The following is a 115343-nucleotide window of genomic DNA, read 5'->3' as shown; positions in this document are numbered from 1 at the left end:
CAAGGCATCGCTCTCCACGGACTATGTCCGCTGTTGCGCCTTCTACAACCGCCTCTCCTTCCTCGACAAGGCCGGCGTCACGCAAATGGAACTCGCCGAAAGCATCGAAAGCACCGATGCCAAGGTCTGGACCGTCAAGTTGCGCAAGGGCGTGACCTTCCATAACGGCAAGAGCCTTTCCTCGGCCGACGTCGTCTATTCGCTGAACCGCCATCTCGACCCGGCCGTCGGCTCAAAGGTCAATGCGATCGCCAAGCAGATGACCGGCATCAAGGCCGTGGATCCGCTGACCGTGGAGATCACCCTTGCCAATCCAAATGCCGACCTTCCGACGATCCTTGCCATCCATCACTTCATGATCATCGCCGACGGCACGACGGATTTCAGCAAGGCCAACGGCACCGGCGCCTTCGTCTGCGAAGTCTTCGAACCAGGCGTTCGTTCCCTCGCCACCAAGAACAAGAACTACTGGAAGCAGGGCGGTCCGCACCTCGACTCCTTCGAGTTCTTCGCGATCGCGGACGATTCGGCGCGCGTCAATGCGTTGCTCTCCGGCGACATTCATCTCGCCGCTGCCGTCAACCCGCGTTCCATGCGACTTCTGGACGGCCAGCCGGGCGTGGCACTGTCGAAGACCACCTCCGGCAACTACACCGACCTTAACATGCGTCTCGACATGAACCCCGGCAGCAGCAAGGACTTCGTCACGGGCGTCAAATATCTGCTGAACCGCGAGATCATCCAGAAATCGGCATTGCGCGGCCTTGCAGAAATCGGCAACGACCAGCCTGTGCCGCCGGCCAGCATCTACCACAATGCCGATCTGAAGCCGAAACCTTTCGATCCGGAAAAGGCCAAGTTCCACTTCCAGAAGTCGGGTCTTCTCGGCCAGTCCATTCCGGTGGTGGCGTCGGAAGCGGCGGGCTCTTCCATCGACATGGCGATGGTGCTCCAGCAGGCCGGCGCAGACATCGGCATGAAGTTCGATGTCCAGCGCGTGCCGTCCGATGGCTACTGGTCGAACTACTGGCTGAAGGCGCCGATGCATTTCGGCAATATTAACCCGCGTCCGACACCGGATATCCTCTTCTCGCTGCTCTATTCTTCCGACGCGCCCTGGAACGAAAGCCAGTTCAAGTCCACGAAGTTCGACAGCATGATGCTGGAAGCCCGCGGTTCGCTCGACCAGGCCAAGCGCAAGGCAATCTACGGTGACATGCAGGTGATGATCGCCGAAGATGCCGGTACCGCCATCCCGGCCTATATCTCCAACGTCGACGCGATCTCCTCGAAACTGCACGGCTTGGAAGCCAACCCGCTCGGCGGCATGATGGGCTATGCCTTCGCGGAATATGTCTGGCTTGACGCTTGATCCCTGCCTTCGTGCCCGACCGGTGGTGTTTCGACGCCACTTGTCGGGTACATTGCCGTATGCTCGGCACATTCGTTCTCACGATGGGGATATGATATGAACCGCCACGTTCTTTCTCTCGTGCTCGGCCGTGTGATCGTGGCCTTGATCACGCTACTCATCGTGTCCTTCACGGTGTTTGCCGCAACCGAAATGCTGCCGGGAGACATCGCCCAGATCCTGCTGGGCCAGGCAGCAACCCCGGAGGCGGTCGCAGGCCTGCGCGCCGCAATGCATCTGAACGATCCGGCAATCCTGCGTTTCGTGCGCTGGCTCGCCGGCCTTGCCACCGGTGATCTCGGCATTTCCTACGCCAACAACATGCCGATCGCAGACCTGATCGGTTCCCGGCTCGGAAACTCGCTGAAGCTTGCTGCCGCCACTGCGCTGTTTTCGGTTCCGATTGCGCTCACGCTCGGCATTACCGCTGCCATGCTGCGCGGCTCGCTCTACGACCGCATCGTCACGGTGGTCTCGATCGGCGTCATTTCCGTGCCCGAATTCATGGTTGCCACATCGGCGGTGCTGATCTTTGCCGTCTATCTCAAATGGCTGCCGGCGCTTGCCTTCGCCAATGAAATCCATTCCTTCTCGCAGATGCTGCGCGTTTTCGCGATGCCGGTCATCACACTCAGCTTCGTGATCTCGGCGCAAATGATCCGCATGACCCGCGCGGCCGTGATCGAGACGCTGAACACGCCCTATGTGGAAATGGCCCTGCTCAAAGGCGCCTCGCGCCGGCGTATGGTGTTGAAGCATGCGCTTCCGAACGCGCTCGGCCCGATTGTCAACGCGGTGGCGCTTTCGCTTTCCTACCTGCTCGGCGGCGTGATCATCGTCGAAACCATCTTCAACTATCCGGGCATCGCCAAGCTGATGGTGGATGCCGTCGCCACCCGCGATCTGCCGCTGATCCAGACCTGCGCGATGATCTTCTGTCTGGTCTATCTGCTTCTGATCACCATCGCCGACATCATCGCCATCATGTCCAATCCGAGGTTGCGCTGACCATGGCCCTTACCGCGTTCACTCCCCGCAAGCTCGGCTTCCGCTTCAACATCGTCGGCATGATCGGCCTTGGCGTCATCCTCGCCTGGGCGCTGATCGCCATCTTCGCGCCGCTGCTGATCCCCTACCCGATCGGCGATATCGTCGACTTCGACTACTTCGGGCCGATCTCGGCGAAGTTCTGGCTGGGGACTGACTATCTCGGCCGTGATATCTTCTCCCGTATCCTGATGGGCGCACGCTATACCGTTGGCATCTCACTTGCCGCCGTCTGCATCTCCTGTTTCACCGGGGTTGCGCTCGGCATGATTGCGGCCGTGACAGGCGGCTGGTTCGACAGCGCACTCAGTCGCTTTCTCGATGCGCTGAACTCGATTCCCAGCAAGCTGTTCGGCCTCGTGGTCGTGGCCGGCGTCGGCTCCTCGATCCCGGTACTGATCATGACGCTTGCCGTCATCTATACGCCGGGGGCCTATCGCTTCTCGCGGGCGCTCGCGGTCAACATCAACACCATGGATTTCATCACGGTCGCCCGTGCTCGCGGCGAAGGCGGGCTATATCTCATCCGCTCCGAAATCCTGCCCAATATCCTCGGGCCGGTTATGGCGGACCTGGGCTTGCGCTTCGTCTTCATCGTGCTGCTTCTGTCGGGCCTCTCGTTCCTTGGTCTAGGCGTGCAACCGCCGAATGCGGACTGGGGCGCGCTGGTGCGTGAAAACATCGGCGGCCTGCCCTTTGGTGCGCCGGCGGTGATCTTCCCGAGCATAGCGATCGCCAGCCTGACGATCAGCGTCAACCTGCTGATCGACAACCTGCCCCAGAAAATCCGAGACCGGAGCAATTGATGGCCAAGCTCGTCGAAATTCGCGACCTGAAGGTCGAGGCCAAAACCGACTCCGGCCGCCTGGTCGAGATCATCCGTGGCGTGAGCTTCGATATCGAAGAGGGTGAGATCGTCGCCCTGATCGGCGAAAGCGGCTCGGGCAAGACGACGATCGCGCTCACCCTGATGGGTCACGCGCGGCCGGGATGCCGGATCAGCGGCGGCGAGGTTCTGCTTGCCGGCAAGGACATGGCAAGCCTGCCGGAAAAGGCGAGAGCCCGCATTCGCGGCACCGAAGTCGCCTATATCCCGCAGAGTGCCGCTGCCGCCTTCAACCCGGCGCAGACCATCATGGAGCAGGTGATCGAAATCACCCGCATTCATGATCTCATGCCGGCGGAAGAGGCAAAGGCCCGCGCCGTCGAACTCTTCAGGGCCTTGAGCCTGCCGAACCCGGAGACGATCGGTTCGCGCTATCCGCATCAGGTGTCCGGCGGCCAGTTGCAGCGTCTTTCGGCTGCGATGGCGCTGATCGGCGACCCGAAGCTCGTGATCTTCGACGAGCCGACGACCGCGCTCGACGTGACGACGCAGATCGAGGTTCTCCGGGCCTTCAAATCGGTGATGAAGAAGGGCGGGATCGCCGGCGTCTACGTCTCCCACGACCTCGCGGTCGTCGCCCAGGTCGCCGACCGGATCGTCGTGCTGAAGGGCGGAGAGGTCCAGGAAATCGGCAAGACCGAGCAGATCCTTTCTGCCCCCGCCCATCCCTATACGTGCCAGTTGCTCGGCGCTTTCGAACCCAAGCTCTACGCCTCCCCCGCGCCGACCGATCCACAAAAGACGCCGGCCCTGCTGGAGGTCACCGATATTGTCGCTGGCTATGGGCCGATCCTACCGAACGGCCTGCCGACGGCAACGGCGCTCAAATCAGTAAGCCTCAAGCTCGAAGCCGGCCACAATATCGGTGTCATCGGCGAATCCGGCTGCGGAAAATCGACCCTTGCCCGCGCCATAGCGGGGATCCTGCCGCCGGTTTCCGGCGATATCATCTTCGACGGCAAGCAGCTTGCTGCCGACGCCCGGCAGCGCCAGCGCGAAGAACTGCGCAAGCTGCAGATCGTCTTCCAGTTCGCCGATACGGCGCTCAATCCGGCCAAATCCATCGGCGATATCCTCGGCCGGCCGCTCTCCTTCTATAGCAATCTCGGCGGCAAGCAGCGCGAGGCGCGCATTGACCAACTCCTCGACATGGTTCACCTGCCGAGAGCCATCAAGCACCGGCGCCCCCCGGAACTATCCGGCGGCCAGAAGCAGCGCGTCAACCTTGCCCGCGCACTCGCAGCCGAGCCCAAGCTCATCCTCTGCGACGAAATCACCTCAGCCCTCGACACAGTCGTTGCCGCCGCCATCATCGACCTTCTCAAGGAGCTGCAGCGCGAGCTCAGCCTCTCCTACGTCTTCATCAGCCATGATCTGTCGACGGTGCAGGCTATCTGCGACGAGATCATCGTCATGTACGGCGGCGAGAAGATCGAGCAGCTTGCATCCGCCGATCTCGCCAACGGCGCCAAGCATCCCTATTCCAAGCTGCTCTTCTCCTCCGTGCCGAAGCTCGACATCGGTTGGCTGGACGGCCTGGAGCAAGATCCCGAACTGATGCGGGCTTTCGCGAAACGCTGACAGGCGTTTCGCACGCCGGAAAGACGTCAGACCGGAAACAGGCTGGTCAGCGGCATATGCGCCTTGACGATCGGCGATTTCAGCACGACGAAGCTGAAATACTTATCGATACCGATCTCCATGTCGATCAACCGTTCCATCGTCGTCTGGTACTCAGCAATGCCGGCGGTGACGAACTTCACCAGATAATCGTAGCCACCGGAAACGAGATGGCATTCGACAACTGAATCCACTTTTTCGACCGCCGCGAGGAAGCGGGCAAAATCGATCTGGCGGTGGTTCTTGAGCGTGACTTCGGTAAAGACGGTCAGCGTCTGCCCGAGCTTGGCGATGTTGATCTGCGCCGAGTAGCCGGCGATATAGCCTTCCGATTGCAGCTTCTTCACTCGCATCAGGCAAGGGCTAGGCGAAAGATTGACGAGTTCGGCCAGCTCGACATTGGTGATGCGGCCATTCTTCTGCAATTCGTAGAGAATCTTGATGTCGATCCGGTCGAGCTTCATCGGCGTGCTCCCCTCTTATCGGCAGCGGCACGCCGCCATACGGAATAATCTTCCGTCATTTTAGGCGGAAAGCCTCGGTTAGCAAGCGGAATCAACCCTGATCATGTCAATATAATCTCGTAAAATCCTGATCTTAGCACAAGCATTCGTGATAGAAGGGCGCTACCAAAGGAAATGCTGTCTGGCGGCGATCTGCAGCATTTGCGTGGCGAAAGCTCGGCTAGAATGCTTGCCTGAAACCCGGAGAAAGCCATGCCCGCCCCCCTTCTGCACATCGAAACTTCGCCCGTTCTGCCTGACGTGGCCGATGCGGTAGTGATCGGCGGCGGCATCGTCGGCGTCTTTACGGCCTATTATCTCGCACGGCACGGCCTGAAGGTCGCTCTTATCGAAAAAGGCCGGATCGGTGCCGAACAATCCAGTCGGAACTGGGGATGGTGCCGGCAGCAGAACAGGGATGCCCGCGAACTGCCGATCTCCACCAAGAGCCTGGCCCTTTGGGAGGATTTCGGCAAGGACAGCGGCGAGGATACCGGATTTCGTCGCTGCGGCCTGCTCTATCTGAGCAATGACGATGCCGAGCTCGCCGGCTGGGCGCGCTGGGGCGAATTTGCCCGCGGCGTCGGCGTCACCACCCATATGCTCGACGGCAAAAAGGCGAGCGAATTCGGGGTGGCGACCGGTCGGCAATGGAAGGGCGGGGTCTTCTCGCCAACGGACGGCACCGCCGATCCGTCCCGGGCTGCCCCTGTCGTCGCCCGCGCCATCATGGCGCTCGGCGGCAGCGTCCACCAGATGTGTGCGGCGCGCGGTCTCGAGGTCGAAGGCGGCCGCGTCAGCGGCGTCGTCACCGAGGCCGGCACCATCCGCACCCGAACCGTTGTGATGGCCGGCGGCGCCTGGGCATCGTCCTTTTGCCGGCAGCTCGGCATCCGCTTTCCACAGGCCGCGATTCGCTCCTCGATCCTCTCGGTCGCCCCTGGCGCCGAGGGCTTGCCGGCAGCGCTGCACACTGCCGCGGTCTCCGCCACGCGCCGGAGGGACGGCGGCTATACGCTCGCCATCAGCGGTCGCGCCCGTGTCGATCCGACCCTGCAGCAGCTCCGCTTCGCGCGCCATTTCGTGCCGATGTTCATCAAGCGCCGACGCAGCCTCGCGCCCGGCGGGTTGGAAGGCTTAAAGAACGGTCATGAAACCCTGTCGCGCTGGCGGCTCGATCGGCCGACGCCGATGGAGCGCAACCGCATTCTCGACCCCCGTCCGGATCGCCAGCAGATCGAAGCGACCCTGGAGCGGGCACGGGCGCTGCTTCCGGCGCTTGCCCAGACGCCAGTCATGGCCACCTGGGCCGGCTATATCGACAGCACACCCGACGGCGTTCCGGCGATCGGTGAGATACCGACCCTGCCGGGACTGATTCTGGCGGCAGGCTTCAGCGGCCACGGATTCGGGATTGGTCCCGGAGCAGGCCATCTCGTCGCTGATCTCGTCACGGGTGCAGAGCCGATCGTCGATCCGAAACCCTACTATCCGGACCGGTTGAACGGCTCGGTCTGGGGCAGGGTTGCGGATTTCTGATCCTTCGCCCGCTCGTTGCCAAATTGAACTTGACTGCTTTCCTCATAAAAGCATACAGGGTCTCAGTTTTCATCGAGCGATGGCTCGAGCCTGGTGCTGGCTTATGGTCGATCTTCGAGCGTAAGCCGGCCTCTCGCATTTTGCCGAAGGACAAGCCGCCATGTCCGTTGGGACGCTTCAAGCCACTGTGACCGGAGGCGAACAGTATCGCTTCCGGGTCTTCCGCCGCCTGATCATCCTGGCGCTTCTCGGCGTCGCGCTCTGCGTGAGCATAGCGCTCGACATGGCGCTTGGCCCGGCCAACTATACCCTGCAGCAGGTTCTGTCCGCGATTTTCGATCCTGCCAACGCGGCTATTCAATTGCGCGTCGTCATATGGGATATCCGCATGCCGATCGCGTTGATGGCCGTTGTCGTCGGTGCCTCCCTGTCGGTTTCGGGCGCGGAGATGCAGACGATCCTCGCCAATCCTCTGGCAAGCCCGTTCACGCTCGGAATTTCGGCGGCGGCAAGTTTCGGCGCGGCTCTCGCGCTTGTCGGCGGCGTCGCGCTCTATCCCGGAGCGGTCGCCTATATGGTGCCGATCAACGCCTTCATCATGGCGATGGCGGCGGCAATGTTCATCCACTTTGCCTCGACCATGCGCGGCGTCAGCGTCGAGACCATCGTCCTGCTCGGCATCGCCCTGGTATTCACCTTCAACGCAGCCCTGTCGCTGCTCGAATATCTGGCATCCGAACAGGCGCTTTCGGCAATAGTGTTCTGGACGATGGGTAGCTTCACCAAGGCAACCTGGCCCAAGGTCGCGATCATCGCCGGCATGCTTGTCGTCATCTTGCCGTTGTTCATGCGGGACGCATGGGCGCTGACGGCGCTGCGCCTCGGCGACGACAAGGCCGCGAGCATGGGCGTCAACGTGCGGGCGCTGCGCCTGCGGACGATGATGCTCGTCAGCCTGCTTGCCGCCATCCCCGTATCCTTCGTCGGCACGATCGGCTTCGTCGGTCTCGTCGGTCCTCACATGGCGCGCATGATCGTCGGCGAAGACCAGCGCTTCTTCCTGCCCGCATCGGTCGTCTGCGGCGCCCTGCTCCTGTCGGCAACCTCGGTTCTCAGCAAGATCATCATCCCCGGCGCGATCCTGCCGATCGGAGTGATCACCGCGCTGGTCGGCGTTCCCTTCTTCTTCATCCTGATTTTCGGCAGCAGGAGGCGTTCATGGTAGCTTTGGCACTCGATCAGGTCGGAGCGTCTTACGGCAAGGTGAAGGTGCTGTCCGATGTCACCCTGAGCGACCTCAAGGGCGGCAGCGTTACGGCGATCATCGGCCCCAACGCGGCCGGCAAGTCGACGCTGTTCAAGCGGATCGCCAGTCTGATCAAGGGGCCGGGACTGGTCGAACTCACCGACACCGCGCGAGGACCACGCTCGATCTGCTACATGCCACAGGATACCGGCGCCAATGCGGTTCTCACCGTTTACGAGTCGGTCCTGCTTTCAGCAAAGCAAGGCAGCGGCTGGCGGGTCGCCGACGACGAACTGGCCGAAATCGACGCGATCCTCAAGGCATTGCATATCGAAAACCTTGCGTTTCGCGGCCTCGGCGAGCTTTCCGGCGGTCAGCGCCAGCTCGTTTCGCTGGCACAGGCACTCATTCGCCGCCCCGAAATCCTGTTGATGGACGAACCGACATCGGCACTCGACCTTCACCGGCAAATCGAGGTGCTGAGCTTCATTACCGATCTCGCCAAGCGGGACGGCATGATCGTTCTGATCGCGCTCCACGACCTCAACCACGCGCTCCGCTACTGCGAAAACACCATCGTCATCGCGCAGGGCAAAATGGCGGCGAGCGGCGCGACACCCGACGTCATCACCACCGGGATGCTGCGCGATATCTACAGGATCGATGCCCGCGTCGAGACATGTTCCCGCGGCAGCCCCATGGTGATCGTCGACGGAGCGATTTGATCGATCACGTTGGAGTGACACGAACCGTACACGTCGCTCGGCAGCCTCGACGGCCACAAAATTCGCTCCTATCGTGCGCGCCGCAGTCCGCAGTTGGATAGAGGATCGGATATGGACGACAAAATCTTGGCAGTGCTCGATGAATATCACGAGCTGATCCGGGAAGAGCAGAGCAAGCCGCGCGACATGCCGCCCGGCGGCCGCGATGGCGGCCAGGATCGCCGGATGCGCGCCGTCGGCCCGGAAACCGGCCGCCTGCTCAACATCATCGCCAAGAGCCTGAGGGCGCCGAACATCCTCGAACTCGGCACCTCCTTCGGCTATTCCGGTATCTGGCTGGCGGAAGCCGCCCGTGCGACCGGCGGCCGGCTGATCACGATGGAATTGCATGACTACAAATCGGCCTATGCCCGCGACAAGGCGACGAAGGCCGGACTTGCCGGCCATATCGACTTCAAGGTCGGTGACGCCGTGCAGATGATCTCCGAGCTGACGGTCGGCGTCGACTTTGTGCTGGTCGATCTCTGGAAGGATCTCTATGTGCCCTGCCTGGAGGCTTTCTACCCCAAGCTCAATCCAGGTGCGATCATCATCGCCGACAACATGATCCGTCCCGGAAACGAGGATGTGCAGGCCTATGGCCGGGCCGTCCGGGCCAAGGCCGGAATCACCAGCGTGCTGTTACCTGTCGGTATGGGGATCGAGGTCAGCCGTTTCGACCCGTGATCCTGGGGCGGAAGGCGAGACATCCTTCGCGCCAGGCGCCATAGTCTGAGCCGATCCATTCGAAAGCGCCGCATATCGATTAAATTCCTGAGCCAGCGGCGAAAGCAAACCTCTTACCCACCGCCGGGCGTCATTCCTTGCCGTCGAGCGTCAACATCAGATTGGCAAGCAACGCGGTGCGCGGCGCGACGCTGCTGACAAGAATATATTCGTCGAACGTATGAGCGCCGGCGCCATCCGCGCCCAGCCCGTCAAGTGTGGCGACGCCAAGGGCTGCCGTGAAATTGCCGTCCGAACCGCCGCCGGTGATGACGCCTTCCAGCTTGATTCCGAGTTCGGCAGCAATCCCCGCAGTATGGTCAAAAAGCCGTTTGCCGCCTTCGGATTGCGGGAATGGCGGCCTGTTGAGACCGCCGCTGATCTCGATCGTGATATCCGGATCAACCGGCTTCAGGGCCTCGATCTTGCCGAGGACTTCCGTCGCCGTCTGTTCATCGGGCACGCGCACGTCGACCTGCATCTGGCATTCCGCCGGTACGGTGTTGCGCCCGGTTCCGCCGTGAATAGTGCCGACAGTTACCGTGACGCCGCGCGTGGGGTCGTTCAATGCTTCGAGTTCGAGCACCAGCCTTGCGGCCGCGCGGACGGCGCTGCGACCATCCTGCGGCCGGGTGCCGGCATGGGAGGCGCGACCCCGAACGATAATGTCGTACATGGCCACGCCCTTGCGCGCGACGACGATCTTGCCACCGTCGCGGGCGGGCTCGACCACCAGTGCGTAGCCGGCATTGCGACTATAGGCCTCGATGAGAGCGCGGGAGCTAAGGCTGCCCATCTCCTCATCCGGCATGAACAGCAGATCGACGGGCAGCTTCGGGCCGGAGCCGTGGCGGACCGCAAGCTTCATCGCCTCCAGCGCCATCAGGGCGCCGGACTTCATATCGTAGATACCAGGTCCGTAGAGGCGATCGCCCTCCTGCCGCCAGGGCAGCTGGTTCTTGATCGTGCCGGCGGCATGAACCGTATCCAGATGGGCCAGGATGAGCGTGCTCTTCTGGTTGCTGCCGGCGGGGCGAGGCGAACGTACCGCCAAGATATCGCCGAACCCCATGGTTCCTGGTGTCCGCTCCACCACAAGACCGGCTTCCCGGGCAATCGCCTCGACACGGTCGGCCAATCGGTTCACGGCATCGGCATCCGGCGTATGGGTTTCGATCTCCACCCAGCGCTGTAATTCCGAAAGCAGCGCGGCCTGGTCGATGTCATCGGGGGAAATAGCAAGGGGCATGGAAGGCGTCCGGTTGAGAGGTCATGCGGTAGTGAGAGGTATCCGGCGGGTCAGAATCGGCAGATCGTCTCCGCCTATTGATACAGAAAGACTTATCACAGTCATCGACCAAGTAAGTCCCTTACCGCATGCCTCAACGATTGGCGGCGATGCCAGGCATCCGGCCCATTTGGCCACTTTCAAAAGCATCGATGGAATTGCCGTCGTCAACGCTAAGCACGGCGCCGGTGACAAAGCTTGCCTTTTCGGAGCAGAGATAGCCGATCGCCGCTGGCGCATCGTCCGGTCCGTTCGACCGGGCGAGCGGAATACGCAGCATAATATTCGTCACATACTCGTCATTCAACCGGCTGACGGCGCTGCCCGGCGTGAAATTCGGCTCGACCACATTGACGCGAATACCGTGCGTGGCCAGCTCCAACGCGAAACCCTTCGAAAGACGCTCGATTGCAGTCTTGGAGGTGCAATAGGCAACGGATTCGTTCGGCATCCGCCGGGCTGTCCCCGAGGAGATGTTGATGATCGAACCTTTGCGCTTCTCGGCAATCATCAGCTTGGCCATCTCCCGGGTGAGCACGAAGGGCGCGCGCAAATTGACACTGAAGACACGATCCCAGTCGGAAAACTCCATGTCGAGCAGGCTGAAGTTGGTATAGATGCTGGCATTGTTGATCAGGATATCCGGCGCCTTCCACTCACGGCGCACAAGGTCGACGAGATCCAACAGCGAGGCGTCGTCGGTCAATTCCGTCGTGTGCAACAAGACCTTCGCCGGATTGAGCCGAAGCTCCCTGACGGCGGCTTCGAGCTCTTCCCTTCGAATATCCGAAAGGCAAAGCCGCGCGCCTTGCCGGGCGAAATACGCAGCGATCCAGCGCCCGAAGACACCGGCAGCTCCGGTGACGACGACAGTCTTGTTTTCAAATTCCATGATAAGCCTCAGCGCTAACGAGAGCCGGGGACTGGCCGGTCATCCAACCAGCCGCCCAGCTCCTTGATGGAAGGGAAAAGACGTAACGACTGAGCCAACAACCAAGCATTGCCGCTCAACATGTCGGTCGCTCCCGGTTCATTGCCGCCAGCTCATGTCCATGACAAACATCGCCTCGTTGGGGCTCGGCTGCCACTTCAGGCTCTTGCTGGCGCCATAGACGGCATCGCCTTGGTAGAGACCGATGCCGGGCACATCCTGCTTCAGGATTTCATAGGCCTTCCGATAGTCCTCCAGCCGCTTGTCGCTGTCGAGTGTCGAACGGGCATCGTCAACGAGAGCGTCGAACTGCGGGTTGCTGTATTTCGCCCAGCTGCTGCCGGTGCGAAACAGCGGAAAGATGACCCCGTCCGCATCCTGGCAGGCGCAGGACCAGCGGCCGAAAGCCATGCTGCCGGCGTCCTTGGCGTCTCCCTGGCGACGCTTCAGGAAGGTCGCCTGATCGAGCGAAGTGATCGTCGTATCGAGACCCACATCATTCAGCATCTGCTGGATGGCTTCCACCATCGATCGATCATAGGAGGGCGAGGTCAGAAACTCGATCTTCGCCCCTTCTGCGCCCGCGTCCTTGATCAAGGCGCGCGCCTTGTCCGGATCGAAGGGGTAGCCTTCGACCCTCTCGGTGTAACCAAAGATCGGTTTGGCGCCGACGACGTTGACTGGGGAGCCGAAGCCCTGCAACAGCGCATCGACCAGGGTCTGCCTGTCGATGGCGTAGGCGATCGCCTGGCGCACGCGGACATCCTGCGTCGCGCCGGCCTGGGCGTTGATGTAGATATAGCCAACGCGCTCGGTCGGAACCGAGAGCACCTGCACCTCCTCGCCGCTCTTCAGTGCAATTGCCTGATCGGAAGGAAGATCACGAACGAGATCGGCCTTACCCGTCTTCAGGTCGGCAATACGAGTGGAGACATCGGGCACGGCGCGGAAAACGACATGTTCGAAGGGCGGTTTTGCGCGCCAATAATGATCGTTCGCCTGAAGCTCGGTCTGTACGCCCTTCTGCCACTGCACCAGCCTGTAGGGACCGCTGCCCATCGGCTTCAGATTGAACTCCTGGGCACCCACCTTCTCGACATAGGCTTTCGGCACGATCGACAGTTTGACAAGCTGGGCAATCAGCGCCGGATAGGGCGACTTCGTCGTCATCTTCACCATGGTCGGGCTGGTGGCCTCGGCCTTGATGATCTGGTTGAACTGCGACAATTGCGGGCTCTTCAGAGCCGGATCGATGATACGGTTGATGCTGTAGGCAACATCCTCGGCCGTCAGCTTGCTGCCGTCCTGGAAGGTCACATCGTCGCGAATCTGGAATTCAAGGGTCTTGTCGTCGAGATATTTCCAGGATGTCGCGATCTGCGGCACGATCGCGCCCGACGTGTCGCGGGTGACGAGATTGTCGAAAATATTGCGATAGACGCTGTAGCTGTCCGTGTCCCATTGAAGATGCGGATCGAGCGTGGCCGCATCATTCGGCAGGTCGATCGTCAGCGTATCCTTGGCCGATTGCGCATGGGCTGTCGGAACCAGAAGGCTCGTGGCAAGGACCGCTGCGGATAAGAACTTGAAATGCATAATCTACTACCCCTTTGAAATTCAAAACCGTCGTCGCGTCCCGCCGGACGCTCATCATTTATTGATGTAATGTCTTGAGGCCGGCTTCCGATGCACAATAGGTTGCGATCTCCGCGTGGGTGGCGAACCACACACCACCCTTGGCCTGCGCCTGGCGAATAATCTCTTCCAGAATGAAGATGCGCGAGCGATGACCGACATGATGAGGATGGAGAGTAAGCTGGAATAGCCCGCCCTCCTCATAGGCAACCTCCAGTTCACGCTGGAAGATGTCCAGAACCATCGACGGACCGCCATAGGGCCGCGCGCCGGTCATGCGATCCATCGCCACATAGGGAGCGTCGTCGCGGATCCACTCCACCGGAATTTCAACGATACCCGTCGGCTCGCCGTCTTCAAGCAGCTCGTAGGGCTCCTCGTCCGCCATCAGCGACGAATCGTAAAGGAGCCTCATCTCGCGGGCGATCTTCAGCGTATATGGGCTGAAATCCCAGGATGCCGTGCGCATACCGACCGGTCGAACACCGGAAATGCGCTCCAGCACATCGGCGGCCCGCAGTGCAAGATCGCGTTCCGTCGCCTCGTCCAGACGCGAATTGAACTCATGGATCCAGCTATGCATGCCGAGTTCATGGCCCGACGCCACCACGGCGCGCACTTCGTCCGCATTGATCATCGCCGATACCGCCGGCATGAAGACAGAGGCCGGAACGGCGTATTTCTCCAGCAATTTGAGGATGCGCGGCATGCCTGAACGGGCGCCATATTGCCCCTGGCTCATCCGGCCCAGCGAAACGCCGCCGTTGCGCAACTCCATAGTCTCGTGGTCGGCATCGAAGGACAAAGCCACCGCCATGCGGGCGCCATTCTTCCACTTGGCGGGGCGCAACGATCGGCCGGCGCGAACCTTGTCGACACGGCTCCGCCAGACTTCGTCCTCCCAGAGCCAGGGCTCGTCGATTGTTGCCTGCTTTTGTGTCCTGCTCATCGCTGCATCCGTCTTGCCGGTTGTCGCTTTTGTAGGCACAACTGTTATAGGCCGATCGATTGGCCAACAACGGGGAGATCGTTCACATACATGAACTCGGAAGTGAAGAGTGCTGGACGTATCCTCGATATCCTTGAATATATGGCGGGGCGGCGGGAAGCAGTTGCCTTGTCGCAAATCACCCGGGATCTGGCATTGCCGAAAAGCAGCGCCCACGGATTGGTCCAGACCCTCGCCGCGCGTGGGCATCTCGTCCAGGATTCAGCCGGGCGCTACATGCTGATCGAGGCAGGCCGCCATGGTTTCCCTTTCCGCCGCCATGAGGAGCCGCTGGTGGTGAAGGCGGTACCTTTCATGGAGCGCCTGCGCGACGAATCGGGCGAGACCGTGCTGCTCAGCGCCATGAACGCCCATTGCGACATCCGCCGGCTGGCAAAGAGCGTGAGCCGCCAGCCGATACGCTATGATGTGAACATGGATGCCGCCATCGTCGCCTATTGCACGGCCATGGGCCGCGTGCTTCTCGCTCACGCCCCGCAACAAACTTTGGAAGATTATCTCTCTCGCGTGCAGTTTCTTCCTTATACACCCCATACGATTACCGATTTGCAGAAAATCCGGGACATCCTCGCCAAGGTGCGGCGGGACGGATATGCCGTCAACAATCAGGAATTCGTCACCGGCTCGATCGGCATCGCCACACCAATTTTCGACGCCACCGGCGACGTCGTCGCCGCGCTCAATCTGGGTACTTTGACCAGCCGCTATATCGAACGGCGCGAGGCATTTCTGTCGATGCTGTGCAAGACAGCCGACGATATTAGCCGCAGCCTTGGATACAGGGCAAAACCTTAAGCGCCGCCACGTCAGGCCGGATGTGTGGAATAGGCGCATTTCTCGCGCCAGGCGACAGGCGTCATGTCGGTGACCCGGCGAAACTCGCGATTGAAATTCGACTTGGTCTGGAAACCGGCCTCAAGCATGATTTCGGTCACTGATTGATCCGTCTCGGCCAGTAACCGGCAGGCTTCGGCAATCCTGTAGTCGTTGACATATTGCGAGACGTTTTTAGCTGTGGCCCTGTTGATGGCACCCGAGATGCGGCGCGACGGTATCCCGGCCTTGCGTGCCAGCCGTTCAAGATTGAGATTGGCGTCGCGGTAGAGCTTCTTCTCCTGCATCAACTCGTGGATCCGGTCGACAGTGTCTTTGTCTTCGGCAGCATCGGATACAGGCAGGATTTCCGCCATCTCTGCGTCCGTTGAATTCCGGCTGGCCGCGGCGGCCGCTGTGCCGAGGACAAGCAGGCCGACAAGATTAGCGATGCTGACGATCAAGCCGACATGCGCACCATGGGTCCAGCCGAAATCAAACAGCACCAGCGCATCGATCAATGCCGAGAAGCATAGGGCGCCAGCCGCGAAAACAAGCGCCCGATGGGCCGGCCGTGCGGCCTCGAACGATGCCAGACGCAGCGCGTCCGGACCCGGACGGACAAGCCAGAGTAGAGCCAAGGCGTAGGCGATTTGAATGAGGATCATCGCGATATCGATGGCGGCGGGCCGGATAATGGCCAACGCGGCAATGATAACGGGCGGAAAGCTGTAGAAGCCCAGGAGGGAGGGCCAGCGCCTGCGACTATCCACGCCCAGTCTGCGTACGCCGGCATAAATCAGCGGCGGCATGACTGTTGGGATCACGAGCGCCAGATAGCCAATCCACCGCACGCCATAGCCCAGTCGCAGGCCGACTAGGACCGATTGCACGGCGCAGAGCAAAAGCAAAGCAAGAAATGGCCGGTTCGCGGCAAGCTCGCCGTCCCGCCGCACGACCGCCAGAAACAGCAGAAGCAGCAGGAGAGCAACGACGAAAGGTAGTGGCACGAACAGCATAAGACCCTTCCTCGGGGCAACCATATTTTTCGCCACTATGGCCTGACTCGCGGCCTCCCGCGATCTAGATCGCGTTCTGCGACGTCCTAAATCACGATCGAGGTCGCACCAGACGTGCCGGCGGCGGAAAATCACGCCGTCAACGCCTGGAGACCCCCAATGAATGCAGAAGCGAATATCGCGAACCGGCTTCGATCGCTGTCGATCGAGCGTGCAGCCGCGAGCCGTCAATTCCCAACACGTGGGGCGGCTCTGACAGTCTTGGCCGTAGCACTCGCGACAGCGGCTTGCATATCGCTTCCCCTTGCCGAAAACCTCTGGAGGCATGCGGGAACGGAAGCCATCTCCCAGCCCGCAGTCGACGCCATAGCGCAAGACAAGCTTCCCTCCCAACCGCCGCAAACGCCGCCACCTCAATCCGTGATCGGCTCCGGCTATGTCGTCGCCGAAAAGATGATTACCTTGCGGCCAGAAATCGGCGGCAAGGTCGCCGAACTGCCACTGGACGTCGGCGACCACTTTACCGCCGGGCAAATTATTGCGCGGCTGGATACGACAACGGACGAGATTGAGCTCAGGATCGCCAGATCCCAGGCCGCAGGCGCAGACGCGTCGGCGCATCGGGTGGAGGTCTCATTGGCGCAGGCCCGCAGGACCGTGGAACGTACCAAATCGCTTGTCGAACGCGGCGCGGTTGCCGTCAGCAGCCTCGATGGCGACAGCCTCTCCGTCGTGCAGTTGACCAGCGATTTCGACGTTGCGCGGCAGGCGGCCGAAACTGCCCGGCTACAGGTGGAGAAGCAGGAAAGAAACCTGGCGCTCCATCAGATCGTCGCGCCCTTTGACGGCGTGATCGTCACCCGGCTGGCCGGCCTTGGCGATATTGTCGCCTCCGGCACGGATGGCGGCGGGCCGAGGGATGGGATCGCCATTCTTCTCGACCCGAATTCCCTGATCATCGACGTCGATATCGCGCAATCCAATGCTGCGCGCATTGAACCCGGCCAGACGGCGGTCGCCGTTCTCGACGCCTTTCCCGACCGGAAGTTCAAGATGCGGGTGCGGACGATCGTGCCGGCTGCTTCATTGCAGAAGGGCACGGTGACCGCGCGGCTGGAATTCCTGGTGCCGCCCACACGCATACTGCCGAACATGGCGACCAAGGTCACCCTGGATGCTCCGGAACTTCAAGCAAACGCAAATGAAAGAGGACTTTGAGATGGACAACAGCACATCTGCGCCAGACGACGGGATTGTGATCGACAATGTGCGCAAGGATTACCGGATCGGCAAGAATGCCGTGACGATCTTTTCGGATTTGACCATGACCATCGGCGCCGGCGATTTCGTCGCGATCGTGGGACCGTCCGGCTCCGGCAAGTCGACGCTCCTGAACCTCATCGGCGGCATCGATCGTCCCGATGGCGGCGACGTCAATTTCGGGCATGCGCGCATCAGCCGGATGAGCGAAAGCGCGCTGACGAAATGGCGCGGTGCCAATGTCGGCTTCGTGTTCCAGTTCTACAATCTGATGCCGATGCTGACGGCGGAGCAAAATATCGAGCTTCCCCTGCTGCTGACCGGCCTGACTGGGCGTCAGCGTCGAGAACGGGTAGAAACAATCCTGTCTCTTGTCGGCCTTACCGACCGGCGCAAGCATCTGCCTTCGGAGCTTTCCGGCGGTCAGCAGCAGCGTGTGGGGATCGCACGAGCGCTGGCGAGCGATCCGAAACTGTTGCTCTGCGACGAGCCGACGGGCGATCTCGATCGCTCTTCCGCCGAAGAGGTGCTCGCCATGCTGCGGATCCTCAACGCCGAACTCGGCAAGACCATCGTCATGGTCACGCACGACGATATGGCGGCACGCTCCGCCAAGCGTGTCCTGCGCCTGGACAAGGGCCAGTTCGTCGAACGGGAGGCCGCGTGAGCACCGTGAACCGCTTCACTCTCCTTCGCCGCACTATGGCTCGCAAACCGACACGCAGTGTCCTGCTGATCACCAGCATCGCCATCGCCTTCTTCATCTATCTCGTCCTGACAAGCTTCCAGCACGGCTTTCTCGGCGGCGAGGTGGATTCCGAGCGGCTGATCGTGACCAACAAGGTCGGCGATGCCCTGCCCCTGCCGATCAGCTATTACGACAAGATTCTGGCGTTGCCCGACATCGCCGGGACAACCTACATGACGCGCAGCCGAGCGACCTACCGGACACCAACGAATTTTATGGGCCTGACAGCGGTGGAGCCACGCAGCTTCGCCGCCTTTATCGGCGATGACTACGATATCCCCGCCGACGCCCTCGCCCGTTTCGGAGAGGTCCGCAGCGGTGCCATTGTCGGCCGCAGCATTGCCTCGCAGGAAGGCTGGACGCTTGGGCAGACGATCACTCTGAATACGTCGAGTTTCGTCAAGACGGATGGCAGCTCGGACTTCCAATTCGACATCGTCGGCATATTGGACGACAAACAATCCGCCGACACGCATTTCGTGATGGCTCGCTACGACTACATCAACGCGGAGCGCGGCATGGACCGCGACACCGTGACCGGCTTCCGCATCCTGCCAAAGAAGGGTGCTCGCACTGACGACATCATCAAGGCTGTCGATACCCTCTTTGCCAATTCCGCCTACGAGACCCGGACGCGCACGGAAACCGAATTCATGAAGGCGTTCATCGCGCAATTCGCCGATGTCGCGACCATCGTGCGGCTGGTGGTCGGCGTCGCCTTCATCACCATCCTGATGATCGTCGCCAACACCATGTTCTTCGCCATCCGCGAACGGACGAAGGAAATCGGCGTGCTGAAGGTCCTCGGTTTTTCGCGACTCTTCATTCTCGGCAATGTCCTGGCTGAAACCTTCGCCCTGTTTACCGCGGGACTCAGCCTTGCTCTTGGCCTTGCCTTTGCGGCCATCCTGTTTCTGCGGGAGCCACTGCGCACCATTGTGCCGGAGCTGACGCTTACTTCCCCGATTATCGTTCAGGCGATCGCCCTCGCCGCCCTACTGGCCCTAGCAACTGGCATTGCGCCTGCCTTCAACGCCATGCGCGTGCCGCCCAACGCCGCTTTAAGAGAAAGATGAGACCATGAGCACGATTGTCCGCCAATCCCTGGCCCTCACCCTATCCAATCTGAAATCGCTCCGCCGCCGGATATGGATTTCCCTGTCGCTGGTGTTTTCCGTGGCGATGGTCGTCACTGTCCCGCTCGGCTTTCTCGCAATGTCGAACGGCTTCCAGACATCGCTGCTGCAAGCCGGTGCCAAGGACATCGCCATCGCTCTCGGCAAGGGAGCGGCGACGGAACTCGGCAGCCGCATCGAACCTTCCCAACTTCATTATCTCGACGGTACTCCCGGCATCACCACAGATACGACAGGCGCCTCGGTGATGTCGCCGGAAATGGTCGTGCCCGTGGAGGTGCCGGAGAAGGCCGGTGGACTGCTTTCGACATTGTCGTTGCGCGGCATCGGTCCTTTCGGTCTCAGCGTGCGTCCGAATGTCCGGATAGTTAGCGGCCGGATGTTCAATCCCGGCGCCAGCGAAATCGTCGTCGGCCGGCGGCTGAGCAATGATTACAAAGGCCTTGAGATCGGCGAACAGCTCACCTTCGGCACATCGAAATGGACCGTCGTCGGCATCTTCAATGCCGGCGGCTCCGTCTTCGAATCCGAAATGCTGGCGGATATCGGCGTGGTGCAGACGCTGTTCAACCGGCCCAATCTGATCCAGAGCGTCAGGATCAAGCTCACCGCACCGGAGACGCTACCGCCACTGGAATCCATGGCGGCCACCACGCCGCAGATCGGACTGACGGTGCGGTCGGAGCAGGATTACTTCGCCGGGCTTGCCGAACGAACGTCGAAGCTGATCCTTTTTCTCGGCTGGCCGCTAGCGATCACCATGGCCGCAGGCGCCGTGGTCGGCGCCATGACGACCATGTTCAGTTCCGTGTCGGATCGCGGCACCGAAATCGCCACCGTCCGCGCTATCGGCTTCAGCCGCAGGGCGGCCTTTGCCGGCACATGGATCGAGGCGATGGCCCTGACCTGCCTCGGCTGCCTGGCCGGCGTCGGTTTTTCCTACCTCGTCCTCAACGGTTGGACGGCGTCGACCGTGAGCCCCGACCGCACGCAGATCGGGTTCCAACTGGTGCTGTCCCTTCCCCTGGTGATGAAGGCGGTCTGGCTGTCCCTGATCATCGGCGCCATCGGCGGCGCGTTGCCTGCAGTGGCCGCCACGCGCATTCCGCTCAGACTGGCAATGAGCGGGCGATCGCAAGCTGGCTGACGGACCTACTTCTTCGCTTTCGCCTTCGTCCGTCGCATCTTTCGGTCGGCCGCCAGCAGCAGACCCTTAAGTTCCGGCTCACGCACCCGACTTGCCGCCTCGGTGAAGGAAACCCATTCACTGAGGCGCTGGCCTCTTTCGGGAAAGTTCTCGAAGGTCTTTTCGACTTCGAGCAGGTGCAGTTGCACGATACAGGGAACGCGGCTCTCGTCGGGAAGTTGTTTCAGATAGGTGAAGTAGCCGAACCTCTTTTTCTTGATCTTGCCGCGCACGCCGGCTTCCTCGAAAGCCTCGATCGCGGCAACCTCATGCGGCTTCTTGCCTTTTATCGGCCAGCCTTTCGGAATGATCCAACGACCACTCTCGCGGCTGGTGACGACAAGCACTTCGGGCACACCCAATTTCGGATGATTCCGGTAACAGAGCGCCGCATATTGCTCGTAGATGGGACCGTGAAACAGCGCATCCGCATGAGAAGCAAGCTCCGCGAGAAAGCCTTCCGATCGACCCGGTGATTTCGCTTGCCGATCCGGAGCCATGCTTGCGCCCAGTGTCAGTGCGCGCAAAACGTCGGAGCGGGAGATCCCTGTCGGGTCCGCCACCTCACGCGCGCTCACGAACACCTTTTGTGACACGCCGCTCTCCTGCTTACACGCGACTCCACTCAAATCTGCTATTGTCAGCATCATCCTCTGAGCCGATGCCATGACAGTTTCATGAAGCAGGCTGTTGATGAGTGGGCAGATTCCTGCGGCAATTGTACGCGCAAGGCTGACGGGTGCGGAGCCGGGGAACAGGCATGCCAATTTATTCATCGCCGGGCAGCATAAAGCCGCGCCCGGCGATCTGTTTGATCATCATACAACGACCGCTGCGCATGATCGGTTGTCACAAGGACGATCATACGCCTCGTTCACGCCGTCTGGCTATGCTCGCCACCACGGCGAGAAATACCGCTCAGGGCCTCGGCGGCGACGCCGTTCCTGTGGGCCACGGCTATGTCTCCGAGCGAGAGAATGCCGACCAATCGCTTGTCATGATCCAGCACCGGCAGGCGGCGCACCTGGATATCACCCATATTGCGGCAGACGTCTTCGATCTCCTGATCGTCGAAGCAATATTTGACGTCTGATGTCATCACATCACGGACCTTCGCGTCCGGACCCATGCCCATGGCGACGCCACGGATGGCGATATCACGATCGGTGATCATGCCGACCAAACGGTCGTGATCGGCAACCGGCAGGATGCCGGCATCGAGATCCGCCATCGTCTGCGCGGCGCTCAGGATTGTCTCATCAAGATTGGTAATGCGCACATCGTGCGTCATGGCGTCACGGACTTTCATTGGTTCCTCCATCATCGGACGCCGTGTCCTGGTCGTTGGTAGGATCAGCATCGGGCGGCGCCTATTTCCCCGCTGATCGCAGTGCCCTCTCGCGAAGGCCTGCTACCACAACAGACGAAACACTGAACGGTTCCAACCGCATCAAAAGCTTTTCGAACTCATGATGCCAATAGGGCCTTGCTAGCAAGTTCGAGCTGAGTGTCGGTACCGCTCCTCAACTCCTCACGCGTGACCGCAATGAGTTTATCGGGCGTTACACCAACGCCTTCGAATTGGCGTCCATCGGGAAAATATTCCCGTTTTGTCGATACCCTGAACGACATTCCAAATTCCGGGAAGCGCACAAAATATGGCTGCCCGGTCGAACCATACGTCGGCTCTCCGAGAACAAGGCCGCGATTCCCGTCCTTGAAGCGCAAGACGAAATCCTCGCAGGCGGAGGCGCAGCCGCCGTCGATAAGCAGGGCTATCTTCCCTTTCCAGGCATCTGCGAGTGGCTCTGTTCTATTCGGACCGGATCTCATCATCAGGGTTGGCAAAGCCGCAACGGCTCCGTTTAACGAGTCCAAAGCATCACTCTTGGCGATCGTCATAGGGGTGGCGACGAGAGTGCCCCGATAGGATATCGCCATAATGGCGGAGAGTAAGTTGCCGGGCGTGCTGCCTCCGCCGTTGTCACGCAGATCAAGGAGGATGGCGCGGGCGTCTCCTGCACTTTGAATGGCCGAAATCGCCGCTTGCTCATACTTCGGATCTGCAAAGCTTGGGACGCGGATCACGACCAAACCGTCTGCGCATCGGATTATCTCGACTTCCGTCGCAGGCGCTCGCCCCCGTTCCGGTCCGCTAAGCGGCACGGTCAAATCGACAGGTACTTGTCGCTCGTCGTCTGTGCCGATTGTGAAATGTTTCGGAAACAGAAACAGTCGGCGCCAGGTTGCGCGATCAAGCGCTGTTTGGCTGGATTGGCCGATATGTTCACGGATCGGCTTAAGCCACTCGTCGATGGGTTTACCGTCAACCGTTGTAACCACGTCGCCCGGGGCCAACTCAGACATTCGTGATTGTGCGATAGTCCATCGACCATCGATCCGCCTTATCCTGAACGGTACTGGCCCGGCGTGTTGCGACAATGCTTCGTCTTCGAAGATCGTATGGCCGTTCTGCAGGCTTGCGAAGAAGCGCATGGTAGCCAAGGAAAAAGCTTTCCGGTCTCCGGATCCTATCGCTTCTACGAGATAGGCGCGGTAACGTGCCTCGAAGTCATAGCCAGCAGGCAAACCTTCCGCATGAGCGAAGTAGCGCTTGATCACATGGTAGGCCGTCGCAGCAATATAGGCACGATCTGTGATATCCGGATCACGAGACTGAGCAGCATCAGCGTTCTCGGCCATTGCTATAGCCGCTGGCGTGAATAGTGACCCGGATGGAAGCACTGCTGCACCAAGAAGCGAGAAAGACGTAATCGTAGTTTCATCATGCCCTCAGATTCTGCAGCCTACATTCGCAATATGTGCTGCCTTCGAGAGATAAAACAACCCATTTTCAGAAAATTGACGGAGGCCATGCTTCGATGGTTCTTTCCGCGACCAAACTGGAAAATTACGCATCCCGCGCATGCGCAAACCAGTCGATGAGATGTGTAAGATATATGCCGCGCAATCAGCCAATCTTCCTCGACAAGGCGAGGAGAGCGACAACCATCTAAGCCTCTCGATCGCTTTTGCTATTCCGAGCCATAGCGTGAAATCGTCAGCTGAAACTGAAACGGCCTCCCATCACAGGGAGGCCGTTTCGCATTTCGTCAGATTGCCGATGATGCCGTTACTCGGCGGCCTGCAGCGAGGGCGCCTCGACATCCCCGGTCAGTTTCCCGGCCATGGCGGCCGCGAATTTCGTCTGGTCGAGTTCATTTTCCCAGCGTGCAACAACGATAGTGGCAACAGCGTTGCCGACGAAGTTGGTGAGCGCGCGGCATTCCGACATGAAGCGGTCGATGCCGAGGATCAGCGCCATGCCGGCAATCGGAACCGAAGGCACGACGGCCAGCGTGGCGGCCAGCGTAATGAAGCCGGCGCCGGTGATACCAGCGGCCCCCTTGGAGCTCAGCATCGCCACGAGCAGCAACAGGATCTGATCGCCGAAGGACAGCGACGTGTCGGTCGCCTGGGCGATGAAGAGTGCTGCCAGCGTCATGTAGATGTTGGTGCCGTCGAGGTTGAAGGAATAGCCCGTCGGAATGACGAGGCCGACGACGGAGCGCTTGCAGCCCGCGCGTTCCATCTTGTTCATCAGGCCGGGAAGTGCCGCTTCCGAAGACGAGGTGCCGAGCACCAGCAGCAGTTCTTCCTTGATATAGCGGATCAGCGCCAGGATCGAGAAGCCGTTATAGCGCGCGACAGCGCCGAGCACGACGAGCACGAAGAAGATGGACGTGGCATAGAAGGTGCCGATCAGGAACGCCAGATTGGCGATCGTGCCGATGCCGTATTTGCCGATGGTAAAGGCCATGGCGCCGAAGGCGCCGATCGGTGCGAACTTCATCAGGATTGAGACCATGCGGAAGATCGGCGTGGTCAGTGCCTGCAGGAAGTCGACAACCGGGCGGCCGCGATCACCGACCGCGCCAAGCGCGATGCCGAAGACCACCGAGAAGAACAGCACCTGAAGGATATCGCCCTTGGCGAAAGCGCCGACGATGGTGTCCGGAATGATGTTCATCAGGAAGCCGACAACGGAGGCGTCATGCGCCTGTGCGGCGTAGTTACTGACGGCCTTCGTGTCCAGCGTTGCCGGATCGATATGCATGCCGGCGCCCGGCTGCACGACGTTCGAGACGATCATGCCGACAATCAGCGCCAACGTCGAGAAGGTCAGGAAGTAGATGAACGCCTTGCCGACGACACGACCGAATTTCTTCAGGTCCGACATGCCGGCAATACCGGTCGTCACCGTTAGGAAGATGACCGGCGCGATGACCATGCGGACCAGTTTGATGAAGGCATCACCAAGCGGCTGCAGCGATGTGCCGAGCTGCGGATAGTAATGGCCGAGCAGGATACCGGCGGCGATAGCGGTCAGAACCTGCACGTAAAGGTGCCGGTAGAAGGGTAGTTTGACGCGCTTTTCGGCGTCGGCAGCGATGGGAGCAATCATGATGTCCTCCGTTGTGCCCAACCGATCCCTCGGCCCTCCGGGCAAGACTAAAATTCAACAGCCTCCGACTGTTTGATGACTCTGTGCAACGTGCGTGCCAGATGGCAGGAAACGAGGCAACGCCTTGATTTAAAAATGGCTTTTCCTGGGCAATTCAAAACGCATCTTCATATGTGTGCGATAATCCGCACAAGATGAATTGCAGCGCGCGCGAATTCATGCACAATGCGCAGATGCTGCAACGGCCAACCACGGAACGATTTTCAACGCCAGAGCAACTCGGCCGACGTTCCCGTCGTGTCTGGTTCGTCTTTGTAGCGTTCTGCGCGGCCATCATTGCGACCGCGCTCTATGGCGCAAGCTTCTATGGCCGCCTGACTGCAATCGAGGCGTTGCAGACCCAAGGCCACACCGATGCCAATCTGAAAGTTGCGCTGCTGCGGGCCGTTCTTGAACGCCCTCGTGCGCTGCCGCTTCTTCTGGCCGAAGATCAGCAGGTGCATGATGCGCTCGCCGCCGCCAAAGACGATGCCGTCGTCACGCTCGACCGCAAGCTTGAAAGCCTCGTTTCCAGCACCAGTGCCGCGGTGCTTTATGTCACGGGTAAAGACGGTATAGCGATCGCCTCGAGCAACTGGCGCGAACCGCTAAGCTTCGTCGGCAACGACTATTCCTTCCGCGATTACTTCCGCCGGGCGATGGAGACGGGAACGGCCGAGCATTTCGCGCTCGGCACGGTCAGCAATCGCCCCGGCCTCTATATTTCCCGTCGCGTCGGCGCTGCCGATGCTGCCCTGGGTGTCGTGGTCGTCAAGATGGAGTTCGACCAGCTCGAAGCGGACTGGCGCGAGGCCGGCCGCCCGGCCTATGTCACCGACGAACACGGTGTCGTGCTGATCACCAGCATTCCCTCCTGGCGATTCATGACCACGTCGCCGCTGCCGCCCGACAGTCTCGCCTCCATTCGCAAGAGCCTGCAATTCGGCGGCGCGCCCCTGGCACCCCTGCCAATCTCCCGCCCGGAACCCATCGGTCCGGAAATTTCGATCGTCCGCGCTGTCCTGCCGGGCAGCAGTGCCGCGGAATATCTGCGCCTGACGATACCGGTTCCATCGACACCCTGGCGGCTGGATTATCTCATCCCGACGGATCAGGCGATTGCCTCCGCTGTTCGCGAGACGCGCTTCCTGGCTCTGACCGTGTTGGTGCCGATCCTGGCGATTGCCGCGTTTCTGCTCAGACGCCGCCACGTCTCTGCAATGCAGATCGCTGTTGGTAGGGTGGCACGCGAGGAGCTGGAACGGCGCGTGCTGGAACGTACCGAAGATCTGAGCCAGGCCCGCGACCGGCTGGAAGCGGAAATTTCAGATCACCGGGCAACGGAGGCGAAGCTGCAGGTCGTGCAGCAGGAGCTGGTGCAGGCCAATCGTCTCGCCATTCTCGGCCAGGTCGCCGCCGGCGTCGCCCACGAGATCAACCAGCCGGTTGCCACCATCCGCGCCTATGCGGACAATGCCCATATTTTCCTGGATAGAAAGCAGATCGCCCCGGTAAAGGAAAACCTCACCTCCATCGCGGCCCTGACCGAGCGGATCGGCACGATCACCGAGGAGCTGAAGGCATTTGCCCGCAAGGGGCGGAGCGCACCGAAACCGGTGGAGCTCAGAAGCGTCATCGAAGGCGCCGTGATCCTTCTCAGAAGCCGTTTCGCCGGCCGGCTCGATGCCCTGGTGATAGACCTTCCGCCGGCCGGGCTTACTGTCGTCGGCACGCGCATCCGGCTCGAGCAGGTGCTGATCAACCTCTTCCAGAATGCGCTCGAGGCGCTGGAAGGGCGCGATCGGCCCAGGGTCGAGGTTTCGGCGCGGGAGACAGCCGATGGCGTCGAGGTTACCGTCTCCGACAATGGCCCCGGCATTCCCTCAGCGATCCTCGATTCACTGTTCACGCCTTTCAATACCTCGAAGGAGCAGGGCCTCGGCCTTGGTCTCGTCATCTCGAAAGACATCGTTGCTGATTATGGCGGTCGCATCGAGGTTGAAAGCAGCGAGAACGGCACCCGTTTCATCATTCATCTGCGTAAGGCAAGTTCATGAACGACGCGTCCCCGGTCTTCCTCATCGACGACGACAAGGATCTGTTGAAGGCGACGAAGCAGACGCTTGAACTTGCCGGCTTTTCTGTCTCCCCCTTTTCGGCGGCAGGGGACGCACTCGGCGCATTGGAAGCCGGCTTCCCCGGCGTTGTCGTTTCCGACATCCGCATGCCACAGATGGATGGGCAGCAGCTCTTCGACCACATCAAGGCGCGGGACGCGGACCTTCCGGTCATCCTAGTTACCGGCCACGGCGACATCCCGATGGCGGTCAAGGCGATCCAGGACGGCGCCTATGATTTCATCGCTAAGCCCTTTGCCACCGATCGGCTTGTGCAAAGCGTGCGGCGCGCGGCGGAAAAGCGCCGGCTCGTTCTGGAGAACCGCGCGCTGCGCATCGCGGCCGAACAGGCGCAGGGCGATCTGCCGCTGATCGGCCAGACAGCGGCGATGGAACGGCTACGCCACACATTGCGGCAGATCGCCGATACCGACGTCGATGTACTGGTGACCGGCGAGACCGGCAGCGGCAAGGAAGTGGTCGCAAGCCTGCTGCATCGCTGGAGCCGGCGGGCAAAAGGCAATTTCGTCGCGCTCAATTGCGGCGCCCTGCCGGAAACCGTCATCGAAAGCGAGCTCTTCGGCCACGAGCCCGGTGCCTTCACCGGCGCGCAGAAAAAGCGCATCGGCCGCATCGAACATGCAAGCGCCGGCACGCTGTTTCTTGACGAAATCGAGAGCATGCCGCCCGCTGTACAGGTGCAACTGCTGCGCGTGCTGGAAATGCGGGAAGTCACGCCGCTCGGCACCAACGAGGTGCGCCCCGTCGACCTCCGCGTCGTCGCCGCCGCCAAGGTCGATCTTGGCGATCCGCGCCAGCGCGGCGATTTTCGCGAAGACCTTTATTACCGCCTCAACGTCGTCACCATCTCGATCCCGCCGCTGCGCGACCGGCGCGACGATGTCCCGCTGCTCTTCGGCTACTTCGCTGAGCGCGCTGCCAGCCGCTTCAAGCGCGACGTACCCACCATGTCCGCCGCTGTTCGCCGTCATTTGCAACACCACGACTGGCCGGGCAATGTTCGTGAACTCTCGCACTTCGCCGAACGTTTCGTCCTGGGCCTGGAATCTGCTGCAGGTTCGAAGCCGGGCGAAACCCCTTCCGCCGACACCGTGCTGCCCCTGCCCGTCCGTGTCGAACGCTATGAGGCCGACCTCATCCGCGAGACTCTCGCTCAAAACGGCGGCGATGTCCGCCGGACGATCGAAGCGCTCGGCATCCCGCGCAAGACCTTTTACGACAAGCTTCAGCGCCATGGCATCGTCCGTAGCGAATTTGCGGGTTTTGATGGCGAGGACTAGCGGCACCAGACTGAAAGATAGCCCACGATTATCTTCGACGTACCCATCTGTTCAACCCGATATTTCAGGTTACATAGATGTAAGGGACGCTCGGCAGCTCTTATTAAAGCGGCCGGCGAGGAGAATGGAGGAGATATGACGGACATTGCTCTCCGCAACGCGGTCAAACGTGTTGCGTTGTTGAATCTTGGCTATTTCGGTGTCGAATTTGCCGTAGCCCTATCCATCGGCTCGGTATCGCTTTTTGCCGACAGCATCGATTTCCTTGAAGATGCTTCGGTCAGCCTTTTGATCCTGATGGCGCTCGGCTGGAGCATACGCAATCGCGCCCGTGTCGGCATGGCACTTGCCGCGATCCTGCTCATTCCCGGACTGGCAACCATCTGGACCGCCTGGCATAAATTCATGGTTCCGGTTGCCCCGGAGCCGCTGCCATTATCCTTGACCGGCCTCGGCGCGCTCGTCGTCAATCTCTCCTGCGCCATGATGCTGGTTCGCTTTCGTGACCATAGCGGCAGCCTGACACGCGCCGCGTTTCTCTCTGCCCGCAACGATGCGTTTGCCAATATAGCTATCGTCGCGGCTGGTGTGGTGACCGCGTTCCTGTGGCATTCCGCCTGGCCGGACCTTATCGTCGGCATAGCCATCGCCGCGATGAATGCCGATGCGGCACGCGAGGTCTGGACGACGGCAAGAGACGAGCATCGCGCCGCCGCTTGATCGCGGCAAAAAGAGGCTAGTCTTTAGGCGCCCGATGCACGGATTGCCTCCGACCTGGGTGCCAATTGCGCCGCAACGAGGGCCGTCCGGTCCAGCACCGCCATGGCCTGATCAATCAGGCTTCCCAGCGCCTGCGTACTCTCGCAGGCCTGAACGATCAACGGCGCGCTCAGGCAGATTCTCAGGGCGCTCGCCGGCATATCGCCGAAATCGGCGCAGCGAACCGGCTGACCAAGGCGCACCGGCGCAAGACAACCCTGTTCGACCGCCAGGTCCTTATAGACGGCGGCAGTCTTCGCCGCTGGCAGAATACCCCCGCTATAGGGGTTTCGAAGGTAGAACGAAAAGATCGACGGGATTTCGTCCCAACGTGATCCGCGCGGCCTATCTCCCAGACGATTTCGATCTATAGCGCGCGTATCGAGCTGTTCAAAGGCGTCGTCGCGCTCCAGTCGAGCTTGCACCACTTTTGCAAAGGTGGACAGGACAGCAACCACCTTTTCCTCGGGCACTTTGAGGAAACGCTTCAATTCGAACAATGCCGCCTTCCATCGCAGCAGCAGACCGAAATTGGCGCAATGCGGCAATCCGTCCCTGGCCACCCAGCCCTCCGGCCAATCCGCTTGCGCGCAATAATCGGCAAGCGCCGCCGGCAAAGCCCGCTGCTTCAGGCGAGCCGACAATCGCGGCGGGCACAATAGCGCCCCGCTGAAAATCGGCCCGGCCAGGAACTTCGATCCCGTCAGCGCCACAAGGAAGTCCTGGGCGAGATAGGCGCGGATCGTGGCGGCGGAAACCCGGAATTGGCAGGCATCGATCATGATATCGAGCACGTCGCCGAAACGCGCTTTCAGGCGGAACACCGTTTCCAGACCCGGCGCCAGCAAGCTGGTCTTGGAGACATCCGTCACGACCAGGAGGCATCTGAGACCGGCGGCGCGGGCGAGTTCAATCAGTCCCCTCAATTCGCTCTCGACCTCGTCATCGCTGCGCAAGGTACCATCGGGGTTGCGCACCGCGACGGCGGTGTTGCGCGTCGCCTGTCCGGGGCTAAGTTCTTCGCCCTTGGCAACTGGGCGATCGCTACTGACGCGGCTCATGAAGTGCCGGCCGGCGGCCGCGGCCATGACACCGCTTCCAGTTTCGTTGCCCATCAGCGTTATGGTCATCAATGTCCGGTCATCCTCGCGCGCCAGCAGCGCGGCGACAAAAAGATGAAGGTCGGTGCCCGATGTCGCCATGACAGCGTCCACTTGCTCCGAGCTGCCATCAAGGCCGAGCAAGTGCCGCAGTTCTGTCCGGACTTTCGCGATCTCCTGCGCATAGATATCAGCGGCGGGATACGTTTCCATCTCCCGCAGAAGTTTCGAATGATAGGCACCGACTGCCGCGAAGGCGGGCATAGAAATGGTCGATGCGGTGGAGGAGCCGAAGGCAAGGTCGAGCGGCCGAGGCGATGGACCATGGCCATACATGTTGAGGCCGGTCACCGATTCGCAATCGAGCCTTTCGTCTCCGCCGGAAACGAGGCAAGCGAGAAGCGCATAACGATCATTGTCCAGCCGGCGACTCGAGGCGAGGCCGGAAACATGGTCGTCAAAGCTCTTTTGCATGCGCGGCATTCCCCTTGCGGTCCTTCGTCGACGCGCTGCGAATGCGCGTATCAATGTCCATGAGACATTAGGCCAAACAAGATGGAGCGAGGCTGACGTGCCGATCGGACAGGCCTCGGTCGTCGCAGATATGAAAAGCCCGCCGCCATGGTGGCGACGGGCTCAAAGGCGAAGTAGCTGGTTGCTTAGCCTGCAGACGTAAGCTTGTCCTGGGTCTTGGTGTCGAAATCGCTGGCGTCATGGCGCTCATGCAATTGGTCGGCGGGATCGCCGGACAGTCGATTGACCTTGCGTCCGCGCTTCACAGCAGGCCGGGCAAAAATCGTTTCCGCCCAGCGCTGGACATTCTTGTAGTCCTGCACTTGGAGGAACTCGGCCGCGCCATACTGCCAGCCCTTCACCAAACCGCCATACCAAGGCCAGACGGCGATATCGGCGATCGTATAGTTCTTACCTCCAAGATATTCACTTTCGGCCAGACGGCGATCGAGCACGTCGAGTTCGCGCTTCACCTCCATGGCGAAGCGGTCGATCGCATATTCGATCTTCGTCGGCGCATAGGCGTAAAAGTGGCCGAAACCGCCGCCGAGATAGGGCGCGCTTCCCATCTGCCAGAACAGCCACGACAGGCATTCGGCGCGAGCCGGCTGCTCAGTCGGCAGGAAGGCGCCGAACTTCTCGGCGAGATAGGTCAGGATCGAGCCGGATTCGAAGACCCGGATCGGGGTCGGACCGCTGCGATCCAGCAGCGCCGGAATCTTGGAGTTTGGATTGACGTCGACGAAACCGCTTCCGAACTGGTCGCCTTCGCCGATCTTGATAAGCCACGCATCATACTCGGCGCCGCTATGGCCGAGAGCCAATAGCTCCTCGAGAAGGATCGTGACCTTCACCCCGTTCGGCGTTCCCAGCGAATAGAGCTGGAGGGGATGGCGGCCGACCGGAAGTTCCTTCTCATGCGTCGGCCCGGCGATCGGGCGGTTGATATTGGCAAACTGGCCTCCGTTCGCCTTGTTCCAGACCCAGATCTTCGGCGGCGTGTATTCGGCAGAATCGGTCATGCTCAAACTCCTGATTTTCGGCAGATACAACTGCGATGTACCGACCGATCTAGCGCGTTCTTCATTACGCACATAGGGGACACGATCAATTTTTACGAGAGGGCTGGATCACATTGGCGTCAGGAATTGCGCATCAGGATCTAAGTGGCTTTCCAGCCGAGCCGCTGCCGAAACTCAGCTCCGGGGCAGCGGCACGATTGATGCAGGCTCAAAACGAAAAAGCCTGCCGCGGGAGGAGGTGCGGCAGGCTTTTCGAAAAGAACCGAACAACAGCTGGGAGGAGGAGTGCTGCTGTTCCCGCAGGCGACCTTGGGAGGAGGATAAGGGCGCCTGCATCATCGAAGCTCTGCGGGAGGAGGTGCATCACTTCGATAAGTATGACTATACACTAGATCTGCTTACTTCATAGGCATTTATTTGCAAGGCAGCTATGCGTTATGCGAAAAGCAGGAAGCTTCTAGGCCACAGATCCTTCAACCGAAAGGCCGAGCTTCGCCTGGCATGCACGCAAAACAAAAGCGCCCGCTCGGGAAGAAGCAGGCGCCAGCAGAATTTCGACTGTAGATCAGCGTTTTACGCTGTTAGCGAACAACGGCCGCACGGGCGACGTTGCGGATTTCGCTGCGGCCGATGCCGAGGTCATGCAGTTCGCGCGTGGACATACGGCCCAGTTCGGCGACCGTCTGACGATACTTGAGCCAATTATTGAAAGAGCGTGCTACGTTCATGATGATCCCCTTTCCTAGGGCATTCAAAGCTGAGCTGCCGTGCTTGGCGCTCCGTTCGCTTCGATGAGTACGATATAGTGCAAAGCCTTCGGCATTTGCATAGCTAAGGTATCACTGCACCCATGCAATCGACGCATGGGTAGCGAAGCTACTCCGCCGTGCTGCTCGCCTCAGCTCACCCCGATTGCGATACGCCCGACGATTTTCTGGTGACAGCACAATCGTTCTCTGCGAGAAAGACGGAGATGAGAGACAGGGGCGTCCGTCGATGACGGGCTGAGAAGTACCCTTTGAACCTGAACCAGATCATGCTGGCGGAGGGAGTCGCTCGGGGTCCCGGCCTGTTTGCGTCGCCTCCCTTTGCGTCTCGCCCCGCCCGAAAGGCGCGATATGCAAAACCACACCACTCCAGGCAGCCTGTTGACCGCCATGCGGGCAAACCCTCCGCTGGTGCAATGCATTACCAACTTCGTCGCGATGAACATTGCGGCCAATGTGATGCTCGCCGCCGGCGCCTCGCCCGCCATGGTGCATGCCGAGGAAGAGGCTGGCGAGTTCGCCGAAATCTCCGGCGCCTTGACCATCAATATCGGCACGCTTTCCAGCGGCTGGCTGGCCGGCATGATGTCGGCGGCGCAGGCGGCAAACAAGGCGGGCAAGCCTTGGATTCTCGATCCCGTGGCACACTATGCCACATCCTTCAGGCGCCGATCGGTCGCGCAGTTGCTGGAACTGCAGCCGACAATCATCCGCGGCAATGCCTCGGAAATCATTGCGCTTGCCGGCGGCACCAGTCGTGGCCAGGGCGTCGATAGCCGCGATCCAGTCGAATTGGCAGAGGAAGCCGCCATCCTGCTGGCTCAAAAACATCGATCGATCGTTGCCGTTACCGGCGCCACGGATTTCGTCACCGACGGGAACAAGGCAAGCCGTATCGAGGGCGGTTCCCCGCTCATGCCGCAGGTGACTGCGCTCGGCTGCTCGCTCACCTGCCTCATCGGCGCCTTCGCGGCGACAAGACCGGATCAGCCACTCGCCGCAACGGTGGCGGCACTCGCCTACTTCGCCGTGGCAGGCGAACGGGCGGGCCGCCTAGCCGACGGACCCGGTTCGTTTTCATGGCGTTTCCTTGATGCGCTGACCGCGCTTGATGAAAAGGCGGTCGACAGCGAAGCAAGGATCACCTCGCTATGAAGCACTTCGATCTTTCCCTCTATCTCGTCCTCGATCCGGTGCTCTGCGCCGATACCGGCATGGTGGAAACCGCCCGCGCCGCAGTCGCCGGTGGCGCCACCATCGTGCAACTGCGCGACAAGCATGCCTCGACCGCGGGCATGATCGAAACCGGTCTGGCGCTGAAGCAGGCGCTGGCGGGCACGAGCGCACGCCTGATCGTCAATGACGATGTCGAAGCGGCAATCGCGATCGGGGCCGACGGCCTGCATATCGGCCAGGACGACATGGACGCCCTTACCGCCCGCCGCCGGATCGGCCCGGAAATGATCCTCGGCCTATCGGTGGAGACCGAGGCACTTGCTGCGGCTATCGATCCCGCCCTCGTGGACTATGCCGGGATCGGTCCGGTTTTCGCGACGCCGACAAAGCCTGACCACAAGCAACCGATCGGCTTTTCGGGCCTTGCCAGTATGATCGATCTCTGCCCCGTTCCGTCGGTCGCGATTGGCGGCTTGAAGGCCGGGCATGCGGCCGAAGCACTGTTAGCCGGTGCTGATGGGATCGCCGTCGTCTCAGCCATATGCGGCACGCCGGACCCGCAGGCCGCAGCCGCCGAGATCGCCAAAGCTATCAGGGAAGCACGCCAATGATCCGAAACGTACTCTCCATCGCCGGCTCGGATCCCTCCGGCGGCGCCGGCATACAGGCGGACCTGAAGGCATTTTCGGCGCGTGGCGTCTATGGCATGGCGGCGCTAACTGCCCTGACGGCACAGAACACGCAAGGTGTGTCCGGCGTCCACCTCGTCCCGCCGCAATTCGTTGCCGATCAGATCGAGGCCATCTTTGCCGATGTCCGCGTCGACGCCGTCAAGATCGGCATGATCGCGAACGCGGCCATCGCCGAGGCCGTCGCCGGCGCGCTCGCTCCGCATCGAGGTGTTCCGATCGTCCTCGACCCGGTGATGATCGCCAAGGGAGGTGCCGCGCTGCTCGCCGCCGATGCCGTTGATGTCCTGACCCAGCGGCTCCTTCCGCTCGCAACGCTGCTGACACCCAATCTGCCAGAAGCAGCGGCCCTTCTGCACGAACCGGTCGCTGAAAACCGCGAGGCGATGGCGCGGCAAGCTCAAGCATTGGCGAAGCTCGGGCCATTGGCCGTCCTCATCAAGGGCGGCCACCTTGATGGCGATGAGAGCCCCGACGTGCTTGCAAGCCCCGAGGGCCTGACCTGGTTCGAAGCCAGCCGCGTTCCGACCAAAAACACGCACGGAACCGGCTGCACCCTGTCCAGCGCCCTGGCCGCCGAGATCGCCAAAGGCGCCACGCTCACGGAAGCAGTCGCCACCGCCAAGCACTATCTCGCCGGCGCGGTCGCCGCAGCCGGAACGCTCTCGGTTGGCAGTGGCCACGGGCCGGTTCAGCATTTTCACGCGCTATGGCCAGCCACAGAAGGACGTACAAAATGAGCCTGCCTCTTAATCAGCAAATCGTCATCGTCTCCGGCGCTGGCCGAGGCTTCGGCGCGGCGATCGCAGCAGCCTTCGCCCGCGAAGGCGCCAAAGTCGCCATCAATTATCGCGCCAGCCGCGAACCTGCCGAAGCACTTGCCGCCCGGCTTGGCGACCATGCCCAGGCGTTCCAGGCAGATATCCGCAGCCTGGACGAAACGAAAAGACTGATAGAGGAAGTCACGGCGCATTTCGGCGCACCAACGACGATCGTCCACAATGCGCTTGCCGATTTCAGCTTCAACGGCGACGCCCGTTCGAAGCTCGACGCATTGAGTTGGACGGCCATTGCCGCGCAACTCGACACCGCCCTGCAGGGTGCGCTCAATCTCATCCAGGCGGCACGCCCTTCCATGGCGAGATCAGGCTTCGGCCGTGTCATCACCATCGGCACGAACCTCTTTCAGAACCCGGTCGTGCCCTATCATGATTACACAGCCGCCAAGGCCGCCCTGCTGTCGCTGACGCGAACGGCGGCCGCCGAACTCGGGCCTCAGGGCATTACGGTCAACATGGTGTCGGGTGGCCTGCTCCGCACCACCGATGCCAGCAGCGCCACACCGGAAGCCGTGTTCGATCTCATTGCGGCGAATACGCCACTGCGTCGCGTGACGACACCGGAAGAGGCGGCGGACCCCGTCCTCTTCTTCGCAAGCCCCTGGGCACGGGCGGTAACCGGTCAAAACCTTATCGTGGATGGCGGGTTGGTCTTCGGATAGCATCGCTAAAGCTTCGCTGCTACCGTCATCTGCAAGTCATTGCCGTTTTTACGAAAACGGCAATGACGCAACATCAGGCCTTTTTCAGAAACTCGGTTCTGAGAACCAGATCCTTGATCTTTTCAGCCCGGCATTCGATCTCGTCTTCATTGCCTGTCAGCCGGATGCCCTTGATCAGCGTGCCGCGCTTCAAAGTCACGGATGTCCCCTTGACCTTCAGATCCTTGATCAGGGTCACGTTGTCGCCGTCGGCAAGCACTGTCCCGTTGCTGTCTCTTACTTCCATCGTTCTGGTCCCGTCGCTATATCTTGTCTGTTGGGCGACATAGCAGGTAGCGGACAGGTCGAATAGCGCAAAAGCAATGGAATCTGACCACTAGCTGGAGCCGTTAAAACTCCACTTCCAGCTCAACAATTTCGTCCGGTTCGGCCATGGCCCCTTCAGTCCATTCGCGCATCAAAGGCCAGGCGAGCACCGTCTCCACATAGGCCGCAAGCTTCGGCTCCAACTCCACCGCATAGGTTCGGAAGCGGGTGCAGACCGGCGCATACATCGCATCGGCTACCGTCGGCGTAGCACCGAACAGCCAAGGCCCGCCGCCTGTATCCAGGCACTCGGTCCAGATAGCCTTCACACGCTCAACATCGGGCCGCGCGCCGGAAAATATCTTGAAGCTCGCATGCCGCGCCTTGAGGTTCATCGGCAACGCCGAGCGCAGATTGTGAAAGCCCGAATGCATCTCACCCGAGACCGACCGACAGCGGGCACGGGCGGCCCGATCGGCGGGCCAGAGCCCAGCCTTTGGTGCAATCTCGTTCAGATATTCGGCGATTGCCAGCGTGTCCCACACGATCGCGTCTTTGTTGGTCAGCCTCGGCACCAGCACCGAGGGTGACAACAGCAGCAGTTCCTGGCGTGCCTCGTCGTCTAGTTCCACCAGCACCTCGGCGAAATCCAGCCCTGCCATACGGCACAACAGCCAGCCGCGCAGCGACCAGGAAGAATAGTTCTTCGAGGAAATCGTCAGTGTCGCCTTCACCATCGCGCTCAAATCCCCGTCGGACAAAAAAGCTGGTCCGCTGACAATCTTCTCGCATCGCGGAACATATTGCACTAGTTTTTTTGCACCGCGGCACCCCGCGGCGGCGCGGGAGATATTGGTCATGCTCTATCAGGCCTACCAGTTCCAGGACGACCTCATTGCGCCGCTGCGCGATCTGGCCCGGCGCCTGCAGAGCTTTTCCGCGGCGGCACTCTGGGGACCCGCCGGGGATATTGCGCGGCATTTTTCCGCAGCGCTCGAGATGATCTCCCGTTTCGAAATTACCCACGAGCGACCCGATTTTGCCATCCGCTCAGTCATGATCGGCAACCGCGATGTTCCGATCACAGTCGAGACCGTGCTCGACAAGCCCTTCGGCAAACTCCTGCGCTTTGCCGCCGATATCGATATGCCACGGCCGAAAATCCTTGTCGTGGCGCCCCTGTCCGGCCATTTCGCCACGCTCCTGCGCGGCACGGTGCAAACACTGCTGCGCGATCACGACGTCTATATCACCGATTGGGCCAACGCCCGCGACGTGCCGCTTTCCGCCGGGCGCTTCGGCATCGACGACTACGTGGACTATGTCATCCGCTTCCTGGAGGAGATCGGCCCGGGCGGCCACGTTCTTGCCGTCTGTCAGCCCTGCGTGCAGGTATTGGCGGCCGTTGCGGTGATGTCGGAAGATCGGCATCCGGCCACCCCGCGAACCATGACGCTAATGGCCGGCCCCATCGACCCGCGCGAAAGCCCGACCGAGGTCAACGAACTAGCCGTATCGAAGTCGCTCGCCTGGTTCGAGAATTCGCTGATCAGCGATGTTCCCTGGCGCTACCAAGGCGCGGGGCGGCGCGTCTATCCAGGTTTCCTGCAGCTCGTCGCCTTTATGACCATGAACATGCAGCGTCATCAGGACGCCCATCGCAAGCTCTATGATCATCTGGCCAACGGCGAGACCATTGAGGCCGGCAAGATCAAGAGCTTCTACGACGAATATTTCGCCGTGCTCGATCTGACCGAGGAATTCTACATCGAGACCATCGAGCGCGTCTTCCAGAAAGCCGAGCTGGCGACGGGTGACTTCACCCATCACGGCTGCAAGGTGGATCCCGGCCAGATCCGCAACACGGCGCTCCTGACTGTCGAGGGTGGGCGAGACGATATCTGTGCCCTGGGCCAGACCTCGGCCGCTCATGATCTCTGTCGTTCGCTTCGTCCGCATTTGAAACGCCACCATCTGCAGGCCAATGTCGGCCACTACGGCGTCTTCAACGGCCGGCGCTGGGAGACGGAGATCTACCCGGTGGTGCGCAACATGATCCTGGCGATGGAGTAGCGCGCCGGCCGCTTAACTCCAGCCCAAGGCGAACACGCCAAAGAGGATGACAACGCCCAGCACGACGCGATAAATCACGAAGGGCCACGTGGAGAACCGCTCCAGGAAGCGCATCAGTCCCCAGATCGCCACGAAGGACGAGATGCAGCCTACGATCAGCCCGACGATCAGCACCGACCATGCCTCCATCGGAATATGCGCCTTATAAAGGGTCAACAGCTCCTTCAGTCCGGCCAAGGCGATTGCCGGCAGCCCGAGGAGAAAAGAGAACCGGGCGGCCTCGTCGCGCTTCAAACCAAGAAACAACGCTCCGGTCAGCGTCGAGCCGGACCGCGATACGCCGGGAATGAGAGCGCCGACCTGGGTGATGCCGACAAACAGTGCATCGAGCAAGGTCATTTGCTCCATGTCCTTCCTGTGCCGGCTGTAGAGTTCGGCTGCCGCCAGGAGAAGGCCCATGACGAGGCAGGCGATGCCGATGACCCAGAGGCTGCGGAGGGAGGTGCCGCAGGCATTCAGGGACGACGATAGCAGCAAGCCGGCGATGCCGATCGGGATCGTCGCGATGATGATGGCAATCGCAAGCCGTATGGCGGGCGACCGCCAATCCCTCTGCCGGATCGCGTCGACCGATCCGAAGGCAACATAGCGAACGTCGCTCCAAAAATAGGAGATAATCGCGGCGAGTGCTGCGAGCTGCATCGCCGCCGAGAATGCCGAACCCGGATCCTGCCAGCCGAGCAAAGCCGGCACAAGCCGCATATGGGCTGTGGAGGAAACCGGCAGCAGCTCGGTCAGACCCTGCACAACACCAAGAAGTGCGATCTTGGCATAACCCAGGGCAACAAAGCCCGTGTCCACACCCTGCGTACAAACATCAGCCACGTATCAACATCCTCGGTTATCCGTTCAGGCCGCGTGGCCTGAACGGCGCAATATATATCGGTTTGTGATGAGGCCCCGCTCCGGCGATCTTTTGAATTCTATTCGTCTTCGTCAGGCAAAGCCTGCATGTAACGAATCACGGCGTAGAAGGCGCCGAAGACAAAGAGTGCGCCGACAACGTGGTCGATGTCGTGCCTTGCTGTGTGGTGATGCCTCATCAAAAGACTCAGCACATTGTACGACACGATGGCAATTGCCGTCATGATCGGCGCCACCACGAGCGCCATGTTCCGATGAATGAATCTAACCATCACACACCTCTTTCTCCGATGTCTGCGTAGCAGCCAAATTGCAGACGAATTTGGACAGGCTGGGGCGGCCGGACTCATGAGGTATGATATGAAAATGAACCGGCGCTGAAAAACGAGCGTCGGGGAGGAGTGCAACGCGAAAGGAAGAAGCATTCGCTATTTGCTGTAGAGCGCCCGCGACCTTTCCAGATGCTTCATCACGGCCGCTTCGGCGCCATCGGCGTCATGGGCGGAAAGCTGCTCCAATATTTCCTCATGCTCAACGAGCGTGAACTTTTCCTTGCCAGTCCAGATGAGCAGATCCGTATGGTAGGTCTTGAGCCAGGCCAGCATCGCCTCGCTGACAGCGGCGAAGATCGGGTTTCCAGAAATCTGCGCGATGCGTGTGTGAAACTGCATGTCAGCCGAAATAAACTCCTCGGCACGCCCCAGGGACTGGCGCTGCCGTTCGATGATATCCTTGAGATCCGCGATATCTTTTTCAGTCGCGCGCTGAGCGGCCTCGCGGGCCATGCCGCGTTCGAAGAATATACGCGCGCTTTTCAGATGCTCGAGAGAGTCCGAAGACTGGGACAGCATGATCTTCGCGGTCAGATCGACCTGCCGGAAGATCGATTTCGCGGTGAGCTGAAGCACCTTCGCCCGTTCACCATGCGAGATGTTCACCAATCCCATATTGGCGAGAGACTGCATCGCCTCGCGGATCGCCGGACGACCGACGCCGAAGCGCTCCATCAGCACGCGCTCGGACGGCATTTCATCGCCGGGCTTCAGTTCCCCCGATGTAATCAACCGCTCTAGCCGGTCGAATACCTCGTCAGACAGCTTCCGACGGACGATCTGTTCGATTGGTTGGCTCATGACATCTCGCTGGCTCAAAGCTTTCCTCCCTTATGCCGCGTCTAATGGAGTCGAGAAAGCCCGTTCAGAACGGCCGACCGCTCCTAAACAAAAAAATCGTTGCACAAGTTGGAATACTCATTATACCAGATCACAAGTTGACGCCACGACAAAATCGTTGGCGAGAGGAGCAGCCGGCACTTCATGAGCATAACCATCACCTACCGCATCGAAACGCCTGGCAGCATCGAGGCCATGGCCGACAAGATCGCCAGCGACCAGTCAACGGGCACGTTCGTGCCAGTTCCCGGCGAGACGGAAGAGCTGAAGTCACGGGTAGCGGCAAGGGTCCTGGGCATCCGCCAGCTTGAGGATGCGAAGCGACCGACATGGCCTGAGGTCGCCGATGGCCACGGCGCGCTTCGCCGCGCCGATGTCGACATCACCTTTCCGCTCGATGCGATCGGCACCGACCTCTCGGCGCTGATGACGATCGCGATCGGCGGCGTCTTTTCGATCAAGGGCATGACCGGCATCCGCATCGTCGACATGAAGCTGCCCGACGCTTTTCGCGGCGCGCATCCCGGCCCGCAATTCGGTGTTGCCGGCAGCAAGCGCCTGACCGGGGTCGAGGGGCGTCCGATCATCGGCACGATCGTCAAGCCGGCACTCGGCCTTCGCCCTGCCGAAACCGCCGAACTGGTCGGCGAACTCATCAGCTCCGGCGTCGACTTCATCAAGGACGACGAGAAGCTCATGAGCCCCGCCTACTCGCCGCTCAAGGAGCGCGTCGCGGCGATCATGCCGAAAATCCTCGATCATGAGCAGAAGACCGGCAAGAAGGTGATGTATGCCTTTGGCATTTCACATGCCGATCCCGATGAGATGATGCGCAACCACGATCTCGTGCTAAAGGCCGGCGGCAATTGCGCCGTCGTCAACATCAACTCCATCGGCTTCGGCGGCATGAGCTTCCTTCGCAAGCGCTCAGGCCTGGTCCTGCATGCCCATCGCAATGGCTGGGACGTGCTGACGCGCGATCCGGGCGCGGGCATGGACTTCAAGGTCTACCAGCAATTCTGGCGGCTGCTCGGCGTCGATCAATTCCAGATCAACGGCATCCGCGTCAAATATTGGGAGCCGGACGAAAGCTTCGTCGAATCCTTCAAGGCCGTCAGCACGCCGTTGTTCGATGCATCCGATTGCCCCCTTCCCGTCGCTGGCTCCGGCCAGTGGGGCGGTCAGGCGCCGGAAACCTATCAAAGGACCGGCAGGACCACGGACCTGCTTTATCTCTGCGGCGGCGGCATCGTCAGCCATCCGTCAGGACCGGCCGCCGGTGTTCGCGCGGTCCAGCAGGCATGGGAAGCGGCAGCCGCCGATATCCCGCTCGAAGACTATTCCAAGGAGCATCCGGAGCTCGCCGCTTCGATCGCAAAGTTCAGCGACGGCAAGGGCGCATAGTGGCGATGGGCAGTCTACTTCTCAGCTATTACGGCGACGATTTCACCGGCTCCACCGACGTGATGGAAGCCTTGGCATCGAATGGCGTTCCGACCGTGCTCTTCCTAGGCATTCCCAGCGCGGAGATGCTGGATCGCTTCAAGGAATGCCGGGCGATCGGCATTGCCGGAACAAGCCGCAGCGAGACCCCGGAATGGATGCAGCAGCATCTCGTGCCGACATTCGAGTGGCTGAAGGGCCTCGGGGCAGCGATATGCCATTACAAGGTCTGCTCCACCTTCGATTCCAGCCCGCGGATCGGCAATATCGGCAAGGCGATCGAGATCGGCAAGGAGCTGTTTGAGCAGCCCTTCGTGCCGGTCGTGGTGGGCGCGCCGCAGCTCAGGCGCTACACCGCCTTCGGCCATCTGTTTGCGGCCTATCAGGGCCAGGTCTTCCGCATCGACCGCCATCCAGTCATGAGCCGCCATCCGGTGACGCCGATGGATGAAGCCGATCTGGCGCTACATCTCGGCAAGCAGACATCCCTGCCCGTCAGCCTCGCCGATCTGGTAACTCTATCGGCTGATAATGCCGACCAGCAGCTTGACGCACTGGCCGCCAAGGCCTCCGGCATCCTGTTCATGGATGTCGATAGTCCGGAAACGCAGGCCGCTGCGGGACAGCAGCTTTGGCGTCTGAAGACCAACAACGGCTTCTTCGTCGCCGGCTCCTCCGGCGTGGAATATGCGCTGCTCAATGCATGGCGCGACAAGGGGCTGATCGGCGAACGACCGGATTTTGCCCAGCCGGGAAAGGTTGGACGCCTCGCGGTGGTGTCCGGCAGCGTTTCCCCGACGACTGAACGGCAGATACGACAGGCCGTGGCCGATGGTTTTGACGGCGTTGCTGTCGATCCCCTGGCGCTGGTTGGCGAAAGCGCCGATCGCGCGATCGAGGATGCGATCAACGCCGGCATCGCCAGCCTGAAGGCGGGCCGCAGCGTTATCCTGCATACGGCGCTCGGCCCCTCGGCCGATCGTGGCGGCGATATCGACCGCATTCCTGGCGCCCGGCATCGGCTTGGACAGGCTCTCGGCATCATCCTGCGGCGTATCGTCGAGGCAGAACGGCTCCCCCGCGCGGTCATTGCCGGTGGCGACACATCGAGCCACGCGCTGAAGGAACTGCGTGTGGAGGCCCTGACGACGCTGCTCCCGCTGCCCCAGACCCCGGGATCACCGCTTTGCCTTGCCCATGGCGGCTATACACCGACCAACGGGCTGCAGATCGCGCTGAAGGGCGGCCAGGTCGGCACCGACGATTATTTCTCCCAAATTCGAGACGGACGAAAAGCCTAGCAAAACACCAGATACCGCTGCTTGGCGAATGGAATGATCATTGACTCATCATACCACTTGCGATACCACGATTTGAAAATGGACGAGGTAGAAAACATGACTGTAATTGCTCTTTTCGGCGCCGGCGGAAAAATGGGATATCGGCTTGCTAAGAACCTGAAAGGTTCACGCTTCGATGTCCGTCATGTCGAGGTCAGCGATGCCGGCAAGGCGCGGTTGAAGAACGATCTCAATCTGTCCTGCGTTCCGGCGGACGAGGCACTCAACGACGCCGAAGTCGTCATTCTCGCCGTTCCGGACACCGCCATCGGCAAGGTTGCCGCCGGCATCGTCGACAAGTTGAAGCCGGGAACGATGGTCGTCGCGCTCGACGCGGCCGCACCCTTCGCCGGTCACCTGCCGAAGCGCGATAACCTCACCTATTTTGTCACCCATCCCTGCCATCCTCCTATTTTCAATGACGAAACTGAGATGCAGGCGAAGAAGGATCACTTCGGTGGCCTGTTCGCCAAACAGCATATTGTTTCGGCGCTGATGCAGGGGCCGGAAAGCGCCTATGCGCTCGGAGAGGAGATCGCCAAGGTCATCTGGGCGCCGGTCATGCGGTCACACAGGGTCACCGTCGAACAGATGGCCATGCTCGAGCCGGGCCTGTCGGAAACCGTCTGCGCGTCGCTGCTGGTCGTGATGCGCCAAGCCATGGACGAATGCGTTGCGCGTGGAGTTCCGGAAGAAGCCGCCCGCGACTTCCTGCTCGGCCACATGAACGTTCTCGGCGCCGTCATCTTCAAGGAAGTCGATGGCGTGTTTTCGGACGCTTGCAACAAGGCGATCGAATTCGGCATTCCCGCGCTGATGCGCGACGATTGGAAGAATGTTTTCGAACCGAAGGAAATCGCAGCCAGCATCCAGCGCATTACCTGAGGAGATCCTGGGGAGGGCTTGTCCTCCCCTTTTTGCCCTGCTGGGAACAGGGCCTGTTTCATAACTGGGAGGAAACCATGAAACTGACACGCAGACTGACACTTGCGGCGTTTGCCGGCGTTTTTGCCCTGGGCACCGCCGCACCTGCCTTCTCGGCGGATCTGATCGCCATCATCACACCGGCCTTCGACAATCCATTCTTCAAGGCCGAAGCCGTCGGCGCCGAAGCCAAGGCGAAGGAGCTGGGTTACGACACGCTCGTCATGTCCCATGACGATGATGCCAATAAGCAGTCCGAAGTGATCGACACAGCGATCGGCCGCGGCGCCAAGGCGATCATTCTCGACAATGCCGGCGCCGATGCAACTGTTGCCGCCATCAAGAAGGCCAAGGATGCCGGCATCCCCTCCTTCCTCATCGACCGCGAAATCAACGTCACCGGTATCGCCGTCGCCCAGATCGTTTCCAACAACTACCAGGGCGCACAGCTCGGCGCGCAGCAGTTCGTCAAGCTGATGGGCGAGAAGGGCAACTATGCCGAACTCGTCGGCCGTGAAGCCGATACCAATGCCGGTATCCGTTCGCAGGGCTATCACGACGTCATCGACGACTACCCGGACCTGAAGCTGGTCGCCAAGCAATCGGCGAACTGGAGCCAGACCGAAGCCTATGCGAAGATGGAGACCATCCTGCAGGCGAACCCTGATATCAAGGGCGTGATCTCGGGCAACGACACTATGGCGATGGGCGCGATTGCTGCCCTTCAGGCCGCCGGCCGCAAGGACGTGATCGTCGTCGGCTTCGACGGCTCCAATGACGTGCGCGACTCGATCAAGGCGGGCGGCATCAAGGCGACTGTGATGCAGCCGGCCTATGCCCAGGCCCAGATCGCAGTTGTACAGGCCGACGCCTACATCAAGAACAAGACCGTGCCGAAAGACGAGAAGCAATTGATGGATTGCGTCCTCATCAATGCGGACAATGCCGACAAGCTTGAGACCTTCGCACTGAAGAACTGATGGCGGACTGAGCACCACGGAGAGCGTGGAAACCCCACGCTCTCCGGATATGTTTCTCGTGAGATAGAGGTGCATTGCATGTTGAGGATCAGAGGCGCGGTCGTGGCCGTCATGCTGGTCGCAGCGCTGCCTGGCTGCAAGATCATTAAAACACCGACGGCCGAAGAAAAGGCGGCGGAGGCGGCAAAGACCGCCTTCGATCCCGCGACCAGGGTCGAGGCGATCTGGCAGTCGCAAGTGCTTCCGGACCTTGAGAAGCGCGCGGGCGACTTCAAGACGGTGTTGCAGGCAGTCGCATCGAACCCGGACGAGGCCGGCGCAAAATACGGAAATCCGCGCAAGCAGACTTCATCGCCCTGGACCTATGCGGTCAAGCTTAGCGGCAAGATCGTCGCCGCGGATACGGCCTCTCGCGCCGGGACCCTCGACGTCGATGTGGATGGCGACGGCAAGGCGGACGCAAAAGTGCAGATCGGCCCAGCCGTCCGTGGTACAGCCTTGCGCGACGCACTGGGTTTCCTCGACTTCAATGAATTCAGAAACCAGATCGAATGGGCGCAGTTCGGCAAGGCGTTCAATGAGAAGGCAAACACGTCCTTCCTCGCGGCCTTGCCACGCGATGGCCTTGTGGGCAAGACCGTCACGGTGACCGGTGCGTATCCGCTGCCCGCATCCGGCCAGCTTCCTCTGATTACCCCCTCGGCGCTGGCGTTGGGGCAATGAGCATGAGTGACATGACAGAGGACGACATCATCCTTCGCCTGGAAGACGTATCGAAGGTCTATTCGGGCATCGTAGCAGTCAAGCGCGCCAATCTCGAGCTGCGGCGCGGCGCGGTCAACGTGCTCGTCGGTGAAAACGGCGCCGGCAAATCGACGCTGATGAAGATCATCGCCGGCGTCGAGCGCCCCACCCTCGGCCGCATCGTCCTCGAAGGCGAAGCCGTTCATTTCGACAGCCCGGCGGCCGCACAAGCACGCGGCATCGGCATGATTTTCCAGGAGCTCAACCTGTTCGCCAACATGTCGGTTGCCGAAAACATTTTTGCGACGCGCGAAATCAAGCGCGGCATCTTCGGCATCGACCACAAGGCGCAGATTGCCAAGTCCAATGAGTTCCTGAAAAGACTGGACGCGGGCATAAATGCCGAAACCATGATCGAGGATCTGCCGATCGGGCAGCAGCAGCTTGTCGAAATCGCCAAAGCGATCTCGCTCAACGCCCGCATCCTGATCATGGACGAGCCGACATCGGCGCTGTCTGCGGCGGAAGTCGACATCCTGTTCAAGGTGATCGCCGAGCTGAAGGCGCAAGGTGTGGCGATCGTCTACATCTCGCACCGGCTCGAAGAGCTGATGCGGATCGGCGATTACATCACCGTGCTGCGCGACGGGCAGATCACCGGCCAGGCAATGGTTCGCGATATCGATACGAAATGGATTGTCCGGTCGATGATCGGATCGGACGCCAAGGATTTCGCCAAGGACGGCGGCCACGCAATCGGCAAGGAAGCGTTCCGTGCTGAAGAGATCAGCCTGCCGCGCTCGACCGGCGGCCTTGCCGTCGACCATGTCTCGCTCTCCGTTCGCGCCGGCGAGATCCTCGGCATTTACGGCTTGATGGGCGCTGGCCGCAGCGAGTTCTTCGAATGCGTCATGGGCCGCCACATGCATTCGACCGGCAAGATCTTCATCGACGGCGTCGAGGTTCGCGAACGCGACACCACCCGGCGGATCCGGCGCGGTCTGGCGCTGATACCGGAGGACCGGCAGCGCGAGGGGCTGGTGCAGGTGCTCTCCATCGCCAGCAACCTGACGCTCGCCAGCCTCGGGCGCTTCGCCCGCTTCTTTCACATCGATGCCGGTGCCGAAAAGCAGGCCACGCGCGACATGATCCGCGACCTGTCGATCAAGGCGCCCAATCCGGACTTCGAGGTGACATCGATGTCCGGCGGCAACCAGCAGAAGGTCGTCATCGGCAAGGCGCTGATGACCGACCCCAAGGTTCTTCTGATGGACGAGCCGAGCAGGGGCATCGATGTCGGCGCCAAAGCCGATGTCTTCCGCACCATGCGCCGGCTTGCCGGCAAGGGTCTGGCAATCCTGTTTTCAACCTCGGACCTTGAAGAGGTCATGGCGCTTTCCGACCGCATCGCCGTCTTGAGCAACGGCAAGCTGGTCGCCGTCTTCGACAGGAACGAAGCCACGGAAGAAGCCATCATCGCCGCTTCGGCCAAGGGACACGGACATACAAGGGAACTCGCGTCATGACGGCAGATACCTCCACTTCTTTTGCGGCCAAGCGGTCGAACGGCTCTGCGCTGCTGACCTTGATGAAACTCAGAACCTTCATCGCGCTCTTTGCCGTCATCATCTTCTTCGCCATCTTCGCGCCGAACTTCACGTCGACGGCCAACATGATCCTGATGTCGAAGCACGTTGCGCTCAACGCCTTCCTGGCGATGGGCATGACCTTCGTCATCATCACCGGCGGCATCGACCTCTCGGTCGGCTCCATCGTCGGCCTGTGCGGCATGGTGGCGGGCGCCCTGATCCTCAACGGCGTCGCGTTGCCGATCGGATACACCGTCTATTTCAACATATACGAGATCATCCTGATCACCCTCGCCGTCGGACTGCTGATCGGGCTCATCAATGGGCTGCTGATCACCAAGCTCAACGTCGCGCCCTTCATCGCGACGCTCGGCACGCTCTACGTTGCTCGCGGCCTCGCGCTGTTGTCCTCGGACGGCCAGACCTTTCCGAACCTGGTCGGCAGGCCGGAATTCGACACGACCGGCTTCGACGTCTTCGGCGCCGGCAGGCTGCTCGGCCTCCCCGTTTCCATCTGGATCCTCATCGTTCTCGCGCTGATCGCCGCCTATGTCTCCCGCTCGACGCCGATCGGCCGGCACATCTTCGCCGTCGGCGGCAATGAGCGCGCCGCGCGCATGTCGGGTATCCGCGTCGATGTTGTGAAGATCTTCGTCTATATGTTCTCAGGCCTGTGTGCGGCGATTGTCGGCATCATCATTTCGTCGGAGCTGATGGCCGCGCACCCGGCGACCGGCGAGAGCTTCGAACTCAACGCCATCGCAGCGGCCGTCCTCGGCGGCACCTCGATGTCGGGCGGACGCGGAACAATCGGCGGTACGATCATCGGCGCCTTCGTCATCGGTATCCTCTCCGATGGCCTGGTGATGATGGGTGTTTCGTCCTTCTGGCAGATGGTCATCAAGGGGCTGGTCATCATCATCGCCGTGGTCGTCGACCAGGCGCAGCGCCGCCTGCAGCAGCGCGTGACGCTCATGCAAATGGCAAAGGCAGGTTGAACATGGGGGAACTCAAGGGCGCACTCATCGGCTGCGGTTTCTTTGCGGTCAACCAGATGCATGCGTGGAAGGACGTCAAAGGCGCCCGTATTGTCGCAATCTGCGATCGTGAGCCGGAGCGGTTAAAGATCGTCGGCGATCAATTCGGCATTGAACGCCGTTACAGCGATGCTGCGGCTCTTTTTTCCGATGGCGGCTTCGATTTCATCGATATTGCCACAACGGTTCAAAGCCATCGCGCATTGGTAGAGATGGCAGCGACCCATAAAATTCCAGCGATTTGCCAGAAACCCTTCGCAAAATCCTTGAGCGATGCGAAGGCGATGGTCCGCACTTGCGAAAACGCCGGCATCCCTCTGATGGTGCACGAGAATTTCCGCTGGCAGACACCGATACAGGCCGTAAAGGCCGTTTTGGAATCAGGCGCCATCGGTGAACCCTTCTGGGGCCGCTTCTCCTTCCGCTCGGGCTTCGATGTCTTCTCCGGCCAGCCTTATCTTGCGGAAGGCGAGCGCTTCATCATCGAGGATCTCGGCATCCACACGCTCGACATCGCCCGCTTCATTCTTGGCGACGTTGCGACGCTCACCGCCCGCACCAAGCGGGTCAATCCGAAGATCAAGGGCGAGGATGTCGCAACCATCCTGCTCGACCACCAGAACGGCGCGACATCAATCGTCGACGTCAGCTACGCGACCAAGCTCGCCACGGAGCCCTTTCCCGAGACGCTGATCGAGATCGACGGAACACAGGGAACGATCCGGCTATCGCAAGGTTATCGTCTCGAAGTAGCCAGCCCGAACGGCACGACTATCTCCGATGCCTCGCCGCAGTTACTCTCCTGGGCCTCCCGCCCCTGGCACAATATCCAGGAAAGCGTGCTGGCGATCCAGCAGCACTGGACGGACCGGCTCGCGTCCGGCGGCGAAACCTCGACCTCCGGCGCGGATAATCTGAAGACTTTCGCCCTTGTCGAAGCCGCCTATCAGAGCGCCGCCGATGGGAGGACTGTCGACATCGGAGCGATGCTGCGATGACGGCCGAGGTCGATCCTTTTGAGCTTTACGGCACGCAAGAAACAGAAATCCCGCCGGTACGGCTGACCGCTGGCCGGCTTGCCGTTGACTTCAAGGACGGCAATCTCCGCACGATCACCTATCATGGTACGGAGGTGCTCCGTGCCGTCTCCTATCTCGTGCGCGACCGCGACTGGGGCACTTATGCTCCCAAAATATCTGACCTGCAGATCAATCAGGGCAATAATGCGTTTTTCGTTGGTTACGTCGCGCATTGCGCCGGACCAGACGGCACAACGCTTGAAATCCGCGTGCAGATCTCCGCTGACGCCGGAGGCGCCGTGATCTTCGATGCGGAGGCAATCTCCAAAACCGGCTTTGAGACCAACCGCTGCGGCTTCTGCATCCTTCATCCGATTGTCGGCGTCGCCGGCACACCGGTTTCGGTGGAACATGTCGACGGCCATCGCGAAGATACCCATTTTCCCGATCTCATCGAGCCATGGCAGCCCTTCAAGGATATGCGCGCGATCACGCACAGCGTCATGCCGCACGTCACAGCGGAATGCCGGATGGAAGGAGACACCTTCGAGATGGAGGATCAGCGCAACTGGTCGGATGCCTCCTACAAGACTTATGTCCGTCCTCTCGCTTTGCCCTGGCCCTATCAAATCCCGGCGGACCAATCCGTGCGACAAAGGGTCGTTCTCAGTGTCGACGATAAGAGGGAGACGCTGAACGTTCCAGTGTCCATCTCGCCAAACAGCCAAGTCATCACGATCACGGAGGGGACGAAGAGCGGGACAATGCCGCCGATCGGCCTCATGATCACGCCAGAGGAGGCGCAGTCAACGCTTGAGGCTCGCAATATCCTGGCGGAGATCGGGCCGCAGGAAATACTTTTTCACTTCGATCCGAATGCCGGCCATGATGCGGGTGCGTTCACGGCGTTTAACGCCATTGCCCAGCTCAATGCTGGCACCTCGACGCTGGAAATAGCCTTGCCGTGTAAGCAATCGCCGCTCGCGGAAACGATGGAGTGCGCGATCTGGATGCAGGTGGCCGGATTCTGGCCGGACGCGATCGTCATTTCCCCTTCCGTGGACAGTCAGTCGACCCCTCCCGGCAGCCAATGGCCGGCATGCCCTCCTCTTGAGGAGGTCTATACGGCAGCCCGCGCCGCCTTTCCGGGCATTCGCCTCGGCGGCGGGATGCTCAGCTATTTCACCGAGCTCAACCGCAAGCGCGTTCCGTCCGAACCGCTCGATTTCATCACCCATTGCACCAACCCAATCGTGCATGCCGCCGATGATCTGAGCGTCATGCAGACGCTGGAAGCGCTGCCGTTCATCACGCGCTCCGTTCGCGCTATTTATGGCGACAAGCCCTATCGAATCGGCCCCTCCACCATTCCCATGCGCCAGAACCCCTATGGCAGCCGGACGATGGATAATCCCGACGGGCACCGTATTGCGATGGCCAATACGGATCCCCGGCACAATGGCCGTTTCGCCGAAGCTTTCGCACTCGGCTATGCGGTCAAGGTGCTCGACGCCGGCCTGGAATGCCTGACGCTTGCGGCGCTGACCGGCCCCTTCGGGTTAATCGCTGGTAGGAACGAGCCGTCTCCAGCCGGAGGCAAACGCCCGATCTTCAATACGGTTGCCATGCTGGCCCGCCTCGCCGGCAGTCCATGGCGGGAATGCGTCTCATCCGACCCGGCAGCAATCCTCGCCTTCATTGCAGCGCCGGCAGATAAGGCGCCGCAATTGCTGCTGGTGAATGTGACGCACACGCCGCAGCAGGTCGATCTCAGCTCCTTCCGCAAAGCCGATAAACTGACGGACAAAGTTCTCAGTCTTGGACCCTATGCTGTCGGTTCGATCGTTTTGGCGGATTGACCTAGCTCGTGAGACGCGCATCTTAGTCCTCAGAATCGCAATGATCGGGAGGACCGGCGTGAAGACGAAGAAGCTTATCAATGACGGCGCGGCGGCCGTGGACGAAATGCTGGCCGGCGTGCTCGCGGCCCATCCCAACCATCTTCGCGCCATTGACGGATCGCCGCGGTCGATCGTGGCAAAGCATGGCCCGCGTCCGGGCAAGGTCGGCCTCGTCATCGGCGGCGGCTCCGGACACGAGCCGAGCTTCCTGGGTTTCGTCGGCAAAGGGCTCGCCGATGCAGCGGCAGTTGGAAATGTCTTTGCCTCGCCACCGCCGGACCCGATCATCGAATGCGCCAAGGCCGTCAACAATGGCGCTGGCGTCCTGTTCGCCTATGGCAATTATGCCGGCGATGTCATGAATTTCGACATGGCCGCCGAGATGCTCACCATGGATGACATCGAGGTCCGCACCGTGCTGACAACCGATGATGTCGCCTCCGCCCCCATAGATCAGCGGGATCGCCGGCGCGGCGTTGCCGGCAACGTCTTCGTCTTCAAGGCGGCCGGTGCTGCCTGCGATCTGATGTACAGCCTGGATGAGGTGGAGCGGGTCGCGCGATGGGCGAATGACCGCACCTACACGATGGGCGTCGCTCTCTCGCCCTGCTCTCTGCCGCAGACGCTGAAGCCGAACTTCCAGCTCGGCGACGACGAAATGGAGATCGGCATGGGCATTCACGGTGAGCCCGGCGTTGCCCGTGGTCCGCTCAAGCCTGCTGATGACGTGACCACCGAATTGCTCGATAGGATCCTCGGCGAGATGCAGCCCAAGCGGGGTGACCGCGTGGCGGTGCTCATCAATTCGCTAGGCTCGACGCCGCTGATGGAACTCTACATCATCATGCGCAAGGTCAAGATGACGCTCGATGCGCTGGGCGTGGAGATCCATCTATCGCTGGTAGGCAACTATTGCACCTCGCTGGAAATGGCCGGCGCCTCGATCACGCTGATGCATCTGGACGATGAATTGCAGCGACTGATCGACCACCCCTGCGATTGCGCGATGTTCCGTACCGGCGAGGCGCTCTGATGACGACGATCACGGCCGACGATCTGAAATCTCTCATCGCCCTCATCGCGGAGGCAATGACGCGCGAAAGGGACCGGCTTTGCGAACTTGATGGCGTGATCGGCGATGCCGATCACGGGATCGCCATGGAGCTGGGCTTTTCGGCAGCCGCCAAGGCGACGGCCGAACTCGATCCGGCAACGGCCGATCCCACCCTCGTCTTCAACACGGCAGCCAAGGCTTTCCTGAACGCTGTTGGCGCTTCCTCGGGGCCGCTCTACGCAACCGGCCTGATGCGCGCGGGCGCCGCGGTTAAAGGCAAGCCATCGCTCACCGCCGACGACATGGTTGCTGCATTCGCGGCGATTGCCAAGGGGATCCAGGATCGCGGCAAGGCCGAAGTCGGTGAGAAGACCATGATCGACGCTTGGGCACCGGCTGCCGCCGCCTGCCAGGCTGCGCGGGACCACGGAATGCCGCTGGAAGAGTGCTTTTCCGCAGCGCTCGTCGCGGCGCAATCCGGCATGGAAGCAACGAAGGATATGATCGCCACGAAGGGGCGGTCTTCCCGGCTTGGCGAGCGCGCTTTGGGCCACATTGATCCCGGCGCCGCCTCGGCAGCCGTCGTCGTCGCATGCTTCCACGCCTTCTTCTCGCCTCAATGATGATGAGCTCATCATACCAGTTGACATGTATCTGGTGATTTGACAAAACCGCCCTCAGCATTCTTCAGAGGAGGACGGAAAAATGCGTATCAACTCCAAATATGCGAGAGGTTTTGGCGCGGTCGCGATTGCTGCGGCTGCCCTGACGGCAACCGGTGCGAAAGCGCAGGACCTGACGCTGTGGACGCTCAATTTCGATAATGGCGGCGCCAATACTGCGCTGAAGAAGGTGGCAACCGATTTCGAGGCCGCAAACCCGGGAACGCATATCGAAATCGTTCAGCGTGGTGTTGATGAACACAAGACCGCTCTTCGCGTGGCGGCGGGTTCCAGCAAGGGTCCCGATATCTATTTCAGCTGGGCCGGGCTTGGTCTCGGTGGCGAATATGTCAAAGCCGGCCTGTCGCTGCCGCTGGACAAATATTACACGCAATACAAATGGAGCGATGAACTCCTCCCCTCGGCGGCCGCCTTCGCCGACCTTTATCCGGGCGGCAAGCATGGCGTCCCCTTCACCTTCAAGGGTGAGGCGGTCTATTACAACAAGAAACTGTTCCAGCAGGCCGGCATCACCGAAGAGCCGAAAACCTACGAGGATCTGCTTGCGGATGCCGAGAAGCTGAAGACTGCCGGAATTCCGGCCTTCACCTTCGGCGGCTCGGTCAATTGGCATGTCATGCGGCTGATGGACGTGATCCTTGAAACGAAGTGCGGTGCCGACAAGCACGATGCGCTGATGGCGATGAAGCTTGACTGGACGAAAGAACCTTGCGCGACGGACGCCTTCATCGAATTCGCAAAGTGGACCAAGAACTACACGCTTCAGCCCTTCATGGGCATCAGCAATCAGCAATCCTACAGCCTGTTCGTCGCGGGCCGCGCGGCAATGATGCTGGAGGGGGATTGGCTTGTCGGCCAGTTGAGCGGCAGTGGCGCAAACCTCGACGATTACGGGATTTTCCCGTTCCCGACGAACACCAACCGCCTCTATGGCTTCGCCGAATACAACTACGTGAGCACCAAGAGCAAAGATCCTGATCTTGCTGCAAAATTCCTGGATTACTTCCTGTCGACCAAGGTCCAGCAAGATCTGGTCGGGCAGATCAGCTCGATCTCGGTCAACAAGAACGTCCAATACACCGGCCAGAAGCCGCTTGAAGCCAAATGGCTGGATATCTTCAAGACCTACGGCAAGGTCTACATGAACGGCGACCAGGCGTTTCCGCTTGATGTCACGACAGAATATTTCCGCGTGATCAATGACGTCGCGTCCGGAAACATCGAACCGGCGGATGCCGCCAAGCAGCTACAGACCTTCATCGCAGGCCGGACCTAAGTCCTCCCAGGATGCTGACCGGCCCCGATCATCCATCGGGGCCGGCTATTCCGAGCCCTAAAAGCCCACGCGCCAGCCGCTTGTCGTCCGGAGCAGATGAGAATGTCATTGCGAAACCGAACACATGATCCCCGCGTGCAGGCGTTCCTGTTGCTCGCCCCGGCGCTGGCGATCTACGCAATCTTCGCGCTGTATCCGATGGTCAATGTCGCGATATTGAGCTTCCAGAAATGGAACGGGCTCGATCCTCAGCGTCCCTTCGTCGGCCTTGCAAACTACCAATATATCTTCACGCGCGATCCTGTCTTCTGGGTCGCTTTCAAGAATACGGTCATCTGGACCATCATGTGTTTGGTGTTCCCGCCAATGGTGGGGCTTCTCCTGGCATTGAGCCTCAATCAGAAGCTCTTCGGCCGCAACACGTTCCGCGCCATCTTCTACCTTCCAGTCATCATCGCCCCCATCGCCGTCGCGACGATGTGGAAATGGATGTACGACCCATTCTTCGGCCTCTTCAGCGAGATACTGACATCCATGGGCCTCCAGACCTGGATCAAGGACTGGCTTGGCGATAGAGACATCGCGCTTTATTCGGTCTTCGTTGCCTATCTCTGGCAGTCGGTCGGCTTTTCCATGGTTCTATTCCTGGCCGGTCTGCAGAATGTTTCGCAGTCTCTGGTCGAAGCCGCTCGCATCGACGGCGCGGGACGCTGGGCCGTCTTCAAGCACGTCACCTTCCCTGCCCTTCGCACGACCATCACGATCGTACTCGTGCTGTCGATCATTTCGTCGCTCAAGGCCTTCGACATCGTCTATGGCCTCACCGGCGGCGGACCGGCGCAATCCACGCAGATGCTGGCGCTTTGGGCCTTCACCCAGGCGATGCAGATCTTCGACTTCGGCCGTGGCGCGGCAATCTCGGTCGTGTTGCTGCTGATCACCATCGCCATTGTCGTCCCCTACCTGCGATGGACGCAGAAGCATGAGGAGGCCGAGCAATGACCGCGACGTCACCCGAATCCATGGCTGTCACCTTCGATACGGCCACCGTAGGAAAGCCAAGGCGGGATCCGATCCTGATCGGGCTCTGGATCGCACTCATCGTCGTCGCCCTGATCTGGGTCGCGCCCTTCGTGTTCATCGTCTTCACATCGCTGAAGACGAAGGCCGATGTTACCAGCACCGGCGCCTTCATGCCGCCCGCCCATCTGGCCCTCGAGAATTATAGCAATGCCTGGAGCCGGGGAAACTTCGCCAACGCATTCTTCAACAGCGCCATCATCACCGTCATCAAGGTTCCGCTGGGGCTGGCGCTTTCCGCGATGGCGGCCTATGCGCTCGCCAAGATCCCCTTTAAGACCGGGAAGGCATTGCTGCTTCTCGTCGTCTTCGGCACGATGATCCCGTTTCAGGTCATGCTGGCGCCGCTGTTCACGCTCGTCAATTCGCTGGGGCTGATCGACACTTATCCCGGCGTCATCCTGCCCTATATCGCCTTCGGCGTACCCTATCAGGTCTTCATCCTGCATGGCTTCTTCAAGGGCATTCCAAAGGAACTCTCCGAAGCAGCCCTGATCGATGGTGCGAGCCACTTCACCATCTTTCGCCGGATCTTTCTGCCGGTCTGCCTGCCGGTGCTGGCCGCGCTGCTGATCCTGGATTTCGTCTCCACCTGGAACGAGTTCGCCATGGCGCTCGTGTTGCTCCAAGACCAGCATATGTGGACGCTGCCGCTGGGATTGATGTCCTTCCAGGGGCAGTTTTCCAACGATTACGGTCAGCTCAATGCCGCGATCGTCATGACCGTGCTGCCGGCAACACTCGTCTACCTCATCTTCCAGCGATACTTCGTCTCCGGCCTCACCTCCGGCGCCGTCAAGGGCTGAGTCCCCACTTTCAAAGTCTTTCGAGGAGAACATCATGTCCAATGCAACCGTCGAAAAATGGGGCGTCTTCGAGGCGGCCTTCAACGGCCCTTCGAGCGGCAATCCCTATCTCGACGTGGCATTCGATGCCGTTTTCAGCCAGAACAGCCGCGAGGTCCGCGTGCCCGGCTTTTACGATGGCGACGGCGTCTATCGCGTTCGCTTCATGCCCGACAACGAAGGCGAATGGTCCTTCAGCACGCGTTCCAAGACCGTGGAACTCGACGGCAAAACCGGCTCGCTCATCGCCACCAAGCCGTCCGAGGGCAATCACGGGCCGGTGCGCGTGCGCAACAAATTCCATTTCGCCTATGCCGACGGCAAGCCATTCCTCTCCTTCGGGACGACTTGCTATGCCTGGACGCATCAGCCGCTGGAGATGCAAGCACAAACGCTCGAAACGCTGAAGAACGCACGCTTCAACAAGATCCGCATGGGGGTGTTTCCGAAAGACTACCCTTATAACGTCAACGAACCGCTTTATCCGTGCTTCGAGAAGGGTGCCGACGGCAAAGAGGACTTCGACCGTCCGAACCCGGTCCTCTTCCAGCATTTCGAAAAGCAGGTCGCGGCCCTTTGCGCCCTCGGCATCGAAGCCGATATCATCATGTTTCACCCCTATGACCGCTGGGGCTATGCCGACATGTCCGCCGAGCAGGACTTCCGCTATGTCGAATATCTCGCGGCCCGGCTTGCCGCTTACAGGAATGTCTGGTGGGCGCTCGCCAACGAATACGACTTTCTCCTCGACACCAAGCCGATGGCGCAATGGGACCGCTATTTTCATATCCTCGAGGAGAACGATCCCTACGGCCATCTGAAATCGATCCACAATGGTGAGCAGACGATGAACTTCGATCATCGCAAGCCCTGGGTCACGCATACCTGCATCCAGAACTGGGACGTCAAGCGGACGCAGGAATGGCGCGATGCCTATGGCAAGCCTGTCGTCAACGACGAGCCGGAATATGAAGGCAATATCATCCAGTCCTGGGGCAACCTGACGGCGCAGGAGCTTGTCCATCGCTTCTGGCTCACGATGATGCGCGGCGGCTATGCCGGCCACGGCGAAACCTACTCGCATCCGCAGGATCTCATCTGGTGGGCCAAGGGCGGCGAACTGCGCGGCGAGGCATGGAAACGTATTGGCTTCCTCCGCGATTTGCTGGAGCAAGACGTCGTTGGCGGGCTCGACCCGCTCGGAGCTGCGGGCGAATGGCCATGGACGCGTGTCTCTGGGGCTCGCGACGGCAATGTCAGCTATATCTATCTCGGCGAACACCAGCCCGTCATCTGGTCGACGGGTCTGCCCAAGGATGGCACCGACTACGACGTCGACATCATCGATACCTGGGAGATGACCATTACCCCCGCAAGGAAGGTGGACGCTCCGATCCCGCATCCTACGCGGCACGGCGCGATCGTGCGCGGCGGCAAGCCGGACGCTGCCTTCGGCGTCGAACTGCCGGGCAAGCCATACCAGGCCCTTCGCATCCGCAAAAAGAACTGATCGGGCCTCACAGGGAGCAATTTCATGTCCGGACTGACCATCAAGAACGTCAAAAAATCCTACGGAGCGGTGGATATCATCCATGGCGTCGATGTCGACATATCGGACGGTGAATTCGTCATTCTCGTCGGGCCGTCCGGTTGCGGCAAGTCAACGCTTCTGCGGATGATCGCGGGGCTGGAGGAAATCACCGGCGGTGAGATCTCGATCGGTGGGCGCGTCGTCAACAACCTGCAGCCGAAGGATCGCGATATCGCGATGGTCTTCCAGAACTATGCGCTCTATCCGCAAATGACCGTCGCCCAAAACATGGGCTTCGCGCTGGAACTTGCCGGCGCGAAGCGTCCCGAAATCGAGCGAAAGGTTGGCGAGGCCGCGCAGATCCTCGGCCTTCAGCCATTGCTTGGCCGCAAGCCCGCACAGCTTTCCGGCGGCCAGCGCCAGCGCGTCGCCATGGGCCGCGCTATCGTGCGCGATCCGAAGGTCTTCCTTTTCGATGAACCGCTGTCCAATCTGGACGCAAAATTGCGCGTCAAGATGCGGGCCGAGATCAAGGCGCTGCATCAGCGGCTGAAAACGACCATCGTCTATGTCACCCATGACCAGATCGAGGCGATGACGATGGCCGACAAGATCGTGGTGTTGCAGGGCGGCAAAGTCGAACAGATCGGAACACCGCTCGAGCTTTACGACCAGCCGAAAAATGTCTTCGTGGCAGGTTTTCTCGGATCCCCAGCAATGAACTTCCTCGAAGGCAGGCTCACCGGCGGTCTGAAGCCAACCCTTCTGCTGCCGAGCGGCACGCCCGTCGAACTCCTCGATGCGCCGGCCCAGGCGGAGAATAAGGATATCCTCATCGGCATTCGACCCGAAGACATCTCCTTTGCGGCCGATGGCGGCGTGCCGGCAACCGTTACCGTCATCGAGCCAACGGGCTCAGAGACCCATGTGGCGCTGGAGGTGGAGGGCAAAGAGCTCACATGGGTCATGCGGGAGCGCGCGGAGTTGGCCCCGAACCAGAAGGTGCAGCTTTCCTTCAAATCGCCGAATGTCCATTTTTTCGACAAGGCGACCCAGCAGCGCCTGTGAAACACCGAACCGTTATCGAATGGCTTGGAGACGATGCCAGGCGACAACCGCCAGACAGCCGAGCAGGACGAAGTTGATAGTCAGCGCGTAATCGCCGTGGGCAAGCGAAAGCTCAAGGATGATGGCAAAGGCCTGCACGACCAGAAGCGCGACGCAAGCTAGGGGCGCGAGGGCAACGAGCACACCGAGCATGGCCGGCACCAACAAAGCGCCCGCCGAAAGCAGTTCGGCTACGCCAACAGCGCGAACGGCCCATTCGGGGAGAGCCATCACGGAATCCATGCCCAGACTGCCGAGATATTCGATGGGCTTCGATACCTTTAAGATGCCCGACAGGCCGAAGATCACCGCGACGGAGGCCTCCAGAAACCAGACGACAGCAACTCTCAGCTCCGCCAGGGACTGACCAGAAATGCCTTCGGATGTTTCCGTGTGGTGCCGACCGGTGCTCATTATTGTGGTGCGCGTCTATCAGCGTCGCTCATGACCGCCAGGACGCGCTTCACGAATGCGGCGCCATCAAACTGTTTTGGCGAGCCCGTCGGCGAATGGTCCGGCCGCTCGAAGATGAAAGCCTCGATATTGACCACGGGCAATTTCAACCATGTTCGAACCCGGCCGATCATCGCAGTATGCGTTATCACGACCCGACAGCCATTCGGCTCGAACTCGCTCTGTATTCCCGACATCGAGATCGCTGCGACCGACAGTCCTCGTGCGGACAGAACCGAGCCGATGCTGGTGGTGGCCTGAGGATTGTCGAGACAGATCAGAACGTCCGTCCGACGATGGGATGATAGAGAATCAGAAAGCATCCGAGGACCTCTTGTTGGAATACGGACCAACATAGCGATTCCGATGTAATGCAATGTTTTATCTTGTTACGTTTTGTTACGGCCGGAACGCGCCATAGCGACCTATCCGCGGCAAACTAAAAAAACACGCCGCAATACAATGCAACACATGCCACGGGCGAAAACTGGTTTCCTTATGTCCACCCGGATTCGGGCAAGGAGACCGGATGTGAAACAAACCCCAAATGCAGGATCAGGCGATCCGGAACATTTGCTGAATGGGCTGGCGGGTGTCAGGCGCTATCTCGGCAAGCAAGGGCGTGTCTATCTTTGGGCCAGCTGTGTTGGCTGCAACGCGATGTTTTGCATCATCGGCGCGGGGGCACGCCAGTTCATCATTTTCAACGTTCTCTGCTTGCTGGCGTTCGGAGCAAAGACCTTCGAGAATATCCCCATTGAAACCGGGAAGAGCGCCGCCCCGCCCTACAAGCGGGCTTCGGCCGCCAAGGACTGGCGGCCGGTGCTGACCTTTTCAGCTCAATTGCTTGTCGCCTGCTACGCCATGACGGTTCTCGTTGACAATCTCGCCTCGAGCCCGATGCTGCTCGGCTCGATCCACTGAGCAAAACCCCGCCGAAACAGCGAGGCCAAATCGCCCTATATGACCTACTTGGAAAAGCGCTCAGGCCGGAAATTAGCCAGCAGTGGATGACGCTTTCCGGTCGAAATCTCGTCGGCGAGCAGTTCACCGGCAATCAGGCCAAGCGTGGCGCCGCTGTGGCTGAAGGCGACGAAGTAGCCGGGGATGGACTGCAATTCTCCGAACACCGGGTCGCCGTCGCCCGGAATGGGCTTCGGTCCGACGCCATAATCCGCCAGTTCGAGCTTGGGATTTCCTTCAAGCACTTTCGATGCCTCGCGAAGCAGGCCTTCGAGCGTGGATGGCTTTATCTCGTAGCTCCCGTCCGCATTGATGCCGACTTCCTCCTCGGACCAAGCGGAATCGAGCGCAAAACCACCGTCCGGTGTCGGGCGAATGGCGACGCGTGGCGTGTTCAGGACCGCTTTCAACGGGTGCTTGATCGGTTTCGTTCTGACAAGAAGCGCAATCGGCGTTCCGTCGGCAATGTGCTGACCCGCCTCGGCCACGATCGCGGGAACGGCTCCACCGGCCGCAAGCAACACGGCATCGGCATCCCAGCGGACACCGTTCGATGTCGTCACGCCGCAAGCCCGGCCCTCTTCGACATTAACGGTCGCGCGTCCGGCGTCGACGACGATCTCGCCGCCCAGCGCCTTGAACTCCTCGGCGAGAACGCCGATCAACGAAGGCAGGTCGACCCAACCCTCGCCAGGATTGAACTTGGCACCCTGCGGCGTCACCGTGCTGGCATCGACGCCCGGTGTCGTCTCGGCAATCTTCGACGGGGTGAGCAGTAGAGCGTGGTAACCGAGATTGCGTTCGTATTCGAAGACCTCGGCAATCTCATTATCGCCGCCATCCGCATCCCAGGTCAGCCCGCCGTCGAACCGCAGCCACCGCGCATCCGGATATTTGGCGGCCAGCGTCCGGTAGCGGTCGATACCGGCCAAACGCAGCCGATGATAGGCATCCGAGCGCTTTCGCGCCGAGTTGAGCCAGGCGAGCGAGCGCCCGGAGGCGCCGTTCGCCAGCGGACGGTCATTGATGATCACCGTGCGAACGCCGAGCCGCGCGAGATGAAGTGCGGTCGAAACCCCGAAAATCCCGCCGCCAACGACGATGACCTTCGAAGGCTGAGTGGAAGCATGCATGTTGGATAACCTTATCTGTTGACGTTGTCTGGCTGTGAAAATCCGTGGTTTATATCGTGGCGACAGGCATCAGAGAACCTCAGCGAGGAAGCGCTTCAGCCGCTCGCTTTGCGGACTGTCGAAAATCTGCTGCGGGGGCCCCGCTTCAATGATGCGGCCTTCATCCATGAACACGACCTGATCGGCAACCCTGCGGGCAAATCCCATTTCGTGGGTGACGACAGCCATCGTCATGCCCTGCCGTCCAAGGTTCGCCATCAGATCGAGAACGCCTTTGACCAGTTCGGGATCGAGCGCGCTCGTCACCTCGTCGAACAGGATCACCTCGGGATCCATCGCCAGCGCACGGGCAATTGCGACACGCTGCTGTTGTCCGCCCGACAGACCCGCCGGGCGATGATCCTTGCGTTCGGCGAGACCGACCTCGGTAAGGCGTGCTTCGGCAATCCCAAGCGCCTCGCTCCTCGGCATCTTCTTGATCTTCGTCAGTGACAACATGACGTTGTCGAGCGCGGTATGGTCCGGAAACAGGTTGAAGTGCTGGAACACCATGCCGACGCGACGGCGCAGACTTTCCGGCTTCATTGCCAGAATGCTTTCGCCATCAAGCAGAATATCGCCGCGTTTCGGCTCCACCAGCCGGTTCAGGCACCGCAGAAGCGTCGACTTGCCGGACCCCGATGGGCCGATGATGCAGGTCACCGTCCCCGGAGCGATATCGAGATCGACGCCCTTCAGCACATCGAGATCGCCATAGGCCATGCTGAGATCGCGCACCTTGAGCGCCCCTGCCTTGAAGCGCGGTTCACTACCGGTGATGTTGGAAGCGGCGCGCAATTCGCCGACCTCAACGAGACCGCTGGCAACACCCGAGCCGCGCCCCTGTCTTCCAAGCCGCAGCCGCGCGTCGATGTAGTTGACGAAATGGGTAAGCGGCACGGTGATGAGGAGATAGAACACACCGGCAAGCAGCAAGGGCGACAGATTGCCCGTGACCACGGCCTGATCCTGCCCGACGCGGAAAATCTCGCGCTCCGAGGCAAGCAAGCCCAAGAAATAGACAAGGCTCGAATCCTTGACGTTGCCGATGAACTGATTGACCAACGCAGGGAGAACGCGCCTTACGCCTTGCGGGATGACGATCAGCCGCATCCCCTGCCCGTAGCTCATGCTGAGCGCGCGGCAGGCTTCCATCTGGCCGCGCTCGACGCTTTGAATGCCCGACCGAAAGATCTCGCCGATATAGGCACCGGCAATCAGGCTGAGGGCGATGATGCCGAGCGGAAATGGCGAGGGGCCGAACAATTCGCGTCCGATACGGGCAAAGCCCTGACCGATGATCAGGATCGTCACGATTGCCGGCAGGCCCCGGAAAATATCGGTGTAGATCCGTGCCGGCAGGCGCAGCCAGCGTGACTGCGAGATGCCCATGACGGCCAGGATCATTCCGATAATGACGCCAAGCACCGTCGAGGCCGCAGCCAGGATCAGCGTGTTCTTGAGGCCGACGGTGATCATGCTCGGCAGCACTTCCGCCATGGCATCCCAGTCCAGGAAGCTGCGGCGGAGATTTTCAAGCCAATCCATTCCATTCCCCATGAATTCTTGCGGGCCATACCGACGCATCCGTTCGGATAAACATCAGCAATGCCATGAAGGAGCCGCCCGGCAAGCGCGGGCGGCTCGAAGCTTCACTTCTTGGGTAGATATTGGTCCGGCATTGGTGAGCCCGGAAACCACTTCTCATAAAGCGTCTTCCAGGTGCCGTCCTGCATCGCTTCGTGAAGCGCTTTATTCAGCGCCGTGCGGAAGGGATCATTGCCCTTCCGGATGACGAAGCCTGCAGGCGCATCGAAGGACGGGATGTTCACGGCGATCTTCAGCGACGGATAACGCTCGCCATATTGCTTGGCCGCTTCGTAATCGAGGAAATGGGCGTCGATCGTGCCATTGTTGAGCGCGGCCACCGCCGAATTATTGTCGGGGAATTTTACGAGATCGGCTCCGGCAAAATTCTTGGTGGCATAGATTTCCTGCAAGGTGCCCTGCACCACGCCGAGGCGCTTGCCCTTCAGCGTATCGGCATCCTTGATGCTAGCTTCCGGTGTCAGGACGGAGAGATATCCGGCGAGATAACCGTCGGAGAAGTCGACCGTCTTCTTGCGTGCCTCGGTCGTTCCGATTGCGGCGACCGCTACGTCGAAGCGTTCATTGGCGACGGACGGCATCAAGGCCGAGAATTCCTGACCGGTGAAGGTCACCTTGTCCTTCGCAAAGCCCATACGCGATACGACATTGAGGAAGAGCTCAATGTCGAAGCCGGTGAATTGGCCGTCGGCGGTCGCAAAGGTGTAGGGCTTTGAATCGCCCATCGTGCCGACGCTGATAGTCTGCGGATCGATCAGATTATAGGGATTGTCGGCCGCGGATGCGGACCCGATGCCGGCTGCAAGAAGATAGGCCAGGACGCCAGCTCGCAAGGGAGCGATGGCGGCTGCGAATATGCCAGATTTGCTCATGTTCATTCTCCACTCTGAAGGGTGCTCTTATCGGCATTTTTATGCGTGACCATCCGCTCCCTCATCGAGTCTCGCCGAAGGAAGGATTTGCACAAGAGACCGGTATCTCTTATAAAGAGACCGGTCTCATTGGATATTTGTTAACTTGAGATTGACCTTCCGTCAACAACTCTTGTAACCGTCATCGCATGGAAAACCTTAGCCCCGTCAAACGTTCCGTCACCGTCGCCGACGTCGCAAAAGCGGCCAAGGTTTCGAAGGCCACGGCGGCCCGTGTTCTCGGCGGCTATGGCGTGGTCAGCGACAATGTCCGCGCTCAAGTAATGGCTGCGGCAACAGAACTGGAATACCGGCCGAATGAACTTGCCCGCAGCATGACGACGGGGAAATCCGGCATCATCGGCGTTATCGTCGGCGACATCGAGAACGCCTTTTTCAGCCTCGCCGTCCGAGGCATCAGCGACGCTGCGCGCGTGGCGGGCTTCAACGTCATCATCGCCAATTCAGGCGAAGAACTTGATACCGAGAAATCGGCGGTAGACCTGCTTATCGGCAAGCGCGTCGATGGCCTGATCGTGACGCCGGCGCGATGCGACCGCATGGAGCATCTGCAGGACATTCGCCGTGTCGGCGTTCCGCTCGTCCTGTTCGATAGAAGCATTCCGGAGCTTGGGGTCGACTCGGTGACCGGCGACGACCGCGATGCCGCCATGAACGCAACGAGACATCTGCTCGAGGCAGGACATCGCCGCATCGCCTATATATCCGCCATGGACACCGGAGTTGATCCGTTCACGGACAGCCGGCAGATATCCAACTCCGCCGTGCGCGAGCGCGTGGAGGGCTTCTTGAGCGCACAGATCGACGCCGGGTTGGAGGACCCGGAGCGCTACGTCAGGCTTGGCGCCACGGATCAGCAGCGGACGGATGCCGTCGTGAAACGCTTGCTGGCGGAAGAAAATCCGTCGACGGCTTTGGTGGCGTCCGATAGCCTCGTCGGGCTCAGGGTATTCCGTTCTCTACAGTCCCTGAACCTTTTCATCCCCAGGGACATATCGATGATTTCCTTCCTCGATGCGGACTGGACCACAGTTACCGCTCCGCCGATCACCGTCGTCGATCAGCCGGTTTATGAGATGGGAAAGAAAGCCGCCGAAAGGCTCATTTCCCGGCTAAACGGTAAGGAGCAACCAGCGGAGCGCACGATCGTCAAGACCAGCCTGATCCGGCGCGGTTCGGTGGCGGCACCACGATCGACTGTGACGTGAGGCGAAAGCCTGTCATCGTCTCGGGAACAGGAACGGACAGTTACGACATTCTAGTCCTGCGCGCGGACACGGCGGGCATGCCGAAGATCGACGGCGGTATGCCACACGATCGTCGCAAGGATGATCGCACCGCCCATGAACGTTGCCATCGGCGGCCTCTCGGAGAAGAAGAGCCAGACCCAGAAGGGGGTAAGCACGATCTCCATCGAGCTGATGAGAGCTGCATCGGCCGCCGGCATTCGCCTTGACCCGAAAAGGAAAAGAACGAAGGCGAGCGCGAAATTCGTCGCTCCAAATGCGGCGAGCAACAGCCAATTATAGGCATCGAGCGAGGCCGTCGAAGCGAAAGGCAGGAAGAGCACGAATGTGAGGAACCCGCTGACGACGCTTGACGGCAGGATCGGCACGCTACGGTCGATGCGCGGGATGACGATGATGAGAGCGAAGGTGACCGTCATGCCGAGCGCAAGGAGATCGCCGACGCCGGTGCCGCCCCCAATCGAGGAAGCGACGATAACCGCCACCCCGACGAGGCAAACACCACCGGCAATCAACGTCCGCTTCGCCACGCGCTCCTTCAGCATCGACCAGCTGAGAAAGGCGGCGATGAACGGCGCCGTTGCATAGATCATGGTCACGTTTGCGACCGTGGTCATGTAGAGCGCACCGATAAAACAGGCCTGGCTGATGGTCTGGCAGGCAATCATCGCCAATCCGGCGGGATGAAAAATCGAACTCCATTGGCGCCGTGAAAAGCCGCCCTCAAGGAAGAAGCTCGGGATCAACAGGAATATGCCGCCGAACAGCGACCGCCAAGCGATCGCCGTCCATATGTCGGTCGTCAGAAGCCGCGCATAAATGCCACTGCAGCTCCACGCAAGCGTGGCCACGGCCACAAGAACGATACCCTTCTCATACTCGCTTGAGGAGAAGGTTCGGGCAGGAATCTGAATGGTCATCTATCGAATCTCGGAAATGCAGCACCTGAATTGGTGACCCTGTCTGCGCCGATATTTGACATCAGACAAACGAATAGTAGAGATAGTAGCCATCAGAAAAATTTGTGATCCATCATGCGCGAACCCATCGAAAGCGATCTGCTCCGGACGTTTCTCGTCATCACCGAGACATCGAATTTTTCCGCTGCCGCCCAGCGTATCGGCCGCACGCAATCGGCCGTCAGTGCGCAGATCAAGCGCCTCGAGGAAATCGTTGGTAAAGCATTGTTCGACAGAAGCGCGCGTGGCGTTGCACTGACCCGGGCGGGCAATCAGTTGCTACCCTATGCGCAACGGGTGATCGACCTGCTAACCGAGGCGGCAGCCACCATCCGCACCAAGCCGCTAGACGGCCCCGTCCGGATCGGCATTCCGGAGGAATACAGCCAGACCATCCTGCCGGCGGCGCTTGCCGCCTTCGCCATCCGGCACCCCGCCGTCGAAGTCACCGTTACCTGCGACTATACCGCACACAATCTTGCCGCCCTGGAGAGAGACGAGCTCGATCTAGCCGTCGTCTTCGACTGGAGCGATCAGACCACAGGCGAGGTTCTCTGCATCGACCCTACGGTCTGGGTGACATCGCTGGTGCACCGGCTGCACGAAGCGGTGCCGTTGCCTATCGCGATCTATCGCGATTCGACATGGTGTCGTGACTTTGCCTTGCGCTCCCTGGAGCAGCAGGGGCGGCGCTATCGTATCGCCTTCGTCGCCGATACAAGTTCCGGCCTGAAGAATGCCGTTTCGGCCGGCCTTGCCGTCACAACGCTCTCGCGAAGCAACATTCCGCATGGCTGCCGGGAACTGACGGGCGATGATGGATTTCCGCCGGTCGATTCTTCCCGCGTCGTACTTCGCCGCAACCCCTATCATTCGAGCGAGGCGATCCGGGAGCTGGCGGAGATGGTGCGCGAAGCTTTCCAGCCTATGTCGGCTCTTTTGCAGCCGTAGAGCGCCCGCGCAAGCGCCGCCGCGTACCCGACGGACTTTCCGAGAAACTGGCGCGATAGCTACGGGAAAAGGCCGAAGCCGAATTGAAGCCGGTCGCCGCGGCAATCTCCGCAAACGACTCCTTGGTCTCGATCACCTTGCGGCGCGCCGCGTTGAGCCGGAGCGCCAGATAATGCACATGCGGTGGCGCGCCGAAGTCGTCCTGAAACAGAGCCTGGAGATGACGGGCGCTGACCCCGATGCGCCGCGCCAGGCGCGTCAGCACCAGTGGCTGTTCGATATGCTCTTCCATCAGTCGCACGGACTGGGCGACGCGGGGATCACGCAGACGTAAACCGGCTGTCGACGGCGACAGCTCCATGGCACCATAGACGGTCGCCGGCTCATAGATGAAAAGCCGGCTGACTTCGAGCGCCAGCGAATAGCCTTGCCGCCGCCGGATGATTTCCAGCATCAGATCCACCGTTGGCATCGAGCCGGCGGTGGTGATGCGCTTGCCGTCGATGACGAAACGATCCTTGACGGCGCGCACCTGCGGATAGGCCAGCGCGAAATCCTCCGAATCCTCCCAATGGACAGCCGCCGACACATTGTCGAGAAGGCTCGCCTCGGCCAGCAGCCAACTACCGGACTCAATGCCGGCGATCATCGAGCGATAACGCGCCGTCTGCGACAATTGCATCTTCAGCGCCTGCGTGGCGCTGCGCCGCCAATTGTAGCTCGCCAACACAAAGAGCGGCGCCGTGTCGTTTGACGGCCGGAAGCTGCCCGATGCTGGTATCGGGATGAGGCTGGTCGTCTCGACCGGCGAACCGCCCAACGTAAACAGTCGCCAGCGATAGAGTTCGCTGCCGGAAATGCGGTTGGCACCGCGCAGAGGTTCGATCACCGACGCGATCAGGATCAGGTTCGTCTCCGGTAGGATCAGCAGGTCGATGTCGAGCGGCGTATCGGATGGCGTGAACATGGGCATTTCTCGTGTTTCTGATAATGTATCGTTTGCTTCTGAAAATGCAAAGCATGAAGCCACTGCTTGCAGCGTAATGCCCTCAATACGAGGGAGAACAAAAATGCCTCTTGCGATGAACCGCGATGTCTTCATCACCTGCGCCGTCACCGGTTCCGGCGACACCGTTTCGAAATCCAGCCACGTTCCGATCACGCCCAAGCAGATCGCGGAATCCGCGATCGATGCCGCCAAAGCTGGGGCGGCAGTTGTTCACTGCCATGTCCGCGATCCTGAAACCGGGGCTGCCAGCCGCCGCAACGATCTCTACAGGGAAGTGACCGACCGCATCCGTTCGGCCGATGTCGATGTGGTGCTCAACCTGACCGCCGGCATGGGCGGCGATCTGATCTTCGGGGATGTCGAAAGCCCCCTGCCCTTGAACGTCAGGGGCACCGACATGGCTGGCGCAACGGAGCGTGTCAGCCATGTCGCCGAATGCCTGCCGGAAATCTGCACGCTCGATTGCGGCACGATGAACTTTAGTCTCGGCGACTATGTGATGACCAACACGCCCTCGATGCTGCGGGCCATGGCGAAGAAAATGACCGATCTCGGTGTCCGCCCCGAAATCGAAGCCTTCGATACCGGTCATCTCTGGTTTGCCAAACAGCTTGCCGAGGAGGGTCTTATTGAGGATCCGGTCCTCATCCAGCTCTGCATGGGCATCCCTTGGGGGGCGCCCGATGACCTCAACACCTTCATGGCGATGGTCAATAACGTTCCACCGAGCTGGACCTTCTCGGCCTTTTCCATCGGGCGCAACGCCATGGCCTATCCCGCCGCGTCCGTCCTTGCCGGCGGCAACGTCCGTGTCGGCCTGGAAGACAATCTCTACGTCGGAAAGGGCCTGCTCGCGACCAATGCCCAGCTCGTCGAAAAGGCGGTGCAGGTCATCGAAGGCATGGGCGCGCGCATTATCGGCCCTGAAGATGTCCGCAAGAAACTGAAACTGACGAAACGCTGAGGCTTAGATGACCAAGATCAACAAGGCAGCCTGCATCGGCGGCGGCGTCATCGGCGGCGGATGGATTGCGCGTTTTCTTTTGGCCGGCATCGATGTCGATGTCTTCGACCCGCATCCGGAAGCGACCCGCATCGTCGGCGAAGTGCTGGCGAATGCCGAAAAGGCCTATGCGATGCTCACCGGCGCGCCGCTTCCCGCGCGCGGCAAACTCACCTTCCGAGAGACGTTGGAAGAGGCGGTGGCCGGTGCGGACTGGATCCAGGAGAGCGTTCCCGAGCGGCTTGATCTGAAGCGCAAGGTGCTGACGCAGATCGACGCGGCGGCAAGGCCCGACGCGCTGATCGGCTCCTCCACCTCTGGCCTGCTGCCGACCGACCTGCAACGCGACATGCGTCACCCCGAGCGTCTCTTCGTCGCCCATCCCTATAATCCGGTCTACCTGCTGCCGCTTGTCGAAATCGTCGGCGGTGAAAGGACCTCCAGGGAGACGATCCAAGCCGCCATGGACCGGCTGCCGCCCATCGGCATGAAGGGCGTTCATATCGCCAAGGAGATCGAGGCCTTCGTCGGCGACCGCCTGCTGGAAGCCCTGTGGCGCGAGGCGCTGTGGCTGATCAAGGACGACATCTGCACCGTCGAAACACTGGATGATGTCATCCGCTATTCCTTCGGCCTGCGCTGGGCCCAGATGGGCCTCTTCCAGACTTACCGTATCGCCGGCGGCGAAGCGGGCATGCGGCACTTCCTGGCGCAGTTCGGCCCGGCTCTGCAATGGAACTGGACCAAGCTGATGGATGTCGTCGACCTCGACGACGCGCTGGTCGAGAAGATCGGCCAGCAGTCGGACGAACAGGCCGCCGGCTTGTCGATCCGCGAGCTGGAGCGTATCCGCGATGAAAATCTCGTCGGCATCCTTCAGACATTGAAGGGCAGCCATGGCGGCAAGGGCTGGGGTGCCGGCAAGCTGCTCAAGGATTTCGAGCAAAGTCTCTGGGCAACCGGCGGCGGCGAAAGAAAATTTCACGACCTGGCAAGACCGCTGCGCCTTATCGAAACCAAGGTGAGCCCCGCTTGGGTCGACTATAACGGCCACATGACCGAGCATCGCTATCTGCAGGTGTTCGGCGATACTTCCGACGCTCTCCTGCGCCTCATCGGTGTCGATTTTGACTATGTCGAGCGTGGCCACAGCTACTACACGGTCGAGACGCATATCCGCCACATCGGCGAGGCCAAGCTCGGCCAGGCGATCCATTCGACCTGCCAGCTCCTGTCCGCCGATGAGAAGCGGCTGCATCTGTTCCACACGATCCACGACACGGCCACGGGCGATATCATTGCCACCGCTGAACATATGTTGCTGCATGTCGATGCCAAGGCAGGCAAGGCCGCTCCCGCACCGGAGGAGGTGCTGCGCAAAGTAAGGCCGATCGCCGAGGCTCATGCAAAATTGCCCCTGCCGGAGGGCATCGGGCGCCGTGTCGGACAAAAACGCTAGGAGGAAGCGGACATGAATTTCGGGCTCAACGAAGAACAGGAAATGATCGTCAAGACCGTCCGTGACTTCGTCGAGACGGAAATCTATCCGCATGAGAACGAGGTCGATCGCACCGGCATCGTGCCGCCGGAGCTCGGAGAGGAGATCCGGCGCAAATGCATCGATCTCGGCTTTTATGCCTGTAACTTTCCCGAAGAGGTCGGCGCCGCCGGTCTCGACCATACCACCTTTACCCTCGTCGAGCGCGAACTCGGCCGCGGCTCGATGGCGCTGACCGTCTTCTTTGGCCGCCCCTCCGGAATTCTGATGGCCTGCGAAGGCGAGCAGCGCGAGCGATATCTGATGCCGGCCGTGCGCGGGGAAAAGATCGATGCTCTCGCCATCACAGAACCCGATGCCGGCTCCGACATGCGCGGAATGAAATGCGCTGCGCGCCAGGACGGCAGCGATTTCATTCTCAACGGCACCAAGCATTTCATCTCGCACGCCGATGTCGCCGATTTTGTCATCGTCTTTGCCGCCACCGGCGAGGAGGAAACACCGAAGGGCACCAAGAAAAAGATCACGGCCTTTCTGGTCGATCGCGGCACGCCGGGCTTCGAGATCCTCAAAGGTTATGAATCGCTATCCCATCGCGGCTACCACAACTCCGTTCTGAATTTCACGGATTGCCGCCTTCCCAAATCCCAAGTGCTCGGCGACGTGCATCGCGGTTTCGATATCGCCAATGAATGGCTGTACGGCACGCGTTTGACGGTGGCGGCCACCTGCGTCGGACGGGCTCGCCGTGTCTTCGATCTGGCCCTGCCCTATGCGGCGGAGCGCAAGCAGTTCGGCCGGCCGATCGGCGCCAATCAGGGTGTGTCGTTCAAGCTGGCCGACATGATCACCGAGATCGACGCCGCCGACCTGTTGACGTTGTCTGCCGCCTGGCGGCTCGACGCGGGTCTTTCCGCCAATCGCGAGGTTGCCTCGGCCAAACTTTATGCCTCGGAAATGCTGGCCCGCGTCACCGACGAAGCGATCCAGATCTTCGGCGGCATGGGGCTGATGGACGATCTGCCGCTTGCCCGTTTCTGGCGCGATGCGCGCGTCGAGCGCATCTGGGACGGGACCTCGGAAATCCAGCGGCATATCATCAGCCGCGATCTGTTGCGGCCGTTCGGAGCCTGACCGGATGACCCAACGCTCGCTAGACCGCCTGATCAGACCGCAAACAATCGCCGTCTTCGGTGGTCGCGAGGCGCGTCGGGTCATCGAACAATGCGACCGGATGGGATTTTCCGGTGAGATCTGGCCGGTGCACCCGACGTTGGAAAGCGTGCTCGGCCGCCGTTGTTATCGATCGGTGGACGAACTGCCCGCAGCACCGGATGCCGCCTTTGTCGGCGTCAACCGGCTGCTGACCGTCGATATCGTCCGCGCGCTTTCAGCTCGAGGCGCCGGCGGTGCCGTCTGCTATGCCTCGGGCTTCAGCGAAGCGGTCGCGGAATTGTCCGATGGTATCACGCTGCAGGAAGCGCTGGTCAACGCGGCCGGCGACATGCCGATCGTCGGGCCGAACTGCTATGGCGTGATCAACGGGCTGGACGGCGCCCTGCTCTGGCCCGACCAGCATGGAATGGCCCGTGTCGAAAGCGGCGTCGCCATTCTCACCCAATCCTCCAACATCGCCATCAATTTGAGCATGCAAAAACGCGGCCTGCCCCTCGCCTATCTGATGACGGCGGGCAACCAGGCGCAAATCGGACTATCGGACTTGGCTCTCGCCGTCCTCGAAGATCCGCGCGTTACGGCGATTGGTCTGCATATCGAAGGGTTTGGAAACGTTCATGCCCTGCAAAAGCTTGCCATGCGCGCCCGCGAACTGCGCAAGCCCGTTGTTGCGCTGAAAGTCGGAAAGTCCGAACAGGCACAGCGCGCCGCCGTCTCGCATACGGCTTCGCTTGCCGGCAGCGACGCCGTCGCCGATGCAGTTCTCGCCCGTCTCGGCATCGGTCGGGTCGCCACGCTGCCGGAAATGATCGAAACGCTGAAACTGCTACATGTCACCGGCCCACTGGCAAGCGATGCGATCTCCTCAATGAGCTGTTCCGGCGGCGAGGCTTCGCTGATGGCCGATGCCGCCACCGGCCGGGCCGTGGATTTCCGCGCCCTGAAGCCGGAGCAACTGCCTACCTTGCGGCAGAGCCTCGGTGAGATGGTCACCCTCTCCAACCCTCTCGATTATCACACCTTCGTCTGGGGCGATCTTACTCGCCAGACGGAGGCCTTCATCGCCATGTTCGAGGGCGGCTACGCGCTCAATCTGGTCGTCCTCGATTTCCCGCGGGAGGACCGTTGCGACGGCGCGGACTGGATGACGACGGTCGCCGCCATCTCCGCAGCAGCGAAACACACCGGCGCCCGTGCCGGGATCCTGGCGACGCTGCCGGAGAATATGCCCGAAACCATCGCCTTGTCGCTGATCGAAGATGGTATTGTACCCCTTTGCGGTATCAGCGAAACCATTGCCGCGGCGGAAATTGCGAGCGGGATCGGGGCGGTCTGGCGCGCTCAACCGCCGCTGCCGCTGCTCGATACCGCCTTGGCCGAAGGTGAGATCGAGACCTTGGATGAGGCAACAGCCAAGGCTGAACTATCCGCCTTTGGTCTTACCGTTCCCGTTGGCGCAACGACCGCCACGCCGAGCGAAGCTGCCGAGCAGGCACAGCGCCTCGGTTTCCCCGTCGCCTTGAAGGCTTTGGGCGTCGAACACAAGTCCGAGACTGGCGCTGTCGCGCTCAACCTGCGGGATATGGAGGCTGTACGAAGCGCCGCCCAGCGGATGGCGCATGTTGCCGCCGGTTACCTGGTCGAGCGGATGATCGAGCGTCCGGTCGCCGAGCTGATCGTCGGAGCCGTGCGCGACCCGGTCCTCGGATTGGCTCTGACGGTCGGTGCGGGTGGAATCCTGGTTGAATTGCTTGAAGATTCCGTCATTTTGGCTCTTCCGGTGACGAGAACGGACGTTCTGGATGCCATTTCACAGCTTAAAGTAACAAAACTGATCGAGGGGTATCGCGGCGGCGCGAAAGGCAACCTCGATTTAGTTGTCGATGCCGTCGTATCAACGGCAGAATATGTCGTAAAACACGCCGCGCGGCTTGAAGAACTAGACATTAATCCATTGATGGTCTTGCCTGAAAGCCGTGGCGTCGTAGCCGCAGACGCCCTCATCCGGCGAAGGAGGTAGCAAAAGTTGCACAGCCCCATTCGCGTCCGACGCGACAACGGTATCCTGGAGGTCATCATCGACCGGCCGAAGGCGAACGCCATCGACCTTGCGACCAGCCGTGAGATGGGCGTGATCTTCCGCGATTTCCGCGACGACCCCGAGCTGCGCGTGGCGATCATCTCCGGTGCGGGCGAGAAATTCTTTTCCGCCGGCTGGGATTTGAAGGCGGCCGCTGCAGGCGATGCGGTCGATGGCGACTATGGCGTCGGCGGTTTCGGCGGCCTGCAGGAACTTCGCGATCTCAACAAGCCGGTGATCTGCGCCGTCAATGGCATCTGTTGCGGCGGCGGTCTGGAGATCGCCCTTTCCACCGACCTGATCATCGCCGTCGAACACGCAACCTTCGCCCTTCCGGAAATCCGCTCGGGAACGGTCGCGGATGCCGCATCGATCAAATTGCCGAAGCGCATCCCCTACCACATCGCGATGGACATGCTCCTGACCGGCCGCTGGCTCGATGTCGCCGAGGCGCATCGCTGGGGCTTCATCAACGAGATCGTCGCCGCGGACAAGTTGATGGATCGGGCATGGGAACTCGCCCGTCTTTTGGAAAGCGGTCCGCCGCTCGTCTACGCCGCCATCAAGGAAATCGTCCGCGAGGCCGAGGGAACGACGTTCCAGACTGCCATGAACAAGATCACCAAAAGGCAGTTTGCGACCGTCGATGCCCTCTATTCGAGCGAAGACCAGTTGGAAGGCGCAAGGGCTTTCGCGGAGAAGCGAGCTCCAATCTGGAAAGGAAAATGAGAAAACGGTAGCAACCGTGTGATTTTCCTGCATGATCGCGGGCAACCAGGCCTCAAGCGGAAGAGGAAACCGCGTCTTGAAGTCCAGCCCGAGAATTCTATCAACGCATCAAAAAGAAGGAACTGGGGAATGAGCGATTATACGAAACACCTCGCAAGCCGCGTGACCTCGGGTGGGCTCAGCCGCCGCGAATTCATGGGACGCGCCATGGCAGCCGGCATGACATTGGCACTTGCCGACGCACTTTTCACCGAAAGCGCGATGGCGGCCGAGCCGAAGCATGGCGGCCATCTGAAACTCGGCCTTGAAGGCGGTGCCGCCACCGACAGCAAGGATCCGGCGAAATTCCTGTCGCAATTCATGTTCTGTGTCGGCCGCTGCTGGGGCGACATGCTGGTCGAATCCGACCCGCTCACCGGCGCCGCCGTGCCGTCGCTTGCCGAATCCTGGGAACCGTCGAAGGATGCTGTCACCTGGACCTTCAAGATCCGCAAGGGCGTGAAGTTCCATAATGGCAAGGACCTGACGATCGACGACGTTGTCGCCACCCTCAAGCGCCACACCGACAGCAAGTCGGAATCGGGCGCGCTCGGCGTCGTGAAGTCCATCAAGGAAATCAAGGCCGATGGCGACAACCTCGTCCTGACGCTCACCGAAGGCAACGCCGACATGCCGTTGCTCCTGACCGACTACCATCTCGTCATCCAGCCGAACGGCGGCAATGATGATCCCTTCGCTTCGATCGGCACCGGCCCCTACAAGCTCGTCACCTTCGAGGCCGGCGTGCGCGCCACGCTGGAGAAAAACAAGGACGACTGGCGCAAGGATCGCGGCTATGTCGACTCTATCGAAATCATTGGCATGAACGATGCGACGGCACGTATCGCCGCACTGTCGTCGGGCCAGGTGCATTACATCAACCGCGTCGACCCGAAGACCGTCGACCTGTTGAAGCGCGCACCGAATGTTGAAATCCTCGCGACCGCCGGCCGTGGCCATTACGTGTTCATCATGCATTGCAACACGGCGCCGTTCGACAATAACGACCTGCGTCTGGCGCTGAAATACGCCATGGACCGCGAGACCATGGTCAAGAAGATCCTTGGCGGCTACGGCAAGGTCGGCAACGACTTCCCGATCAACAGCACTTACGCTCTCTTCCCGGAAGGCATCGAGCAGCGCGCTTACGATCCCGACAAGGCTTCCTTCCACTACAAGAAGTCCGGCCACAGCGGCTCCGTCCTGCTGCGCACTTCCGAAGTCGCCTTCCCTGGCGCTGTCGACGCCGCCGTCCTCTACCAGGAAAGCTGCAAGAAGGCGGGCATCAACATCGAGGTCAAGCGCGAGCCGGGCGACGGCTACTGGACCAACGTCTGGAACGTCCAGCCCTTCTCCACCTCTTATTGGGGTGGCCGTCCGACACAGGACCAGATGTATTCCACCGCCTATATCTCGACGGCCGACTGGAACGACACGCGCTTCCTGCGCCCCGACTTCGACAAGCTTCTGCTTCAGGCTCGTTCGGAACTGGACGAGACCAAGCGCAAGGAGCTCTATCGTGCCATGGCGATGATGGTGCGCGACGAAGGCGGCGTCATCCTGCCGATGTTCAACGACTTCGTGAACGCCTCCACCAAGCAGGTGAAGGGCTACGTCCACGATATCGGCAACGACATGTCTAACGGCTATGTCGCGACCCGCGTCTGGCTGGACGCCTGATGCCTGAAGCCGGGCGGAAACGCCCACATCTCTAACGGAACCGGGATCGCGGAGCGCCTCCGCGATCCTCCTGACGTTTCAGCGCGAGGCATCAGCCATGTCCAATACACCACCCAGCACAGTGCTGCCCGGGTTGAGATTCAAGCAGCGTTTTCCGCTGCTGTCCCTCATTGTCGAGCGCTGCGTGCTCAGCCTCGTCCTGCTTTTCGCCGTCTCGATCCTGATCTTCGGCGGCCTTGAAGCTCTGCCGGGCGATTTCGCGACGACTTATCTCGGCCAGTCGGCGACGCCGCAGGCAGTTGCCAACATCCGGGCCGATCTCGGTCTCAACCGGCCGATCACGACCCGCTATGTCGAATGGCTTGGCAACGCCGTTCATGGCGATTTCGGCACCTCCTGGGCCAGCAAGAATTCCGTCAGCGAGCAAATCGGCAAGCGTCTCGGCAATTCGCTCTTCCTTGCCGCCTTCGCCGCGCTGATATCGGTGCCGCTCGCCGTCGGGCTCGGCATGCTGGCCGTGCATTTCCGAAATCGATTGCCCGACAAGATCATCAATGTGATCTCGCTGGCGGCGATTTCGCTGCCGGAGTTCTTCATCGGCTATCTGCTCATCCTGTTTTTCGGCGTGAAATTCGGGATCGCGACCTTTCCCGCGACAGTCTATGACGGCATGGATTTCCTCGATCGGCTGAAGGCCATCGCCTTGCCGACGGCGACGCTAGTCCTCGTCGTTCTCGCCCACATGATGCGCATGACGCGAGCCGCGATCCTCTCGGTGATGTCGTCGGCCTATATGGAAACGGCGGAACTGAAAGGCCTTAGTGCCTTCCGTTCGATCGTCAAGCATGCCGCACCCAATGCGCTGGCGCCAATCATCAACGTCGTCGCACTGAACCTTGCCTATCTCATCGTCGGCGTCGTCGTGGTCGAGGTGGTCTTCGTCTATCCCGGCATGGGCCAGTACATGGTCGATGCGGTTACCGTCCGCGATATGCCGGTTGTTCAGGCCTGTGGGTTGATCTTCGCCGCCGTCTACATCCTGCTCAATATGATCGCCGATATCCTGGCGATCGTTGCCAACCCACGCTTGAGGCATCCGCGATGAGATTGAGAGATATCCCCATCACCGCCTGGGTCGGCATGGCAGGCATTCTCCTTGCCTTCATCTGTGCCATCTTCGCCCCCTGGATCGCGCCCTATGGCGAGACCGAAGTCGTCGGCAATGTCTGGCAGGTGGCCGACGCACAATATTTCTTTGGCCTCGACAATCTCGGTCGCGATATCCTTTCGCGGCTGATCTACGGCGCCCGCACTACATTGTTCGTAGCACTTGCGGCAACGATCATCTCGTTCTCGCTCGGCATCATCCTCAGCTTCACCGCGGCCGTCTCGCGCGGATTGATCGACGCGGTCTTCTCGCGGTTCAACGATCTGATGATGTCGATCCCGACGCTGATCTTCGCGCTCGTGGTGCTGGCGGTGCTGCCGCAGAACCTGATCGTGCTCATCCTGGTCATGGCGATCCTCGATTCCACCCGCGTCTATCGTCTCGGCCGCGCCGTGGCGCTGGATGTGGCGGTGATGGAATTCGTCGAAGCCGCCAAGCTGCGCGGCGAAGGCAAGATCTGGATCATCTTCCGCGAGATCCTGCCGAACACGCTTTCGCCCTTGCTGGCGGAATTCGGCCTGCGCTTTGCCTTCTCGATCCTCTTCCTGTCGACGCTCTCCTTCCTCGGGCTCGGCATCCAGCCTCCGTCCGCGGATTGGGGCGGCATGGTCAAGGACAACAAGGATGGCATCATCTTCGGCATCTCCGCCGCTCTCGTGCCGGGCTCCGCGATCGCGGCGCTGGCAGTCTGTGTCAATCTGGTGGTCGACTGGCTCTTGAAGCGCACCTCCAGCCTCAAGGGAGGGCGTGGTGATGCCTGAGCTACTTTCCGTTCGCGATCTCAAGATCGAAGCGACCAGCTATCCGCCCGGCGAACCGCCAAAGCGGGTCACTATCGTCGATGGCGTCTCCTTCGACCTGCAAAAGGGCAAGGTGCTCGGCCTTATCGGCGAGTCCGGCGCCGGCAAGTCCACCATCGGACTTTCGGCGCTCGCCTATGGCCGTGGTGGCGCCGAGATCACCGGCGGCCAAGTACTGCTCGACGGCGTCGATATTCTCCCCTTGGGGAAATCGGGCATCCGCAAGATCCGCGGCGCCCGCGTCTGCTACGTCGCGCAGTCGGCTGCGGCTGCCTTCAACCCAGCCCACAAGCTCGGCGAACAGGTGATCGAAGCCTCCGTCAAGCACGGGCTGATGACGAAAGACGAAGCGAGGAAACGGGCACTCTACCTATTCCAGGTGCTTGGCCTGCCCAATCCCGAGACCTTCGGCGACCGTTTCCCGCATCAGGTTTCAGGCGGCCAGCTTCAGCGCGCGATGACGGCGATGGCGCTCTGTTCCAACCCGGAGCTGATCGTCTTCGACGAGCCGACCACCGCGCTCGACGTGACGACGCAGATCGACGTGCTGGCAGCGATCAAGCATGCCATCGAGGAAACCCACACGGCGGCGCTCTACATCACCCACGACCTTGCCGTCGTCGCGCAGATCTCCGACGACATCATGGTGTTGCGCTATGGCAAAACGGTGGAATACGGCACCGTCCAGCAGATCATCGAGGTGCCGCGCGAAGACTATACCCGCGCGCTCGTCAATGTCCGTCAGACGGCGCGCGAAGAGGCGCAAGATCAATCCGACACGCTTCTGAAGGTCGAGAACGTCAGTGCGCAATACTCAAATGGCTTCAAAGTGTTGCACGATGTTTCTCTCCATGTGCCGAAAGGCCAGACGTTGGCGATCGTCGGCGAATCCGGCTCCGGCAAGTCGACGCTTGCCCGCGTCATCACCGGCCTGTTGCCGCCCAGCGATGGCGGGATTTCCTTCGACGGCAAGCCGCTGACGCCTGCCTTGAAGAACCGTTCGCGTGATGAGCTCAGGCGCATCCAGCTGATCTACCAGATGGCCGATACCGCCATGAACCCGCGCCAGACCGTGCGGGATATCATCGGCCGTCCCCTCTCCTTTTATTATGGCCTGCGCGGTGCGGCGAAGACGGCGCGGGTGAAGGAGTTGCTCGAGCAGATCGAAATGAGCAAAGGCTTCATCGACCGCTATCCGGCAGAGCTTTCCGGCGGCCAGAAGCAGCGTGTCGCCATCGCCCGGGCGCTTGCCGCCAAGCCGGAGCTCATCCTCTGCGACGAGCCCACCTCGGCGCTCGATCCGCTCGTCGCGGAAGGCATCCTGAAGCTGCTTATGCGGCTGCAGGCGGAGGCCCAGCTCTCCTACATATTCATCACCCACGACATCGCCATCGTCCGTGCCATCGCCGACAGCGTCGCGGTCATGCATCGCGGCAAGCTCGTGCGTTTCGGGCCGAAATCGAAGGTGCTGTCGCCGCCTTTCGACGACTACACCGATCTGCTTTTGAAGTCGGTACCGGAGATGGAGATCGGCTGGCTGGAAAAAGTGCTGACGACGCGGAAGATGGAGAGCGCCGGAAACTGATGGCTCGGCATCCCAAGGCTCGGTGGTTCAGTATCTGCTCGCTTTCATGCCGATAGAAGGCTCAGCGCATCAGGCGTGCGCTGAGTTCGCGAGCGAGCGTGCCGGCATTGCGCCCAACAATCATACTCTGGTGATTACCGGAAACGTCCACCCAGTCCGCATGAACTAGAAGGTGCCCCCATATAGACTTTGGATCGCAATCGACCGGAGAGCCTTGCAGACTGCGATAGAAAGTAAGCTCCCCGTCATAACGGCTTGGCTTATAAAGACCTTTCATTCGCAGAAGTTGTCTGGCGGCGGCGTCAAAACGCGGAGGATAATCCCCTATCCATTGAGGCGCCAGCTCCGGATAATAGGCCTTGCGTGGGTCAGCGTAGCGGAATGAGAGTGGCTTCAACATTCTCGCGAGGTATTCGCGTCGCTCGATAGCCGGCAAGCTGGGCTTTGCCGGTGCTTGGCCAACTGCCTGATGACCGGTTTTCGCTCGGTTCTTCTTTCTGCTCCGAGCTCTCCGCCAGCGCTGCCACATGAACTTGCTCCAAGTCATCAGTGGCCATTCCTGCTCGCCAAACGGCGTATCGAGCATCCCCAGGAAAGCAATCTTTTGCCCCTGCGCCCTCAAGGCACGCGCGAGCTCCAAGGCAAAAACACCACCAAAGGAATAGCCGAGCAATCGATAGGGCTCTCCGATCCCTGCTGCCTGTAGCGCTCTCAGCGTGCTTTCAACCTCGTCGTGCACGGTCGCCGGATATTGGGGGTCGCGGTCGAAGGCCGTCAATGCAACACCGAGGATCGGTCCAGGAAAGTGGATTTCCTTAATGAACTGCTGCATTTCCAGAAAACAGCTTGGCCCGCCGGCGAATACCAGCAACGGCGCCGCATCTGCTCCGCCTCGAAGTTCTACGATTTTTGGTGAAGCTGAGAGGTCTTCATGATTGGAAATTGCAAGGCCAAGGGCTTCAAGAGTGCGGTGACGATAGAATACATTGACATCCATCTCCTCTCCAGTTTCACCCCACCAGTGCTTGATGAAATTCAAGACCCGGTTGACTGAAACAGCATCGGGAATGTCTGCGTCGCTGTCCAAATTGATCTTCGCTTCTTGGCGAAACAGACCGCAAAGGTGGGCATGCTGGCTGGAATCTACATCCCTTTTCGTAGAGAAAAGCATCTAGGCACCCCCAAATGTCAAAGCATGCGCCACCGAGCGATACGATAAACAGCATTCTCATAAAGCGACCCTTAACATATTTCGTAAAGACACAACTTCCTCTTCGATTTTAAGAGGGTTGACCGTCGGGCGACCGAAAAGCCAAGCCCTCGACATCTAGTTGGGATCGAAGGCCTCGTTTCGATAATCGGTGTCGTCAATACTCTGCCGGCATCGCATATACTTCGGCGGATGGGTCCGCGAGGAACGAGCGTACCGTCGGCGGCAGCTGGCGTGATGATAGCGGCAGCGGCCCGCAGCGCGACAGAAGCTCGCGCAGATCTGGCTCGGCACCGACATGCCGCCAGATCATCCGCGAGGCATAGGGGAGGTTTTCCCTTCGCCAGGAAATTCCCATCGTCGTCCCACGTAGATAAACGCGCTGATACTCGTCGAAGGGCAAAAGGATCGTCTGCGACAACATGGAATTCGGACCGACAACACGCTCCGTAATGAAGATTCGGTTTCTATAGAACGCCGCCAAACCCACATATTTTGAAAATTGTTGGATGCCGTTTCCAGGATCCCGAAGCCGCTCCATTGACTTGACGCGCACCAACCCACCCTGCTCGCTAAGGCGACTGCACGAACATACGACCATGCCCGGCCAAGACGGCGAGCGATGATAGGTCTGGAAATAGCCGATATGGCGCCTCAAGGCATGAAGATTTCCCGGAAACGCCTTGAAAAGTTCGGAACCCTCATTGAGCCCGACGGACGGGCCGCGAAGCCGCACGCGAAAAAGCTTGGGAGCGAGAAGGAAATCCGCTGCATCGAGATTAAAATAGGCGGCAATACGCGCCAGGTTATGCGCAGACGGCCTCGTTTCGCCGTTGATGTATCGATTGAACTGCTGCCGATTGATATCAATTGCACGGCATACATGCGAAATGGAACGCTGCGTGGCACACGCAATCTTCAGGTTTTCGACCAGGTGAGGCATCGGTAGCTCCGTCTTGATCATGCTAGCGTAAACTCGCTTAAAAATGCGTCAAGTCGCGAAATTGCGTGAGCGTGGCCGACCTCTACGTTCCCTCTTACAAAATTGAAAAAAGGGAACTGCAATGACGCATCAAAAGGATCAACTTTCGGATCTGAAAATCGGCCGCCGCCGCTTTCTCGGCGGTGCCGTCGCCCTCGGCGCTTTACCGGGCCTCACCTCGGGCCTGTTGATGCCGCGTGACGCTCGCGCTCAGGAAACGAAACGTGGCGGCCATCTGAAGCTCGGCCTCAAAGGGGGCGCCACGAGCGATGCGCTTGACCCGGCGACCTATAGCGCCTCCGTCTTGTTCGTCATTGGCCGCCTCTGGGGCGACACGCTCGTCGAATCCGATCCCAAGACCGGCGCACCCCTGCCGTCGCTGGCAACGTCCTGGACACCATCAGCGGACGCATCCGTCTGGACCTTCAAGATCAGGAACGATGTGCAATTTCACGATGGCAGCAAGATGAGCGTCGCCGATATCGTCGCGACGCTGAAGCGGCATGCGGACAAAAATTCGCAGTCCGGCGCTCTCGGGCTGATGGCCTCAATCAGCGGTATTGAGGAAAAGGCGGGTGACCTTGTCCTGACGCTCTCGGAGGGTAATGCGGACCTGCCGCTCCTCCTGACCGACTACCACCTGATCATCCAGCCTAAGGGTGGCGTTGACAAGCCAGCGGCGGCTATTGGCACCGGTCCTTACGTCTTGAAAAGCTTTGAACCCGGCGTGCGCGCAATCTTCGAGAAGAACCCGAAGGATTGGCGTGCCGATCGCGGATTTGTCGACAGCGTCGAAATCCTCGTTATCAACGACAACACCGCCCGCATTGCAGCGCTCGCCTCCGGCCAGGTTCATTTCGTCAACAATGTCGATCCGAAGACCGTACCGATGCTGCAGCGAGCACCGACTGTCGATATCGTCCGCAATGCCGGCAAGGGCTTCTATTGCTTCCTGATGCATTGCGACACGGCGCCTTTCGACAACAACGACCTTCGCCTTGCGCTGAAATATGCCATCGATCGCCAGTCGATCCTGGACAAGGTTTTGGGCGGCTACGGAACGATCGGCAATGACTATCCGGTCAATTCCAACTACGCGCTTGCGCCAACCGATATCGAGCAGCGGCCGTATGATCCGGACAAGGCCGCCTTCCACTTCAAGAAATCGGGCCTTGACCGTCCGGTTCAGTTACTGACCTCCGATGCTGCCTTTCCAGGCGCCGTGGATGCTGCGATCCTGTTTCAGCAAAGCGCGCGCAAGGCGGGGATCGCGATCGACGTCAAGCGCGAACCGGAAGACGGATACTGGACCAACGTCTGGAACAAGCAGCCTTTCTGCGCGTCTTTCTGGGGCGGCCGGCCGACCCAGGATTCACGCTATTCCACCTCCTATCTGTCGACCGCAGAATGGAACGACACGCGTTTCAAGCGTCCGGACTTCGACAAGCTGGTGCTGCAGGCAAGGGCCGAACTCGACGACGCCAAGCGCAAGGTGCTTTATCGACAGCTGGCTCTGATGGTGCGAGACGATGGCGGTTTGATCCTGCCCGTCTTTAACGACTACATCATGGCCTCTTCGAAAACACTGAAGGGATATGTCGACGATATCGGCAACGATATGTCCAACGGCTATATCGGCAGCCGTGTATGGTTTAACGTCTAAACCTCTTCGGGATATATGACCATGGCTGAGCGCAGCTTCACCACCATCGAAAATCAATGGATTACCCTGAAGGACGGCACGCGGCTCGCCGCGCGTATCTGGATGCCACATGGCGCGGAGAGCGATCCCGTGCCGGCAGTCTTCGAATTCCTGCCCTACCGCAAGCGCGACGGAACGAGCCCGCGTGATGAATCGACCTATCCAGTGTTTGCGGCGGCCGGCATCGCCGGCGTCCGGGTCGATATTCGCGGCTCGGGTGAATCCGATGGCGTCATCGACGGCGAGTATACCGAGCTTGAGCTTGCCAATGCCTGCGAGCTGATTGCCTGGATCGCGGCGCAGCCCTGGTCGAACGGCTCCGTCGGCATGATGGGTATTTCCTGGGGCGGTTTTAACTGCCTGCAAGTCGCGGCCCTGAAGCCGCCCGCGCTGAAGGCTGTCATATCCATTGCCTCAACCGTCGATCGCTACAATGACGACATTCACTACAAGGACGGCTGCCATCTCTCGGCGCAACTTTCCTGGGCCGCGACCATGCTCGCCTATCAGTCCCGCTCCCCCGATCCTGAGATCGTCGGCGACCGCTGGAAGGAAATGTGGCTGGAGCGCCTGGAGAACGAACCCTTCTTCATGGAGGAATGGCTCCAGCACCAGCGCCGCGACGACTACTGGCGGCATGGCTCGATCTGCGAGAATTTCGCCGAATTCGATGTGCCTACCCTCGTCATCGCCGGCTGGGCGGATGGCTATCGCAATACGCCGCTCAAGGCAGTCGAGGGCCTCGGCGACACAGCGAAGGCGCTGATCGGTCCCTGGGTTCACAAATATCCGCATTTTGCCTGGCCGAAGCCTCGCACCGATTTCCACGGCGAGGCAATCGCCTGGTGGAACCGCTGGCTGCGCGGAGAGCAGAACGGCGCGGAGAGCATGCCCCCGGTGCGCGCCTATATTCTCGACGCCATCAAGCCGGCACCGCGCCGCGATTTCGATCCGGGTTTCTGGATCGCCAAGCGCGAATGGCAACAGCCGGAGATGCAATGCTTCTATGTCGAGCAGTTCGGCACGCTGATGGAAGGCATGCCGATCCCGCATGCGCCGGAACATCCCATCTATCTGCGCTCTCCGTTGGATACCGGTACGGCCTCGGGTGAATGGTTCACGCTGAAGCCGGACGCCGAAATGGCGCTCGATCAAAGGGGCGACGATGCCGGTTCGCTGACCTTCCAGACCGCGCCGCTGACCATCGATCATGACTATCTCGGACGTCCGGTTATCACCCTCTCGCTGCGTTGCGATGCCGACACAGCCAATCTTTGCGCCCGGCTTGTGGACCTGCATCCGGACGGCACCGCGACGCGCGTCTCCTTCGGTGTGCTCAACCTTGCCCATCGCAACGGCAATGCCGAACCGAAGCCCGTGCAAAAGGGCGAGCGCACCACGGTGACGCTGACGCTGGATGCCTGCGGCTATCGCTTCCGCAAGGGGCATCGCATCCGCCTGTCGCTGTCGACGGCCTACTGGCCGATGGTCCTGCCGCCACCGGAAGATCCGGGCCTGACGATCGACATCGCCTCGCTTGGTCTCGCTCTGCCGAAGCTCGGCGAACACGACATCATCGATATCAAGCAGCCTGACAATCCCGATCCGCTGCCGAAATACGTCGAACACGCGCCAGGATCGACCAAGCGCCAGGTCCTGCGCGATCTCGCCGCCAACAAGACCCATTATGAAATCCGCGAGGATACCGGCCTTTTCGAGCATCCGGGCACGGGTCTTTCCACGCGCCAGTTGCGCGACGAAGTTTGGTCGATCACGCCGAACGATCCGCTGTCGATGAACGGCACCTCGACCTGGACATGCGACATGCAGCGGCCGGGATGGTTCGTCCGCACGCTGTCGACATCCAAGATTTCCTGCACGGCGACAGACTGGATCATCAGCGCTTCCGTCATCGCCTTCGAAGGCGAGACGCAGATCTTCGAGAAAGTCTTCGAGGAAAAGCGTATTTCGCGCGATCTGATGTAATCAGTTCGATCCGGCAAAACGGCTAACGGCGTCGCATATGGCGCTGAAGCCGGCGCGCGCGCCGTCACTCATGTGCCGCGCGCGCAGCCAGGCATGCACCATCTGCGGCTCTTCGCGGAACCAGACCTCGACGCCCGCCTGCGCCAGCCTTGCCGCATAGTTGCGGCCATCGTCGCGCAGCGGGTCGAAATAGGCGACGGTGATGAATGTCGGCGGCAGGCCGGCGAAAGAGGATTGGGCGAGTGCTCCGGCGACAGGATCGCCAGCCGGCGCCTGCAATACGTTGCGGTAATAGACGACATCTGCCGTCGTCAGTCCCGGCGCATTCGCCATTTCTTCATAGGAGCCGGAAAGGAGATCGCCTCCGAGCGCCGGATAGATCAGGACCTGCCCGGCGATGCCGGAAAGCCCCTCGCCCTTTGCCCGAACCACCAGCCCAGCCGCCAGATTGCCGCCGGCGCTGTCGCCGATCAGCACGACGGTCTTTCCCGCGTCGATCAGGTGCTTCAGAACAGCAAAACAATCATCCGTCTGCGCCGGCCAGCGATGTTCCGGCGCAAGGCGATAGTCCACAGATATCAGTTCGGCCCTAGCGTGATCGGCGATCTCGGCGCAGATTGCGTGATGGCTCTCGAGCGAACCGACCACGAAGCCGCCGCCGTGAAGATAGAGCAGGCATGTCGCGGTGCTGACCGTTCCCGGACGATAATGCCGGACCGGGATCCTGCCCATCACCATCTCGTCTTCGATATGCATGCCGTCAGTCAACGGTCGATCGAACTGGCGGCAAAGCGCATCATACCACGTTCGCTGCTGCTCTATGGAGGCTGTCACCGCATCCGGCGGATAGAAGGAATCGCAAATCTCCATGAATTGCAGAATACCCGCTTCAGTCGGCATCGGGCTCGGGCTGGAACTCATGGAATGTCCTCGGGAAGTGGCGCACTATGCAACACACAGTAACGTCAACCGAGCTGTGATCACAATCTCGGATCAGGCAGCACGCCGTGGATTTCCAGCATAAACGCTAACAGCCCCAAGACATTCCCGTGTATCGGTCCAGGTATCACGGGATGGCGCGACGGGTATCCTGATGTTCCGGCGCAGTATCTTGCGCCGGTTCACGCGACGCATTCTTCTTCGCCGAAGATGCCGACAACCAGACCCCGATAATGATCAAGGCGGCGCCTATGAGCGTGACGACCGTCGCGCTGGAAACCGGCTTGCCGAAACTGTCGATGGCAACGCTCGTAAGCATCTGCGCGGCAACCACGAGACTGCTCGTCTTACTGGCCCCCAGCCTCGGAATGACATAGCTGTTCAGCGCAACGAAGACGACGCCCAACACACCACCAAGCCACGCGTTCACCGGCACGCCCGTCCCCACAGCAAGATCGCTCCTGTAGAACAGGCCGATCAGCAGCGAGAGGAAAATGAAGCCGACGGCATGGTTCCAGAGCGATGTCCTAACTGGACCAACCTTCTTGCCGAGGTGACCGTTGATCGCGCGGCTCGTGCCGATGAGAACGCCGTTGAGCAGGGCAAGCGAGACAAATAAAAGCATCGCTCAGCTCCGCGCCAGAATGATGACGATGCTTCCGCACAGCACCAGCGCGATAGCGTAGATATCGCGGCGATCCGGCAGGACGCGCCGCAGTCCCAATATCCCGAAGGCATCCGCCGCGATGCCAAACACCATCTGACCGATCAGCATGAGCGCCAACGTTCCCGCAAGCCCGAGGGCGCTGTTGACCGTGACGGCGGCCAGCAACACGGTGAAGGCGCCCGGAATGCCCCCGAGATAGCACCAGAGTGGCCACCTGCCCTCTGGTATCGCCTGTGCAGCGGCCGTTCGGACAGGCAGAAGTGTCACCAGAGCGAGGCTTGCCAGGACACCAATGCCATGCGCGGTCCACGAGGCGAAAAGCGGCGAGCTGTGCCGCGCCAGTAAGCTGTTCCAGTCGATCATGACGGCCAGCACGGCGCCGGCGACCAGCGCCAATGCGATATTCCACCCGCTCGCCCTATGCATGACGCAAGCTCCACCGCTCAGGGAGCGGACGAAAACGGCGCGATATCTCTTGATGCATACTCAAGAATCTCTGGATAATAAATTGAATCATAAAACGATTATCGCCTTTGTGCGTATCAGCGAAAGGCACTGACTTTCCGGTCCATGCGGACTATTCTGTCCGCAACGGAGTTTTGACCCATGGAAAATTTCAGCGGACTGAAGGTCTTCGTTCGGGTAGCCGAAACGCGCAGCTTCGTGGAAACCGGCCGGCAGCTCGGCCTTTCCGCCTCCGCCATCGGCAAGTCCATTGTGCGGCTTGAAGAGCGCCTTGGCGTGCGTCTCTTTCACCGAAGCACCCATAGCGTCAACCTGACGCCGGAAGGGGCGATCTTCCTCGAACGATGCCGCCGCATTCTTGCGGAAATGGAGCTTGCCACGCAGGAAATGCAGCAGGCCCGGATGGTCGTGCGCGGCACGATACGTGTCAGCCTCCCGACATGGGCCGTGACATTCATGCCGGTCTTTGCCCGCTTCATGCAGATCTATCCGCAGGCGCGGCTGGAACTCGACCTGAGCGACCGATTGGTCGATGTCATCGACGAAGGCTACGACCTCGTGATCCGCACCGGGGAGATGCGCGATTCCCGGCTGATGAGCCGCACGGTCGGGCACTTCCGGCACACGATCGTGGCCTCCCCCGCCTATCTCGCGGCCCACGGCATTCCGCAGCGCCCCGAGAATCTGCTGCAACACCTCTGCCTGCACCGCCGACACCCGGAGACCGGCAGGATCGACACATGGCCTCTTGCCGAGGAAGGTGCGGATATCGAACTCGATCTCCCGGTCACGGCGGTCGTCAATGCGGTCGAAGCCAGGATAGAATTGGCGGAGCAAGGCGTCGGCATTGCCTGCGTTCCATCAATGTCCGTCTCCACGCAAATCCAGGGCGGCCGGCTGGTCCCACTGTTGCAGGACTGCGTGAGGGAAGCGGGCATTCTCCGCCTTTTATGGCCAGCCAGCAGCAGCCCGTCCCACAACATCAGAACCCTGGTCGATTTCATCGCCCAGTCGGCAATCACACAAAGATCGTGATCGCAAGATCGCCCTCCCTAGGAGGACGATCTTAGCCGAATCGGGCTGCCCGCATCAACCACGGCGGGCTTTGAGCTATCGATAGCACCATCCCATCCGCCGCCGAGAGCCTTGTGGAGGGAAATGTAATCTGTTGCGATCGCGGCCTTGCTCTGGATGAGAGAGCTTTCCGCGCTGTAGAGCGAGCGTTCGGCATCCAGAACATTGAGGAAGTCCGTGGCGCCAGCCTTGTTCAACTGGCGCGAAAGGTCCGCGGCCGTGCGATAGGAGGAAGCCGAGGAAACGAGTTTGGCGTTCTTGATCTTCTCTTGCGTCAGCGAGACGATCGCATTTTCGACATCCTGCATGGCGGTCAGAACAGCCGCCTGGTAGGCGATGTAATATTGGTCACGCTCGGCTTTGGCGACATCGACGGCTGCCTTCAACTGGCCGCCCTGGAAGATCGGTATGGTTAGCGTCGGCCCGAAGGCCCAGCCGATGGTCGATTTGCGGCCGAGATCGGCGATATCGGTTGCCGACGACGTTATGCTGCCGGTGAGAGAGATCGACGGATAGCGGTTCGCCTCGGCCACGCCGATCTTCGCGGTGTATTGCGCAAGCTGGCGCTCGGCGAGCCGAACGTCCGGCCGCGATGTCAGTATGTTGGCGGGAATGCCGGTTGAGACCTTGAGCGGGGGCTGCGGGATCGCAGCTGTCGCCTTCAGGCGCTCGTCCAGGGCCGCCGGCGGTTTTCCGAGGAGAACCGCAAGCTTATGAACCGACTGCGCATAGGATATTTGATAGGTCGGAATATCGGCTTCCGTGCTGCTCGCTTCGCCATTCGCATTGGCCGCGTCCACGCCGGTCACCGTTCCCGCCGCAAATTCTTCCTGGGTGAGAGCAGCCGTCCTGCGTTGAGACACCGCCGTTCTCTTCGCCAGATCCCGCAGCGCCTGATATTCGCGTGCCTGCACGTAATATGTGGTGACGTCGCCCACGAGCGTGACCAGCGTGTCGCGCAGATCCTCCTCGGCGGCATCAACACCATAGCGCGCGGCTTCCGCGGAGCGCTTGTTGCCGCCAAACAAGTCGAGTTCCCAGCTCGCATCAAATCCCGGCTGGAACTCATTGTAAACGCTGGCGGCTGCACCGTCAGAAGCAGCCACCCGGTTACGCGTTGCGGATGCCGTTCCCTCCGCGGTCGGAAGCAGTGCGCCTTTCTGTTCCCGATAGGTCGCGCGCGCCTCGCGTATCTTCGCCTTGGCCGTCGCGACGTCGAGGTTTGTACGAACGGCCTCCTCTATCAGTGCGTTCAAGGTCGGATCATGAAGCTGCTTCCACCATTCCGTGAGATTGGGCGAGGACGCATTCTTAGGTGATGCCTGCCCGCTCCAACGGCTTGGCAAGGCGACATTCGGCTTTTCATAGTCCGGTCCGACAACGCAGCTCGTGAGGATCGTCGTGCAGCAGAATATCGCTGCCAGTGGAATAAACTTCGATGTTCGGCGCGCTGGGCGCGCATGCTGCGTCGAATGAAGGACTGACATGAAATCCCTTTTCTATGAAAATGATGACCGAAGGAGGCGGGAAGCCGAGGCCTTCCTCAGCTTCCCGGATCGAGTTTCGCATCCGCCGTCCCTTGCACCTTGCCCTTGAAGACGCGTCGGACGGAGACGAAGAGTAGCGGGATGAAGAAGACGCCGAGGACGGTCGCAGAGATCATGCCGCCCATGACGCCGATGCCGATCGAGTTCTGGCTGCCGGAGCCCGCGCCATTGGCGATTGCCAGCGGCATGACGCCGAGGATGAAGGCGAGCGATGTCATCAGGATCGGTCGCAGACGCTGTCTCGATGCCTCCAGCGTCGCGTCGATCAGGTTCTTGCCGCTGTTCTGCTGCTCGATGGCGAATTCGACGATCAGGATGGCGTTCTTGGCTGCAAGCCCTATCGTCGTCAGCAGACCAACCTTGAAATAGACGTCGTTCGACTGGCCGAAGATGGTGGCGGCCAGCAGCGCGCCGAAGATGCCGATCGGCACCGACAGCATGACGGCAAGCGGGATCGACCAGCTTTCGTAGAGAGCGGCCAGTGCCAGGAAGACGACAAGGATGGAGATGGCGTAGAGCTGGCTTGCCTGGTTGCCGGAGAGCTTTTCCTGGGCCGACAGGCTGGTCCATTCATGGCTGAAGCCGGGCGGCAGGGTCGCCATGATCTGATCGATCTCGTTCATGGCATCGCCGGAGGAGACGCCGGGCGCGGCGGCGCCCTGGATTTCGACGGCCGACGAACCGTTATAGCGTTCGAGACGCGGCGAACCATAGGTCCATTCGCCGCTGGAGAAGGCCGAGAAGGGCACCATGTCGTTGCCGGAATTGCGCACGTACCAGCGATCCAGATCCTCCGGCTGCATCCGGGAGCCCTCATTCCCCTGCACATAGACCTTCTTGACGCGGCCGCGATCGATGAAGTCGTTGACGTAGGTGCCGCCCCAGGCAGTCGACAACGTCGTATCGATGTCGGAGAGCGTTATGTTGAGCGCACTTGCCTTTTCAGCATCGATATTGACCGAGTATTGCGGCGTGTCTTCCTGGCCGTTCGGACGCGTGCCGCTGAGCTTGGCGCTCTTGGCGGCGGCGCCCAGCAACTGGTTGCGGGCGGCGATCAGGCTGGCATGGCCGGCGCCATTGATGTCCTTGATGAAGAAGTCGAAACCGCTGTTGTTGCCAAAACCGGGAATGGCCGGCGGCGAGAGCGCGAAGACGCTGCCGTCCTTGATCTTCGAGAAGGCACCCATGGCGCGGCCGGCGATCGCCTGCGCCTTCGATTGCGGCGACGTGCGTTGCGCGAAATCCTTGAGTTTGATGAAGGCCAGACCGACATTCTGGCCCTGACCGCCAAAACCAAAGCCCGCAACGCCCATAACGCCGTCGACATAATCCTTCTCATTGTTGAGATAGTAGTCGGTAACCTGCTTCAACACCTTCTCGGTGCGATCGTCGGCGGCTCCAGCGGGAAGCTGCACGCTCGTAAGAAGGATGCCCTGGTCTTCATCCGGCAGGAACGAACTGGAGAGATGACTGAACAGATAGCCGACGGCAGCCGTAATCAGCACAAAGATGATAATGAAGACCGGCGTCCGCTTGATAATGCCGCCCACACTGCGCTGATAGCCCCGCGTGCCACGTTCAAAGTTGCGGTTGAACCAGCCGAAGAGGCCGCGCTGTTTCGACCCATGCTCGGGTTTCTTCAGGATCGTTGCGCAGAGCGCCGGCGTCAGGATGAGGGCGACAATGACCGATAGGATCATCGCGGAGACGATGGTCACCGAGAACTGGCGGTAGATGACACCGACGGAGCCGGAGAAAAAAGCCATCGGGATGAACACGGCGGAAAGAACCGTGGCGATGCCGATCAGCGCGCCGGTAATCTCGTTCATGGATTTCAGCGTCGCCTCGCGCGGCGATAGTCCCTCTTCCTCCATGACGCGCTCGACGTTTTCGACGACGACGATGGCGTCATCCACCAAAAGACCGATCGCCAGCACCATGCCGAACATTGTCAATGTGTTGATGGAGTATCCGAAGGCCGAGAGAATGCCGAAGGTTCCAAGCAGCACGACCGGGACCGCAAGCGTCGGAATGAGCGTCGCCCGCAGGCTCTGCAGGAAGACGAACATGACGATGAAGACGAGCACGATGGCTTCGAACAGCGTCTTGACGACGTCCTCGATCGACAGCTTGACGAAGGGCGTCGTGTCGTAGGGATAGACGACCTCGACATTGGGCGGCAATGTTTCCTTGAGATTGTTAATCGTCGACTGTACCGCCTCGGCCGTGTCGATGGCGTTGGCGCCGGAGGCAAGCATGATCGCGAGACCGGCCGAGGGATGACCATTATAGATGCTCGAGCTAGTGTAGCTCTCCGCCCCGAGCTCGACAGTCGCGACATCATTGAGGCGTACCAGCGAGCCATCGGACACGCTCTTCAGGATGATATTGTCGAACTGCTCCGGCGTCTGCAGGCGGCTCTTGGCCGTCACCGTCGCGTTCAGTTGCTGGCCCTTGCGCTGCGGCAATGCACCAAGCTGGCCGGCCGAGACCTGCGAGTTCTGCGCCTCGATCGCGGTGGTAACGTCGCTGACCATCAGCTGGTATTTTGCGAGCTTGTCCGGATCGACCCAGATACGCATGGCATAGCCCGAGCCGAAAAGCTGCGTGTCCCCAACGCCGGAAACACGCTTCAACGTGTCGTTCAGGGTGCTGTTAATGTAGTCGGCGAGGTCATTGGAATTGAGCTTGCCGTCGGTGGAGACGAAGCCGATGACCATCAGGAAGTTCGAGGTCGATTTCGACACCGTGATGCCGGTGGTCTGGACGGTCGTCGGCAACTGCGCGGTGACCAGCTGCAGCTTGTTCTGTACCTGCATCTGCGCGACGTCGGCGTTGGCCTTGTTAGTGAAGGTCAGCGAGATCGAAGCGGATCCCGTCGAGGTTGAGGTCGACGTCATATAGTCGAGATTGTCGATGCCGGTCATGCCCTGCTCGATGACCTTGGTCACCGAGTTTTCGACGGTTGCGGCATCGGCGCCGGAATAGGTCGCACTGATGCGCACGGTGGTTGGGGCAATCTGCGGATATTGCGAGATCGACAGCGTCAGGATCGACAGTGCGCCCGCAAGCATGATGACGATGGCAATAACCCAGGCAAAGATCGGCCGGTCGATGAAAAAACGAGACATCAAACCACCTCACTTCACAATTGCGGCGTTGGCGGCTTCTTTGAGCTGGCCGGACGCGCTGGAGGATGTCTGCGAAAGTTCCCCCGTCGCATCATTGACCGTGACATCGTCGACTTTCACCTCCTGGCCGTCGCGCACGCGCTGGCTGCCCTCGACAATGACCCGATCGCCGTCCTGAAGGCCCTGGTTGACCAGCCAGCTATTGCCGATGCTGCGCTGGACAGTGAGGACACGCTGCTGGACCTTGCCGGCGGTATCAACGAAGAAGGCGGTGGGCTCGCCCTTCGTGTTGCGAGAGACAGCGCGCTGCGGCACGAGATAGCTGTTCGGAGCCACACCTTCAGCGATCGTTGCCCGCACATACATGCCGGGCAGCAGCAAGCGGTCCGGGTTGGGGAAGACCGCGCGAGCGGTCACGGTCCCAACGGTTTCAGACACGGATGCCTCGAGGAACGCAAAGGTCCCGGGCTCGGAATATTGCGACCCATCCTCAAGCTTGAGATTGACCGAGACGTTGTCGCCGCTGGTCTTCAGGCGACCTTCGGCGACTGCGCGGCGGAATGCCAGGAGGTTCGTGCTCGATTGAGTCACATCGACATTGATCGGATCGAGCTGGTTGATGGTTGCGAGCGCCGTCGTCTGTTCGGCGGTGACCAGCGCTCCCACGGTGACCGAGGAGGCATCGATGCGTCCGGAAATCGGCGCACGGATCTTGGTGTAGTCGAGGTTGATGCGTGCTGTCTCAAGGGCTGCCTTCGCCGAAGCGACATCGGCCTTTGCCTGCGCCAGGGTGGAAAGCGCGTCGTCCAGATCCTGCTTGCTCACGGCGTCCTGCGCCGTCAGGCCCTTATAGCGATCCACTTTCGACTGGGCGCTCGGCACGGCACCCTCCGCCTTCTGCAAGGAGGCGACGGCGCTGTCGTAGGACGCCTGGTAGGAACTCGGATCGATTTCGTAGAGCACGTCGCCGGCGGCAACCTCGCTGCCTTCCTTGAAATTGCGGCTGCGGATGATTCCGCCGACCTGCGGCCGAACCTCCGCGATCAGGGAGGCCACCGTGCGACCGGGGACTTCCGCCGTAATGGCCACCGATTGCGGATGCAGCGTCATGGCGCTGACTTCCACCTTGACCGCGCCCATAGGATTCTGCGTGCTTGATTGCTCGGAGCACGACTGCAACGCGATGCCCATCGACAACAGCATGGGCAGCATCAGCGCCGACATCGGAACCCTGCCGCAAATGGCTGGGGTGCGGGCAGGCCGGAGATGCGGCAAGTGGCTAAAGCGAATTTTGATACTCATAAGAGGTCTGTCCAATCGCGAATTCAACAATGCAAAGGGCCGGCAGGCGAATCTGATTTGGCCATCAGAGCGCGATGTCCGCAGACACGGCTCCAACGCCAGCATCCGGAAAGCCGGATCAAGTTGAGCGGACCATCGCCGAGAGATGTCATCAAAGTTTGCCAACAGCGAGCAATTCGGTAATCAATTCTGTCACGCTCTGGCGGCCGTGACATTTGGTTACAATTTTGATGTTGCGGGAAACGTCCCGAAAACTTCAAAGACGCATATCAAGCGTTCCTCGGGCGGAAGCCTTTGGAAACAAAGGAACCAGCAATGCAACGAACACCCCATGTCCTCGTCGTCGACGACCACAAGGAGATCCGCGACCTCCTGGCCAAGTATCTTGCCAAGAACGGACTACGCGTCAGTACGGCGAACGGCGGGGCGGAGATGCGCCAGCAGTTGCGGACCGCCACGATCGACCTGGTCGTCCTTGACATCATGATGCCGGGGGAGGATGGACTATCCCTGTGCAGGTCGCTGCGTCAGACGAGCATGGTGCCAATCGTGCTTCTGACTGCGGTATCCGACGAAACGGACAGGATCATCGGCCTGGAACTCGGCGCGGACGATTACGTCACCAAGCCCTTCAACCCGCGCGAACTTCTGGCGCGCATCCGCGCGCTGCTTCGCCGCGCCAATGCCACCGCACCCGTGACATCGGATCCGGAACACAAGCGTTACCGCTTCGGAAATTGGACGCTCGACGTGTCGCAGCGATCGCTTGTCGATGCATCCGGCAGCGAGGCGGCGCTGGGAACCGCCGAGTTTCGTCTGCTGCTCGCCCTCGTTTCGCGGCCAGGCGTCGTTCTCACCCGTAACCAGTTGCTCGATATTACCGCCGGCCGGTCCGCGCAGGTTTTTGACCGCAGCATCGACAATCTCGTCAGCCGCTTGCGCCGCCGCATCGAAGACGACCCCCAGCAGCCGACGCTGATCAAGACCGTATGGGGAGATGGATACACCTTCGCTGGAACCGTCGAGGAGGTGTCGTGAAGCATTTGCGCTGGTGGATATGGCCGCAAAACTTCGCAGCGCGGCTGATCATTTCGCTTGTCGCCGCTCTCACGCTCGCGCAGGTCGCCTTGATCGTCATCCTGAACAGCCAGCAGGACGGCATTGCCGAGCGGGTCGTCCATGGCCAGACCTTGACTGTGACCGCCACCATGGCAAAGCTCCTTGCCGCATCCCCGGTCAACGAGCAGGGTCGCATTACCGAGGCATTTCAGGCGAGGCAATTGTGCGCCGGGATCGAAACGGCTCCTGCGGTCAGCCGTGAGATGAACGCGACGGAAAAGGACCTTGCCGATCGTCTCCTCCGGCAACTCCAGGGTCTGCATTTCGACGCCCCTCGCATCGCCATCGAGCAGGACATGGCTCCCTGTCTTGATCTCGCAAAGAGACCGGAGAATTCGGGACAACCGCCTGATCCGAAGCTGCAAGCGGGTGACGATTTCCCATATCCGTCGCGGATCGTTACTGTCATCACGCAGGTGCCCCTGCCGGACGGGCGCTGGCTTGTCGTATACAATGGCATAGCCCTGCCGACCTTCTGGAGTCCGGTTGCCTTCCTCTCTCTCTTTCTATCGTCGCTGGCGGCAATCGTCGCCGTGATCATCATGGTCCGGTCGCAGACGAAATCCCTGCGCATGCTGGCAAGCGCATCCGAGCGGTTCGGTCGTGGGGAGACATTTTCACCCCTGAAAGTCAGCGGCCCGTCTGAAGTCGCCGCAACGATCCAGGCGTTCAACACGATGTATCAGAGATTGAGCCAGTTCATGCGCGACCGGTTGCGCCTCTTTGCCAGCATCAGCCACGACCTGAGAACGCCGTTGACGACGCTGCGGCTGAAGGCCGAGTTCATCGACAATGACGAGGTCCGGGAGGACATCGTCGCCACGATCGACGAATTGACGACCATCTGCGAGGCCACGCTTGCCTTCACGCGGTCCGAGGTCAGCACGGAAGACACCACCCTGGTCGATCTGGCCGATCTCATCCGACAGGTTGCGGAGGAGTTTCGGCTGACCAAAGGCAACGTCCATCTGGCCGCCTTGCCGTCGCTTCCCTACCCCTGCCGCCCCGTCGCCCTGAAAAGAGCCTTGAGAAACCTGGTGGAGAACGCCATTCGCTACGGCGGTACCGCATCCGTTACCCTTAACGATGCCGACGGCGAAGTGATCATATCGGTCGAGGACGATGGACCCGGCATACCGGATGAAGAGATCGAGGATGCATTTGAGGCCTTTGTCCGCCTCGAACCCTCACGAAGCACGGAAACGGGCGGCCTAGGGCTGGGGCTGTCGATCGCCCGCAGCATCGTCAAGGCCCACGGCGGCACCCTGTTCCTGCTGAACCGCGAAGACCACGGCCTCAGAGCTGAACTGCGCCTGCCCTCGAAATGAACGAGCCCAACAAAAAGCCGACCGGAGCTTCCCCCGGTCGGCTATTGGAAACGCTAATATCATTTCCTCAGCTTAGCTGCGCTTCCTGAGCACGCCGTAGACGATATTGCGGTTCTTGCCGAAGAACACGCTCGCCTCGTAATCCTGCCCATCCGTGCTCGCATGGATGATCTTCCACATGTCGGCTTCGGAACGGAGCAACAGTGCCCAGTTCATGAAGGTCTCGATGTAGCCGTCGACCAGAATGGGATACGAATAGTTGGCGAACAGGAAGACGCCGCCCGGCTTCAGCATTTCCAGGCAACGCTGCGTCAGCTTGATGGCGACCTTGTCGACCAGATAGTCATAAAGACCCGAGGCATAGACGAGATCGAACTGACCGGGGCTTGACCGCCGTGTCAGCAGGTCGCGAACAGAACCGTTGATGGCTTCGACCGCGGTTCCCTGGAAATCACGGGCAATCGTGCCGATGCTGATCGGATCCTGATCGAGAGCAACCCAGCGCTTGAGCGCCTTTTCACGCAGTGCCACGGAATGGGCCGCTTCGCGCAGATGTCCGGCGGCCACGCTGAGGACTTCCGTTTCCGGTCCCCTCGCCGCCGCGACTTCATCCACATGACGCGCCAGGATGTCCCTGCGATCCCAGTTGGCGAGCGAGGACGGAGCGGTGCTGGTGTATTCGAACAGCGCCCGGCCACGTTCGGTGGCGTTGGCGACGCTGTCCATGATGCTTTCGTGCCGATAGATGAAGTCGAGCAACGCGGCGTCGCCCGAATAGCCTCTCGGCTTATCGACGGACCACTTGGTCAGCGGATCTTCCTGAAAATACGCGGCAACCGGGTGGTTTTGGATGATCGGCACCAATTCCTGCCAAACGCGCGGGTGCAGCGAATGGCGCGTTTCATGAAGCGAAAGCGTAACCCGATCGATAATCTCGGTCGGGTTATAGTCTTTCTCGAATTGCTGGCGGGCGAGTTCGAGCAACAGGGCGATTTGCCCCTTGCCGACGATCAATTGCTCTTCGAAACGGTCGCTCTTGGGTAGCTCCAGTTCGTTCGCGATTGCCGCCGGGGTAATCAGGCTATGGCCATCGAAATCCATCTTCCGTTGGTTCATGCGAGTTATCCTCTGTTAAATATGAGTAAATTATAAGTTACCGTTGATGGAACCCAGAACTTCTTTAACAGGTCGGTGTTCCACTAATTTCTATCATAATGTGAAACTTTTGATTAACCATAGGAATTCTCTAACATGCTTAACGCCGCGCATTTTCGACTTGATTTTAACGGGATATAAAAAGCGACCGCCTATAACGTGGGAAAATGGCCGGTCTAACGCATCGTCTCAATCCAGGGACGGATCAGCGACCGCACGATTACGTCAATGAAATCCGCAGAGAAGATGCACTGCGAAGCGTAGCACGAGCGAATGGAACAGTGCATGAAGCGCATGTTTGCCAATTCGGCAGAGATCGATCTGGATAAGAAACTGCAGAGGCCGTCGCCGGCCGAGCTTCGCGACCTCTATCGACGAGATGACGAAATAGCCCGCACGCAAGCGGCGCGGCACGGCCTGTGGATCGCGGTCGTCGTCTATATATTGTTCTCGACCACAGACCTGTTGCTGATCCCCGATGTTGCGACCTATACGATCATGGCCCGTTTGGCGGTGGGCGTGATCGCCCTTATCGTATTCGAAAGCCAGAGACATCTGAAAGTGGGCATCACATGGCTCGACCGCACCAGTGCCACGGCCCTAGTCTTGGGCTATGCCGTCTGGACACTCCCCGCGATCGAGACCATCCACACGGATAGTCTCTCCTATTATATGATATTCGGCGCCATCTTCATGATGGGCGCCAATCTGTTCTTCAGTTTCAGATTTTTGCTATCTGTGGTTGCGTCTGGCGCTGTCCTGGCGACATTCTTCCTGTCCTTGACTGCTTTCTGGCCGACGGACATCTATGCCCTGGCCTTCAGCACCTTTTACGTCTCCTGTTTCGTCTTCACATCCTATGTGAACTGGAAGCTGAACCACGAGCGATACAACGTCTTCCTGAACGCGCTCGAAGCACAGATCCAGCACAGGGAGGCCACCGAGCGGGGTGAGGCTCTGCTTCGGATGTCGAACACCGACTATCTGACGGGGCTCGAAAACCGCCGGGCCGTCGACCACAGGCTGAGAAACTATTGGAAAGAATGGCAGTCCAATAACCGCGGCTTCGCCGCCGTGCTTGTTGATGTCGATTTCTTCAAGAAATACAACGATTTCTACGGCCACCAGGAAGGTGACCGCTGCCTTATCCATATCGCAGCGTCGATCAAGGAGGCCGTGGCGCCCCTTGGTGGCTCGATCGGCCGCTACGGTGGCGAAGAGTTCATCGTGCTCGCCCAGTTTAGCGAGAAAGAGCGGGTCGCCTATCTTGCTGAACGGATCCGCAGCACTGTCGAGCAACTGCGCCTTCTCCATGAAGAACGGCGCGATGGCACCTCCGTCGTGACCGTAAGCGTCGGCGCCGCCTTCACTAGGGAGCAGAGCGGCGCGAAACTCGAAAAGATCATCCATGAGGCCGACCGCGCCTTGTACGGCGCCAAGGCGAGCGGACGCAACTGCACGCGCCTGTTCGACCCGAACGATCCCTACAGCAGCGATGAAAGCGAAAACATCGCGGCGCTATTGAAGATAGCTATCAATCAAAACCTTGTGTCGCTGGTCTATCAGCCGATCGAGGACGTCGCCTCCGGACGGCAGGATGTGGTCGAGGCGCTCATGCGCCTCAGGACCCTTGATGGCAGCGTCATCCCGCCGAGCCTCTTCATCCCGATCGCCGAACGCACGGGCATGATTCTCGAACTCGGCCGCTGGGTCATACGCACGGCATGTCGCGATCTTCTGGCGGACAACCATGTCCAGATCGCCAGCATCAATGTCTCTCCGATCCAGCTGAAAATGCCGGGCTTCGCCACGAGCGTGGCCGCGATCCTCTATGAAACCGGGGTTTCGGGCAGCAGGCTGGCTTTCGAAATCACCGAAGGTCTCGAAATGGAGATGCATTCCGACATACTGAGATGCATCAACGACCTGAAAACGCTGGGGATCAGGATCTGGCTCGACGATTTCGGCACGGGCTTTGCCGGCCTGTCCTGGCTGCGCCTGATCGACTTCGACACGGTGAAGATCGACCGTTCCTTCCTCCATGGCAGCGCCACCGCAAGAGGCAAGGCGATGCTTCAGGACATTATCGGCCTTATCCGCAACCGTGGCCCGAAGATCCTGGTCGAAGGGGTGGAGACCGAGAAGCAACTCGCCTTGCTGCGAGAGCTGCGCATAGACTACGCGCAAGGCTATCACGTCGGACGTCCGGCCTTGGCCCAGACCTTCCGCAACAACACGGAAGAAGAGGTTCATCCCTCGTCGGCCGCGCCATCATCGTCGGCATGAGGAGCACCCGCCTCCAATAAGCGGGTGCGCATCCATCATCCATGCTTCGGCTCGCGATCAGAATTTGACGCTTGCGGAGAGGACCGCGCTGAAGGGCTCGCCGATCTGGTTGCCGAGATTGGTCGTTCCGATCGACGAGGTATAGTAGGTCTTGTTGAAGATGTTTTTCAGATTGAGCTGCAGCGTCAGCGGCCGTTCCATCTGGAATGTGTAGGCTGCGAAAGCATCCGCCACGATGTAGCCGGGCAGGAAATAAGCGTTGGTGTTGATGCCCGCCCGCTTGCCGGCACCACGCAGGCCCGCGCCGACCTTCAGCGTGTTGCCGTTGCCACCGACCTCGCCGAAATCATAGGTGAAGAACAGCGAGCCGGTATGGCGCGGCACATTGACCGGCTGTTTGCCGGCATAATCCGGATCATCGAGGACCTTCGCGTCCGTGAAGCCGTAGCTGGCGATCATGCTGAGTTCGTCGGTGATCTCGCCAGCGACATCCACCTCCACGCCGCGGGCGCGAACGAGACCGGCGGTCTTGACGTAGGTTTCGCCGTCGACCACCTCCGAATAGGCGACGTTCTTCTTGTCGCTGGTATAGAGCGCAACATTGGCCGTCAGCCCTTCGGCGATTTCGAACTTGCTGCCGATCTCGTAGGAGATGCCTTCCTCCGGCGGCAGATTGCCGTAATAGCTGGCGATCGAGGACTGCGGGCGGAAGGTCCTGGCGATATTGCCGTAGAAGGAGATATCCGGTGTCAGCTTGTAGACGATGCCCCCGCGCGGCACCCACTTGCCGCCGCTGCTGTCCGTATTGGTGACGAAGGGCCGCCCCTTGCCGGCCATCAGATCATAGTACTGATAACGAAGACCGCCGACGAGAATCCATTGGTCCGTGAGATGCAGCGAATCCTGGATATAGGCCGAGGCGGTGTTGATCACTTCGGTCTGGTCGCTATCGGCCTTCGAGACGGTCGTGCAGGCCGGCATTTTGCCATAGACCGGATTGTAGATGTTGAAGTTCACCGATTGGCCGCAGCGAATGAGATCGGTGCGCAGCGTGTTGGCATAATCGTAGGAGGTACCGAACAGCAATTCGTTGCGCAGGCCGCCAATGTCGACATCGCCGCTGAGATCAGCGCGAACCGCGTGATTGTAGATCGTCGAGTTCTGCGTCGCATCGGCACGGCGCGTGAGGTTGCCGGTCGCGGCATTATAGGCCATGACCCGGGCCTGATTGTCTGAATATTCGTTATAGCTGTAGCCGTAGTCGAGGCTCAGCTTCCAGTTTTCGTTCAACTCGTGCTTGACGTTGATCGTCGCCATATCCGAGCTGCCCTTGGAGATATTGTAGGGCTCGTCGAGACGGATCTTCGGATCGACATTGACGGCGTGACCGGTGTTGAGATCGAAGATCGTGCCGCGATCGAAGGGAACGCTGTAATCCTCATGCATATAGGAGACCGTGACTTCGGTGTCCTCGCCATACCAGGAGAGCGACGGCGAAATGATCCAGTCCTTCGTCTTGCCGAAATTGCGCCAGTAATCGACATTCTTGTATTCGCCGATCAGGCGATAGGCGAAATCCGTGCCCTCGATCGGTCCGGTGAAATCGAGGCCGGTCGAGCCGCCGCCGACGCTGGAAGCCGTCCCGTAAATTTCGCCGCTGAAGGTCTGCTGCGGCTTCTTGGTGACCACGTTGACCATGCCGCCCGGATCGAGAATACCATAAAGCGTCGAGGACGGGCCCTTCAGCACTTCGACCCGGTCGGTAGTGGCGTTGAAGCTTCGGGGCAGCGCCGTTTTCAGGCCGTTGGTCAGGATGGAGCCGTCACGATTATCACCAAAGCCGCGGCGGATAACGGAATCCTGCGTGCCACCGAGCGTGTTCGACTGGCTGATGCCGCTGATATTGGACAGCGCATCGTCCAGCGACTGCGCCTTCTGGTCTTTCAGCACATCCTGGCTGACGACATTGACGGCCTGCGGAATATCGATCAGCGGCGTGTCGGCGCGCGTCGCTGTAAAGGTCGACACCGGTTGATACCCCTTGGTCGCGCCATCCTGGCCACCGCTCTTGACGGTAATCGGCTTCAGAACCGTGTCTCCGTCGACCCTATCACTCTTCTGGGTGGCTGCAGTCTCCGATTTTTTCGGCTGCACCACCGCTTCTTGCGCCATCGCCGAATAGGCCGCGCACGCACTCAATATAAAAATGGCCGTTCGCACATGATGGATCTTTGCGCCCGTAACCACCGTCTGCCCCTGCTTCATTCTGCCCCCATATCCTTGCGGATATCGTCCAATTCCAACGCCTGATGTGAAGACCCGCGTAACCGTGGGTTTGGCGGCTTATTCTTTTCTTGAATGTAGTAGTCAACTTTTAATTCGGTGAATTCTTTCCGATCGGACGCGATGCCGTTAGGCACGAATGAATGAGACACATCCATTTACTCAAGTAGATCATTCGGAAATTCCAGATTTTTCAGTTAGATACGAAAGTTTTCTTATCTTCCCACAGCAGCCCGGACTGGCCTCCCAATCCGTTCCACGCCCACTGCCGTGAAGAATCCCCGGAATTTACAATGCCAAAAATTTGACTACTACACTCAGGAATACTTTCCCTCGAACGGAAACAGACGCGAAAGAGTGCATGCGCAAAGGACAGGAAGAGATTTCGGAACGCCAGGACGGAGCGGCCACGAGCCTGCTATCCGTCGAAGGCGTCTCTGCGGGCTATGGCAAGCAGCTGATCCTCGACGGCATTTCGCTGTCCATTCCGGAAGCCACCATGACTATGCTCGTGGGACCGAACGGCTCCGGCAAATCGACGCTGCTGTCGGTTATGGCACGCCTACTGAAGCCAATGGGCGGAGCCGTCAATCTCGACGGCAAAGCACTACACGCCATGCCGACGCGCGAGGTGGCACGCAAGCTCGGTCTTCTGCCGCAAAGCCCGCTGCTGCCGGAAGGTCTGACGGTCTACGACCTCGTCTCGCGTGGGCGCTATCCGCATCAGGGTTTCCTCAAGCAATGGACGGAAGCCGACGAAGAGGCAGTCCAGCATGCGCTGACGGTGACTGACACGCTGGAATTCGCCGGCCGGCCGGTCGACAGCCTTTCCGGCGGCCAGCGTCAGCGCTGCTGGATCGCCATGGCGCTGGCGCAGGAGACGCCGATCATCCTGCTCGACGAACCCACGACCTTCCTCGATCTGCATTACCAGGTGGAAGTCCTCGACCTGTTGCGGCACCTCACCCGCGAACACGGGCGCACCATCGTCGCCGTTTTGCACGATCTCAATTTCGCGCTTCAATATGCCGACCGCCTGATCTTCCTGAAGGACGGCGCGATTGCCGGCATCCCCGAACACCCCGGCGAATGCAGTGCCGCCCTCATCCGCGATGTCTTCAACACCGAGGTGGTCCGTCTCGCGCATCCGGAAACCGGCCTGCCCCTTTTCCTTCCCTCGACTAGGGGGGCCAAGAGGGAACGATGAGCGCGATCCCGGTTTCAGCCAGCTCCACGCCAAGGCGCGCCCGCCCGATGCGCAGCCTTCTCGCTCTCATGGCGCTCGCGGCAATTATTCTCGTGCTGGCCTCGGTCCATGCCGGCATCGGCGCGCGGCCGGTGGCGCCGGCAACGCTGCTAAAGGCCGTCTTTGCCTTCGACAGCCACAATTTCGAACATCAGATCCTGGTGAAGCTGCGGCTTGCCCGGCTTGCCGCCGCTCTTCTCGTCGGCGCCGCCCTCGGCGTTGCCGGGCTGCTGTTACAATCGCTGCTACGCAATCCGCTGGGAGAGCCGCATATTCTCGGCCTCAATGCCGGGGCAAGCCTTGCCGTCGTGCTGACGAGCAGCCTGCCGTTTCTGGCCGGTGGCCTCGCCCGCCCGCTGGTGGCCGCCCTCGGCGCCGGCCTGCTCTTTGCCGCCGTCATTGCGCTCGCCTCCGCAGGCCGCGCAGGAATGACCATGCTGAAGGTCACCTTCTGCGGCATCGCGCTTTCGGCTCTCGCCTCCTCCCTCACCTCGGCAATCCTCATCCTCGATGAAGAGACATTGCAGGAAATGCGGCTCTGGCTTGCCGGTGATCTCGCCGGGATCGGCTATGATCTGATCGGGGCTGCGCTTGCACCCATCCTCGTGGGAATGCTGCTGGCCTTCATGATTGCGCCACGGCTGAATGCATTGGCGCTCGGTGATGCCGCAGCAACGGGGCTCGGCGTTCCGGTCAAGAGTACCCGACTGATCGGGCTTGCCGCCACGGCGCTTCTCTGCGGCGCGTCGGTCTCCGTCGCCGGCCCGATCGGCTTCATCGGTCTTATGGTTCCCAATGCGGCGCGGCAGCTTTCCGGCGGCGATCTCCGGTTCGCTCTGCCGCTTGCGTCGCTCGGCGGAGCAGCCCTGCTGCTGGCCGCCGATATCGCTGCCCGGATGCTGATGAGCCCGCACGAGCTGGCAACCGGCATCATGACCGCCATCATCGGCGCGCCGGTCTTCATTATCGCCGCCTCGAGGTATTTCCGATGAGCGTCGCACAGCAGAACGGCTATCATCTCGTCGCGCTGGGGCCAATATCGCGTCGTGTCCACATGCGCAGTTGTATCGTGCTTGTTCTGCTTTGCCTTTTCGTCGTTGCCATGGCCCTGGTCACAGCTCCGCTCGGCAGTCATGAGGCAGGCTTCCGAGAGCTGGTGACGGTGCTCTTCGACCCAGTCCAGGCGACCGGCGAAGGTCATCAGATCATCCGCGATTTCCGGCTGCCGCGCATCATCATGGCGGTGCTTTGCGGCGCGATGCTCGGGCTTTCAGGGGCTGCCTTGCAGTCCTTGACGCGCAACGGCCTCGCCGATCCCGGCCTGCTCGGTGTCAAGGAAGGCGCCAGCCTCTCGGTAATTACGCTAATCCTGTTCGTGCCGTCGGCCGGGCTTTACCTTCGGCCCCTCGTCGGCATGGCAGGCGGGTTTCTCAGCGCGCTGATCGTGGCCTCGCTCGCACGTGACCTGACATGCATGCGCTTCGTGCTGATCGGCATCGGCTTTTCCTGGCTGATGTCGGCAGCCCTGTCCGTGATCCTGACCACCTCGGATATCCGCGATGTCCAGACGGCCATGGTCTGGCTTGCCGGCAGCCTCAACGCGGTCTCCTGGGATGTCGTGCCGATCGCGCTTGTCTGCGCCGGTCTCGGTGCCGCGATCCTGTTCCTGACCGCAGCCGCCGCCGACGCTGCCGTGCTCGGCGATCCCATGGCGATCGGGCTTGGCGTATCGCTGCGGCGGCTTTCGATCCTGCGCTTCGTAGCATCTGTTCTTTTGACCGCAGCCTGCGTGTCCTGCGTCGGCAGCCTCGGCTTCGTCGGCCTCATCGCGCCGCATATGGCGCGGCTGGCGATCCGTGGCGGTGGCCAGATGGCGCTTCTGGCCGGCAGCGCGCTGTTCGGCGCAGCCCTGGTGCTGATCGCCGACAGCATCGGCCGACTTGCCTTCGCGCCGCTCCAGCTTCCCGCCGGCATCGTGCTTGCGATCGTCGGCGTTCCCGTCCTTCTGCTTCTGCTCTGGAAGCACCGCAACCTTCTTTAAGGATCGTCATGTTTCGCTTTCTAGCCGCTGCACTTCTCATGCTCGCCGTCACCGCAGGTCCGCTGCTTGCGCAAGATATCGAAGCCCGCGTTTTCACCGATGATTTTGGCCGTAAAGTCGAAGTGCCTGCCCATCCGCTACGTATCGTCTCGATGCATGATCTCGACATCACCATCCCGCTGCTCGAGCTCGGCGTGCGCCCGGTCGCAAGCCATGGCCGCACCGGCACCGATGGCAAGGCCTATCTGCGCTCCGGCCCGATCCTGACCGGCATCGATTTCGACAATTCCGGCATGCGCTATATCGGCGCCGTCACCGTCGATCTCGAAGCCGTGGTCGCGGCAAAGCCCGACCTCATCATCACCGAACCCGGCCGCACGACACCGGTCGAACAGTTGGAAAAGATCGCGCCGACCGTCGTTATCGACAACACCGTCGGCAGCGCGCCGCATATCTACGAACGCCTCGCTGATCTCACCGGCACGCAGAACCGGCTCGCCATTCTCGACCGGCGCTACCGCGCACAGATCGAGGAGCTGAAACAAGTGGTGGATCCGTCCAAGATCACTGTCTCGGTATTGCAGGCGCAGAACGGCAAGATCAGCATCTATCATACCTACCGCGCGCTGGGCCGCGTGCTGCGCGATGCTGGTTTCCGCTTTCCCGATATCATCGAAAATATCCCCGAAGGCGGGCGGATCGAGGTCAGTGCCGAGCGGTTGCAGGAGCTCGACGCCGATTTCATCTTCGACACCTACCGCTCGGACACCGGCGGTACGCCGGCCGAAGAAATCGCCGCGATGAACAAGGTGCTTCCGGACTATTGCCAGTTCCTCGCCGCCTGCCGCGAGGGGCGCTACATCCTGTTGCCGCGCGAAGAGGCGATCTCCAATTCCTATGCGGCGCTCAATCTGATGGTTTCGATGGTGCAGTCTCATGTTGCCGGGCGCCCCGGCTTGAAGCAATAGCAACAGTGACGCGCCCAAGACTTTCAAAATCCGTCAGAATAGGACAATGTGCCTTCCTTAACATGACTATGTAATGAAGGTATCCCCCGGCCATGGACGCCGCCTCCAGAAACCAGAAAAAGACGCGCCGGATCGACCGCTTCGGCGAAAGACTGAAGAACCGCCGCGCGTCCCTATCGCCAAGCCTGCTCAGCGTCGCCGATTTTATCGACCAGCATCGCCACGCCATCCTCGGCAAGTCCGCGCTCGAAATCGCCAACGAGACCGGCACCTCCGATGCGACGGTCATCCGCGCGATCCAGGCGCTGGGTTTCGAAGGGTTGCTCGACCTCAAGGACACGCTGGAGGCCCATATCGGCGAAACGGATTCTCCCTCCGAAAAGATGGCGACGACAACGCGGGAACTGAACAGCAACGTCGATTCCGCGATCGATTTCGTCATCAACGATCACCGCAATGCCATGGAAGCCCTCTCCTCTCCGTCCAATCGTCAAGGCATGGCGGATGCCATCGCGGTCATTCTCGGGGCAAAGCGCATCGGGGTTTTCGGCATCGGCGCTTCAGGCGTGCTCGCGACCTATGCCGCCCGTCTCTTTTCCCGCAACGGCTATCCCTCCTATGCGCTCAACCTCACCGGGATCGCGCTTGCCGAACAGATTCTGACCATGGAAGAAGGCGATGCGCTGATCATGATGGCCTATGGCCGGGCGCATCGCGAGGGCATGACGACCATCACCGAGGCGCAGCGCCTCGGCATCCAGATCGTCATGCTGCTGGGACAAGAGGATACGGTACTGCGCAAGCATGCCGATGCGTCGATCATCATTCCCCGCGCCAAGGTCGAACATGTCGCGCTCCACGGTCCGACCCTCGTCTGCCTTGAATCGATGATGCTCGCGCTCGCGACCGCTGCCCAGGAAACGACGCTGCAATCCCTCGACCGCCTTATCAATCTGCGCAGCTCCATCCGGCCCAGTAAACGTTGAGGAAACGGCCTTATCAATCTGGAAATAAACAGGAATTTTAGATCGATTCTGGCGTCGGCACCTGTGCAATACTCCTAACGCTATCGGAAAGCATGAAAGGCATCGGAGGATGAGCCGCTCTTGCACAGCATGCCCGGCTTTCGCCATGAAAGCGTCCTCACGGGCAACAGGAATTGAAGCGCGTTGGTTAAGCCCCTAACAAGCCCCTAACGACAGGGCGATTGTATTAAAACCCATATATTATGTGGGTAGTTCATTCTATGAAGCCTGAAGAAATAGCATGCGATTCCTCGCCCGCTCCGGCCACCCTCTCTAGTTTCCGCGCCGACAAGGAGTTTTAAACCCATGAACTTTGCCAAGAGAACTTCGACGACGCTTTTTGCTGCCGCTCTTTCCATCGGCGCGCTTTTCAGCACGATCGCCCATGCGGATGCCACACTCGACCGCATCAAGGGACGCGGCTCGCTGACGGTCGGCGTCATCCTCTCCGGGGCGCCATTCGGTTATATCGATCCGGCTGGCCAGGAGCAGAAGGGTTATAACATCGACATCGCCATGGCTCTCGCCGACAAGCTCGGCGTCAAGCTGGAGACGGTAACGGTGACGCCGCCCAACCGGGTGCAGTTCCTGCAGCAAGGCAAGGTGGATATCCTCATCGCCAACATGCAGTATACCGAAGAGCGCGCCAAGATTCTCGACTACGTTCCGACCCCTTATGATCGCAGCGGCGGTGCCGCCGTCGGCCGCAAGGATAGTGGCTTGAAGGACTGGAGCGACCTGAAGGGCAAGGCGGTCTGCGTTTCGCAGGGTTCGAACTATACGCAGCCGCTCATAGAACAGTATGGCGCCGAAGTGAAGGCTCTGCCTAGCCAGCCGGAATCGCTGCTGGCGTTGCAGGGCGGCAATTGCGTCGCCGCGGTGCATGTCGGCGCAACGGTCGGCCTTCTCCTGCAGGATCGCCCGGAAGAATGGAAGGACTACACCATCCTCTTCCCGACCGAGCTCGTCCCGTCGGATTCCGTGATCTGGCTGCGCAAGGGCGAGACCGATACGAGCAATGCGCTCGACAAGGTCATCCGCGAGCTGCATGCCAACGGCAAGCTGCTCGAATACGCGAAGGCCAACCGACTGCTCAATACCTCCTATCTTGAGGAAGAGCACAAGAAGCTCGAGAGCGAAGGCAAGTGACGCTTCTCGTCTCTTGAATTAAGGCTGCTCATGGGGAATTCCCTTCTTCAGGCCTTCATAGACTGGACGGGCAAGATCGGGCTCAACTACGAGTTCCTCGCCAGCGGTTATGAGGCACAGATCTGGCGTGGTGGTTTTATCACCACGCTTTATCTCATTGTGCTGTTGATTCCGGTCAGTCTCGCTTTCGGCCTGCTGTTCGCGGCCATGCTGACATCCAGCCGCAAACTGGTATCCGCACCCGTCAGGGCATTCATCGAAATCACCCGCAATACGCCGACGCTGGTGCAGCTGATGTTCAGCTTCCTGGTGCTGAACACACTCGTCTCCAATGTCCTCGGCGGGGCACAGAACAATCCGCTCTCGCCGTTTTTCTGGGTCGTGGCCGTCGTCGGCCTGCATGTGGCCGCCCTGCATGCCGATGCCATTCGCGCCGGCATCGAAGCCGTGCCGGAGCAGACCGTGGAAGCCGCGCGCGCCATCGGCTTCACCCGCCTGCAGATACTGAGGTTCGTGGAAGCCCCCCTGGCGATCCGCGCATCCCTGCCGGCCCTCGTCAACAATCTGATCAATCTGGTTAAGCTCACCACCGTCGGCAATGCGATCGCGGTCAGCGAGATCACCTACGCCTCGATCATGGTCTGGACGCAGCGCGACAACGTCGTCGAGCTGATGATCGTCATTCTGCTGTTCTTCAGCGCCATCAACCTGGCGGTCGCCCGGATCGGCCATTGGGTCGAGAAGCGTCTCGCCGTGCCGGGATTCGGGGTGGGATCATGACGAACACGAAGATCATGTCCGCGTCGGCGCACAGCCGACTGCCATGGTTGTTCGGCGCGCTGATCGCTATTGCCGCCATCTGGCTTCTTGCCGATCTGTCGCTGCTGTCGACCCTTATCGAATGGCTGCCCTATCTCGGCACCGGCTTCCTGATGAATATCCTGATCAGCCTGCTCGCCATGGCGGGCGGCACGACGTTCGGCGTGATCCTCGGTATTCTGGAACTCGCGCCCCTGAAGATCGTCCGCTATCCGGTCGTCTTCTATGTGCAGGTTTTCCGCAATGCGCCGCATCTCGTGCTGATCTTCGCCACGACCTACATCTTCCCCTTCGAGATCGTGGTGGCCGGCCATTACCTGCCCTTCCCCGACTGGCTGAAGGCGGTGATCGGGCTTGCCATTCCGGCCAGCGCCTATGTCGCCGAGATCACGCGTGGCGCCATTCAATCGATCGCCACCACGCAATGGGAAGCGGCCAAGGGGCTCGGTTTTTCCCGGCTGCAAGCGCTGCGCTGGATTATCCTGCCGCAATGCGCCCGCCGCTCGCTGCCACCCTGGATGAACCTGTTTGCTTCCATCACCATGGGGACTGCGCTTGCCTCGCTCGTCGGCGTGCATGAACTCCTGCATGCCGCGACCGATGCTAGCACCGCCGTTCGGCGGCTGGATTTCACCGTGCTTGCCTATATCGTGGTGATGACGGCGTTCTTCGTTCTTTGCTATCCTATTTCCAGCCTGACGCGCCGCCTCGAGCGTCGCCTGAAAGTATGAGGAGCTGGGCATGAGCCAAGCCGCGACCAATCCGATCGTCGAACTGGCGGACGTGCACCTGTCCTTCGGACCCACCGAGGTGCTGAAGGGGATCGACTTGCAGGTGGCGCGAGGCGAAACCGTCTCGATCATCGGCCCTTCCGGATCCGGCAAGTCGACGATCCTGCGCTGCATCAACGCGCTGGTGACACCGCAATCCGGCCGCATCACCGTCAATGGCGCACGCGTCGACCAGATGACCAGCGAAACGGACAGGATCAAGCTTCGCCAGAAGATCGGCATCGTCTTCCAGCAGTATAATCTGTTCCCGCATCTGACGGTCATCGACAACATCACCCTCGCCCCGACGCGCATTCTCGGCGTCGACCGGGCCGAGGCAGAGCGTCACGCGAAGGATCTCCTTGCGCGCGTGCGTCTGTCTGAGAAGGCACAGATGTATCCGGGACAGCTCTCCGGCGGCCAGCAGCAGCGCGTTGCGATCGCCCGCGCGCTTGCCATGAAACCGGATCTCGTCTTGTTTGACGAAGTGACCTCCGCGCTCGATCCGGAAACCGTCGGCGAAGTGCTCGCCGTTATTCGCGATCTCGTCAAGGAGGGCATGACCAGCATTCTCGTCACGCACGAGATGCGGTTTGCCGAGGAAATCAGCGACGTCGTCGTCTTCACCGAAAACGGCCTCATCGTCGACAAGGGACCGCCCGAGCACATCTTCCAGAAGTCCGCAAATCCCCGCATCCGCCGCTTTGTCAACGGACTGGCGGGCGCCCGTGGCGCACTGGAAGACGGCGAAGGCATCTGAAAGGGATCGATTATGGACAAGGTCTTTCCGCTCACCACCGCCTTTGCCGAGGCCATCGTCTCGTCCGAACCTCTGAAGGATGCCGCCACCGTCCAGGCGGCTCGCACGGCAATGATCGACTGGCTTGCCTGCGCCTTTGGCGGCGCGCTTGATCGCACGACGCTTATCCTACTCGACCAGCTATCGCCCGGCGGCGGCAACGCGGTGATTGTCGGGCAAGAGCGCCGGACGGACGCCCTGACGGCCGCGCTGGTTAACGCCCATGCGGGGCATGTGCTTGACTATGACGACGTGCACTCAAGCGTCCGTGGTCATCCGACGACGGTGATCGTACCGGCCCTTCTGGCTCTTGCCTCCGAAACCCGGCTTTCCGCCGAACAATTGATCGCAGGCTACGTGGTCGGGCTTGAAGCCATGGCCCGCCTCGGGCTTTCGCTCGGCACCAAGCATTACGAGAACGGCTTCCATGCGACGGCGACGCTCGGCACGATCGGTGCGGCGGCGGCGGTTGCCCATGTGCTTGGCTATTCGGTCGAGGAGACCGCCGTGGCGCTCGGGCTCGCCGCAACCCATTCGAGCGGATTGCGCCTGCAGTTCGGTTATGACGCCAAACCCTACCACGCTGGCATGGCCGCGCGCTCCGGCCTCTTGTCCGCCAGGCTCGCCAAGGCCGGCCTAGGCGGCGCCAGGGACTTCCTCGACAATCCCATCGGCTTCTTCTCCGCCTTCGCCTTTGGCGAAGAGCGTCCGCAAGCCGCGTTGGAAAACTGGGGCTCGCCCTGGCAGATCGTCTCGCCCGGGCTGACACTCAAGGCCTTTCCCTGCTGCACAGCAAGCCATCCGGTCGGCGTGATCGGCATTCAACTGCATCAGGAAGGTTTGCGCGCGGACACGATCGAGTCCGTCACCATCACCTTCCCGCCGGGCGGCGATGCCGCGCTGGTGGTGACGAACCCGGTCAACGGGATCGATGCGCGCTTCAGCGCCGAATATGTCTTTGCGACCGCCTTGATCGACGGAGCGCTCCGGATCGACCATTTCGGCGAGACGCCGGTGCGCGAAGATCTAATGGCGGTCGCCCGCCGCGTGCGGCGACGCCATGACGAGACAGCCCCTCGCCTGTCCAGCAACCCGAAGACACGTTTCGTGATCGCGGATGTGCTTCTCACCAATGGCGAGCGCCTGACCCGCGAGTTCAAGGGGCTGCCCAGTGTCACCGACCCAACCGACAAATTCCGCGGCGCGACCGGCAACCATCCGGCCGTTTCAGCCGTTCCAGAGCTTGCAAGGGCGATGCGGAGCGAGGATGATCTCTATAGCCTCCTCGACATGCTCGGCCAGCACCTGACCTGATCTTTTTCCGTAATTCCAAGGCATGAAACCATGAGCAAGACCCGCAAGATCCATCTCGGCCTTTTCCTGCAGGGAGCCGGCCATCACGTCTCCGGCTGGCGCCATCCGGACGCCGAAGCCGGCAGCGAGAACTTCGACCTGCTGCGCCGCGTGGCGCAGATGGCGGAAGCGGCGAAGTTCGACATGCTGTTTCTGGCCGACGGTCTGACAAGCGGCGTCGACGCACACCCATCGATGATCGCGCGCTTCGAGCCGCTGACCCTGCTTGCTTCTCTTGCCATGGTCACCGACAAGATCGGCCTTGCCGCCACCGCGTCGACCACCTACGGCGAGCCCTATCATCTCGCCCGCGCCTTCGCCTCGATCGATCATCTGAGCCAAGGACGCGCTGCCTGGAACATCGTTACGACCTCCTATGCGCGCACGGCGGCCAACTTCTCCAAGAGCCATCCGGAGCACGATGAGCGCTATGCCGTCGCCGAGGAATTTGTGGATGTGGTACGCGGACTCTGGGACAGCTGGGACGACGGTGCCTTTCCGAAAGACAAGGAAAGCGGCGTCTATGCCGATCCCGCCAAAGTGCATGTGCTCGATCACAAGGGCAAGTATTACACCGTCAAGGGGCCGCTCAACATTCCGCGCTCCCCACAGGGGCAACCGGTCCTGATCCAGGCAGGCTCCTCCGGTCCGGGCCAGGATCTCGCCGCCCGCACCGCCGACATCGTCTTTACCGCGCAACAGAGCCTCGATGAGGCCCAGGCCTTCTACAAGAGCCTCAAGGGCCGGGTTGCCGGCTTCGGGCGCGATCCTGATAGCGTGGCGGTCATGCCGGGCTTCCTGCCGGTGATCGGCAGGACGGCGGCTGAGGCACGGGAGAAGCTCGACGTTCTGAACCGCTGGACGGAGATCAAGAGCGCCATGCCGCTTCTTGAAGAACGGATCGGCCATAGCCTCGCCGACTATGATCTCGACGGCCCGCTGCCGGACCTGCCGATTTCGGACCAGCTCCGCAGCCGCGCCGAACTCCTGACCGAACTAGCGCGTCGCGAAAAGCTGACGATCCGCGAGCTTGCCCTAAGGGTTGCCGCCGGCCGCGGCCATCATATCGTGCTTGGCACGCCGATCGAGATCGCCGAGCGCATGCAGCAATGGTTCGAAAACGGCGCCGCAGACGGCTTCAACGTCATGCCGCCCTTCTTTCCCGGCGGGCTTGAGGACTTCACCCGCGAAGTGGTGCCGATCCTTCAGGAAAAGGGCCTTTTCCGTAGGGAATACGAAGGCACGACCCTGCGGGATCATCTCGGCATTCCTCGGCCGACCCTCGGCTGAAGATACGCACACAGCCGTCCCTGCATCGAGTTCGAGGGCCTGCCTTCCAGATTGGAAGGCGGGCCTTTTTGCTGCCGATCAGACGCGTGCGGCGCCTGTGCCACGGACGTCCCGCAACGTTGATGCACGAGCGATCATCCGCCCGACAAAGAACACCAGCACAGCAGCTACCACGAGGCAGGCGGCAAGGAAGAACATTGGTGCGATCGTGCTTCCGGTCGCGTCCTTGATCCACGGCACGACATTCTGCGCGACGAAGCCTCCGAGATTGCCGATGGAGTTGATCGCCGCAAGACCAGCAGCTGCACCTGCTCCCTGCAGGAACCGCGACGGCAGGCTCCAGAAAACCGGCTGTCCGGCAAAGATGCCGGCTGCGGCAACGCAGAGGAATGCGAACTGCAGCGTATGGTT

The 115343-nt window shown here is 60.5% G+C and carries 102 protein-coding genes and 1 riboswitch (2 of these 103 cut by a window edge); of the genes, 66 read left to right on the top strand and 36 right to left on the bottom strand.

What is annotated here, in order from left to right:
- From AB6803_RS02525 to AB6803_RS02510, 4 genes are all read left to right on the top strand, one after another.
- Positions 1-1372, top strand: the 3' portion of a protein-coding gene (locus AB6803_RS02525) for an ABC transporter substrate-binding protein (protein ID WP_371107377.1). 239 nt of this gene lie to the left of the window's left edge; only the last 1372 of its 1611 coding nucleotides appear in the window; the start codon falls outside the window, past its left edge; the stop codon is at positions 1370-1372.
- 96 nt (positions 1373-1468) lie between these two features.
- Positions 1469-2419: an ABC transporter permease gene (locus AB6803_RS02520; RefSeq protein ID WP_153364247.1), complete on the top strand. Its 951-nt coding sequence runs from the start codon at positions 1469-1471 to the stop codon at positions 2417-2419.
- A 2-nt stretch (positions 2420-2421) separates the two neighbouring features.
- Positions 2422-3264, top strand: coding sequence for an ABC transporter permease (locus AB6803_RS02515; RefSeq protein WP_371107376.1), 843 nt, complete (start codon positions 2422-2424; stop codon positions 3262-3264).
- Entirely contained in the window at positions 3264-4925 is a 1662-nt protein-coding gene (locus tag AB6803_RS02510) for an ABC transporter ATP-binding protein (RefSeq protein ID WP_371107375.1), read from the top strand. The genes AB6803_RS02515 and AB6803_RS02510 overlap by 1 nt, the downstream gene beginning before the upstream one ends.
- A 26-nt stretch (positions 4926-4951) precedes the next feature.
- Here the strand turns inward: AB6803_RS02510 and AB6803_RS02505 are convergent, their stop codons facing one another.
- The gene (locus AB6803_RS02505) at positions 4952-5428 is read right to left on the bottom strand and encodes an Lrp/AsnC family transcriptional regulator (RefSeq protein WP_007697831.1); all 477 of its coding nucleotides are present in this window, start codon (positions 5426-5428) and stop codon (positions 4952-4954) included.
- Between the two features lie 252 nt (positions 5429-5680).
- On the opposite strand from AB6803_RS02505, the gene AB6803_RS02500 reads away from it, so the two are divergent.
- The 4 genes from AB6803_RS02500 (at position 5681) to AB6803_RS02485 (ending at position 9703) form a co-directional block, all read left to right on the top strand.
- Positions 5681-7006: an NAD(P)/FAD-dependent oxidoreductase gene (locus AB6803_RS02500; protein ID WP_371107374.1), complete on the top strand. Its 1326-nt coding sequence runs from the start codon at positions 5681-5683 to the stop codon at positions 7004-7006.
- Positions 7007-7166: 160 nt separating this feature from the next.
- Positions 7167-8231: a FecCD family ABC transporter permease gene (locus AB6803_RS02495; RefSeq protein ID WP_371107373.1), complete on the top strand. Its 1065-nt coding sequence runs from the start codon at positions 7167-7169 to the stop codon at positions 8229-8231.
- A complete protein-coding gene (locus AB6803_RS02490) occupies positions 8225-8977 on the top strand; it encodes an ABC transporter ATP-binding protein (protein WP_371107372.1) in 753 nt (250 codons plus the stop codon). Before AB6803_RS02495 ends, AB6803_RS02490 begins: the two co-directional genes overlap by 7 nt.
- A gap of 111 nt (positions 8978-9088) precedes the next feature.
- Positions 9089-9703, top strand: coding sequence for an O-methyltransferase (locus tag AB6803_RS02485; protein ID WP_371107371.1), 615 nt, complete (start codon positions 9089-9091; stop codon positions 9701-9703).
- A gap of 130 nt (positions 9704-9833) precedes the next feature.
- Here AB6803_RS02485 and AB6803_RS02480 read toward each other — a convergent pair whose 3' ends face one another.
- From AB6803_RS02480 to AB6803_RS02465, 4 genes are all read right to left on the bottom strand, one after another.
- Positions 9834-10991, bottom strand: coding sequence for a M20 family metallopeptidase (locus AB6803_RS02480; protein ID WP_371107370.1), 1158 nt, complete (start codon positions 10989-10991; stop codon positions 9834-9836).
- Positions 10992-11124: 133 nt separating this feature from the next.
- A complete protein-coding gene (locus AB6803_RS02475) occupies positions 11125-11922 on the bottom strand; it encodes an SDR family NAD(P)-dependent oxidoreductase (RefSeq protein ID WP_371107369.1) in 798 nt (265 codons plus the stop codon).
- Between the two features lie 138 nt (positions 11923-12060).
- Positions 12061-13557 carry an ABC transporter substrate-binding protein gene (locus AB6803_RS02470; protein ID WP_371107368.1) on the bottom strand — a complete coding sequence of 499 codons (1497 nt, stop codon included), beginning with the start codon at positions 13555-13557 and terminating at the stop codon, positions 12061-12063.
- 58 nt (positions 13558-13615) lie between these two features.
- A complete protein-coding gene (locus AB6803_RS02465) occupies positions 13616-14545 on the bottom strand; it encodes a polysaccharide deacetylase (protein WP_371107367.1) in 930 nt (309 codons plus the stop codon).
- A gap of 90 nt (positions 14546-14635) precedes the next feature.
- On the opposite strand from AB6803_RS02465, the gene AB6803_RS02460 reads away from it, so the two are divergent.
- Positions 14636-15400 carry an IclR family transcriptional regulator gene (locus tag AB6803_RS02460; protein WP_371107366.1) on the top strand — a complete coding sequence of 255 codons (765 nt, stop codon included), beginning with the start codon at positions 14636-14638 and terminating at the stop codon, positions 15398-15400.
- An 11-nt stretch (positions 15401-15411) separates the two neighbouring features.
- On the opposite strand, the gene AB6803_RS02455 is transcribed toward AB6803_RS02460, so the two are convergent.
- On the bottom strand, positions 15412-16437 hold the full coding sequence (locus AB6803_RS02455; protein WP_371107365.1) for a helix-turn-helix domain-containing protein: 1026 nt from the start codon (positions 16435-16437) through the stop codon (positions 15412-15414).
- 159 nt (positions 16438-16596) lie between these two features.
- Between AB6803_RS02455 and AB6803_RS02450 the strand changes: the two genes are divergently transcribed.
- The 4 genes from AB6803_RS02450 to AB6803_RS02435 are packed head-to-tail and all read left to right on the top strand — an operon-like array spanning position 16597 to position 20728.
- A complete protein-coding gene (locus AB6803_RS02450) occupies positions 16597-17655 on the top strand; it encodes an efflux RND transporter periplasmic adaptor subunit (RefSeq protein WP_371107364.1) in 1059 nt (352 codons plus the stop codon).
- A gap of 1 nt (position 17656) precedes the next feature.
- Positions 17657-18364, top strand: a complete 708-nt coding sequence (locus tag AB6803_RS02445) for an ABC transporter ATP-binding protein (protein WP_371107363.1) — start codon at positions 17657-17659, stop codon at positions 18362-18364.
- Entirely contained in the window at positions 18361-19521 is a 1161-nt protein-coding gene (locus AB6803_RS02440) for an ABC transporter permease (RefSeq protein WP_371107362.1), read from the top strand. The genes AB6803_RS02445 and AB6803_RS02440 overlap by 4 nt, the downstream gene beginning before the upstream one ends.
- A gap of 4 nt (positions 19522-19525) precedes the next feature.
- On the top strand, positions 19526-20728 hold the full coding sequence (locus tag AB6803_RS02435) for an ABC transporter permease (RefSeq protein WP_371107361.1): 1203 nt from the start codon (positions 19526-19528) through the stop codon (positions 20726-20728).
- A 5-nt stretch (positions 20729-20733) separates the two neighbouring features.
- On the opposite strand, the gene AB6803_RS02430 is transcribed toward AB6803_RS02435, so the two are convergent.
- From AB6803_RS02430 to AB6803_RS02415, 4 genes are all read right to left on the bottom strand, one after another.
- Positions 20734-21267 carry an NUDIX hydrolase gene (locus tag AB6803_RS02430; protein ID WP_371107699.1) on the bottom strand — a complete coding sequence of 178 codons (534 nt, stop codon included), beginning with the start codon at positions 21265-21267 and terminating at the stop codon, positions 20734-20736.
- Between the two features lie 374 nt (positions 21268-21641).
- Positions 21642-22076: a CBS domain-containing protein gene (locus AB6803_RS02425; RefSeq protein ID WP_371107360.1), complete on the bottom strand. Its 435-nt coding sequence runs from the start codon at positions 22074-22076 to the stop codon at positions 21642-21644.
- 158 nt (positions 22077-22234) lie between these two features.
- Positions 22235-23470 (bottom strand): S41 family peptidase, encoded by a 1236-nt coding sequence (locus AB6803_RS02420; protein ID WP_371107359.1) that lies wholly within the window; start codon positions 23468-23470, stop codon positions 22235-22237.
- Positions 23471-23900: 430 nt separating this feature from the next.
- Positions 23901-25232 carry a dicarboxylate/amino acid:cation symporter gene (locus AB6803_RS02415; protein ID WP_371107358.1) on the bottom strand — a complete coding sequence of 444 codons (1332 nt, stop codon included), beginning with the start codon at positions 25230-25232 and terminating at the stop codon, positions 23901-23903.
- Positions 25233-25465: 233 nt separating this feature from the next.
- Between AB6803_RS02415 and AB6803_RS02410 the strand changes: the two genes are divergently transcribed.
- From AB6803_RS02410 to AB6803_RS02400, 3 genes are all read left to right on the top strand, one after another.
- Complete coding sequence (locus AB6803_RS02410; RefSeq protein WP_371107698.1) at positions 25466-27328, top strand: ATP-binding protein; 1863 nt, start codon at positions 25466-25468, stop codon at positions 27326-27328.
- Complete coding sequence (locus AB6803_RS02405) at positions 27325-28689, top strand: sigma-54-dependent transcriptional regulator (protein ID WP_371107357.1); 1365 nt, start codon at positions 27325-27327, stop codon at positions 28687-28689. Before AB6803_RS02410 ends, AB6803_RS02405 begins: the two co-directional genes overlap by 4 nt.
- A 135-nt stretch (positions 28690-28824) precedes the next feature.
- Positions 28825-29409: a cation transporter gene (locus AB6803_RS02400; protein ID WP_371107356.1), complete on the top strand. Its 585-nt coding sequence runs from the start codon at positions 28825-28827 to the stop codon at positions 29407-29409.
- Between the two features lie 23 nt (positions 29410-29432).
- On the opposite strand, the gene AB6803_RS02395 is transcribed toward AB6803_RS02400, so the two are convergent.
- From AB6803_RS02395 to AB6803_RS02385, 3 genes are all read right to left on the bottom strand, one after another.
- Positions 29433-31022, bottom strand: coding sequence for a hypothetical protein (locus AB6803_RS02395; protein ID WP_371107355.1), 1590 nt, complete (start codon positions 31020-31022; stop codon positions 29433-29435).
- A 185-nt stretch (positions 31023-31207) separates the two neighbouring features.
- A complete protein-coding gene (yghU, locus tag AB6803_RS02390) occupies positions 31208-32083 on the bottom strand; it encodes a glutathione-dependent disulfide-bond oxidoreductase (RefSeq protein ID WP_371107354.1) in 876 nt (291 codons plus the stop codon).
- Between the two features lie 581 nt (positions 32084-32664).
- Entirely contained in the window at positions 32665-32811 is a 147-nt protein-coding gene (locus AB6803_RS02385) for a DUF1127 domain-containing protein (protein ID WP_007697761.1), read from the bottom strand.
- A gap of 244 nt (positions 32812-33055) precedes the next feature.
- Positions 33056-33151, top strand: a riboswitch (TPP riboswitch).
- A 50-nt stretch (positions 33152-33201) separates the two neighbouring features.
- Between AB6803_RS02385 and thiM the strand changes: the two genes are divergently transcribed.
- From thiM to AB6803_RS02365, 4 genes are read left to right on the top strand one after another with little or no spacing between them, the layout of a single operon-like run.
- The gene (thiM, locus tag AB6803_RS02380; protein WP_371107353.1) at positions 33202-34005 is read left to right on the top strand and encodes a hydroxyethylthiazole kinase; all 804 of its coding nucleotides are present in this window, start codon (positions 33202-33204) and stop codon (positions 34003-34005) included.
- Complete coding sequence (gene thiE / locus AB6803_RS02375) at positions 34002-34637, top strand: thiamine phosphate synthase (RefSeq protein ID WP_371107352.1); 636 nt, start codon at positions 34002-34004, stop codon at positions 34635-34637. The genes thiM and thiE overlap by 4 nt, the downstream gene beginning before the upstream one ends.
- The gene (gene thiD / locus AB6803_RS02370; RefSeq protein ID WP_371107351.1) at positions 34634-35455 is read left to right on the top strand and encodes a bifunctional hydroxymethylpyrimidine kinase/phosphomethylpyrimidine kinase; all 822 of its coding nucleotides are present in this window, start codon (positions 34634-34636) and stop codon (positions 35453-35455) included. Before thiE ends, thiD begins: the two co-directional genes overlap by 4 nt.
- Positions 35452-36216 (top strand): 3-oxoacyl-ACP reductase, encoded by a 765-nt coding sequence (locus tag AB6803_RS02365; RefSeq protein WP_371107350.1) that lies wholly within the window; start codon positions 35452-35454, stop codon positions 36214-36216. Before thiD ends, AB6803_RS02365 begins: the two co-directional genes overlap by 4 nt.
- Positions 36217-36289: 73 nt before the next feature.
- On the opposite strand, the gene AB6803_RS02360 is transcribed toward AB6803_RS02365, so the two are convergent.
- Together AB6803_RS02360 and AB6803_RS02355 are read right to left on the bottom strand one after the other, a co-directional pair.
- Positions 36290-36502: an alkylphosphonate utilization protein gene (locus tag AB6803_RS02360; RefSeq protein ID WP_371107349.1), complete on the bottom strand. Its 213-nt coding sequence runs from the start codon at positions 36500-36502 to the stop codon at positions 36290-36292.
- Between the two features lie 103 nt (positions 36503-36605).
- The gene (locus AB6803_RS02355; protein ID WP_371107697.1) at positions 36606-37259 is read right to left on the bottom strand and encodes a glutathione S-transferase; all 654 of its coding nucleotides are present in this window, start codon (positions 37257-37259) and stop codon (positions 36606-36608) included.
- Between the two features lie 121 nt (positions 37260-37380).
- Here AB6803_RS02355 and AB6803_RS02350 point away from each other — a divergent pair, with 121 nt between their 5' ends.
- The gene (locus AB6803_RS02350; protein WP_371107348.1) at positions 37381-38595 is read left to right on the top strand and encodes a polyhydroxyalkanoate depolymerase; all 1215 of its coding nucleotides are present in this window, start codon (positions 37381-37383) and stop codon (positions 38593-38595) included.
- Between the two features lie 12 nt (positions 38596-38607).
- Here AB6803_RS02350 and AB6803_RS02345 read toward each other — a convergent pair whose 3' ends face one another.
- The 3 genes from AB6803_RS02345 to AB6803_RS02335 form a co-directional block, all read right to left on the bottom strand.
- Positions 38608-39480: an undecaprenyl-diphosphate phosphatase gene (locus AB6803_RS02345; protein WP_353619532.1), complete on the bottom strand. Its 873-nt coding sequence runs from the start codon at positions 39478-39480 to the stop codon at positions 38608-38610.
- Positions 39481-39578: 98 nt separating this feature from the next.
- The gene (locus AB6803_RS02340; protein ID WP_371107347.1) at positions 39579-39791 is read right to left on the bottom strand and encodes a hypothetical protein; all 213 of its coding nucleotides are present in this window, start codon (positions 39789-39791) and stop codon (positions 39579-39581) included.
- A 156-nt stretch (positions 39792-39947) separates the two neighbouring features.
- The gene (locus tag AB6803_RS02335) at positions 39948-40652 is read right to left on the bottom strand and encodes a transcriptional regulator NanR (protein WP_371107346.1); all 705 of its coding nucleotides are present in this window, start codon (positions 40650-40652) and stop codon (positions 39948-39950) included.
- Positions 40653-40835: 183 nt separating this feature from the next.
- Between AB6803_RS02335 and oiaX the strand changes: the two genes are divergently transcribed.
- The 16 genes from oiaX to AB6803_RS02255 all read left to right on the top strand — a co-directional run bounded on the left by oiaX (position 40836) and on the right by AB6803_RS02255 (position 59205).
- Positions 40836-42095, top strand: coding sequence for a 3-oxo-isoapionate-4-phosphate decarboxylase OiaX (oiaX, locus tag AB6803_RS02330; protein ID WP_371107345.1), 1260 nt, complete (start codon positions 40836-40838; stop codon positions 42093-42095).
- A gap of 5 nt (positions 42096-42100) precedes the next feature.
- Positions 42101-43435, top strand: a complete 1335-nt coding sequence (locus AB6803_RS02325; RefSeq protein WP_371107344.1) for a four-carbon acid sugar kinase family protein — start codon at positions 42101-42103, stop codon at positions 43433-43435.
- 96 nt (positions 43436-43531) lie between these two features.
- Positions 43532-44359, top strand: coding sequence for a phosphogluconate dehydrogenase C-terminal domain-containing protein (locus AB6803_RS02320; protein WP_371107343.1), 828 nt, complete (start codon positions 43532-43534; stop codon positions 44357-44359).
- A gap of 77 nt (positions 44360-44436) precedes the next feature.
- Positions 44437-45378 (top strand): D-ribose ABC transporter substrate-binding protein, encoded by a 942-nt coding sequence (locus tag AB6803_RS02315; protein ID WP_371107342.1) that lies wholly within the window; start codon positions 44437-44439, stop codon positions 45376-45378.
- Positions 45379-45456: 78 nt separating this feature from the next.
- Positions 45457-46101, top strand: coding sequence for a DUF2291 family protein (locus AB6803_RS02310; RefSeq protein WP_371107341.1), 645 nt, complete (start codon positions 45457-45459; stop codon positions 46099-46101).
- Entirely contained in the window at positions 46098-47648 is a 1551-nt protein-coding gene (locus AB6803_RS02305; RefSeq protein ID WP_371107340.1) for a sugar ABC transporter ATP-binding protein, read from the top strand. The genes AB6803_RS02310 and AB6803_RS02305 overlap by 4 nt, the downstream gene beginning before the upstream one ends.
- The gene (locus AB6803_RS02300; protein ID WP_371107339.1) at positions 47645-48709 is read left to right on the top strand and encodes an ABC transporter permease; all 1065 of its coding nucleotides are present in this window, start codon (positions 47645-47647) and stop codon (positions 48707-48709) included. The genes AB6803_RS02305 and AB6803_RS02300 overlap by 4 nt, the downstream gene beginning before the upstream one ends.
- Positions 48710-48711: 2 nt before the next feature.
- Positions 48712-49746: a Gfo/Idh/MocA family protein gene (locus AB6803_RS02295; RefSeq protein ID WP_371107338.1), complete on the top strand. Its 1035-nt coding sequence runs from the start codon at positions 48712-48714 to the stop codon at positions 49744-49746.
- On the top strand, positions 49743-51626 hold the full coding sequence (locus AB6803_RS02290) for a hypothetical protein (protein WP_371107337.1): 1884 nt from the start codon (positions 49743-49745) through the stop codon (positions 51624-51626). Before AB6803_RS02295 ends, AB6803_RS02290 begins: the two co-directional genes overlap by 4 nt.
- 58 nt (positions 51627-51684) lie before the next feature.
- On the top strand, positions 51685-52701 hold the full coding sequence (locus AB6803_RS02285; protein ID WP_371107336.1) for a dihydroxyacetone kinase subunit DhaK: 1017 nt from the start codon (positions 51685-51687) through the stop codon (positions 52699-52701).
- Positions 52701-53345 (top strand): dihydroxyacetone kinase subunit DhaL, encoded by a 645-nt coding sequence (gene dhaL, locus AB6803_RS02280; protein WP_371107335.1) that lies wholly within the window; start codon positions 52701-52703, stop codon positions 53343-53345. Before AB6803_RS02285 ends, dhaL begins: the two co-directional genes overlap by 1 nt.
- Positions 53346-53427: 82 nt before the next feature.
- Entirely contained in the window at positions 53428-54681 is a 1254-nt protein-coding gene (locus AB6803_RS02275; protein ID WP_371107334.1) for an ABC transporter substrate-binding protein, read from the top strand.
- 102 nt (positions 54682-54783) lie between these two features.
- The gene (locus AB6803_RS02270) at positions 54784-55683 is read left to right on the top strand and encodes a carbohydrate ABC transporter permease (RefSeq protein WP_371107333.1); all 900 of its coding nucleotides are present in this window, start codon (positions 54784-54786) and stop codon (positions 55681-55683) included.
- A gap of 20 nt (positions 55684-55703) precedes the next feature.
- Entirely contained in the window at positions 55704-56567 is an 864-nt protein-coding gene (locus tag AB6803_RS02265; protein ID WP_371107696.1) for a carbohydrate ABC transporter permease, read from the top strand.
- 34 nt (positions 56568-56601) lie between these two features.
- Entirely contained in the window at positions 56602-58116 is a 1515-nt protein-coding gene (locus AB6803_RS02260) for a DUF5060 domain-containing protein (protein ID WP_371107332.1), read from the top strand.
- A gap of 24 nt (positions 58117-58140) precedes the next feature.
- Entirely contained in the window at positions 58141-59205 is a 1065-nt protein-coding gene (locus AB6803_RS02255) for an ABC transporter ATP-binding protein (protein ID WP_371107331.1), read from the top strand.
- Positions 59206-59217: 12 nt separating this feature from the next.
- Here the strand turns inward: AB6803_RS02255 and AB6803_RS02250 are convergent, their stop codons facing one another.
- Together AB6803_RS02250 and AB6803_RS02245 are read right to left on the bottom strand one after the other, a co-directional pair.
- Positions 59218-59658 (bottom strand): DoxX family protein, encoded by a 441-nt coding sequence (locus tag AB6803_RS02250; RefSeq protein ID WP_371107330.1) that lies wholly within the window; start codon positions 59656-59658, stop codon positions 59218-59220.
- On the bottom strand, positions 59658-60053 hold the full coding sequence (locus AB6803_RS02245) for a hypothetical protein (RefSeq protein WP_371107329.1): 396 nt from the start codon (positions 60051-60053) through the stop codon (positions 59658-59660). Before AB6803_RS02245 ends, AB6803_RS02250 begins: the two co-directional genes overlap by 1 nt.
- 175 nt (positions 60054-60228) lie before the next feature.
- Between AB6803_RS02245 and AB6803_RS02240 the strand changes: the two genes are divergently transcribed.
- Complete coding sequence (locus tag AB6803_RS02240; protein WP_371107328.1) at positions 60229-60621, top strand: hypothetical protein; 393 nt, start codon at positions 60229-60231, stop codon at positions 60619-60621.
- Between the two features lie 44 nt (positions 60622-60665).
- Here AB6803_RS02240 and AB6803_RS02235 read toward each other — a convergent pair whose 3' ends face one another.
- The 3 genes from AB6803_RS02235 to AB6803_RS02225 form a co-directional block, all read right to left on the bottom strand.
- Entirely contained in the window at positions 60666-61793 is a 1128-nt protein-coding gene (locus tag AB6803_RS02235; protein WP_371107327.1) for an NAD(P)/FAD-dependent oxidoreductase, read from the bottom strand.
- A gap of 69 nt (positions 61794-61862) precedes the next feature.
- Positions 61863-63380: an amino acid ABC transporter permease/ATP-binding protein gene (locus tag AB6803_RS02230; RefSeq protein WP_371107326.1), complete on the bottom strand. Its 1518-nt coding sequence runs from the start codon at positions 63378-63380 to the stop codon at positions 61863-61865.
- 104 nt (positions 63381-63484) lie between these two features.
- Positions 63485-64312 (bottom strand): ABC transporter substrate-binding protein, encoded by an 828-nt coding sequence (locus AB6803_RS02225; RefSeq protein ID WP_371107325.1) that lies wholly within the window; start codon positions 64310-64312, stop codon positions 63485-63487.
- Between the two features lie 188 nt (positions 64313-64500).
- On the opposite strand from AB6803_RS02225, the gene AB6803_RS02220 reads away from it, so the two are divergent.
- Positions 64501-65580 (top strand): LacI family DNA-binding transcriptional regulator, encoded by a 1080-nt coding sequence (locus AB6803_RS02220; RefSeq protein ID WP_371107324.1) that lies wholly within the window; start codon positions 64501-64503, stop codon positions 65578-65580.
- 50 nt (positions 65581-65630) lie between these two features.
- Here the strand turns inward: AB6803_RS02220 and AB6803_RS02215 are convergent, their stop codons facing one another.
- Positions 65631-66539, bottom strand: coding sequence for a DMT family transporter (locus tag AB6803_RS02215; protein WP_371107323.1), 909 nt, complete (start codon positions 66537-66539; stop codon positions 65631-65633).
- A gap of 114 nt (positions 66540-66653) precedes the next feature.
- On the opposite strand from AB6803_RS02215, the gene AB6803_RS02210 reads away from it, so the two are divergent.
- Positions 66654-67529 carry a LysR substrate-binding domain-containing protein gene (locus tag AB6803_RS02210; RefSeq protein ID WP_371107322.1) on the top strand — a complete coding sequence of 292 codons (876 nt, stop codon included), beginning with the start codon at positions 66654-66656 and terminating at the stop codon, positions 67527-67529.
- Here the strand turns inward: AB6803_RS02210 and AB6803_RS02205 are convergent.
- Positions 67504-68496, bottom strand: coding sequence for a GlxA family transcriptional regulator (locus AB6803_RS02205; protein WP_371107321.1), 993 nt, complete (start codon positions 68494-68496; stop codon positions 67504-67506). The genes AB6803_RS02210 and AB6803_RS02205 overlap by 26 nt on opposite strands.
- Positions 68497-68599: 103 nt before the next feature.
- Between AB6803_RS02205 and AB6803_RS02200 the strand changes: the two genes are divergently transcribed.
- The 9 genes from AB6803_RS02200 (at position 68600) to AB6803_RS02160 (ending at position 80296) form a co-directional block, all read left to right on the top strand.
- Entirely contained in the window at positions 68600-69502 is a 903-nt protein-coding gene (locus AB6803_RS02200) for a 3-keto-5-aminohexanoate cleavage protein (RefSeq protein WP_371107320.1), read from the top strand.
- Between the two features lie 7 nt (positions 69503-69509).
- On the top strand, positions 69510-71000 hold the full coding sequence (locus tag AB6803_RS02195; protein ID WP_371107319.1) for a carnitine 3-dehydrogenase: 1491 nt from the start codon (positions 69510-69512) through the stop codon (positions 70998-71000).
- 12 nt (positions 71001-71012) lie between these two features.
- Positions 71013-72173, top strand: coding sequence for an acyl-CoA dehydrogenase family protein (locus tag AB6803_RS02190; RefSeq protein WP_371107318.1), 1161 nt, complete (start codon positions 71013-71015; stop codon positions 72171-72173).
- A 4-nt stretch (positions 72174-72177) separates the two neighbouring features.
- Positions 72178-74235, top strand: coding sequence for an acetate--CoA ligase family protein (locus tag AB6803_RS02185; protein ID WP_371107317.1), 2058 nt, complete (start codon positions 72178-72180; stop codon positions 74233-74235).
- Between the two features lie 6 nt (positions 74236-74241).
- A complete protein-coding gene (locus AB6803_RS02180; protein WP_371107316.1) occupies positions 74242-75024 on the top strand; it encodes a carnitinyl-CoA dehydratase in 783 nt (260 codons plus the stop codon).
- A gap of 129 nt (positions 75025-75153) precedes the next feature.
- On the top strand, positions 75154-76743 hold the full coding sequence (locus AB6803_RS02175; protein WP_371107315.1) for an ABC transporter substrate-binding protein: 1590 nt from the start codon (positions 75154-75156) through the stop codon (positions 76741-76743).
- 97 nt (positions 76744-76840) lie between these two features.
- Positions 76841-77848 carry an ABC transporter permease gene (locus AB6803_RS02170; RefSeq protein WP_371107314.1) on the top strand — a complete coding sequence of 336 codons (1008 nt, stop codon included), beginning with the start codon at positions 76841-76843 and terminating at the stop codon, positions 77846-77848.
- Complete coding sequence (locus tag AB6803_RS02165) at positions 77845-78672, top strand: ABC transporter permease (RefSeq protein ID WP_007694889.1); 828 nt, start codon at positions 77845-77847, stop codon at positions 78670-78672. Before AB6803_RS02170 ends, AB6803_RS02165 begins: the two co-directional genes overlap by 4 nt.
- Positions 78665-80296 carry an ABC transporter ATP-binding protein gene (locus tag AB6803_RS02160; protein ID WP_371107313.1) on the top strand — a complete coding sequence of 544 codons (1632 nt, stop codon included), beginning with the start codon at positions 78665-78667 and terminating at the stop codon, positions 80294-80296. Before AB6803_RS02165 ends, AB6803_RS02160 begins: the two co-directional genes overlap by 8 nt.
- Before the next feature lie 61 nt (positions 80297-80357).
- Here the strand turns inward: AB6803_RS02160 and AB6803_RS02155 are convergent, their stop codons facing one another.
- Entirely contained in the window at positions 80358-81467 is a 1110-nt protein-coding gene (locus AB6803_RS02155; protein ID WP_371107312.1) for a thioesterase domain-containing protein, read from the bottom strand.
- A 196-nt stretch (positions 81468-81663) separates the two neighbouring features.
- A complete protein-coding gene (locus AB6803_RS02150) occupies positions 81664-82449 on the bottom strand; it encodes a helix-turn-helix domain-containing protein (protein WP_371107695.1) in 786 nt (261 codons plus the stop codon).
- A gap of 121 nt (positions 82450-82570) precedes the next feature.
- Between AB6803_RS02150 and AB6803_RS02145 the strand changes: the two genes are divergently transcribed.
- Entirely contained in the window at positions 82571-84151 is a 1581-nt protein-coding gene (locus AB6803_RS02145) for an ABC transporter substrate-binding protein (protein WP_371107311.1), read from the top strand.
- A 21-nt stretch (positions 84152-84172) separates the two neighbouring features.
- Positions 84173-86176, top strand: coding sequence for a CocE/NonD family hydrolase (locus AB6803_RS02140; protein ID WP_371107310.1), 2004 nt, complete (start codon positions 84173-84175; stop codon positions 86174-86176).
- On the opposite strand, the gene AB6803_RS02135 is transcribed toward AB6803_RS02140, so the two are convergent.
- From AB6803_RS02135 to AB6803_RS02125, 3 genes are all read right to left on the bottom strand, one after another.
- A complete protein-coding gene (locus tag AB6803_RS02135) occupies positions 86177-87097 on the bottom strand; it encodes an alpha/beta hydrolase (RefSeq protein WP_371107309.1) in 921 nt (306 codons plus the stop codon).
- Positions 87098-87242: 145 nt separating this feature from the next.
- Entirely contained in the window at positions 87243-87740 is a 498-nt protein-coding gene (locus AB6803_RS02130) for a DMT family transporter (protein WP_371107308.1), read from the bottom strand.
- A 3-nt stretch (positions 87741-87743) separates the two neighbouring features.
- Complete coding sequence (locus AB6803_RS02125) at positions 87744-88208, bottom strand: DMT family transporter (protein ID WP_371107307.1); 465 nt, start codon at positions 88206-88208, stop codon at positions 87744-87746.
- Between the two features lie 180 nt (positions 88209-88388).
- Here AB6803_RS02125 and AB6803_RS02120 point away from each other — a divergent pair, with 180 nt between their 5' ends.
- Entirely contained in the window at positions 88389-89282 is an 894-nt protein-coding gene (locus tag AB6803_RS02120) for a LysR family transcriptional regulator (RefSeq protein WP_371107306.1), read from the top strand.
- A gap of 17 nt (positions 89283-89299) precedes the next feature.
- Here AB6803_RS02120 and AB6803_RS02115 read toward each other — a convergent pair whose 3' ends face one another.
- The 3 genes from AB6803_RS02115 to AB6803_RS02105 are packed head-to-tail and all read right to left on the bottom strand — an operon-like array spanning position 89300 to position 95223.
- Positions 89300-90808, bottom strand: coding sequence for an efflux transporter outer membrane subunit (locus tag AB6803_RS02115; protein ID WP_371107305.1), 1509 nt, complete (start codon positions 90806-90808; stop codon positions 89300-89302).
- A gap of 56 nt (positions 90809-90864) precedes the next feature.
- Complete coding sequence (locus tag AB6803_RS02110; protein ID WP_371107304.1) at positions 90865-93999, bottom strand: efflux RND transporter permease subunit; 3135 nt, start codon at positions 93997-93999, stop codon at positions 90865-90867.
- 9 nt (positions 94000-94008) lie between these two features.
- Complete coding sequence (locus tag AB6803_RS02105) at positions 94009-95223, bottom strand: efflux RND transporter periplasmic adaptor subunit (protein WP_371107694.1); 1215 nt, start codon at positions 95221-95223, stop codon at positions 94009-94011.
- Between the two features lie 393 nt (positions 95224-95616).
- Between AB6803_RS02105 and AB6803_RS02100 the strand changes: the two genes are divergently transcribed.
- Both AB6803_RS02100 and AB6803_RS02095 read left to right on the top strand, forming a co-directional pair.
- Positions 95617-96339 carry a response regulator gene (locus tag AB6803_RS02100; protein WP_371107303.1) on the top strand — a complete coding sequence of 241 codons (723 nt, stop codon included), beginning with the start codon at positions 95617-95619 and terminating at the stop codon, positions 96337-96339.
- A complete protein-coding gene (locus AB6803_RS02095) occupies positions 96336-97748 on the top strand; it encodes an ATP-binding protein (protein ID WP_371107302.1) in 1413 nt (470 codons plus the stop codon). The genes AB6803_RS02100 and AB6803_RS02095 overlap by 4 nt, the downstream gene beginning before the upstream one ends.
- Before the next feature lie 72 nt (positions 97749-97820).
- Here the strand turns inward: AB6803_RS02095 and AB6803_RS02090 are convergent, their stop codons facing one another.
- A complete protein-coding gene (locus AB6803_RS02090) occupies positions 97821-98864 on the bottom strand; it encodes a class I SAM-dependent methyltransferase (RefSeq protein WP_371107301.1) in 1044 nt (347 codons plus the stop codon).
- A 324-nt stretch (positions 98865-99188) separates the two neighbouring features.
- On the opposite strand from AB6803_RS02090, the gene AB6803_RS02085 reads away from it, so the two are divergent.
- Positions 99189-101189, top strand: a complete 2001-nt coding sequence (locus AB6803_RS02085; protein ID WP_371107300.1) for a putative bifunctional diguanylate cyclase/phosphodiesterase — start codon at positions 99189-99191, stop codon at positions 101187-101189.
- Between the two features lie 57 nt (positions 101190-101246).
- Here the strand turns inward: AB6803_RS02085 and AB6803_RS02080 are convergent, their stop codons facing one another.
- Positions 101247-103454: a TonB-dependent siderophore receptor gene (locus AB6803_RS02080; RefSeq protein ID WP_371107299.1), complete on the bottom strand. Its 2208-nt coding sequence runs from the start codon at positions 103452-103454 to the stop codon at positions 101247-101249.
- A gap of 379 nt (positions 103455-103833) precedes the next feature.
- Here AB6803_RS02080 and AB6803_RS02075 point away from each other — a divergent pair, with 379 nt between their 5' ends.
- From AB6803_RS02075 to AB6803_RS02025, 11 genes are all read left to right on the top strand, one after another.
- Complete coding sequence (locus AB6803_RS02075; protein WP_371107298.1) at positions 103834-104679, top strand: ABC transporter ATP-binding protein; 846 nt, start codon at positions 103834-103836, stop codon at positions 104677-104679.
- Complete coding sequence (locus tag AB6803_RS02070) at positions 104676-105710, top strand: FecCD family ABC transporter permease (protein WP_371107297.1); 1035 nt, start codon at positions 104676-104678, stop codon at positions 105708-105710. Before AB6803_RS02075 ends, AB6803_RS02070 begins: the two co-directional genes overlap by 4 nt.
- Positions 105707-106759, top strand: coding sequence for a FecCD family ABC transporter permease (locus tag AB6803_RS02065; RefSeq protein ID WP_371107296.1), 1053 nt, complete (start codon positions 105707-105709; stop codon positions 106757-106759). The genes AB6803_RS02070 and AB6803_RS02065 overlap by 4 nt, the downstream gene beginning before the upstream one ends.
- Positions 106760-106767: 8 nt before the next feature.
- Positions 106768-107727 carry an ABC transporter substrate-binding protein gene (locus AB6803_RS02060; RefSeq protein WP_371107295.1) on the top strand — a complete coding sequence of 320 codons (960 nt, stop codon included), beginning with the start codon at positions 106768-106770 and terminating at the stop codon, positions 107725-107727.
- 92 nt (positions 107728-107819) lie between these two features.
- Positions 107820-108713: a MurR/RpiR family transcriptional regulator gene (locus tag AB6803_RS02055; protein WP_371107294.1), complete on the top strand. Its 894-nt coding sequence runs from the start codon at positions 107820-107822 to the stop codon at positions 108711-108713.
- A gap of 345 nt (positions 108714-109058) precedes the next feature.
- Entirely contained in the window at positions 109059-109901 is an 843-nt protein-coding gene (locus tag AB6803_RS02050) for a transporter substrate-binding domain-containing protein (RefSeq protein ID WP_371107293.1), read from the top strand.
- Positions 109902-109931: 30 nt separating this feature from the next.
- On the top strand, positions 109932-110681 hold the full coding sequence (locus AB6803_RS02045; protein ID WP_371107292.1) for an amino acid ABC transporter permease: 750 nt from the start codon (positions 109932-109934) through the stop codon (positions 110679-110681).
- Complete coding sequence (locus AB6803_RS02040) at positions 110678-111451, top strand: amino acid ABC transporter permease (protein ID WP_371107291.1); 774 nt, start codon at positions 110678-110680, stop codon at positions 111449-111451. Before AB6803_RS02045 ends, AB6803_RS02040 begins: the two co-directional genes overlap by 4 nt.
- A 10-nt stretch (positions 111452-111461) precedes the next feature.
- On the top strand, positions 111462-112250 hold the full coding sequence (locus AB6803_RS02035; RefSeq protein ID WP_371107290.1) for an amino acid ABC transporter ATP-binding protein: 789 nt from the start codon (positions 111462-111464) through the stop codon (positions 112248-112250).
- Between the two features lie 12 nt (positions 112251-112262).
- The gene (locus AB6803_RS02030) at positions 112263-113603 is read left to right on the top strand and encodes an MmgE/PrpD family protein (protein WP_371107289.1); all 1341 of its coding nucleotides are present in this window, start codon (positions 112263-112265) and stop codon (positions 113601-113603) included.
- Positions 113604-113633: 30 nt separating this feature from the next.
- Positions 113634-114932: an LLM class flavin-dependent oxidoreductase gene (locus AB6803_RS02025; RefSeq protein WP_371107288.1), complete on the top strand. Its 1299-nt coding sequence runs from the start codon at positions 113634-113636 to the stop codon at positions 114930-114932.
- A gap of 78 nt (positions 114933-115010) precedes the next feature.
- On the opposite strand, the gene AB6803_RS02020 is transcribed toward AB6803_RS02025, so the two are convergent.
- On the bottom strand, positions 115011-115343 hold the 3' end of the coding sequence (locus AB6803_RS02020) for an MFS transporter (RefSeq protein WP_371107287.1). It continues 975 nt past the right edge of the window; the window shows 333 of its 1308 coding nt (coding positions 976-1308); its start codon lies beyond the right edge, outside the window — the gene reads right to left on this strand; its stop codon occupies positions 115011-115013.

The sequence above is a fragment of the Rhizobium sp. RCC_161_2 genome (genome assembly GCF_041355235.1).
Lineage (GTDB): Bacteria > Pseudomonadota > Alphaproteobacteria > Rhizobiales > Rhizobiaceae > Rhizobium.
Note: the sequence above shows the minus strand (reverse complement) of the source record. Positions and strands in the feature narration are given on the sequence as shown.

Coding starts and splice junctions, on each gene's coding strand:
- AB6803_RS02300 (WP_371107339.1), top strand. CDS start 47,645: ATGACGGCAGATACCTCCACTTCTTTTGCGGCCAAGCGGTCGAACGGC.
- AB6803_RS02085 (WP_371107300.1), top strand. CDS start 99,189: ATGAAGCGCATGTTTGCCAATTCGGCAGAGATCGATCTGGATAAGAAA.
- AB6803_RS02325 (WP_371107344.1), top strand. CDS start 42,101: ATGGGCAGTCTACTTCTCAGCTATTACGGCGACGATTTCACCGGCTCC.
- AB6803_RS02490 (WP_371107372.1), top strand. CDS start 8,225: ATGGTAGCTTTGGCACTCGATCAGGTCGGAGCGTCTTACGGCAAGGTG.
- AB6803_RS02510 (WP_371107375.1), top strand. CDS start 3,264: ATGGCCAAGCTCGTCGAAATTCGCGACCTGAAGGTCGAGGCCAAAACC.
- AB6803_RS02100 (WP_371107303.1), top strand. CDS start 95,617: ATGCAACGAACACCCCATGTCCTCGTCGTCGACGACCACAAGGAGATC.
- AB6803_RS02135 (WP_371107309.1), bottom strand. CDS start 87,097: ATGAGTTCCAGCCCGAGCCCGATGCCGACTGAAGCGGGTATTCTGCAA.
- yghU (WP_371107354.1), bottom strand. CDS start 32,083: ATGACCGATTCTGCCGAATACACGCCGCCGAAGATCTGGGTCTGGAAC.
- AB6803_RS02175 (WP_371107315.1), top strand. CDS start 75,154: ATGAGCGATTATACGAAACACCTCGCAAGCCGCGTGACCTCGGGTGGG.
- AB6803_RS02460 (WP_371107366.1), top strand. CDS start 14,636: ATGAACTCGGAAGTGAAGAGTGCTGGACGTATCCTCGATATCCTTGAA.
- AB6803_RS02245 (WP_371107329.1), bottom strand. CDS start 60,053: ATGTTGGTCCGTATTCCAACAAGAGGTCCTCGGATGCTTTCTGATTCT.
- AB6803_RS02150 (WP_371107695.1), bottom strand. CDS start 82,449: ATGCCTCACCTGGTCGAAAACCTGAAGATTGCGTGTGCCACGCAGCGT.
- AB6803_RS02450 (WP_371107364.1), top strand. CDS start 16,597: ATGAATGCAGAAGCGAATATCGCGAACCGGCTTCGATCGCTGTCGATC.
- AB6803_RS02075 (WP_371107298.1), top strand. CDS start 103,834: ATGCGCAAAGGACAGGAAGAGATTTCGGAACGCCAGGACGGAGCGGCC.
- AB6803_RS02130 (WP_371107308.1), bottom strand. CDS start 87,740: ATGCTTTTATTTGTCTCGCTTGCCCTGCTCAACGGCGTTCTCATCGGC.
- AB6803_RS02290 (WP_371107337.1), top strand. CDS start 49,743: ATGACGGCCGAGGTCGATCCTTTTGAGCTTTACGGCACGCAAGAAACA.
- AB6803_RS02030 (WP_371107289.1), top strand. CDS start 112,263: ATGGACAAGGTCTTTCCGCTCACCACCGCCTTTGCCGAGGCCATCGTC.
- AB6803_RS02475 (WP_371107369.1), bottom strand. CDS start 11,922: ATGGAATTTGAAAACAAGACTGTCGTCGTCACCGGAGCTGCCGGTGTC.
- AB6803_RS02070 (WP_371107297.1), top strand. CDS start 104,676: ATGAGCGCGATCCCGGTTTCAGCCAGCTCCACGCCAAGGCGCGCCCGC.
- AB6803_RS02060 (WP_371107295.1), top strand. CDS start 106,768: ATGTTTCGCTTTCTAGCCGCTGCACTTCTCATGCTCGCCGTCACCGCA.
- AB6803_RS02055 (WP_371107294.1), top strand. CDS start 107,820: ATGGACGCCGCCTCCAGAAACCAGAAAAAGACGCGCCGGATCGACCGC.
- AB6803_RS02420 (WP_371107359.1), bottom strand. CDS start 23,470: ATGGCCGAGAACGCTGATGCTGCTCAGTCTCGTGATCCGGATATCACA.
- AB6803_RS02250 (WP_371107330.1), bottom strand. CDS start 59,658: ATGAGCACCGGTCGGCACCACACGGAAACATCCGAAGGCATTTCTGGT.
- AB6803_RS02120 (WP_371107306.1), top strand. CDS start 88,389: ATGGAAAATTTCAGCGGACTGAAGGTCTTCGTTCGGGTAGCCGAAACG.
- AB6803_RS02165 (WP_007694889.1), top strand. CDS start 77,845: ATGAGATTGAGAGATATCCCCATCACCGCCTGGGTCGGCATGGCAGGC.
- AB6803_RS02190 (WP_371107318.1), top strand. CDS start 71,013: ATGAATTTCGGGCTCAACGAAGAACAGGAAATGATCGTCAAGACCGTC.
- AB6803_RS02170 (WP_371107314.1), top strand. CDS start 76,841: ATGTCCAATACACCACCCAGCACAGTGCTGCCCGGGTTGAGATTCAAG.
- AB6803_RS02295 (WP_371107338.1), top strand. CDS start 48,712: ATGGGGGAACTCAAGGGCGCACTCATCGGCTGCGGTTTCTTTGCGGTC.
- AB6803_RS02400 (WP_371107356.1), top strand. CDS start 28,825: ATGACGGACATTGCTCTCCGCAACGCGGTCAAACGTGTTGCGTTGTTG.
- AB6803_RS02425 (WP_371107360.1), bottom strand. CDS start 22,076: ATGAAAGTCCGTGACGCCATGACGCACGATGTGCGCATTACCAATCTT.
- AB6803_RS02215 (WP_371107323.1), bottom strand. CDS start 66,539: ATGACCATTCAGATTCCTGCCCGAACCTTCTCCTCAAGCGAGTATGAG.
- AB6803_RS02410 (WP_371107698.1), top strand. CDS start 25,466: ATGCTGCAACGGCCAACCACGGAACGATTTTCAACGCCAGAGCAACTC.
- AB6803_RS02050 (WP_371107293.1), top strand. CDS start 109,059: ATGAACTTTGCCAAGAGAACTTCGACGACGCTTTTTGCTGCCGCTCTT.
- AB6803_RS02385 (WP_007697761.1), bottom strand. CDS start 32,811: ATGAACGTAGCACGCTCTTTCAATAATTGGCTCAAGTATCGTCAGACG.
- AB6803_RS02235 (WP_371107327.1), bottom strand. CDS start 61,793: ATGCATGCTTCCACTCAGCCTTCGAAGGTCATCGTCGTTGGCGGCGGG.
- AB6803_RS02205 (WP_371107321.1), bottom strand. CDS start 68,496: ATGTTCACGCCATCCGATACGCCGCTCGACATCGACCTGCTGATCCTA.
- AB6803_RS02065 (WP_371107296.1), top strand. CDS start 105,707: ATGAGCGTCGCACAGCAGAACGGCTATCATCTCGTCGCGCTGGGGCCA.
- AB6803_RS02435 (WP_371107361.1), top strand. CDS start 19,526: ATGAGCACGATTGTCCGCCAATCCCTGGCCCTCACCCTATCCAATCTG.
- dhaL (WP_371107335.1), top strand. CDS start 52,701: ATGACGACGATCACGGCCGACGATCTGAAATCTCTCATCGCCCTCATC.
- AB6803_RS02220 (WP_371107324.1), top strand. CDS start 64,501: ATGGAAAACCTTAGCCCCGTCAAACGTTCCGTCACCGTCGCCGACGTC.
- AB6803_RS02505 (WP_007697831.1), bottom strand. CDS start 5,428: ATGAAGCTCGACCGGATCGACATCAAGATTCTCTACGAATTGCAGAAG.
- AB6803_RS02335 (WP_371107346.1), bottom strand. CDS start 40,652: ATGAGCCAACCAATCGAACAGATCGTCCGTCGGAAGCTGTCTGACGAG.
- AB6803_RS02275 (WP_371107334.1), top strand. CDS start 53,428: ATGCGTATCAACTCCAAATATGCGAGAGGTTTTGGCGCGGTCGCGATT.
- oiaX (WP_371107345.1), top strand. CDS start 40,836: ATGAGCATAACCATCACCTACCGCATCGAAACGCCTGGCAGCATCGAG.
- AB6803_RS02125 (WP_371107307.1), bottom strand. CDS start 88,208: ATGCATAGGGCGAGCGGGTGGAATATCGCATTGGCGCTGGTCGCCGGC.
- AB6803_RS02480 (WP_371107370.1), bottom strand. CDS start 10,991: ATGCCCCTTGCTATTTCCCCCGATGACATCGACCAGGCCGCGCTGCTT.
- AB6803_RS02230 (WP_371107326.1), bottom strand. CDS start 63,380: ATGGATTGGCTTGAAAATCTCCGCCGCAGCTTCCTGGACTGGGATGCC.
- thiM (WP_371107353.1), top strand. CDS start 33,202: ATGCAAAACCACACCACTCCAGGCAGCCTGTTGACCGCCATGCGGGCA.
- AB6803_RS02340 (WP_371107347.1), bottom strand. CDS start 39,791: ATGGTTAGATTCATTCATCGGAACATGGCGCTCGTGGTGGCGCCGATC.
- AB6803_RS02040 (WP_371107291.1), top strand. CDS start 110,678: ATGACGAACACGAAGATCATGTCCGCGTCGGCGCACAGCCGACTGCCA.
- AB6803_RS02270 (WP_371107333.1), top strand. CDS start 54,784: ATGTCATTGCGAAACCGAACACATGATCCCCGCGTGCAGGCGTTCCTG.
- AB6803_RS02485 (WP_371107371.1), top strand. CDS start 9,089: ATGGACGACAAAATCTTGGCAGTGCTCGATGAATATCACGAGCTGATC.
- AB6803_RS02515 (WP_371107376.1), top strand. CDS start 2,422: ATGGCCCTTACCGCGTTCACTCCCCGCAAGCTCGGCTTCCGCTTCAAC.
- AB6803_RS02415 (WP_371107358.1), bottom strand. CDS start 25,232: ATGATTGCTCCCATCGCTGCCGACGCCGAAAAGCGCGTCAAACTACCC.
- AB6803_RS02185 (WP_371107317.1), top strand. CDS start 72,178: ATGACCCAACGCTCGCTAGACCGCCTGATCAGACCGCAAACAATCGCC.
- AB6803_RS02260 (WP_371107332.1), top strand. CDS start 56,602: ATGTCCAATGCAACCGTCGAAAAATGGGGCGTCTTCGAGGCGGCCTTC.
- thiE (WP_371107352.1), top strand. CDS start 34,002: ATGAAGCACTTCGATCTTTCCCTCTATCTCGTCCTCGATCCGGTGCTC.
- AB6803_RS02025 (WP_371107288.1), top strand. CDS start 113,634: ATGAGCAAGACCCGCAAGATCCATCTCGGCCTTTTCCTGCAGGGAGCC.
- AB6803_RS02350 (WP_371107348.1), top strand. CDS start 37,381: ATGCTCTATCAGGCCTACCAGTTCCAGGACGACCTCATTGCGCCGCTG.
- AB6803_RS02105 (WP_371107694.1), bottom strand. CDS start 95,223: ATGTCGGCGCTGATGCTGCCCATGCTGTTGTCGATGGGCATCGCGTTG.
- AB6803_RS02315 (WP_371107342.1), top strand. CDS start 44,437: ATGAAACTGACACGCAGACTGACACTTGCGGCGTTTGCCGGCGTTTTT.
- AB6803_RS02455 (WP_371107365.1), bottom strand. CDS start 16,437: ATGCTGTTCGTGCCACTACCTTTCGTCGTTGCTCTCCTGCTGCTTCTG.
- AB6803_RS02080 (WP_371107299.1), bottom strand. CDS start 103,454: ATGAAGCAGGGGCAGACGGTGGTTACGGGCGCAAAGATCCATCATGTG.
- AB6803_RS02195 (WP_371107319.1), top strand. CDS start 69,510: ATGACCAAGATCAACAAGGCAGCCTGCATCGGCGGCGGCGTCATCGGC.
- AB6803_RS02500 (WP_371107374.1), top strand. CDS start 5,681: ATGCCCGCCCCCCTTCTGCACATCGAAACTTCGCCCGTTCTGCCTGAC.
- AB6803_RS02200 (WP_371107320.1), top strand. CDS start 68,600: ATGCCTCTTGCGATGAACCGCGATGTCTTCATCACCTGCGCCGTCACC.
- AB6803_RS02310 (WP_371107341.1), top strand. CDS start 45,457: ATGTTGAGGATCAGAGGCGCGGTCGTGGCCGTCATGCTGGTCGCAGCG.
- AB6803_RS02140 (WP_371107310.1), top strand. CDS start 84,173: ATGGCTGAGCGCAGCTTCACCACCATCGAAAATCAATGGATTACCCTG.
- AB6803_RS02495 (WP_371107373.1), top strand. CDS start 7,167: ATGTCCGTTGGGACGCTTCAAGCCACTGTGACCGGAGGCGAACAGTAT.
- AB6803_RS02115 (WP_371107305.1), bottom strand. CDS start 90,808: ATGTCAGTCCTTCATTCGACGCAGCATGCGCGCCCAGCGCGCCGAACA.
- AB6803_RS02465 (WP_371107367.1), bottom strand. CDS start 14,545: ATGAGCAGGACACAAAAGCAGGCAACAATCGACGAGCCCTGGCTCTGG.
- AB6803_RS02360 (WP_371107349.1), bottom strand. CDS start 36,502: ATGGAAGTAAGAGACAGCAACGGGACAGTGCTTGCCGACGGCGACAAC.
- AB6803_RS02210 (WP_371107322.1), top strand. CDS start 66,654: ATGCGCGAACCCATCGAAAGCGATCTGCTCCGGACGTTTCTCGTCATC.
- AB6803_RS02255 (WP_371107331.1), top strand. CDS start 58,141: ATGTCCGGACTGACCATCAAGAACGTCAAAAAATCCTACGGAGCGGTG.
- AB6803_RS02320 (WP_371107343.1), top strand. CDS start 43,532: ATGACTGTAATTGCTCTTTTCGGCGCCGGCGGAAAAATGGGATATCGG.
- AB6803_RS02145 (WP_371107311.1), top strand. CDS start 82,571: ATGACGCATCAAAAGGATCAACTTTCGGATCTGAAAATCGGCCGCCGC.
- AB6803_RS02305 (WP_371107340.1), top strand. CDS start 46,098: ATGAGCATGAGTGACATGACAGAGGACGACATCATCCTTCGCCTGGAA.
- AB6803_RS02035 (WP_371107290.1), top strand. CDS start 111,462: ATGAGCCAAGCCGCGACCAATCCGATCGTCGAACTGGCGGACGTGCAC.
- AB6803_RS02470 (WP_371107368.1), bottom strand. CDS start 13,557: ATGCATTTCAAGTTCTTATCCGCAGCGGTCCTTGCCACGAGCCTTCTG.
- AB6803_RS02160 (WP_371107313.1), top strand. CDS start 78,665: ATGCCTGAGCTACTTTCCGTTCGCGATCTCAAGATCGAAGCGACCAGC.
- AB6803_RS02445 (WP_371107363.1), top strand. CDS start 17,657: ATGGACAACAGCACATCTGCGCCAGACGACGGGATTGTGATCGACAAT.
- AB6803_RS02365 (WP_371107350.1), top strand. CDS start 35,452: ATGAGCCTGCCTCTTAATCAGCAAATCGTCATCGTCTCCGGCGCTGGC.
- AB6803_RS02045 (WP_371107292.1), top strand. CDS start 109,932: ATGGGGAATTCCCTTCTTCAGGCCTTCATAGACTGGACGGGCAAGATC.
- thiD (WP_371107351.1), top strand. CDS start 34,634: ATGATCCGAAACGTACTCTCCATCGCCGGCTCGGATCCCTCCGGCGGC.
- AB6803_RS02090 (WP_371107301.1), bottom strand. CDS start 98,864: ATGAACCAACGGAAGATGGATTTCGATGGCCATAGCCTGATTACCCCG.
- AB6803_RS02265 (WP_371107696.1), top strand. CDS start 55,704: ATGGCTGTCACCTTCGATACGGCCACCGTAGGAAAGCCAAGGCGGGAT.
- AB6803_RS02395 (WP_371107355.1), bottom strand. CDS start 31,022: ATGCAAAAGAGCTTTGACGACCATGTTTCCGGCCTCGCCTCGAGTCGC.
- AB6803_RS02225 (WP_371107325.1), bottom strand. CDS start 64,312: ATGAGCAAATCTGGCATATTCGCAGCCGCCATCGCTCCCTTGCGAGCT.
- AB6803_RS02110 (WP_371107304.1), bottom strand. CDS start 93,999: ATGTCTCGTTTTTTCATCGACCGGCCGATCTTTGCCTGGGTTATTGCC.
- AB6803_RS02355 (WP_371107697.1), bottom strand. CDS start 37,259: ATGGTGAAGGCGACACTGACGATTTCCTCGAAGAACTATTCTTCCTGG.
- AB6803_RS02520 (WP_153364247.1), top strand. CDS start 1,469: ATGAACCGCCACGTTCTTTCTCTCGTGCTCGGCCGTGTGATCGTGGCC.
- AB6803_RS02430 (WP_371107699.1), bottom strand. CDS start 21,267: ATGGCTCCGGATCGGCAAGCGAAATCACCGGGTCGATCGGAAGGCTTT.
- AB6803_RS02155 (WP_371107312.1), bottom strand. CDS start 81,467: ATGCTTTTCTCTACGAAAAGGGATGTAGATTCCAGCCAGCATGCCCAC.
- AB6803_RS02405 (WP_371107357.1), top strand. CDS start 27,325: ATGAACGACGCGTCCCCGGTCTTCCTCATCGACGACGACAAGGATCTG.